98 protein-coding genes, 5 tRNA genes, 3 rRNA genes and 1 pseudogene (1 of these 107 only partly in view) are annotated in these 113,322 nt (G+C 65.9%); 50 read left to right on the plus strand and 57 right to left on the minus strand.

The window, feature by feature from the left end; genetic code table 11:
- Positions 1 to 78: 78 nt before the first annotated feature.
- The 5 genes from rrf to CAL19_RS10930 form a co-directional block, all read right to left on the minus strand.
- Positions 79 to 192 (minus strand): 5S ribosomal RNA (rrf, locus tag CAL19_RS10910).
- Positions 193 to 365: 173 nt separating this feature from the next.
- Positions 366 to 3,252: ribosomal RNA gene (locus CAL19_RS10915) — 23S ribosomal RNA — on the minus strand.
- A gap of 282 nt (positions 3,253 to 3,534) precedes the next feature.
- Positions 3,535 to 3,610 (minus strand) — tRNA-Ala (locus CAL19_RS10920).
- Between the two features lie 83 nt (positions 3,611 to 3,693).
- Positions 3,694 to 3,770, minus strand: a tRNA-Ile gene (locus tag CAL19_RS10925).
- Positions 3,771 to 3,909: 139 nt separating this feature from the next.
- Positions 3,910 to 5,440: ribosomal RNA gene (locus CAL19_RS10930) — 16S ribosomal RNA — on the minus strand.
- The 16S, 23S and 5S rRNA genes sit together here with 2 tRNA genes alongside, the layout of an rRNA operon.
- A 567-nt stretch (positions 5,441 to 6,007) precedes the next feature.
- On the opposite strand from CAL19_RS10930, the gene rng reads away from it, so the two are divergent.
- Entirely contained in the window at positions 6,008 to 7,471 is a 1,464-nt protein-coding gene (rng, locus tag CAL19_RS10935) for a ribonuclease G (protein ID WP_026638731.1), read from the plus strand.
- A 49-nt stretch (positions 7,472 to 7,520) separates the two neighbouring features.
- On the opposite strand, the gene CAL19_RS10940 is transcribed toward rng, so the two are convergent.
- Entirely contained in the window at positions 7,521 to 8,246 is a 726-nt protein-coding gene (locus CAL19_RS10940; protein ID WP_026638732.1) for a TerC family protein, read from the minus strand.
- A gap of 162 nt (positions 8,247 to 8,408) precedes the next feature.
- Positions 8,409 to 10,184, minus strand: coding sequence for a lipid A export permease/ATP-binding protein MsbA (gene msbA, locus CAL19_RS10945; RefSeq protein WP_094796781.1), 1,776 nt, complete (start codon positions 10,182 to 10,184; stop codon positions 8,409 to 8,411).
- Positions 10,185 to 10,253: 69 nt separating this feature from the next.
- On the opposite strand from msbA, the gene CAL19_RS10950 reads away from it, so the two are divergent.
- Genes CAL19_RS10950 through CAL19_RS10960 form a run of 3 tightly spaced genes read left to right on the plus strand, consistent with a single transcriptional unit; the run spans position 10,254 to position 12,278 of the window.
- Positions 10,254 to 11,222, plus strand: a complete 969-nt coding sequence (locus tag CAL19_RS10950) for a glycosyltransferase family 9 protein (RefSeq protein WP_094796782.1) — start codon at positions 10,254 to 10,256, stop codon at positions 11,220 to 11,222.
- A gap of 19 nt (positions 11,223 to 11,241) precedes the next feature.
- Complete coding sequence (locus CAL19_RS10955) at positions 11,242 to 12,000, plus strand: YdcF family protein (RefSeq protein WP_419670175.1); 759 nt, start codon at positions 11,242 to 11,244, stop codon at positions 11,998 to 12,000.
- Complete coding sequence (locus CAL19_RS10960) at positions 11,997 to 12,278, plus strand: YkgJ family cysteine cluster protein (RefSeq protein WP_038852064.1); 282 nt, start codon at positions 11,997 to 11,999, stop codon at positions 12,276 to 12,278. Before CAL19_RS10955 ends, CAL19_RS10960 begins: the two co-directional genes overlap by 4 nt.
- A 21-nt stretch (positions 12,279 to 12,299) precedes the next feature.
- On the opposite strand, the gene CAL19_RS10965 is transcribed toward CAL19_RS10960, so the two are convergent.
- From CAL19_RS10965 to dnaE, 5 genes are read right to left on the minus strand one after another with little or no spacing between them, the layout of a single operon-like run.
- Positions 12,300 to 13,412, minus strand: a complete 1,113-nt coding sequence (locus tag CAL19_RS10965; RefSeq protein ID WP_094796783.1) for a glycosyltransferase — start codon at positions 13,410 to 13,412, stop codon at positions 12,300 to 12,302.
- Positions 13,409 to 14,158 carry a glycosyltransferase family 2 protein gene (locus tag CAL19_RS10970; protein WP_094796784.1) on the minus strand — a complete coding sequence of 250 codons (750 nt, stop codon included), beginning with the start codon at positions 14,156 to 14,158 and terminating at the stop codon, positions 13,409 to 13,411. The genes CAL19_RS10965 and CAL19_RS10970 overlap by 4 nt, the downstream gene beginning before the upstream one ends.
- Entirely contained in the window at positions 14,155 to 15,006 is an 852-nt protein-coding gene (locus CAL19_RS10975; protein WP_094796785.1) for a polysaccharide deacetylase family protein, read from the minus strand. Before CAL19_RS10975 ends, CAL19_RS10970 begins: the two co-directional genes overlap by 4 nt.
- A complete protein-coding gene (locus CAL19_RS10980) occupies positions 15,003 to 16,103 on the minus strand; it encodes a glycosyltransferase family 4 protein (protein ID WP_094796786.1) in 1,101 nt (366 codons plus the stop codon). Before CAL19_RS10980 ends, CAL19_RS10975 begins: the two co-directional genes overlap by 4 nt.
- Positions 16,103 to 19,594: a DNA polymerase III subunit alpha gene (gene dnaE, locus CAL19_RS10985; protein WP_026638740.1), complete on the minus strand. Its 3,492-nt coding sequence runs from the start codon at positions 19,592 to 19,594 to the stop codon at positions 16,103 to 16,105. Before dnaE ends, CAL19_RS10980 begins: the two co-directional genes overlap by 1 nt.
- A gap of 127 nt (positions 19,595 to 19,721) precedes the next feature.
- On the opposite strand from dnaE, the gene lpxO reads away from it, so the two are divergent.
- Positions 19,722 to 20,621 carry a lipid A hydroxylase LpxO gene (gene lpxO / locus CAL19_RS10990; RefSeq protein ID WP_026638741.1) on the plus strand — a complete coding sequence of 300 codons (900 nt, stop codon included), beginning with the start codon at positions 19,722 to 19,724 and terminating at the stop codon, positions 20,619 to 20,621.
- 103 nt (positions 20,622 to 20,724) lie between these two features.
- Here the strand turns inward: lpxO and CAL19_RS10995 are convergent, their stop codons facing one another.
- Positions 20,725 to 22,116 (minus strand): L-serine ammonia-lyase, encoded by a 1,392-nt coding sequence (locus tag CAL19_RS10995; RefSeq protein WP_026638742.1) that lies wholly within the window; start codon positions 22,114 to 22,116, stop codon positions 20,725 to 20,727.
- A gap of 163 nt (positions 22,117 to 22,279) precedes the next feature.
- Between CAL19_RS10995 and CAL19_RS11000 the strand changes: the two genes are divergently transcribed.
- The gene (locus CAL19_RS11000) at positions 22,280 to 23,941 is read left to right on the plus strand and encodes a Na/Pi cotransporter family protein (protein WP_094796787.1); all 1,662 of its coding nucleotides are present in this window, start codon (positions 22,280 to 22,282) and stop codon (positions 23,939 to 23,941) included.
- A gap of 40 nt (positions 23,942 to 23,981) precedes the next feature.
- Here the strand turns inward: CAL19_RS11000 and CAL19_RS11005 are convergent, their stop codons facing one another.
- From CAL19_RS11005 to polA, 3 genes are all read right to left on the minus strand, one after another.
- A complete protein-coding gene (locus tag CAL19_RS11005) occupies positions 23,982 to 24,773 on the minus strand; it encodes a dienelactone hydrolase family protein (RefSeq protein WP_026638744.1) in 792 nt (263 codons plus the stop codon).
- 36 nt (positions 24,774 to 24,809) lie between these two features.
- Positions 24,810 to 25,682: a ZIP family metal transporter gene (locus tag CAL19_RS11010; protein ID WP_094796788.1), complete on the minus strand. Its 873-nt coding sequence runs from the start codon at positions 25,680 to 25,682 to the stop codon at positions 24,810 to 24,812.
- Positions 25,683 to 25,755: 73 nt separating this feature from the next.
- On the minus strand, positions 25,756 to 28,473 hold the full coding sequence (polA, locus tag CAL19_RS11015; RefSeq protein WP_038852065.1) for a DNA polymerase I: 2,718 nt from the start codon (positions 28,471 to 28,473) through the stop codon (positions 25,756 to 25,758).
- Between the two features lie 52 nt (positions 28,474 to 28,525).
- Here polA and CAL19_RS11020 point away from each other — a divergent pair, with 52 nt between their 5' ends.
- A complete protein-coding gene (locus CAL19_RS11020) occupies positions 28,526 to 29,149 on the plus strand; it encodes a TIGR00730 family Rossman fold protein (protein WP_026638745.1) in 624 nt (207 codons plus the stop codon).
- Positions 29,150 to 29,153: 4 nt separating this feature from the next.
- Here CAL19_RS11020 and CAL19_RS11025 read toward each other — a convergent pair whose 3' ends face one another.
- Complete coding sequence (locus tag CAL19_RS11025) at positions 29,154 to 30,011, minus strand: LysR substrate-binding domain-containing protein (protein ID WP_026638746.1); 858 nt, start codon at positions 30,009 to 30,011, stop codon at positions 29,154 to 29,156.
- A gap of 122 nt (positions 30,012 to 30,133) precedes the next feature.
- On the opposite strand from CAL19_RS11025, the gene CAL19_RS11030 reads away from it, so the two are divergent.
- Entirely contained in the window at positions 30,134 to 30,532 is a 399-nt protein-coding gene (locus tag CAL19_RS11030; RefSeq protein ID WP_026638747.1) for a tautomerase family protein, read from the plus strand.
- A 49-nt stretch (positions 30,533 to 30,581) separates the two neighbouring features.
- Here CAL19_RS11030 and typA read toward each other — a convergent pair whose 3' ends face one another.
- The 8 genes from typA to scpB all read right to left on the minus strand — a co-directional run bounded on the left by typA (position 30,582) and on the right by scpB (position 41,937).
- Positions 30,582 to 32,402, minus strand: coding sequence for a translational GTPase TypA (typA, locus tag CAL19_RS11035; RefSeq protein WP_026638748.1), 1,821 nt, complete (start codon positions 32,400 to 32,402; stop codon positions 30,582 to 30,584).
- Positions 32,399 to 33,151, minus strand: a complete 753-nt coding sequence (gene truB / locus CAL19_RS11040) for a tRNA pseudouridine(55) synthase TruB (RefSeq protein ID WP_094796789.1) — start codon at positions 33,149 to 33,151, stop codon at positions 32,399 to 32,401. Before truB ends, typA begins: the two co-directional genes overlap by 4 nt.
- Positions 33,152 to 33,189: 38 nt before the next feature.
- Positions 33,190 to 33,591 (minus strand): 30S ribosome-binding factor RbfA, encoded by a 402-nt coding sequence (rbfA, locus tag CAL19_RS11045; RefSeq protein ID WP_026638750.1) that lies wholly within the window; start codon positions 33,589 to 33,591, stop codon positions 33,190 to 33,192.
- A 23-nt stretch (positions 33,592 to 33,614) separates the two neighbouring features.
- The gene (gene infB, locus CAL19_RS11050) at positions 33,615 to 36,611 is read right to left on the minus strand and encodes a translation initiation factor IF-2 (protein WP_094796790.1); all 2,997 of its coding nucleotides are present in this window, start codon (positions 36,609 to 36,611) and stop codon (positions 33,615 to 33,617) included.
- An 88-nt stretch (positions 36,612 to 36,699) separates the two neighbouring features.
- Positions 36,700 to 38,178 carry a transcription termination factor NusA gene (gene nusA / locus CAL19_RS11055; protein ID WP_026638752.1) on the minus strand — a complete coding sequence of 493 codons (1,479 nt, stop codon included), beginning with the start codon at positions 38,176 to 38,178 and terminating at the stop codon, positions 36,700 to 36,702.
- Positions 38,175 to 38,666, minus strand: a complete 492-nt coding sequence (rimP, locus tag CAL19_RS11060) for a ribosome maturation factor RimP (RefSeq protein WP_026638753.1) — start codon at positions 38,664 to 38,666, stop codon at positions 38,175 to 38,177. The genes nusA and rimP overlap by 4 nt, the downstream gene beginning before the upstream one ends.
- A gap of 401 nt (positions 38,667 to 39,067) precedes the next feature.
- The gene (gene rluB / locus CAL19_RS11065; RefSeq protein ID WP_170941519.1) at positions 39,068 to 40,816 is read right to left on the minus strand and encodes a 23S rRNA pseudouridine(2605) synthase RluB; all 1,749 of its coding nucleotides are present in this window, start codon (positions 40,814 to 40,816) and stop codon (positions 39,068 to 39,070) included.
- 35 nt (positions 40,817 to 40,851) lie between these two features.
- Complete coding sequence (scpB, locus tag CAL19_RS11070; protein WP_094796792.1) at positions 40,852 to 41,937, minus strand: SMC-Scp complex subunit ScpB; 1,086 nt, start codon at positions 41,935 to 41,937, stop codon at positions 40,852 to 40,854.
- Positions 41,938 to 42,009: 72 nt separating this feature from the next.
- Here scpB and CAL19_RS11075 point away from each other — a divergent pair.
- Positions 42,010 to 42,086, plus strand: a tRNA-Met gene (locus tag CAL19_RS11075).
- 709 nt (positions 42,087 to 42,795) lie between these two features.
- Here the strand turns inward: CAL19_RS11075 and CAL19_RS11080 are convergent.
- Positions 42,796 to 43,698: a LysR family transcriptional regulator gene (locus CAL19_RS11080; protein WP_094796793.1), complete on the minus strand. Its 903-nt coding sequence runs from the start codon at positions 43,696 to 43,698 to the stop codon at positions 42,796 to 42,798.
- A gap of 74 nt (positions 43,699 to 43,772) precedes the next feature.
- Complete coding sequence (locus tag CAL19_RS11085) at positions 43,773 to 44,810, minus strand: CobW family GTP-binding protein (RefSeq protein ID WP_094796794.1); 1,038 nt, start codon at positions 44,808 to 44,810, stop codon at positions 43,773 to 43,775.
- Positions 44,811 to 44,959: 149 nt separating this feature from the next.
- Between CAL19_RS11085 and CAL19_RS11090 the strand changes: the two genes are divergently transcribed.
- The gene (locus tag CAL19_RS11090; RefSeq protein WP_026638758.1) at positions 44,960 to 45,295 is read left to right on the plus strand and encodes a cupin domain-containing protein; all 336 of its coding nucleotides are present in this window, start codon (positions 44,960 to 44,962) and stop codon (positions 45,293 to 45,295) included.
- A gap of 46 nt (positions 45,296 to 45,341) precedes the next feature.
- Here CAL19_RS11090 and CAL19_RS11095 read toward each other — a convergent pair whose 3' ends face one another.
- Entirely contained in the window at positions 45,342 to 45,611 is a 270-nt protein-coding gene (locus CAL19_RS11095) for a hypothetical protein (protein WP_141214375.1), read from the minus strand.
- 232 nt (positions 45,612 to 45,843) lie between these two features.
- Here CAL19_RS11095 and CAL19_RS19825 point away from each other — a divergent pair.
- Positions 45,844 to 45,957, plus strand: a pseudogene (locus CAL19_RS19825) (type II toxin-antitoxin system HicA family toxin); the annotation flags it as partial.
- A 71-nt stretch (positions 45,958 to 46,028) separates the two neighbouring features.
- Complete coding sequence (locus CAL19_RS11105) at positions 46,029 to 46,442, plus strand: type II toxin-antitoxin system HicB family antitoxin (protein WP_094796796.1); 414 nt, start codon at positions 46,029 to 46,031, stop codon at positions 46,440 to 46,442.
- 13 nt (positions 46,443 to 46,455) lie between these two features.
- Here CAL19_RS11105 and CAL19_RS19610 read toward each other — a convergent pair whose 3' ends face one another.
- Together CAL19_RS19610 and CAL19_RS11110 are read right to left on the minus strand one after the other, a co-directional pair.
- The gene (locus tag CAL19_RS19610; RefSeq protein ID WP_141214376.1) at positions 46,456 to 46,890 is read right to left on the minus strand and encodes a hypothetical protein; all 435 of its coding nucleotides are present in this window, start codon (positions 46,888 to 46,890) and stop codon (positions 46,456 to 46,458) included.
- A gap of 520 nt (positions 46,891 to 47,410) precedes the next feature.
- Positions 47,411 to 47,486: transfer RNA gene (locus tag CAL19_RS11110), tRNA-Asn, on the minus strand.
- A 206-nt stretch (positions 47,487 to 47,692) separates the two neighbouring features.
- Between CAL19_RS11110 and CAL19_RS11115 the strand changes: the two genes are divergently transcribed.
- Positions 47,693 to 47,768 (plus strand) — tRNA-Thr (locus CAL19_RS11115).
- 151 nt (positions 47,769 to 47,919) lie between these two features.
- Here the strand turns inward: CAL19_RS11115 and maiA are convergent.
- The 3 genes from maiA to CAL19_RS11130 are packed head-to-tail and all read right to left on the minus strand — an operon-like array spanning position 47,920 to position 50,057.
- Positions 47,920 to 48,564 carry a maleylacetoacetate isomerase gene (gene maiA / locus CAL19_RS11120; RefSeq protein ID WP_026638760.1) on the minus strand — a complete coding sequence of 215 codons (645 nt, stop codon included), beginning with the start codon at positions 48,562 to 48,564 and terminating at the stop codon, positions 47,920 to 47,922.
- Between the two features lie 30 nt (positions 48,565 to 48,594).
- Positions 48,595 to 49,575: a 4-hydroxy-3-methylbut-2-enyl diphosphate reductase gene (ispH, locus tag CAL19_RS11125; protein ID WP_094796797.1), complete on the minus strand. Its 981-nt coding sequence runs from the start codon at positions 49,573 to 49,575 to the stop codon at positions 48,595 to 48,597.
- A complete protein-coding gene (locus tag CAL19_RS11130; protein ID WP_026638762.1) occupies positions 49,575 to 50,057 on the minus strand; it encodes an FKBP-type peptidyl-prolyl cis-trans isomerase in 483 nt (160 codons plus the stop codon). The genes ispH and CAL19_RS11130 overlap by 1 nt, the downstream gene beginning before the upstream one ends.
- Before the next feature lie 181 nt (positions 50,058 to 50,238).
- On the opposite strand from CAL19_RS11130, the gene radC reads away from it, so the two are divergent.
- From radC to CAL19_RS11160, 6 genes are all read left to right on the plus strand, one after another.
- Positions 50,239 to 50,916: a RadC family protein gene (gene radC, locus CAL19_RS11135; protein ID WP_094796798.1), complete on the plus strand. Its 678-nt coding sequence runs from the start codon at positions 50,239 to 50,241 to the stop codon at positions 50,914 to 50,916.
- A 108-nt stretch (positions 50,917 to 51,024) separates the two neighbouring features.
- Positions 51,025 to 51,654 (plus strand): arylformamidase, encoded by a 630-nt coding sequence (gene kynB, locus CAL19_RS11140; protein ID WP_094796799.1) that lies wholly within the window; start codon positions 51,025 to 51,027, stop codon positions 51,652 to 51,654.
- Positions 51,655 to 51,730: 76 nt separating this feature from the next.
- Entirely contained in the window at positions 51,731 to 52,579 is an 849-nt protein-coding gene (kynA, locus tag CAL19_RS11145) for a tryptophan 2,3-dioxygenase (protein WP_026638765.1), read from the plus strand.
- 150 nt (positions 52,580 to 52,729) lie between these two features.
- The gene (locus CAL19_RS11150; RefSeq protein ID WP_026638766.1) at positions 52,730 to 52,996 is read left to right on the plus strand and encodes a type B 50S ribosomal protein L31; all 267 of its coding nucleotides are present in this window, start codon (positions 52,730 to 52,732) and stop codon (positions 52,994 to 52,996) included.
- 119 nt (positions 52,997 to 53,115) lie between these two features.
- On the plus strand, positions 53,116 to 54,846 hold the full coding sequence (locus CAL19_RS11155; protein ID WP_094796801.1) for an ArnT family glycosyltransferase: 1,731 nt from the start codon (positions 53,116 to 53,118) through the stop codon (positions 54,844 to 54,846).
- Positions 54,843 to 56,252: an MATE family efflux transporter gene (locus CAL19_RS11160; RefSeq protein WP_094796802.1), complete on the plus strand. Its 1,410-nt coding sequence runs from the start codon at positions 54,843 to 54,845 to the stop codon at positions 56,250 to 56,252. The genes CAL19_RS11155 and CAL19_RS11160 overlap by 4 nt, the downstream gene beginning before the upstream one ends.
- Here CAL19_RS11160 and CAL19_RS19615 read toward each other — a convergent pair.
- From CAL19_RS19615 to radA, 3 genes are all read right to left on the minus strand, one after another.
- Complete coding sequence (locus CAL19_RS19615) at positions 56,231 to 56,488, minus strand: hypothetical protein (protein WP_141214377.1); 258 nt, start codon at positions 56,486 to 56,488, stop codon at positions 56,231 to 56,233. The genes CAL19_RS11160 and CAL19_RS19615 overlap by 22 nt on opposite strands.
- Before the next feature lie 136 nt (positions 56,489 to 56,624).
- Positions 56,625 to 57,404 (minus strand): sulfite exporter TauE/SafE family protein, encoded by a 780-nt coding sequence (locus CAL19_RS11165; RefSeq protein WP_094796803.1) that lies wholly within the window; start codon positions 57,402 to 57,404, stop codon positions 56,625 to 56,627.
- Between the two features lie 56 nt (positions 57,405 to 57,460).
- A complete protein-coding gene (radA, locus tag CAL19_RS11170) occupies positions 57,461 to 58,828 on the minus strand; it encodes a DNA repair protein RadA (protein WP_026638770.1) in 1,368 nt (455 codons plus the stop codon).
- A 152-nt stretch (positions 58,829 to 58,980) separates the two neighbouring features.
- Between radA and CAL19_RS11175 the strand changes: the two genes are divergently transcribed.
- From CAL19_RS11175 to CAL19_RS11185, 3 genes are all read left to right on the plus strand, one after another.
- Complete coding sequence (locus CAL19_RS11175; protein WP_094796804.1) at positions 58,981 to 60,702, plus strand: vWA domain-containing protein; 1,722 nt, start codon at positions 58,981 to 58,983, stop codon at positions 60,700 to 60,702.
- A gap of 187 nt (positions 60,703 to 60,889) precedes the next feature.
- On the plus strand, positions 60,890 to 61,444 hold the full coding sequence (locus CAL19_RS11180; protein ID WP_094797149.1) for an RNA polymerase sigma factor: 555 nt from the start codon (positions 60,890 to 60,892) through the stop codon (positions 61,442 to 61,444).
- Positions 61,441 to 62,076 carry a hypothetical protein gene (locus CAL19_RS11185; protein WP_094796805.1) on the plus strand — a complete coding sequence of 212 codons (636 nt, stop codon included), beginning with the start codon at positions 61,441 to 61,443 and terminating at the stop codon, positions 62,074 to 62,076. Before CAL19_RS11180 ends, CAL19_RS11185 begins: the two co-directional genes overlap by 4 nt.
- A 15-nt stretch (positions 62,077 to 62,091) precedes the next feature.
- Here the strand turns inward: CAL19_RS11185 and CAL19_RS11190 are convergent, their stop codons facing one another.
- Entirely contained in the window at positions 62,092 to 62,808 is a 717-nt protein-coding gene (locus tag CAL19_RS11190) for an SDR family oxidoreductase (protein ID WP_026638774.1), read from the minus strand.
- A gap of 22 nt (positions 62,809 to 62,830) precedes the next feature.
- On the minus strand, positions 62,831 to 63,958 hold the full coding sequence (alr, locus tag CAL19_RS11195; RefSeq protein ID WP_094796806.1) for an alanine racemase: 1,128 nt from the start codon (positions 63,956 to 63,958) through the stop codon (positions 62,831 to 62,833).
- A 123-nt stretch (positions 63,959 to 64,081) separates the two neighbouring features.
- Between alr and hpnC the strand changes: the two genes are divergently transcribed.
- From hpnC to hpnE, 3 genes are read left to right on the plus strand one after another with little or no spacing between them, the layout of a single operon-like run.
- Positions 64,082 to 64,906: a squalene synthase HpnC gene (gene hpnC, locus CAL19_RS11200; RefSeq protein WP_094796807.1), complete on the plus strand. Its 825-nt coding sequence runs from the start codon at positions 64,082 to 64,084 to the stop codon at positions 64,904 to 64,906.
- A 55-nt stretch (positions 64,907 to 64,961) separates the two neighbouring features.
- On the plus strand, positions 64,962 to 65,825 hold the full coding sequence (gene hpnD, locus CAL19_RS11205) for a presqualene diphosphate synthase HpnD (RefSeq protein ID WP_026638777.1): 864 nt from the start codon (positions 64,962 to 64,964) through the stop codon (positions 65,823 to 65,825).
- Positions 65,822 to 67,147 (plus strand): hydroxysqualene dehydroxylase HpnE, encoded by a 1,326-nt coding sequence (hpnE, locus tag CAL19_RS11210; RefSeq protein ID WP_094796808.1) that lies wholly within the window; start codon positions 65,822 to 65,824, stop codon positions 67,145 to 67,147. The genes hpnD and hpnE overlap by 4 nt, the downstream gene beginning before the upstream one ends.
- A gap of 13 nt (positions 67,148 to 67,160) precedes the next feature.
- Here the strand turns inward: hpnE and crcB are convergent, their stop codons facing one another.
- On the minus strand, positions 67,161 to 67,547 hold the full coding sequence (gene crcB, locus CAL19_RS11215; protein WP_094796809.1) for a fluoride efflux transporter CrcB: 387 nt from the start codon (positions 67,545 to 67,547) through the stop codon (positions 67,161 to 67,163).
- A 59-nt stretch (positions 67,548 to 67,606) separates the two neighbouring features.
- Between crcB and CAL19_RS11220 the strand changes: the two genes are divergently transcribed.
- The 5 genes from CAL19_RS11220 to CAL19_RS11240 all read left to right on the plus strand — a co-directional run bounded on the left by CAL19_RS11220 (position 67,607) and on the right by CAL19_RS11240 (position 72,032).
- Positions 67,607 to 68,233: a PepSY-associated TM helix domain-containing protein gene (locus tag CAL19_RS11220; protein WP_094796810.1), complete on the plus strand. Its 627-nt coding sequence runs from the start codon at positions 67,607 to 67,609 to the stop codon at positions 68,231 to 68,233.
- Between the two features lie 30 nt (positions 68,234 to 68,263).
- Positions 68,264 to 68,779, plus strand: coding sequence for a DUF2271 domain-containing protein (locus CAL19_RS11225; RefSeq protein WP_026638781.1), 516 nt, complete (start codon positions 68,264 to 68,266; stop codon positions 68,777 to 68,779).
- Between the two features lie 24 nt (positions 68,780 to 68,803).
- A complete protein-coding gene (locus CAL19_RS11230) occupies positions 68,804 to 69,604 on the plus strand; it encodes a DUF4198 domain-containing protein (protein WP_026638782.1) in 801 nt (266 codons plus the stop codon).
- 89 nt (positions 69,605 to 69,693) lie between these two features.
- Complete coding sequence (locus CAL19_RS11235; protein WP_094797150.1) at positions 69,694 to 70,659, plus strand: FAD:protein FMN transferase; 966 nt, start codon at positions 69,694 to 69,696, stop codon at positions 70,657 to 70,659.
- A complete protein-coding gene (locus tag CAL19_RS11240; protein WP_094796811.1) occupies positions 70,656 to 72,032 on the plus strand; it encodes a sulfite reductase subunit alpha in 1,377 nt (458 codons plus the stop codon). Before CAL19_RS11235 ends, CAL19_RS11240 begins: the two co-directional genes overlap by 4 nt.
- 28 nt (positions 72,033 to 72,060) lie before the next feature.
- Here the strand turns inward: CAL19_RS11240 and CAL19_RS11245 are convergent, their stop codons facing one another.
- On the minus strand, positions 72,061 to 73,023 hold the full coding sequence (locus tag CAL19_RS11245; protein ID WP_038852069.1) for a tripartite tricarboxylate transporter substrate binding protein BugE: 963 nt from the start codon (positions 73,021 to 73,023) through the stop codon (positions 72,061 to 72,063).
- A gap of 2 nt (positions 73,024 to 73,025) precedes the next feature.
- Positions 73,026 to 74,504, minus strand: a complete 1,479-nt coding sequence (locus tag CAL19_RS11250) for an N-acyl-D-amino-acid deacylase family protein (protein ID WP_094796812.1) — start codon at positions 74,502 to 74,504, stop codon at positions 73,026 to 73,028.
- A gap of 118 nt (positions 74,505 to 74,622) precedes the next feature.
- Between CAL19_RS11250 and CAL19_RS11255 the strand changes: the two genes are divergently transcribed.
- Positions 74,623 to 75,609 (plus strand): LysR family transcriptional regulator, encoded by a 987-nt coding sequence (locus CAL19_RS11255; protein ID WP_094797151.1) that lies wholly within the window; start codon positions 74,623 to 74,625, stop codon positions 75,607 to 75,609.
- Here the strand turns inward: CAL19_RS11255 and clpB are convergent.
- Positions 75,590 to 78,184 (minus strand): ATP-dependent chaperone ClpB, encoded by a 2,595-nt coding sequence (gene clpB, locus CAL19_RS11260; RefSeq protein ID WP_026638787.1) that lies wholly within the window; start codon positions 78,182 to 78,184, stop codon positions 75,590 to 75,592. The two genes, CAL19_RS11255 and clpB, sit on opposite strands and share 20 nt — an antisense overlap.
- Before the next feature lie 329 nt (positions 78,185 to 78,513).
- Here clpB and CAL19_RS11265 point away from each other — a divergent pair, with 329 nt between their 5' ends.
- Together CAL19_RS11265 and CAL19_RS11270 are read left to right on the plus strand one after the other, a co-directional pair.
- Complete coding sequence (locus tag CAL19_RS11265; RefSeq protein WP_026638788.1) at positions 78,514 to 79,242, plus strand: helix-turn-helix domain-containing protein; 729 nt, start codon at positions 78,514 to 78,516, stop codon at positions 79,240 to 79,242.
- A 47-nt stretch (positions 79,243 to 79,289) separates the two neighbouring features.
- On the plus strand, positions 79,290 to 80,390 hold the full coding sequence (locus tag CAL19_RS11270) for a hypothetical protein (protein ID WP_094797152.1): 1,101 nt from the start codon (positions 79,290 to 79,292) through the stop codon (positions 80,388 to 80,390).
- A 39-nt stretch (positions 80,391 to 80,429) separates the two neighbouring features.
- Here the strand turns inward: CAL19_RS11270 and CAL19_RS11275 are convergent, their stop codons facing one another.
- Genes CAL19_RS11275 through CAL19_RS11285 form a run of 3 tightly spaced genes read right to left on the minus strand, consistent with a single transcriptional unit; the run spans position 80,430 to position 81,576 of the window.
- On the minus strand, positions 80,430 to 80,663 hold the full coding sequence (locus tag CAL19_RS11275) for a DUF3820 family protein (RefSeq protein WP_026638790.1): 234 nt from the start codon (positions 80,661 to 80,663) through the stop codon (positions 80,430 to 80,432).
- Positions 80,644 to 81,240, minus strand: coding sequence for an NUDIX domain-containing protein (locus CAL19_RS11280; RefSeq protein ID WP_094796813.1), 597 nt, complete (start codon positions 81,238 to 81,240; stop codon positions 80,644 to 80,646). The genes CAL19_RS11275 and CAL19_RS11280 overlap by 20 nt, the downstream gene beginning before the upstream one ends.
- A gap of 60 nt (positions 81,241 to 81,300) precedes the next feature.
- A complete protein-coding gene (locus CAL19_RS11285) occupies positions 81,301 to 81,576 on the minus strand; it encodes a hypothetical protein (RefSeq protein ID WP_349290308.1) in 276 nt (91 codons plus the stop codon).
- Between the two features lie 178 nt (positions 81,577 to 81,754).
- On the opposite strand from CAL19_RS11285, the gene CAL19_RS11290 reads away from it, so the two are divergent.
- Both CAL19_RS11290 and CAL19_RS11295 read left to right on the plus strand, forming a co-directional pair.
- A complete protein-coding gene (locus CAL19_RS11290; protein ID WP_094796815.1) occupies positions 81,755 to 83,530 on the plus strand; it encodes a M14 family zinc carboxypeptidase in 1,776 nt (591 codons plus the stop codon).
- 61 nt (positions 83,531 to 83,591) lie between these two features.
- Positions 83,592 to 84,044, plus strand: a complete 453-nt coding sequence (locus CAL19_RS11295) for a copper resistance protein NlpE (protein ID WP_038852076.1) — start codon at positions 83,592 to 83,594, stop codon at positions 84,042 to 84,044.
- Here CAL19_RS11295 and CAL19_RS11300 read toward each other — a convergent pair.
- The 3 genes from CAL19_RS11300 to CAL19_RS11310 form a co-directional block, all read right to left on the minus strand.
- Positions 84,041 to 84,238: an oxidoreductase-like domain-containing protein gene (locus CAL19_RS11300; protein ID WP_026638794.1), complete on the minus strand. Its 198-nt coding sequence runs from the start codon at positions 84,236 to 84,238 to the stop codon at positions 84,041 to 84,043. The two genes, CAL19_RS11295 and CAL19_RS11300, sit on opposite strands and share 4 nt — an antisense overlap.
- 57 nt (positions 84,239 to 84,295) lie before the next feature.
- Positions 84,296 to 85,237: a hypothetical protein gene (locus CAL19_RS11305; protein ID WP_094796816.1), complete on the minus strand. Its 942-nt coding sequence runs from the start codon at positions 85,235 to 85,237 to the stop codon at positions 84,296 to 84,298.
- A 375-nt stretch (positions 85,238 to 85,612) separates the two neighbouring features.
- The gene (locus tag CAL19_RS11310) at positions 85,613 to 86,038 is read right to left on the minus strand and encodes an organic hydroperoxide resistance protein (RefSeq protein ID WP_026638796.1); all 426 of its coding nucleotides are present in this window, start codon (positions 86,036 to 86,038) and stop codon (positions 85,613 to 85,615) included.
- A gap of 169 nt (positions 86,039 to 86,207) precedes the next feature.
- Here CAL19_RS11310 and CAL19_RS11315 point away from each other — a divergent pair, with 169 nt between their 5' ends.
- A complete protein-coding gene (locus tag CAL19_RS11315; protein WP_026638797.1) occupies positions 86,208 to 86,465 on the plus strand; it encodes a hypothetical protein in 258 nt (85 codons plus the stop codon).
- An 8-nt stretch (positions 86,466 to 86,473) separates the two neighbouring features.
- Here CAL19_RS11315 and CAL19_RS11320 read toward each other — a convergent pair whose 3' ends face one another.
- A complete protein-coding gene (locus tag CAL19_RS11320; protein WP_094796817.1) occupies positions 86,474 to 87,427 on the minus strand; it encodes a GlxA family transcriptional regulator in 954 nt (317 codons plus the stop codon).
- Between the two features lie 84 nt (positions 87,428 to 87,511).
- Between CAL19_RS11320 and CAL19_RS11325 the strand changes: the two genes are divergently transcribed.
- The 7 genes from CAL19_RS11325 to CAL19_RS11355 all read left to right on the plus strand — a co-directional run bounded on the left by CAL19_RS11325 (position 87,512) and on the right by CAL19_RS11355 (position 96,265).
- Complete coding sequence (locus CAL19_RS11325) at positions 87,512 to 88,735, plus strand: MFS transporter (RefSeq protein WP_094796818.1); 1,224 nt, start codon at positions 87,512 to 87,514, stop codon at positions 88,733 to 88,735.
- 66 nt (positions 88,736 to 88,801) lie between these two features.
- Positions 88,802 to 89,203, plus strand: coding sequence for a DUF2946 family protein (locus CAL19_RS11330; protein WP_170940327.1), 402 nt, complete (start codon positions 88,802 to 88,804; stop codon positions 89,201 to 89,203).
- A gap of 55 nt (positions 89,204 to 89,258) precedes the next feature.
- On the plus strand, positions 89,259 to 91,403 hold the full coding sequence (locus CAL19_RS11335; RefSeq protein ID WP_094796819.1) for a TonB-dependent receptor: 2,145 nt from the start codon (positions 89,259 to 89,261) through the stop codon (positions 91,401 to 91,403).
- Between the two features lie 12 nt (positions 91,404 to 91,415).
- A complete protein-coding gene (locus CAL19_RS11340; RefSeq protein WP_094796820.1) occupies positions 91,416 to 92,795 on the plus strand; it encodes a PepSY-associated TM helix domain-containing protein in 1,380 nt (459 codons plus the stop codon).
- Positions 92,796 to 93,101: 306 nt separating this feature from the next.
- Positions 93,102 to 93,962 (plus strand): DMT family transporter, encoded by an 861-nt coding sequence (locus CAL19_RS11345; RefSeq protein ID WP_094796821.1) that lies wholly within the window; start codon positions 93,102 to 93,104, stop codon positions 93,960 to 93,962.
- 131 nt (positions 93,963 to 94,093) lie between these two features.
- A complete protein-coding gene (locus tag CAL19_RS11350) occupies positions 94,094 to 94,996 on the plus strand; it encodes an amidohydrolase family protein (protein ID WP_094796822.1) in 903 nt (300 codons plus the stop codon).
- A 21-nt stretch (positions 94,997 to 95,017) separates the two neighbouring features.
- Positions 95,018 to 96,265, plus strand: coding sequence for an MFS transporter (locus CAL19_RS11355; protein ID WP_094796823.1), 1,248 nt, complete (start codon positions 95,018 to 95,020; stop codon positions 96,263 to 96,265).
- On the opposite strand, the gene CAL19_RS11360 is transcribed toward CAL19_RS11355, so the two are convergent.
- From CAL19_RS11360 to CAL19_RS11370, 3 genes are all read right to left on the minus strand, one after another.
- On the minus strand, positions 96,262 to 96,981 hold the full coding sequence (locus CAL19_RS11360; protein ID WP_038852080.1) for a GntR family transcriptional regulator: 720 nt from the start codon (positions 96,979 to 96,981) through the stop codon (positions 96,262 to 96,264). The two genes, CAL19_RS11355 and CAL19_RS11360, sit on opposite strands and share 4 nt — an antisense overlap.
- Before the next feature lie 59 nt (positions 96,982 to 97,040).
- A complete protein-coding gene (locus CAL19_RS11365; RefSeq protein ID WP_026638806.1) occupies positions 97,041 to 98,288 on the minus strand; it encodes an MFS transporter in 1,248 nt (415 codons plus the stop codon).
- Positions 98,289 to 98,403: 115 nt separating this feature from the next.
- Entirely contained in the window at positions 98,404 to 99,312 is a 909-nt protein-coding gene (locus tag CAL19_RS11370; RefSeq protein WP_094796824.1) for a LysR substrate-binding domain-containing protein, read from the minus strand.
- Between the two features lie 137 nt (positions 99,313 to 99,449).
- Between CAL19_RS11370 and CAL19_RS11375 the strand changes: the two genes are divergently transcribed.
- A complete protein-coding gene (locus CAL19_RS11375; RefSeq protein WP_249276296.1) occupies positions 99,450 to 100,343 on the plus strand; it encodes a spermidine synthase in 894 nt (297 codons plus the stop codon).
- A 63-nt stretch (positions 100,344 to 100,406) separates the two neighbouring features.
- On the opposite strand, the gene groL is transcribed toward CAL19_RS11375, so the two are convergent.
- The 3 genes from groL to CAL19_RS11390 all read right to left on the minus strand — a co-directional run bounded on the left by groL (position 100,407) and on the right by CAL19_RS11390 (position 103,158).
- Entirely contained in the window at positions 100,407 to 102,029 is a 1,623-nt protein-coding gene (gene groL / locus CAL19_RS11380) for a chaperonin GroEL (protein ID WP_026638808.1), read from the minus strand.
- Positions 102,030 to 102,061: 32 nt separating this feature from the next.
- Entirely contained in the window at positions 102,062 to 102,379 is a 318-nt protein-coding gene (locus tag CAL19_RS11385; RefSeq protein ID WP_026638809.1) for a co-chaperone GroES, read from the minus strand.
- Positions 102,380 to 102,540: 161 nt separating this feature from the next.
- The gene (locus CAL19_RS11390) at positions 102,541 to 103,158 is read right to left on the minus strand and encodes a hypothetical protein (RefSeq protein ID WP_026638810.1); all 618 of its coding nucleotides are present in this window, start codon (positions 103,156 to 103,158) and stop codon (positions 102,541 to 102,543) included.
- 292 nt (positions 103,159 to 103,450) lie between these two features.
- Between CAL19_RS11390 and CAL19_RS11395 the strand changes: the two genes are divergently transcribed.
- Positions 103,451 to 104,977: an ATPase domain-containing protein gene (locus CAL19_RS11395; protein WP_051423674.1), complete on the plus strand. Its 1,527-nt coding sequence runs from the start codon at positions 103,451 to 103,453 to the stop codon at positions 104,975 to 104,977.
- Complete coding sequence (locus tag CAL19_RS11400; protein ID WP_026638812.1) at positions 104,964 to 106,658, plus strand: ATP-binding protein; 1,695 nt, start codon at positions 104,964 to 104,966, stop codon at positions 106,656 to 106,658. The genes CAL19_RS11395 and CAL19_RS11400 overlap by 14 nt, the downstream gene beginning before the upstream one ends.
- Before the next feature lie 27 nt (positions 106,659 to 106,685).
- On the opposite strand, the gene CAL19_RS11405 is transcribed toward CAL19_RS11400, so the two are convergent.
- Entirely contained in the window at positions 106,686 to 107,549 is an 864-nt protein-coding gene (locus CAL19_RS11405; protein ID WP_094796826.1) for a c-type cytochrome, read from the minus strand.
- A 13-nt stretch (positions 107,550 to 107,562) separates the two neighbouring features.
- Positions 107,563 to 108,021, minus strand: a complete 459-nt coding sequence (locus CAL19_RS11410; RefSeq protein ID WP_094796827.1) for a c-type cytochrome — start codon at positions 108,019 to 108,021, stop codon at positions 107,563 to 107,565.
- A gap of 216 nt (positions 108,022 to 108,237) precedes the next feature.
- On the opposite strand from CAL19_RS11410, the gene coxB reads away from it, so the two are divergent.
- From coxB to CAL19_RS11430, 4 genes are all read left to right on the plus strand, one after another.
- Positions 108,238 to 109,224, plus strand: coding sequence for a cytochrome c oxidase subunit II (gene coxB / locus CAL19_RS11415; RefSeq protein WP_094796828.1), 987 nt, complete (start codon positions 108,238 to 108,240; stop codon positions 109,222 to 109,224).
- On the plus strand, positions 109,221 to 111,740 hold the full coding sequence (locus CAL19_RS11420) for a cbb3-type cytochrome c oxidase subunit I (RefSeq protein WP_094796829.1): 2,520 nt from the start codon (positions 109,221 to 109,223) through the stop codon (positions 111,738 to 111,740). Before coxB ends, CAL19_RS11420 begins: the two co-directional genes overlap by 4 nt.
- Positions 111,741 to 111,775: 35 nt before the next feature.
- The gene (locus CAL19_RS11425; protein ID WP_026638816.1) at positions 111,776 to 112,120 is read left to right on the plus strand and encodes a hypothetical protein; all 345 of its coding nucleotides are present in this window, start codon (positions 111,776 to 111,778) and stop codon (positions 112,118 to 112,120) included.
- Between the two features lie 95 nt (positions 112,121 to 112,215).
- Positions 112,216 to 113,322: the 5' portion of an ABC transporter substrate-binding protein gene (locus tag CAL19_RS11430; RefSeq protein ID WP_094796830.1), read on the plus strand. 396 nt of this gene lie beyond the right edge of the window; only the first 1,107 of its 1,503 coding nucleotides appear in the window; it begins with the start codon at positions 112,216 to 112,218; its stop codon lies off the right edge, out of view.

Consider the following 113,322-nt stretch of genomic DNA (forward strand, 5'->3'; position numbering starts at 1 on the left):
GCGTATGCATTGTAATTTTGCGTGTTTCAAAGACAAAACCCCAGCACGTTGTATGTGCTGGGGTTTTGAGGGATAAGAGCCTGACGATGACCTACTTTCACAGACGGGAAGTCCACTATCATCGGCGCGAAGGCGTTTCACTGTCCTGTTCGGGATGGGAAGGAGTGGGTCCACCTTGCTATGGTCGTCAAGCGTAAGCGCTAGGGTGCACGAGGTTTAGGGTCTCGGGCACCGCAATTGGGAAGAAGCACATCGAGCTGGGCGACAGGCGTTTCGGCCTGGCCAGCGATTGTGAAGGTATTTATTGATTGAACGGCACTTGTTCGCTATGTGTCATATCAGGTCTATAAAACCCGCAGAGTTATAGGATCAAGCCGCACGGGCAATTAGTATCGGTTAGCTCAACGCATTGCTGCGCTTCCACACCCGACCTATCAACGTTCTGGTCTCGAACGACCCTTCAGGGGGATCAAGTCCCCGGGATACCTAATCTTCAGACGAGTTTCCCGCTTAGATGCCTTCAGCGGTTATCTCTTCCGTACTTAGCTACCCGGCAATGCCATTGGCATGACAACCGGTACACCAGAGGTACGTCCACTCCGGTCCTCTCGTACTAGGAGCAGGCTCCGTCAAGTATCCAACGCCCACGGCAGATAGGGACCAAACTGTCTCACGACGTTTTAAACCCAGCTCACGTACCTCTTTAAATGGCGAACAGCCATACCCTTGGGACCGGCTACAGCCCCAGGATGAGATGAGCCGACATCGAGGTGCCAAACACCGCCGTCGATATGAACTCTTGGGCGGTATCAGCCTGTTATCCCCAGAGTACCTTTTATCCGTTGAGCGATGGCCCTTCCATTCAGAACCACCGGATCACTATGTCCTGCTTTCGCACCTGTTCGACTTGTCAGTCTCACAGTCAAGCACGCTTATGCCATTGCACTATCAGCACGATTTCCGACCGTACCTAGCGTACCTTCGAACTCCTCCGTTACGCTTTGGGAGGAGACCGCCCCAGTCAAACTGCCTACCATGCACTGTCCCCAATCCGGATAACGGACCAAGGTTAGAACCGCAAACAAACCAGGGTGGTATTTCAAGGACGGCTCCACCGAATCTGGCGACTCGGTTTCTGCGCCTCCCACCTATCCTACACAGGCCGGTTCACAGTCCAATGCAAAGCTACAGTAAAGGTTCATGGGGTCTTTCCGTCTAGCCGCGGGTAGATTGCATCATCACAAACATTTCAACTTCGCTGAGTCTCAGGAGGAGACAGTGTGGCCATCGTTACGCCATTCGTGCAGGTCGGAACTTACCCGACAAGGAATTTCGCTACCTTAGGACCGTTATAGTTACGGCCGCCGTTTACCGGGGCTTCGATCAAGAGCTTGCACCCCATCACTTAACCTTCCGGCACCGGGCAGGCGTCACACCCTATACGTCGACTTTCGTCTTGGCAGAGTGCTGTGTTTTTAATAAACAGTCGCAGCCACCGATTCTCTGCGGCCCCTTCAAGCTCTGCGCGCAAGCGCATCACCCTAACGGGGCATACCTTCTCCCGAAGTTACGGTATCAATTTGCCGAGTTCCTTCTCCTGAGTTCTCTCAAGCGCCTTGGAATATTCATCCCGTCCACCTGTGTCGGTTTGCGGTACGGTCTCGTACAGCTGAAGCTTAGAGGCTTTTCTTGGAACCACTTCCAATCACTTCGGTCCACTTGGGACCTCGTGCCACACCCTTGAATTACGCGCCCGGATTTGCCTAAGCGCCTTCTCCAATGCAGCAACAGGGACATCCAACACCCTGATGACATTCCGCGATCCGTCCCCCCATCGCACTGTACGACGGTGCGGGAATATTAACCCGCTTCCCATCAGCTACGCATCTCTGCCTCGCCTTAGGGGCCGACTCACCCTGCGCCGATGAACGTTGCGCAGGAAACCTTGGACTTACGGCGAGGGGGCTTTTCACCCCCTTTATCGCTACTCATGTCAGCATTCGCACTTCTGATACCTCCAGCAGCCTTTACAAGCCACCTTCGCAGGCTTACAGAACGCTCTCCTACCGCGTGCACTCTAAAGTGCACACCCGCAGCTTCGGTTTATCGCTTGAGCCCCGTTACATCTTCCGCGCAGGACGACTCGATCAGTGAGCTATTACGCTTTCTTTAAAGGATGGCTGCTTCTAAGCCAACCTCCTGACTGTCTATGCCTTCCCACTTCGTTTCCCACTTAGCGATAATTTGGGACCTTAGCTGGCGGTCTGGGTTGTTTCCCTCTTGAGTCCGGACGTTAGCACCCGGTGCTCTGTCTCCCAAGCTGGACTTGCGGGTATTCGGAGTTTGCCATGGTTTGGTAAGTCGCCATGACCCCCTAGCCATAACAGTGCTCTACCCCCCGCAGTCATACTTGAGGCACTACCTAAATAGTTTTCGGAGAGAACCAGCTATTTCCAGATTTGTTTAGCCTTTCACCCCTATCCACAGCTCATCCCCTAGTTTTTCAACACTAGTGGGTTCGGTCCTCCAGCACGTGTTACCGTGCCTTCAACCTGGCCATGGGTAGATCATCTGGTTTCGGGTCTACACCCAGCGACTGAATCGCCCTATTCGGACTCGCTTTCGCTACGCCTTCCCTATCCGGTTAAGCTCGCCACTGAATGTAAGTCGCTGACCCATTATACAAAAGGTACGCCGTCACCCCATAAAGAGGCTCCGACTGTTTGTATGCATACGGTTTCAGGATCTATTTCACTCCCCTTCCGGGGTTCTTTTCGCCTTTCCCTCACGGTACTGGTTCACTATCGGTCGATCACGAGTATTTAGCCTTGGAGGATGGTCCCCCCATCTTCAGACAGGATTTCACGTGTCCCGCCCTACTTCTCTTACGCCTAGTTCCACAAACCAGATTTCGTCTACAGGGCTATCACCTGCTACGGCCGGACTTTCCATTCCGTTCGACTACCTGATCTGCTAAATCGTAAAGGCTCTTCCGATTTCGCTCGCCACTACTCTCGGAATCTCGGTTGATGTCTTTTCCTCGAGCTACTGAGATGTTTCAGTTCACCCGGTTCGCCTCCACTGGCCTATGTATTCAGCCAGGGATACTGCATCGCTGCAGTGGGTTTCCCCATTCGGACATCTGCGGATCAAAGCTTGTTTGCCAGCTCCCCGCAGCTTTTCGCAGGCTACCACGTCCTTCTTCGCCTGTGATCGCCAAGGCATCCACCATATGCACTTAGTCGCTTGATCCTATAACACTACCGTCTTATAGGACGCTGATATGTTTCGCGTTTGTGCCGTTCATAAGTTTCAAAGCCGTTCTGGTCTTGCAACCAAAACCTTGAGAACTTGGAACAATCTAATGCAATCACAACCCGTGCACATGTTCATCAGCCTGGCGGCCAACTACTTCATGTGCACAATTTCGTTGTGCTTCTTCCTAATTGTTAAAGAACAATGTATAGCTTCATTGGGTAAAACCCAATGCATAAGACTGGCTACCAACCCTATGCACTGACTTCTACAAATCAATGGTGGAGGTGAACGGGATCGAACCGATGACATCCTGCTTGCAAAGCAGGCGCTCTCCCAGCTGAGCTACACCCCCAATCACACGAAACCGACCGCACCACGCGCCCTTGCACAAACCCACCATGCAAACACCCGTAACGCTGGCCAACCCCGGCAACCTGGTGGGTCTGGTTGGATTCGAACCAACGACCCCCGCCTTATCAAGACGGTGCTCTAACCGACTGAGCTACAGACCCAAAAACCTCTTCGGATCAGCAGTCAGGATTGCGGCACAGGGAGGTGTCCCCCTCTACCTACGCCCACAACCGATCCCAGCTACACATACAAACAACCGATAAGCGTGGACGCTCTGACAACACGGACTCACTCGCTCTTAAAGGAGGTGATCCAGCCGCACCTTCCGATACGGCTACCTTGTTACGACTTCACCCCAGTCATGAATCCTACCGTGGTAATCGCCCCCCTTGCGGTTAGGCTAACTACTTCTGGTAAAACCCACTCCCATGGTGTGACGGGCGGTGTGTACAAGACCCGGGAACGTATTCACCGCGACATGCTGATCCGCGATTACTAGCGATTCCGACTTCACGCAGTCGAGTTGCAGACTGCGATCCGGACTACGATCGGGTTTCTGGGATTGGCTCCCCCTTGCGGGTTGGCAGCCCTCTGTCCCGACCATTGTATGACGTGTGAAGCCCTACCCATAAGGGCCATGAGGACTTGACGTCATCCCCACCTTCCTCCGGTTTGTCACCGGCAGTCTCATTAGAGTGCCCTTTCGTAGCAACTAATGACAAGGGTTGCGCTCGTTGCGGGACTTAACCCAACATCTCACGACACGAGCTGACGACAGCCATGCAGCACCTGTGTTCCGGTTCTCTTGCGAGCACTGCCAAATCTCTTCGGCATTCCAGACATGTCAAGGGTAGGTAAGGTTTTTCGCGTTGCATCGAATTAATCCACATCATCCACCGCTTGTGCGGGTCCCCGTCAATTCCTTTGAGTTTTAATCTTGCGACCGTACTCCCCAGGCGGTCAACTTCACGCGTTAGCTGCGCTACCAAGGACCGAAGTCCCCAACAGCTAGTTGACATCGTTTAGGGCGTGGACTACCAGGGTATCTAATCCTGTTTGCTCCCCACGCTTTCGTGCATGAGCGTCAGTGTTATCCCAGGAGGCTGCCTTCGCCATCGGTGTTCCTCCGCATATCTACGCATTTCACTGCTACACGCGGAATTCCACCTCCCTCTGACACACTCTAGCCCGGTAGTTAAAAATGCAGTTCCAAGGTTAAGCCCTGGGATTTCACATCTTTCTTTCCGAACCGCCTGCGCACGCTTTACGCCCAGTAATTCCGATTAACGCTTGCACCCTACGTATTACCGCGGCTGCTGGCACGTAGTTAGCCGGTGCTTATTCTGCAGGTACCGTCAGTTGCTCCAGATATTAGCCAGAGCCGTTTCTTTCCTGCCAAAAGTGCTTTACAACCCGAAGGCCTTCATCGCACACGCGGGATGGCTGGATCAGGGTTGCCCCCATTGTCCAAAATTCCCCACTGCTGCCTCCCGTAGGAGTCTGGGCCGTGTCTCAGTCCCAGTGTGGCTGGTCGTCCTCTCAAACCAGCTACGGATCGTTGCCTTGGTAGGCCTTTACCCCACCAACTAGCTAATCCGATATCGGCCGCTCCAATAGTGCGAGGCCCGAAGGTCCCCCGCTTTCCCCCGTAGGGCGTATGCGGTATTAGCCACGCTTTCGCGTAGTTATCCCCCGCTACTGGGCACGTTCCGATACATTACTCACCCGTTCGCCACTCGCCGCCAGACCGAAGTCCGCGCTGCCGTTCGACTTGCATGTGTAAAGCATCCCGCTAGCGTTCAATCTGAGCCAGGATCAAACTCTTCAGTTCAATCTCTGTAGTTGTCGCACCGCTTGCCCCATGACAGGACTCGCAGCACTTCGCTCAAAGAAAATGAGGTTCCTTAAATGTGTTGGCCATGCACAAGGCACGGCCGCCTGACATTCTTGGTACTTCACTTCTGGTGAGCGCCTGATATATCTCTGTGGCTTAAAGAGCCCCAACCCGGCATGCCGCACCGAGCTTGCGCCCGATACCCACATACCCGATCAGAACCCCGTGGCCCGCATCATCAAGCGCCCACACTTATCGGTTGTTTCGTTGTTAAAGAACAGGTACTGCCACTGCGGTGCTGTTCGATCAGCACAGAAACGAGATTATGAAGCCTTTTTTGAAGGCTGTCAAATTGCCGTTTCTGCAAATTTGACCGGGCTTACCGCCGCCTTCCGGTGCTGCGTGTCGCGAACCCCGAAAGAACGAAACTATACACGAATTTTTTGGACCTTGCTGGCCCAGGGCAAACCGCTGCTTTGCGCGCACCGAGCGCCCGGCTGTGGGGCTTGCCTGGGCCGGGCCACCGTTTACTATGCGTGCTGGACCACGACGCTACCCTTGCCCATGAGTGAAGATATCCTGATCAATGTCACCCCCTTCGAAACGCGGGTCGCGCTGGTGGAGCAAGGCGCGGTTCAGGAGCTCCACGTCGAGCGCAGCATTCAACGAGGCCACGTCGGGAATATCTACCTTGGACGGGTGGTGCGCGTGCTGCCCGGAATGCAGAGCGCCTTTATCGACATAGGCCTGGAGCGCGCCGCTTTCATCCATATTGCCGACCTGCGCGAGAACCGCGGCGAGCGCTCCCAGGGGCTGACGCCCACGGCGATCGAGAAGCTGCTGTTCGAAGGCCAGACCTTGATGGTGCAGGTGATCAAGGACCCCCTGGGGACCAAGGGCGCGCGCCTGTCGACGCAGATCAGCATCGCCGGGCGCATGCTGGTTTACCTTCCGCATGACCCCCACATCGGCATTTCGCAGAAGATCGAGTCCGAATCCGAACGCGCGCAGTTGCGCGAGCGCCTGCAGGCGCTGATTCCCGAGGACGAGAAAGGCGGCCTGATTGTGCGCACGCAGGCCGAGGGCGCCACCGATGAAGAGCTGAGCGCAGACCTGGAATACCTGCGCAAACTATGGGGCCGCGTGCAGGCGGCCGCGCGCAGCCAGCCCGCCCCCGCGCTGCTGCACCAGGACCTGACCCTGGCGCAGCGCGTGCTGCGCGACATGGTGGGCGCACATACCGGCGTCATACAGGTCGATTCGCGTACCACCACTTCCGCCCTTATCGAATGGGCACGCGTGTATACGCCGTCGGTGGCCGACCGCATCCAGCATTACAGCGGCGAGCGTCCGCTGTTCGATACTGCCAACGTCGACGAAGAGATCGCGCGCGCGCTGTCCCGGCGCGTGGACCTGAAGTCGGGCGGATACCTGATCGTCGACCAGACCGAAGCGCTTACCACTGTAGACGTGAACACGGGCGGCTTCGTGGGCGGGCGAAACTTCGACGACACCATCTTCAAGACCAACCTGGAGGCGGCGCAGGCCATTGCCCGGCAATTGAGGCTTCGCAATCTGGGCGGCATCGTGATCCTGGACTTCATCGACATGGAGGACCCGGACCACCGTGAAACCGTGCTGGCCGAACTGAAAAAGGCCTTGTCGCGCGACCGCACCCGCATGACGGTCAACGGGTTTACCCAGTTGGGCCTGGTGGAAATGACCCGCAAGCGTACGCGGGACTCACTGGCACACCAGCTGTGCGAGCCCTGCCCCATGTGCGAGGCGCGCGGCACGGTGCGCACGGCCCGCACGGTCTGCTATGAGATTCTGCGCGAAATACTGCGCGAGGCGCGCCAGTTCAACCCGCGCGAGTTCCGTATCCTGGCCTCGCAAGGCGTGGTGGACTTGTTCCTGGAAGAAGAAAGCCAACATCTGGCGATGCTGGGAGATTTCATCGGCAAACCGGTGTCGCTGGAAGTGGAAACCGCGTACTCGCAGGAACAGTACGACATCATCCTGATTTGAGCGCGGCGCGAATGCCGGGGTAGTGCGCCCGTGCGCGCGGCCCAGGGGCCTACCGCAGGGCGGAACCGCCCTGTTGCTCCTGGCCCGCTCGACGCCACGCCGCGATCCGCCGGCCCAGCACAATGACCACCAGGGCGCCCGTCAGCTCGGCAGCCAGCTTCGCCACAGGCGTGGGAGAGCCCAGGCGTTCGACGACGTAGACGTCGCTAACGAGCATTCCGCCGGCGATCCACCCCAGCAAGCCGGCGCCCAGGGTCACCATGAGGGGAAAGCGGTCCATCAGCCTGAGCACCAGGGTGCTGCCCCAGACGATGATGGGCACGCTGACCAGCAGGCCGAATATCACATAGAACATCTGATGCCCGACATGGGCATTCTGGGCGGCGCCTGCGATCGCGATGACGTTATCCAGGCTCATGGCGAAGTCGGCCAGGATGATGGTTTTTACCGCCGCCATTACCGAGGCCGTGCTGGCTATGCCGTCATGCTGATCGGCGCCGGGCAGCATCAACTTGATGCCGATCCATAGCAAGAGCGCGCAGCCGATGATTTTCAGGAATGGCACATCCAGCAATACCAGCGCAAAGCTGATGAGGGCCACCCGCAAGACGATGGCGCCGGCGGTGCCCCACAGAATGCCGTGCATGCGCCTGGCGGGCGCCAGGCCGCGGCACGCCAGGGCGATGACGACTGCGTTGTCGCCACCCAGCAGGATATCGACAAGGATGATCTGGAAGACGACGCCCCAATGGAGCGTGGCGAACAACTCTGGCATCGGCGTGTCCGGTTAGCGCGGGGCTTGCAGCGCGGCCGACAGCAGAGTCGCGGGGAAGTCCTCAGGAATGGACCAACCAGACCATTCTATAAAAGCGGCCCGGCAGATGAGCCAATGCCGGCAATGCGAGCAGGGATAATGCCGGATCGGGGGCCGGCGTTATCAGTCGTCGCGAAACTGCATGTTGTACAGCGACGCGTACAGGCCGCCGGCCGCCAGGAGCTGCTCGTGCGGCCCCTGCTCGACGATCTTGCCCGCATCGAGGACGATGATGCGGTCGGCGTTCTGTACCGTGGACAAGCGATGCGCGATAACCAGGGTGGTGCGGCCGCGCATCAGGCGTTCGAGCGACGCCTGCACCTGCCGCTCGGACTCGTTGTCCAGCGCCGATGTGGCTTCGTCCAGGATAAGAATGGGCGCGTTCTTGATGAGCGCACGTGCAATGGCGAGCCGCTGCCGTTGGCCGCCCGACAGGCGGGCTGCGTTTTCGCCGACGAGCGTGTGCATGCCCTGCGGCAGGCTTTCGACGAAATCGAGCAGGTTGGCCGCGGCCAAGGCGTCGCGGATCTGCGCTTCGCTGGCCTGGCCAAGCGCGCCGTAGCCGACGTTTGCGGCGATGGTGTCGTCAAACAGCACGACATCCTGGCTGACCAGCGACAAGTGCGAGCGCAGGCTGCGCAAGGTGAGCTGATCGATGGGTACGTCGTCGACGAGAATGGTGCCCGCGTCGGGAACCACGAAGCGCGGCAGCATGTTTACCAGGGTGGTCTTGCCACTGCCGGATCGCCCTACCAGGGCGACCGTCTGGCCCGGCTCGACCTGGAAGGACACCTGGCTGACGGTGTCGCGATCCGCATCGGCGAAGCGTTGCGTGACGGCGCGGAACTCGATCTTGCCACGTACCGGCTCGGGAAGGGTGCGGGTACCGGCGTCGACTTCGGGTTCCTGGTCGACCAGCGTGAAGACGCTTTCGGCCGCGACCAGCATTTTCTGCATCTTGCCCGCAAGGTTGGTCAGGCGCTTGATGGGGTCGAAGATCTGGGCCAGCGCGGCCATGAACGAGGCAAAGCTGCCCACCGTGAGCGTGCCGCTGTTGGCCTGGCTGAGCGCGACCGCGATAATGGCCCCCACCGAGATCGAAATGCACACCTGGGTGAGCGGCGTCATGGCCGCGTCGGCCGTGGCGGTGCGCATGGCAAAGCGGCGCAGGCGGGCATTGACGAAGGCGAAACGTCCGCGTTCGGCATCGTACCCGTCGAACAGCTTGATGACCCGCTGGCCGTTGATGCCTTCGCTGGCCACCCGGGTAAGCTCGGCGTTCATGTTGACGGTTTCGCGGTTGATGCGCCGCAGGCGGCGGATGAATGCCCGTGCGATCAGGACCGACACCGGCAGCATGACAAGGATGATCACCGTCAGCTGCCACGACATGTACAACAACACGCCAAGCAGCGCGATGACGACCAGCGTTTCGCGGACCAGCACCGTGATGACGTCGGTGGCGTATCCGGTAACGTTACCGGCGTCGATCGTGAAGCGGTTGAGCAGCCGGCCCGTGTCCCCGCGCTTGAAATGGGCGTCGGGCAGGCCCAGCAGGCGGTCGAACATGTCGCGCCGTATGCCCAGCAGCACGTTGTTGGCCACCCAGGCCAGCAGATAATCGCTGAAGAAGTTGCACACCCCGCGCACGAAGATAAGGCCGATGACCGCCAGCGGCAATGCCCAGACATAATATGGCTTGGCGCCGGTAAAACCGTCGTCGAGCAGCGGTTTCATGATGACAGCCAAAGTGGGCTGGGTGGCGGCAGCGCCTGCCATGAGCAGGATGGCAAGCGCCAGACCCTTCCAGTACGAACCGACGCGGCTGTAGATGCGCTTCCAGAGTACGGCCTTGACCGGATCGGAGCCGGCGGGTGCGTGACGTGCAGCAGAATTCAAGGGGCGACTCGCTTTAATACAATTGTGCCCGGATTGTACCGTTCGACCGCCATACCACCGACTTTGCCCATGCCCGAAATCTCCTGCCTTTATGTAAGACTGCCCAATTGGGTGGGTGACGTGTGCATGAGCCTGCCCAGTCTGGCGCGGCTGCAGGAAACCGGATTGCCGCTGGTGCTCTGCGCGCGGCCCTGGGCTCGCGATCTGCTCGATGGCCTGAAGCGGCAGGACTTCATCGCCATGCAGGGGCGGCTGTGGGAAGACGCCGGCGCGGTGCGCCGACACCGCCGCAGCCTGGGAACCGGGGCACGCCCGCGCGGCCTGGCCCTGCCCGACTCGCTGTCCAGCGCAGCCGTGTTCCGGCTGGCCGGCGTGCCGGCCGCGGGATACCGCGACGATGGCCGCAGCCTGCTGTTACGCTGGCCCATTGCCAAGCCGGATGCCGGCCTGCACGCGGTGCAGTCCTGGCACTACCTGACCCGCGCCGCGCTGCAGCGCTGGGGCCTGCCGGCCGGCCCGGAACAACCCGATCCCGAACTGGGGCTGCCCTTGACCGCGGCGCACCGGCAGGCCGCCGACACACTGCTGCGCGACGCCCGGCTGGCCGACAACCCGTTCGTTCTGATCGCGCCTACGGCCACGGGCCTGCACAAAGGCAAGGTAAAGGTCTGGCCCGGATTCGACACCCTTACCCGGGCGTTGCAGGCGCGCGGCCATACGGTGGTCATGTGCCCGCCCCCGGCAGAGGTCGAAGAGGCCCGGCGCAATGCTCCCACCGCCCAACTGCTGCCGGCCGTGCCCCTGGGCGCCTTTGCCGCGCTGACCGCCCGCGCCGCCCTGGTCGTGTGCAATGATTCGGGGGTATCGCATGTGGCGGCCGCGGCCGGCGCCCGCCAATTGACGCTGTTTGGCGTCACCAACCCGGCACGCACCGGCCCCTGGACGCCGCGCGCCGTATGCATGGGGTCGGAACGGAACTGGCCCCACCCCGCCGAGGTCGAACGCGAAGCCTGCGCGTTGCTTGACCGGGCTTCGTGACCGCCTTACTGATTTGATGATGACAAACTACCTGGCCAACCTGATCATTCCCCAGAATCTGTGTGTGACGCTGGTCGTCCTGGGCCTGGTGCTGGGCCTGTTCCGGATGCGCCGCACCGGAGCCGCCCTGGCCGCGGCAGGACTGGCGTGGGTATTGGCCTGGTCGCTGCCGGCCACATCGCTGTGGCTGGGCGGATCGCTGGAATCGCGCTATCCGCACAGGCCGCCCCAGGAACTGCCTACCGCGGATGCCATCGTGGTGTTGGGCGGCAACACGGCCAACGGACGCGCCAACTGGTTCCTTCCCTACGACAAGGAAACCGCCGTGGTACGCGTGGACACGGCAATCGAGCTGTATAAGGCAGACCGCGCGCCGCGCGTGGTGCTGTCCGGCGGCGCACTGGAAGGCGACGTCAGCGAAGCGCGCGGCATGGCGTTCCTGATGAAGCAGCAAGGGGTGCCGGAAGAAGCCCTGCTTCTGGAGAACGCCAGCCGCACGACTTACGAAAACGCGATGTTGACCGAAGAGGAACTGAAGGAACACGGCTTCAACAACATCTTGCTGGTTACGTCGGCCCTGCACATGCCACGGGCCATGGCGGCGTTTTCCAAGCTGGGCGTATCGGCCATTCCCGCGTCGACCCCGCCGCAGATCGTGCTTCCGGCCGATGGGTCCGTACAACCCTGGATGCCGCACATGCGTACGCTGGAGGCCAGCCGCTCGATCATCAAGGAATACGCCGGCCTGCTGGTGTATTGGCTGAGAGGCTGGGTATGAGCGGCCAGGCAGCCCCGTTGGCGTGCCGGCCGGGCTGCGGCGCCTGCTGTATTGCGCCGTCGATTACCTCGCCCATTCCGGGCATGCCCGACGGCAAGCCAGCCGGCATGCCGTGCGTGCAACTGTTGCCTGACATGCGCTGCGCGCTGTTCGGGCAGCCCACGCGCCCCGCCTTCTGCGGCGGTCTGCAGCCGCAGGCCGAGATGTGCGGCGACACACGCGCAGACGCCATTGCGTGGCTGACCAGGCTGGAAGCCGTCACCGCCCCCGCGGGGTGAGCGGCGCGGCGGTACCCCGCATCAGGCCTCCAGCGCCTTGCGGTAGACGTCCAGCGTCGCCTCGGTGAAATCACGCATATTGAAGTCGTTCAGGGCCTTGGTCCGCGCCGCTGCTCCCATGACTGGCAGCTGTCCGGGGTCGTGCAGCATGCCCTGTAACACCGCCGCAATGGCGCGCACATCACGCACCGGCACGATCCAGCCATCGACCCCACGGGTGACGTTTTCGGGAAGGCCGCCGGCGTCGGAGACCAGCGCGGGCAGTCCCAGCGACATCAATTCGCGGCAGGCGTACGACAAGGCCTCGCGGTAAGAGAGCACGAATCCGGCATGGCAGCAGGCCAGAGCATCCCGCACATCGTCGAGCAGACCGGGAAATACCAGCAGGTCCTGCATGCCCGCCGCGCGCACGCGCGCCAGCTTGGCCTCGTTGGGCGGGTCGCCGGCCACGAGGATGCGTATGCGCCGGCGTTGTTCGTCCGGCAGGCTTGCGGCCGCCTCGACCAGATCGAGCCAGCCCTTGTCGTAGTCGGTACCGCCGGCGCTGCCCAATAGCAAGTGGCCTTGCCAACCCGGGCCGAAGTACCGGCCGCGCAACGCGTCCAAGGTTTGTTCGGACTGCGGCGCGAAGTAATCGGTATCGATGCCATGCCTGATCGTGTGGATGGGCAGGCGGCCATAGGGAGATTGGTCGAGCAGCCCATGCACGTAGTCGCTGACGGCGATCACGCGATCGGTGGCCAGGCGCGCACGCAGACGGTGCCCCAGGGTATCCAGCGGGTGGTCGTTGTGCTTGGTGAACACTACGCGCGGCCGCTCGCGCAACCCCGCCAAGGCCAGCATCACCTGCTTGTGGTCCGCAGACCCATTGACGTGGATGATGTCATAGGCATGCCGGCGAATCAGCCGGCGCAGCGCGGCCCTTTCCCCGAACCACGACGCAGGTCGCGTGGAAAAACGCATGTCCACCGTGCGCACTCCCGCAATAGCCCCTGCGTAGCGATACAGGCGGCTGGTTCCGGGTGTGGCCACGGTAACCTCATGGCCGCCTGCCAACGCCCGGGCCAGGCCGGTAATGTACGTGGCATGGCCTCCGCCATTGCGCGGGTGGAAGTTGGTGTAGAGGATTTTCACTTGCGCGCGTCGGACAGGAAACTGAGCTTGGCATAGCGGAAGAAGCTGCCGGCGGCCGCCGTCACGGCCAGCACAAGACCGTGGCGTCCGTCGAGAAATCCGCGCCGGATCAGGTAGATGCGCACGAAGGTCCAGAATCCGTGCCCAAGCGCACTGAATACCGTGGCACGCTTGCCGCGGGCGTGCATCATGGCGGCGGCGTCCGATGAATACCGGTTGACCTTGTTGATCAGCGCGTCGAGATCGGGATACGGGTAATGCAGGAAATGCCCCTGCAACTTCAACGCAGGCCGCTCGGGCACCACGCGTTCGTGCACCGCAGCGTCGGTGAACCGGGCCGTGCCGCGCTTGAACAGCCGCAACACGTAGTCGGGCCACCAGCCGCTGTGGCGGATAAGGCGACCACAAAAGTCGGACAGCCGGGCGATTTCATAGGCATCGGCCTGCGGCGCCGCGATCGCGGCCTGTATCTCGCGGGCCAGTTCCGGCGTGACGCGTTCGTCGGCATCGATAGACAATACCCAGTCGCCCGTTGCGAGATCCAGCGCGCGATTTTTCTGGGGGCCGAACCCCGGCCAATCGGGCGTGACATGCACGCGCGCGCCGAAGTCGCGGGCCAGCTCGACGGTGTTGTCGGTGCTGCCCGAGTCGACCACGATGAACTCGTCGGCAAACGCCACGGATTCGAGGCAGCCCAGGATGTGGGCGGCCTCGTTCTTGGTGATGATGATGACTGACAGCGTCATGGACGGTTCCTCATGCGCCGTTTCCAGGCTTTCCAGGCGTGGTAGCGAGGGCCCCACATCGGATGGCGCGACAGCCAGATGCGGCGGTTGAGCCATCCGCCCCCGAGGTTGCGCACGGCGAAACGATAGATATGCTCGGGATCGGCGCCGGGCACGTTCTGGCCCAGCGCGTCGGTGGTGTACAGGTGCCTGAAGCCCGCCTGGCGGGCAGCCTGCACATAGTCTGCGTCGAAATACCCCTGCGGCCAGCATAGATGATCGCTTGCCTGCCCCAGGCGCTGCGCCAGCGCGGCGCGCGAATCGGCGAGTTCACGCGCGATGTGCTCGCGCTTGGCCGCCACGTCGGGGCCGCACTGCTTGTCCCAACGCGTATGGGTGTGGGTGTGAGAATGGATTTCGAAGGTTCCGGCGGCCAGCATGGCCTGCGCCTCGCTCCAGCGCACGATGACTTCGTCGGCGCGGCCCTCGGCAATGAGCTGCTTGGTTGCGTGGTGATCGGGCGACGCGGGCAATGGGCCGGCCTGCCCCGCGTGCGGGCGCACCGGGCCGTCGCCCGCCCAGCCGGTGACGAGGAACAACACCGCCTTCATGCCATAACGCTGCAGCACCGGATGTGCGTACGTCCAGTTATTGAGATAGCCATCATCGAACGTGATGAGCACGGATTTTTCCGGCACGCGCCCGCCCGCCAGGAACTCTGCGAGCTGGGCGGTTCCGAGCGAGGTGTAGCCCGCGCGGGCCAGGCCTGCGATCTGCTGTTCGAAGACCTGGGGCGTGACGGCAATCATGCCGCCCGAGGGCGTGACGTGGTGGTACATGAGTACCGGGATATTCGGGGCGTTATTCATGATTGCCTTTCGGCCAGCCATTTACGGTAGACGGCCTCGGTATTCTGGGCCAGGCGCGCCGGCGAAAAAACCCCTTCTTCCCAGACCATGCGCCGCCCTGCCTCGCCCATCGTACGGCGCAATTGCGGATCGTCGACGAGACGCCGCAACGCGGCTTCGAGGGCATCCCGGTCTTTGACGGGCACCAGGATGCCGGTAATGCCGTCGCGCATCATTTCGGGCACACCGCCTACGTTAGTGCCGATGACGGGCAGCCCTGCGGCCTGCGCCTCGACGTATACGGTGCCCGAGGCCTCTTGCTGGGTAGCCAGGGCAAATATGTCGAAACCTGCCAGCAAGTTGGGAACGTCGCGCCGCGTGCCCATCAGATGGATGCGGTCCTGCAGGCCGAGTTCGTGCACATAGGCCTGGGTTTGCTCGAAAGTGGGCGAACCCGAGCCGACGAACACCGTGTGCAAGTTGCCGCGTTCGGCCATCAGCGGGCGGATGGCATCGATGAGATCTTTGTGGCCCTTGGCCGCCCGCATGACCGCAACGCATCCCACGACGATGTCGTCGGCGCCGAGGCCGAGTTCGCCGCGCAAGGTGGAATGCTCGACGGGCGGCGGCAGGACCACCGGCGAATACAGCGTGGCGGTGTGCTCGGCAGGCACGCCGCGGCTGATGAGATAGCGGCGCACGTAATCGCTGACGGTGGTCACGCGGTGCGGCAGCCACGTGTACGACAGCATCGAGCCCACTTTGCTTGCCAGGTGCCGCGTGCGCACGATCAGCGGGGCGCCGACGAGCCTGCCGGCCGTGCCGGCGATAAGGGTGTCGATGCGGCTGTGCGTATTGATGACGTCGTAGCGCCCGGCGCGCAGGATGCGCTGCATCGCCGCGACGCCCTTCAGGTAGTTGGCCAGCCCGCCCATGGGCAGGGTGTGCACTGTGAACCCGGCTTCGCGCAGGCGGGGCACCAGTTGCGCGTGAGGCTGGCACACGGCCTCGAGATGATGCCCGCGCGCGCGCATGGCGTGCATCTCTTTGAAGATGCGATGTTCCTGCCCGCCGAATGCGACGGCGGCCTCGGTATGGAGAATGCGCAAAGGCTGCATCAGTAAGTGACCTCGACGCCATCGGGTTTGACCCAGGCGGACAGATTTTCGAGCAGCGCATCGGCCATGCGCACGCGCCATTCTTCGCCCAGGCGGACCGTGCATTGGAAATTATCGCGCTGGTAGACGATGTCGACGGGCACGCCGGGAACGCCATTTTCCGGTTCGGCGCGGAACGGGTTGAGCAACTGCCGCAGCTTGCCGGCGTCGGCCTGGCCGTTGAGCCTGACGCGCAGCGACTTGGCTCGCGCCTCGCGCGCCAGCTGCAGGTCGTACAACTGCTCTGCGACGATGCGCATGCCGCCAGAGTATTCGTCGTTGCTGACCTTGCCCTGCACAATGATCAATTGGTCTTCGCGCAGGCGAGAGCGATGCTTTTCGTACAACTCGTTGAAGACGGAGATCTCGAGCTGGGCGGTGCCGTCATCGAGCACAGCGAAAACCATTTTGCCGCGCCTGGTCATCATGGTGCGCACGCCGGCCAGCACGCCGCACATCCACTGCAGGTCGCGCTGCGGTTCAATGCGCGCGAGCTGAGTGGGAACGATGCGCCGGACTTCATCTCGCCAGTGGTCGAACAAATGCCCGCTGAAATAGAATCCCAGCGCCGTCTTTTCTTCGGTGAGCTTGGCGTGCAGGTTCCAGGGGGCCACTTTGCTGAGTTCGCCGGCCACCACGTCGCCGCTGTCGTCGCCGAACAAGGACACCTGGTTGGCGCTGCGTGCGGCCTGCTCCGCCGCTTCCATCGCCGTGCCCACCGAAGCCAGCATGGCCGCGCGGTTGGGCTCGATGCTGTCGAACGCGCCCGCCTTGATCAGGGCCTCGATCGTACGGCGGTTCACTGCATGCTTGTTGACCCTGCGGCAGAAGTCGAACAGGTTGGCAAACGGGCCGCCCGCTTCGCGGGCACGCAGTATTTCTTCGACGGCGCCCTGCCCTGTGCCCTTGACCGCACCCAGGCCATAGCGCATGGTGCGCGGCGGCTTGCCTTGTCGGGTGTATTCGTCGGCCACCGGCTCGAAGCGGTACCCCGACGTATTGACGTCCGGGGGCAGCACCACCACGCCGTTGTCCTGCGCGTCGCGGCAGAACACCTGGACCTTGTCGGTGTCGTCCATATCGGACGAGATCGTGGCGGCGAGGAACTCGGCGGGATGGTACGCCTTCAGCCAGGCGGTCTGGTATGCGATGAGCGCGTATGCTGCCGAGTGCGATTTGTTAAAGCCGTAGCCCGCGAATTTCTCCATCAGGTCAAAGAGCTTGACCGCCAGATCCGGATCATGGCCCTTTTCTTTGGCGCCCTGCTGAAAGAGCTCGCGATGCTTGGCCATTTCTTCGGGCTTTTTCTTGCCCATGGCACGACGCAGCAGGTCGGCGCCGCCCAGCGAATAGCCGCCGATGATCTGCGAGATCAACATCACCTGCTCTTGGTACACGATGACCCCGTACGTGCTCTTGAGGGTCGGCTCCAGGTCGGGATGGAAGTAATCGACGGCGGCGCGGCCATGCTTGCGATTGACGAAGTCGTCGACCATGCCGGACTCGAGCGGGCCGGGACGGTACAGCGCCAGCATGGCGATGATGTCTTCGAAAGTGTTGGGGCGCAGTTTCTTGAGCAGTTCTTTCATGCCGCGCGATTCGAGCTGGAACACCGCGGTGGTGTTCGCATCGCACAGCACCTTGTAGGCTGCCGGGTCATCCAGCGACAGCGCCATGATGTCGAAATCGCGCTTGCTTTCGTTGAACTGGCGCACGTAGCGCACGGCCCAGTCAAGAATCGTAAGGTTGCGCAGCCCCAGGAAGTCGAACTTGACCAGGCCCGCCGCTTCGACGTCGTCTTTATCGAACTGGGAGACCGCGCTGTTTTCCTGCCCCGGCTGGCAGTACAGCGGGCAGAAATCCGTCAGCTTGCCCGGCGCGATCAGCACTCCGCCCGCGTGCATGCCGATATTGCGGGTCAGGCCTTCGAGGGGGCGCGCCAGGTCGACCAGGGCGCGGACCTCTTCTTCTTGATCGTAGCGCTCTTTGAATGCGGGCTCGTCTTTGAGCGTGCGGTCGAGCGACCAGGGATCGGCCGGGTTGAACGGGATCAGCTTGGACAGGCCGTCGCAGAACAGATACGGCATGTCGAGCACACGCCCCGCGTCGCGCACCACCGCCTTGGCGCCCAGGGTGCCGAACGTGGCGATCTGGCTGACGGCCTCGCGGCCGTATTTCATCTTGACGTAGTCGATGACCCGCTCGCGGTTGTCCTGGCAGAAGTCAATATCGAAGTCGGGCATCGACACCCGTTCGGGGTTCAGGAATCGCTCGAACAGCAAGTCATAGCGGATGGGGTCCAGATCCGTGATCCCCAGCGCATAGGCCACGAGCGAACCCGCGCCGGAACCGCGGCCCGGACCGACGGGAACGCCGTTCTGCTTTCCCCAGTTGATGAAGTCCTGAACGATCAGGAAGTAGCCCGGAAAACCCATCTGGATGATGGTTTTGCATTCCCAGCGCAGGCGTTCGTAGTACTGGGCACGCTTGGCGTCGCGCTCGGCATCGTCCGGAAAGAGGAAGCTCAGCCGCTTTTCGAGCCCCTGTTCAGAAAGCTGCACGAGATAGTCGTCCAGCGAAACGCCGTCGGGCGTCGGGAAGTTGGGCAGGCGGGGCTTGCCCAGCACCAAGGTCAGGTTGCAGCGCTTGGCGATCTCGACCGTATTGGCCAGGGCCGAAGGCACGTCGGCAAAGCGGCGCGCCATTTCTTCGGAGCTGAGCAGGTACTGCTCTTTCGTGAAACGGCGCACCCGTCGAGGATCGGCAAGGATCTCGCCCTGGGCGATACACACTCGCGCCTCGTGCGCCTGGAATTCGGATTCGTCGAGGAACTGCACCGGATGCGTGGCCACCACCGGCAGCCGGGCCTCGGCGGCCAGGCGCATGGCGGCCTGGGTGTAGGCCTCGTCGCCATCGGCGCCGGTGCGCTGCAACTCGATATAGAACGCGCCCGGAAACAACTGGCCCCATTGCCGGGCAAGCGACAGCGCAGTGACCGCATTGCCGGCCTCAAGCGCATGGCCGATATCGCCGGCGCGGCCGCCCGAAAGCGCGATAAGCCCCTGCTGCCCCTGCAGCCATTCACGGCGGATCTCGGGGCGGCCCCTGCCCTGGTTTTCCAGGAACGAGCGCGTCAGCAATTCGCACAGGCTCAGGTAGCCCGCGTGGTTGCGCACCAGCAACAGCAGGCGATAGGGCTTGTCGGGATCGTCGTCATTGGTGAGCCAGACATCGCAGCCGGCGATGGGCTTGATGCCCGCCCCCCGCGCGCCCTTGTAGAACTTGATCAGGCCAAACAGATTGGACAGGTCGGTCAGCGCGACCGCAGGCTGGCCCAGCTTGGCCACGCGCTTGATCAGGTCGGGAATGCGGACAATGCCGTCCACCACCGAAAATTCGGAATGGACGCGCAGGTGGACAAAGGCAGGCGAGGAAGTGACGGCTTCGGACATGGCCGGAATTGTACCCAGTCGGCCGGCCCGGCAACGCAGTTATTGCCCGGCTTGCGCCAGGGTCGCCCAGCTATGTAACAATATGGTTTTACCCAGAATCCGCCTTGCAGCGGAAGCATGCGTATCCATGAAATGGCTCATTGCGGGCATATGGCTGGCCTCCATATTGTTTGCCCACTTCCGAGGCCGTGTGCGACTGCGGCTGACACGCCAGCTGCTGGACCAGTCTGTACTGCTGGCGCCGGTCAACGCGTTCATGGTGCTGTGCTCGCGGGTACCCACCACGCCGTACCTGCCCACCCGCGAGATTCCCGAGCTGCAGGTGCTGGACGACAACTGGGAAGTCATACGCGAAGAAGCCCTGAAAATGGCCGAGCTGCGGCGCATCAAGGCCGCCGAGCGCCATGACGACATCGGGTTCAATTCGTTTTTCAAGTATGGCTGGAAGCGCTTTTACCTGAAATGGTATGACGCCCGCCACCCGTCGGCCGAAGAGTTGTGCCCGCGCACGGTGGCCATACTGAAAGGGCTGCCCAAGGTAAAGGCCGCCATGTTCGCCGAGCTGCCGCCCGGCGGCAAGCTCAACCGCCACCGCGACCCGTTCGCCGGCTCGCTGCGGTATCACCTGGGGTTGGTCACGCCCAACGATGACGCCTGCCACATCATCGTCGATGGCGAAACCTATAGCTGGCGCGACGGCGAAAGCGTGGTGTTCGACGAGACCTACGTGCACGAGGCGCACAACAAGACCGAGGCCAATCGCATCATCCTGTTTTGCGACGTCGAACGCCCGCTGAAGTGGGGCTGGGCCGAGTCCTTCAACCGCTGGTTCGGCCGCGTGGTGATGTCGGCGGCCAGTTCGCCCAACGACAGCGGCGACCAGACCGGCGCGATCAACAAGCTGACCCATGCGCATTGGGTCATCGACCAGAAGCGCAAGCAGTTCAAGGCCTGGAACCGTACGGCGTACAAGGCTACCAAGTGGGGCTTGATCGTGCTGGCGGTGGTGGCGTTTCTGGCGTGGTAGGCATAGGCCCTGCCGCCTAATGCGAGGTATCGGGCACCTTCGGAGCCTGACACCGGGTTCCATCACGCGATAGTCGCACCGCCGCGCGGGCGCCGGCGGCGCCTCAGCATTCCACAATGTTCACGGCCAGGCCACCACGGGCGGTCTCTTTATATTTGGTTTTCATGTCGGCGCCCGTCTCGCGCATGGTCTTGATGACCGAATCCAGCGACACATAATGGTGGCCGTCTCCGCGCAAGGCCATGCGTGCGGCGTTGACCGCCTTGACCGAGGCCATTGCATTGCGCTCGATACACGGAATCTGCACCAGGCCGCCCACCGGGTCGCACGTCAGGCCCAGATTGTGTTCCATGCCGATTTCCGCGGCGTTTTCGACCTGCTCTACCGTACCGCCCAGCACGGCCGCCAGCGCGCCGGCCGCCATGGAACAGGCGACGCCCACCTCGCCCTGGCAACCCACCTCGGCCCCGGATAATGAGGCGTTGTACTTGTAGAGCAGCCCGATCGCGGCGGCGGTAAGCAGAAAGTCGCGCACCCCGGCGCAGCTGGCGCCCGGCACAAAGCGGTCGTAATAATGCAGCACCGCCGGAATGATGCCCGCCGCCCCATTGGTGGGCGCTGTCACCACCCGCCCGCCGGCGGCGTTTTCTTCATTGACCGCCATGGCGTACAGGTTGACCCAATCCATCACAGACAGCGGATCGGAAAGCGTGCGCTCGGCACGCACTGTCAGGCTTCGGTAGAGTTCGGGCGCGCGCCGGCGCACCTTCAGCGGACCGGGCAGTTCCCCATCGGCCTGCGGGTGGTCAATGCCGCACCCCCGGCTGACGCAGTCCTGCATCACCTGCCAGATGCGGTCGAGCTCGGCCTCGACCTGCTCCTGCGCGCGCCAGGTGAGTTCGTTGCGCATCATGAGCTGCGCCACCGTCAGGCCGTTTTCACGGCACATCGACAGCAGGTCGCGGCCGGTACGAAAGGCAAAGGGCAACTGGTCGTGCGCGGCAATAACCTGCGAGTTGGGCGCGCCGGCCGTGACGACGAACCCGCCGCCCACCGACAGATACCGGGACTCGCGCAGGACATCGCCGTTGCTGTCGCAGGCGTGGAATTTCATGCCGTTGGGGTGCTCTGCCAGCGCGATGCGGCGGTAGAACAGGATGTGTTCCCTTTCGATGAAGGGCACATCGAAGTGCCCCAGCAACGGCAAGACTTTGCGGGCGCGAACCTGGTCCAGCAGGCCGGCAATGGCTGCCGGATCGACGGTGTCGGGCGCGTGGCCCATGAGGCCCAGCATCACGCCCTTGTCGGTGCCGTGCCCCTTGCCGGTGGCCCCCAGGGAACCGTAGAGCTCGACGCGCAGGCTGGCAACCTGCGGCAGGAGCCCGTCGCGCTGCAACCCTTGCGCAAACAGCAATGCCGCGCGCATGGGGCCAACCGTATGCGAGCTGGATGGCCCGATACCAATCTTGAACAGGTCAAAGGCAGATACCGCCACTGCAGACTCCCGGCAAAGACAACGGCAGCAAGCTTAACGGACGGCCGCAAACGCGTTGCGGGAGCGGATTTCGCACCGGAGCGCGGCCATGCGATGATTGCCGTCTGACATGTCATTTTACTGATGCCGGCAAGGCCGGCGAATCTGGAGCGGCCAACGATAAATGTCTGGGATTCTGCCTTTGCTGGATTTCGCAGGGTATGTCGCCCTGCTGCTGTGGGGTGTGCACATGGTGCAGACCGGTGTACAACGCGCCTACGGCGCGGCGCTGGGCGCCGCTTTGGGGCGCGCCCTGGGCACGCGCCTGCGCGCGTTCGGAACCGGCCTGGGCATTACCGCCGCGCTGCAGAGCAGCACGGCCACCGGGCTGATGATCACCGGCTTTGCCGCGGGGGGGCTCGTGGGGCTGGGGCCGGCGCTGGCGGCGATGCTGGGAGCCAATGTGGGCACCACCCTCATCGTGCAGGTGCTGTCGTTCGACCTGACCTCGCTGGCGCCGGCGCTGATCCTGGCCGGCGTATGGATGTTTCGCCGCTATCCGCCCGGACGCACCCGCGACCTGGGCCGGGTGTTCATCGGCCTGGGCCTGCTGCTGCTTGCCCTGCATCAGCTGGTGTCGCTGTTCGCCCCCCTGCAAAACGCCCCGCTGCTGGCGCTTATCCTAGACGCGCTGGCCACGCAGCCGGTGGCTGCCGTACTGCTGGCCGCGGCCCTGACCTGGGCTGCACACTCGAGCGTGGCCGTGGTCGTGCTGGTCATGTCGCTTGCCGACCATCACCTGGTGGCGCCCGAACTGGCTATCGCCCTGGTGCTGGGCGCCAACCTGGGCACGGCCGTCAACCCCATGATCGAAGGCGTCAGCGGCGACGATCCGGCCGCCCGCCGGCTGCCGCTGGGCAACTTGCTGACCCGCGTGGCCGGCGTGCTTGCCGGCCTGATATTGCTGCCCTGGCTGCCAGGCTGGATAGCCATGCTGGGTGGAGACAGCGCGCGCGAAGTGGCGAACTTCCACACGGTGTTCAATACCGCCGTGGCCCTGGTCTTTCTGCCCTTGCTGGGCCCGTATGCGGCGCTGCTGATCCGCTGGCTGCCCAAGCGCACCGATCCCAACGACCCGGCGCGACCGCAATACCTGGACGAGGCGGCGCACGACGTGCCGGCGGTGGCGCTGGGCAACGCAGCGCGCGAGGCGCTGCGCATGGCCGACATGCTGCAGACCTTGCTGATGTATGCGCGGGCGGGCTTCAAGCGCGACAACCGCCACCGCATGGTGCAGGCGCGCCAGCTCGATAATGCGCTCGACAAGATCGAGACGGCCATCATCACTTATCTGGCTCTGCTCGACCGCGAGAACATGACCGGCGACGATGTGAAGCGGCTCGACGACATCCTGGCCTTTGCCAGCAATATCGGCCACGCCGGCGACATCGCATACCATGGCCTGCTGAATCACGTGGGCCGCCTGCGCAAGCACGGCTGGGCGCTGCTGCCCGAGCAGCGCCAGCGGCTGGACGAAACGCTGGGTCGCCTGATCGCGAACCAGCGTCAGGCGGCGGCCCTGTTTGTCAACGACGACGTGCGACAGGCCCGGGAGCTGGCGCGCGAGAAGGCGCGCTTCCGTGAGCTGGAGACGCGCGAGGCCGAGCTGCACCTGCAGAAAATCAAGTCCGGCGAAGTGGATGCAGCCGAGGTCGGCGCCTTGTACATGGATATCGTGCGGGACATGAAAGGCATCAACTCGCACGTCGTGGGCGCGTCGGCGTATCCGCTGCTGGCGCGCCGCGGCGAACTTCTTCCGAGCCGCCTGCGCCCAACGGAAGACTGAGCCTGCCGCGACAGCCCGGGCGCCGCGGCAGGCCGTCCGGTCAGGCCAGGTGGCGCTGGAACCAATCCAACATCCGCTGCCAGCCGTCGCGAGCGTCGGCGGCGCGGTACATCGGCCGGTAATCGGCCAGGAAACCGTGGCCGGCGTCGGGATACACCACCACTTCTGAAGCGCGCGCGGCGGCATTGCCCTGCGCCAACGTTGCCTTCAGCGCATCGACGTCTTCCAGCGGAATGCTGGCATCCTTGCCGCCGTAAAGGCCCAGCACGGGGCCTTGCAGGTCGGCCGCCACGTCGAGCACGACCTGCTTGATCAGCGGGCCGTGGCCGGTGCTGAGCTTGCCATACCACGCCACGCCAGCCTTGATGGCGGGGTTGCGGGCGGCATACATCCAGGTAAGGCGCCCGCCCCAGCAGAAACCGGTGATGCCCGCGCGCCGGGTATCGCCGCCATTTTGCTCGGCCCATGCCAGGCTGGCATCGAGGTCGGCGTAGACCTGTTCGTCGGGAACCTTGGCGACAATTTCCTGGATCAGCTTGGGCACGTCGGTATAGGCCGCCGCATCGCCCTGGCGCTGGTACAGCTCGGGAGCCACGGCCAGGTAGCCGGCCTTGGCCAGACGCCTGCAGATATCCTTGATGTGCTCGTGCACGCCGAATATTTCCTGCACCACCAGCACCACGGGCAGGCCAGTGCGGCCCTGCGGCGCCGCGTAATAGGCGGAAATCGAGCCGTCGTGCACGGGCAGGTCGAATACACCGTGCGCGAGGCCGTCGGCGTCAGTATGGATGGTGGTATCTGCAGGATTGCCGGCAGCGGGGGCAAAGCTCATGTGGGACTCCTGTACTGGCGGGCCCCGAAACGGGCCCTAGTGCTCGTGGGTGGCCTGATGGCCGGCGGGCCGCGCCGTTTCGTGCGTGTGGCCATGCGCCGCGCCGTGGGCATGCTCGTGCCCGTGCGCCGGCCCATGATGCAGCAACGACGTGACGCCATAGATGACGATAACGCCTGCGCTCACCAGCAGCAACTGCGGTACCGCTTCGCGCAGCGAGCCGCGCTCATGCATCTGCGGGATCAGGTCGGCCACCGAAATATATAGAAAGCTGCTGGCGGCGACGACCAGCACGTATGGCACCCACTGCTGCGCGTCCTGCAAGGCGAAAAAACCGATCACCCCGCCCAGCGCGGTGCACAGGCCGGAACACAGAATCAGCACAAAGGCCCGCCGGCGCGCCAGGCCCGCGTTGATCAGCACGACGAAGTCACCGAGCTTGTGCGGCACCTCGTGCACGATGATGGACGCCGCGGTCAGCACGCCCAGCACGGGATCGGCCAGAAAGGCGGCTGCCACCAGCACACCGTCGCACAGGTTGTGCAATGAACTGCCCACCAGGATGAGCACGCCGCCGCGCCCGGCCTCGTGGCGGTCGTGCCCCTTGTGGTGATGATGGCCGTCGCCCTCGTGGTGATGGCTGTGGCGCAGCAGGGCAATTTTCTCGAGCACGAAAAAACCGAGCAGGCCGGCCAGCATCAGGGCGAACAAGGTATGGGCGTCGGCGGTGGCGCTTTCGAAGGCCTCGGGCAGCAGATGCAGCAAGGCCACCGACAACAGCACGCCTACCGACAGGCTAACCATGTGGTGCAGATACTTGCTGAAAACGCGATAGGCGAGCCAGCTGGCGGCCGCTACGGCAAGAAGGCCGCCGGACATGGTGGCCAGCAAGATCCAGAAGAGCAGCATGGGTGACTTAGCGGAGGGTAGAAGAAGATATATTATATCATTTCATGCAGCTACCCCCGGCGTCCCTCTGCCGCTAGTGCGCCTGCTCCCAATTGGGGCCAGCGCCTACCTCGGCCACCAGCGGCACCCGCAGCTGCGCCACCCCGCACATGAGCTCCGGCAAATGGGCGCGCACCGTGGCGAGTTCGTCATCGGGCACTTCGAGCACCAGTTCGTCGTGTACCTGCATGATCATGCGCGACGCCATGCGTTCGGCGGCGAGCCAGTCCTGCACGGCGACCATGGCCATCTTGATCAGGTCGGCCGCCGTGCCCTGCATGGGCGCATTGATGGCCGCGCGCTCGGCGCCCTGCCGTCGCGGGCCGGACGCGGCGCGGATGTCGGGCAATTGCAGGCGACGGCCGAATACGGTCTCGACATAGCCTTGCTGGCGCGCCAGTTGCCGGGTGTGCTCCATATACTGGGCCACGCCGGGGTAGCGCGCGAAATACCGGTCGATGTAGGCCTGCGCGGCGTCGCGGGTGATGCCCAGGTTGGAAGCCAGGCCAAATACGCCCATGCCGTAGATCAGGCCGAAGTTGATGGCCTTGGCGGCGCGGCGCTGCTCTGCGCCGACCTCGGCCAGCGGCACGCCAAAGATTTCGGACGCCGTGGCGCGGTGGATGTCTTCGCCCGCAGCGAACGCCTGCTGCAGATTGGCGTCATCGGACACGTGCGCCATGATGCGCAGCTCGATCTGCGAATAATCGGCCGAGACCAGCACGCCCTGTTCGGCGATGAAGGCCTCGCGCACCCTTCTGCCCGCTTCGGTACGTACCGGAATGTTCTGCAGGTTGGGCTCGGACGACGCCAGCCGCCCCGTGATGACGGCGGCCTGCGAGTAATGTGTATGCACGCGGCCCGTGCGCGCATTGATCATGCGCGGCAGCTTGTCGGTATAGGTGGATTTCAGCTTGGACAGGCCCCGGTATTCGAGCAGTACCTGCGGCAAGGGATAGTCACGGGCCAGCTTGGACAGCACTTCTTCGTCCGTGGACGGTGCCCCGCTGGCCGTCTTGCGCACCACCGGCAATTGCATGCGGCCAAAGAGGATCTCGCCCAATTGCTTGGGCGAATTCAGGTTGAACGGCTGACCGGCCAGTTCATAGGCGCGCTGTTCCAGCACGAGCATTTCCTGCCCCAGCTTGTGACTCTGGCGGGCCAGTTCCGCAGCGTCGACCCTGACGCCATTGCGCTCGATAATGGTCAGCACGCGAGACACCTGGATTTCGAGCTCGTAGATGCGCTCGAGGCCGGGGTCGGCGGCCACCCTGGGGCGCAGGGCATGGTGCAGCTGCAGCGTGAAATCGGCGTCTTCGCACGCGTAGTGGCCGGCACGATCGACCGCCACTTCGTCGAAACAGATCTGCTTGGCGCCCTTGCCGCAGAGTTCCTCGTACGTGATGCCGCCCCGCCCCAGATAACGCTGCGCCAGATCATTCAGGCCCACGCCGCGGTGGGATTCCAGCACGTAGGCCTGCAACATCGTGTCGTCGACGATGCCCGCCAGGGCGATGCCCTCGTTGGCAAACACGTGAGCGTCGTACTTGGCGTGGTGCAGCAGCTTGGCACGCGCCGGATCTTGTAGCCAATCGCGCAGGCGCTCGAGCACCGCCTGCTTGGGCAATTGCTCGGCGCTATCGGGCCCGCGATGGGCCACGGGAATATAGCAAGCCACGCCGGGCGCCACGGCCATGGAAATGCCCACCAGGCTGGCCTGCATTTCGTCGAGCGAGGTGGTTTCGGTATCGACGGCGACCAGCGGGGCGTCGGCCACCTGCGCCATCCATTCATCAAAGGCCGGCCAGGTCGAGATGATCTGGTATCGCAGTTCGGCCGGCGCAGCCGGCGCTTCGGCGATGACGCGGGCGTCGCCCGCGGGCACTCGCTGGGCATCGCCGGTAAGTTCGCGCAGCCAGGTGCGGAACCCATAGCGCTCGTACAGCGCCTGCAGGGTCTCGACATCGGGCTGGCTGGGCGCCAGATCGTCGATGGATGCCACGTGGCCGGTAAGATCGCAATCGCACTTTACCGTAAGCAACTGGCGCGTCAGGGGGAACTGGTCGATGGCGGCACGCAGATTGCTACCTGCTACGCCCTTGATGGTGTCGGCCTGAGCCACCAGAGCGTCGATAGAGCCATGCTCGGCCAGCCATTTCGCGGCCGTCTTGGGCCCTACCTTGGTAACGCCGGGCACGTTGTCGACCGTGTCGCCCACGAGCATCAGATAATCGACGATGCGCTGGGGCGGCACGCCGAACTTGCGCTCTACGCCGGCGACGTCGAGCACTTCGCCGCTCATGGTATTGACCAGCGTGACTTGGGGAGTAACCAACTGGGCGAGGTCTTTATCGCCGGTAGAGACAATGGTGTGTACGCCTTGCCGCGCGGCATGATGGGCCAGGGTGCCGATGATGTCGTCGGCTTCGACGCCTTCGATGGCCAGCACCGGCCACCCCAGGGCCTTCACGGCCTGGTGAATGGGCTCGATCTGCGCGGCCAGGTCGTCGGGCATGGGAGGACGATGAGACTTATAGTCGGGGAACAGATCGTCGCGGAATGTTTTGCCGCGCGCATCGAAAACGCACGCTGCGTAGTCTGCTTTATGATCCGACACCAGCTTGCGCAGCATATTTACGACGCCGTAGAGCGCGCCCGTTGGCTCACCTTGCGCATTGCGCAGATCGGGCATAGCGTGAAAAGCGCGGTACAGGTAGCTGGAACCGTCGACCAGCAATAAGGTTTTATTCATGGTTACAAAAGCAGAACTAGAAACGCCCGCCGGTAAGCAAATACCGGTGATTATGTCAGAGATACAAGAGGCGGCAGAACAATTGGCCGACATCGGCCCCGCCGTCAGCGTATTCGGAAGCGCCCGCATCAGCCGCGATTCGCCGCATTACCAGAGGTGCGTCGCCATTTCCACGGCGCTGGCCCAGGCCGGCTTTGCGGTTATTGCGGGCGGCGGCCCCGGCATCATGGAAGCCGCCAATAAAGGCGCCTTCGAGGCTGGCGGCGTCAGCGTGGGCCTGAACATCAGCCTGCCGCATGAAGCGCACAATAATGAATACCAGACCATCAGCCTGTCGTTCGAGTATTTTTATTCGCGCAAGGCCACTTTTTTCATGCACAGCTTTGCCTATGTGGCGCTGCCCGGCGGCTTTGGCACGATGGATGAGTTGTTCGAAGCCCTGACCCTGATCCAGACAGGCAAGGTGCCGCCCGCGCCCATCATCCTGGTGGGCAGCGAGTACTGGCAGGGCCTGGTGCAATGGCTGGGCGAACAGATGCTGCCCAACGGCATGATTGCGGCACACGACCTGGAGCTGTTTACGATAGAAGACGATCCGGACAAGGTCGTGCAATGCGTCGTGGACTTTCATAGCCAACGGCGCACGCCGAATTATCCGCCCACCCTGCCCGGCTGACCTGCTAAGCCAGCGCTTCTGCCAACGCCTGCCGCGCACGCGCCACAAACTCGCTTTCGTCGGCGCGCGCGGGCAGCAATGCAAACTGAACCTGGGGCAGCGCGGGCAGGCTCGCGCCTGACAGCCGTTCGACCCCGGGAGCCAGCGCCGACTCGTTCAGGCAGGCCACGCCCAGTCCGGCGGCCAGCGCCAGTTGCACGCCGGCCACGCCGGAGGCGACGTGCGCCACCGTGTACATGCGGCCTCGGCGTACCAGCAGGCGTTCGGCGAACTGGCGCAGGGCGCACGATTCGGGCAGGGCCACCAGCGGCAGCGGCGCACCGCGCGCCACTTGCGTCCCCGGCGCGCCCATCCAACACAGCGGCTCGCGCCGCAACACGATGCCCGGCGTTCGCCTGGCGCCCGGGACGCACACCTGCATCGTCAGGCCAAGGTCGTACTCGCCTTGGGCGCAAGCCGCCTCGACCTCGCCGCTTTTCATGATCGCCACATGCAGGCGCACCTGGGGATAGCGCTGGTTCAGGCGCCGCAGCAGCCCGGCGACATCGCGGGGGCGGAAGTAATCGGTGAGCGCCAGGCGCAGTTCACCATCGAGCGGCACGCCTCGCAGGTCGCGCAGGGCCTCGTCCGCCATGGCCAGGATGCGCGCCGCGTGGGCCTGCAGGCGCAAGCCCGCGGGGGTGGCGCGCACACCCGTCTTGCCGCGCGCCAGCAGCGGCTGGCCGGCACGCTGTTCCAGCTTGCGTATTTGTTCGCTGACGGCGGATTGCGACAGGTGCACCAGCGGCGCCGCGGCCGTAAAACTGCCCGCGTCCAGCACTACGACGAACGTGCGCAATTGGTCGAGGTCGAATCCCTGCACGATCTATCCAACGGTTTTTTCGTTGGATACTATCGTAAATTCCCGTTTTTCAGATGTCAAAGGCGCCACTAGACTGGCGGCACGGTCGATCGAGACCGCTTCTAACCGTCCAGGGAGCCAGCATGCCGCACATCGTCATCCATCTGTCGGGACAGCCCGACCCCACGACCAGCCGGCAAGTGGTCGACAAGGTCATGGAACTTACTCACGCGGTGCTGGGCAAGGCCCCGGAAGTCACCGCCATTACGCTGCAGTACATCGCGCAGGATGACTGGTTCATCGCCGGAAAACCCCTGTCGGAAACGGGGCAGCACGCGTTTCACCTGGACATCAGCGTCACGGACGAGACAAACACCAAGCAGGAGAAGGCCCGCTACATCGCGGCCATTCATACAGCCTTCGGGCAGCTGCTGGGCAGGCTGCATGAGTGCTCGTATGTGCATGTGATCGATGCGCGGGCCACCGCCTATGGGTACGGTGGCGCCACCCAGGAATACCGGCACCAGCGCGCGGGGGTGTAAAAAAGGCGGCGCCGTGGCGCCGCCTGCTGACCCGCTCCGCTACCGACGGTCAGGCGTTCTCGCGCGCGGCGCGGCGACGCTCGTGCTCCTGCAAGTGACGCTTGCGCAGGCGGATCGATTTGGGCGTGATCTCGACCAGTTCATCGTCGTCGATGAACTCGACTGCGTACTCCAGCGTGAGCTGGATGGGCGGAACCAGGCGCACCGCCTCGTCGGTGCCGGACGCACGGATGTTGGTGAGCTGCTTGCCCTTGATGGGGTTGACCACCAGGTCGTTATCGCGGCTGTGTATGCCGATGATCATGCCTTCGTACAGCGCTTCGCCGGGGCTGACAAACATGCGGCCGCGGTCCTGGAGCTTCCAGAGCGCATAGGCCACGGCTTCGCCATTGTCCTGGCTGATCAGCACGCCATTACGGCGCTCGCCGATCGACCCTTCGCGCACCGGCGCGTACTCGTGGAATATGTGGCTCATGAGGCCGGTGCCGCGAGTCAGCGTCAGGAACTCATTCTGGAACCCGATCAGGCCGCGCGCCGGAATCAGGTATTCGAGCCGGGTGCGGCCACGGCCGTCGGGCTGCATATCCTGCAGGTCGCCCTTGCGGCGCCCGAGCTCTTCCATCACCCCGCCCTGATGGGCGTCTTCTACGTCAACGGTAAGGGCTTCGAAAGGCTCGCACTTGACGCCGTCGATGTCCTTGAACACCACCCGGGGCCGCGAAACGGCCAATTCATAGCCTTCGCGGCGCATGGTTTCGAGCAGGATGGTCAGGTGCAGTTCGCCGCGGCCGGAGACCTCGAACACCGTATCGTCGCCGGTGTCGCGCACCCGCAGGGCCACATTGGACTTCAGCTCGCGCTCGAGACGATCGCGCAGCTGACGGCTGGTGACGAATTTGCCTTCACGGCCCGCCAGCGGCGACGTGTTCACCATGAAGTTCATCGTGAGCGTCGGCTCGTCGATGCGCAGCATGGGAAATGGCTCGGGCTTGGCCGGGTCCATCACGGTGCACCCGATGCCGATGTCTTCGATGCCGTTGATGAGCACAATGTCGCCGGCTTCCGCCTCAGACACGACTTCGCGCTCGAGCCCCTTGAACTTCAGCACCTGGTTGATGCGGCCCTTGCCGGCATCGCCTTCGGGGCCAAACTGGAACGCCACGTCCATTCCGGGGCGGATGCGCCCGCGGTTGATGCGGCCCACGCCGATCTTGCCGACGTAGCTGTTGTAGTCCAGCGAGATGATCTGCATTTGCAGAGGGCCGTCCGGGTCGTCTTCGCGTTGCGGCACATGTTCGAGAATCGCCTCGAACAAATGCCGCATGTCGCCTTCGCGCACATCCGGCGTCGGGCCGGCGTAGCCGGACAGGCCCGATGCGTACACCACGGGAAAGTCCAGCTGTTCTTCCGTGGCCCCGAGCTTGTCGAACAGGTCGAACGTCGCGTTGATGACGTAGTCGGGCCGCGCGCCTGGCCGGTCGATCTTGTTGACCACCACAATAGGCTTGAGCCCCAGGCCCAGCGCCTTGCGTGTGACGAAGATGGTCTGCGGCATGGGGCCTTCGACGGCATCGACCAGCAACAGCACGCCGTCGACCATGGAAAGCACGCGCTCGACCTCGCCGCCGAAGTCGGCGTGCCCCGGCGTATCGATGATGTTGATATGGGTGCCCTGATATTCCACGGCGCAGTTCTTGGCCAGGATGGTGATGCCGCGCTCTTTTTCGAGATCGTTCGAGTCCATCACCCGTTCGGTAACGGCCTGGTTTTCGCGGAAAGTGCCGGATTGGCGCAGCAGCTGGTCAACCAGGGTGGTCTTGCCGTGGTCGACGTGGGCGATGATGGCGACGTTGCGCAGGGCGCGAGTCATAGCGGGTCCTTTAAGGTCTGTTTGGGGGGCAGCAAGCCCTCCGGCAATTCGGTCAACGCAAGCAACGCCTGCGCAGGGTCGGTCATGGCCTGCAAGGCCTCGATCGTGACGGCGCGATCCAGCGAAAACGGCCCGACGAGCGTGCGCCGCAGCGCCGACAGGTGGGCATAGCAGCCCAGCGCTCGCCCGATGTCCTGGGCCAGCGTGCGTATATAGGTGCCCTTGCTGCAGGCGACATCGATCTCGGCGCTATTGCCGCACAACTGCACCAGTTCGATACGATACAAGGTGACCTGGCGCGGCGGGCGTTCGAGTTCAATGCCTTGCCGGGCGTACTCGTACAGCGGCTTGCCATCGCGCTTGAGCGCCGAATACATCGGCGGCACCTGCTCGATGGCGCCCTGGAAACGTGACAATACCTCGCGCAGCGCGGCTTCGGTAACACTGTAACCCTCCGCGGCCCGCGCCACCACATGGCCGGTGAGATCGCCGGAATCGGTTTCCTCGCCAAACTGCAAAGTGGCACGGTAGGCCTTGTCGGCGTCGAGCATCGCGCCGGAGATTTTCGTGGCGCGACCGAAGCAGCACACCAGCAGCCCGGTGGCGAAAGGGTCCAGCGTGCCGGTATGCCCCGCTTTCGCCGCGTCGACAGTGCGCCGGGCGCGCTGCAGGGCGTGATTGCTCGACAAACCCACAGGCTTGTCGAGCAACAGGACACCGTCGAGCGCAAGCCCGCGTCGTTTAGCCATCGTCGAATCCGGAAAAAAAAAGCAGCGACGACAGCCGGTCAGCGCTGGTCTTCAGGTTCGTCGGGCTCGTGCGGGACCGGGCCGGAGCGATTGGCCCGGTCGATGAGCGCCGACATTTCGATGCCGCGGGCGACCTGCGCGTCGTGTACAAAGCGCAGGGTGGGCACCGTGTGGATATGCAGCAACTTGTAGAGCTGCGAATGCAGCCAGCCGGCCTTTTCGTTGAGCAGCGCGGCGGCGGTGTCGGGCTCGGCGCCCAACACCGTGAAATAAACTTTGGCGTGCGCGTAGTCGGCAGACAACTCGACGCCGGACAACGTGATCAGGCCGGCCCGCGATACATCCAGCTCGCGCTGGATGAGGCCGGCCAGGTCTTTCTGGATCTGGTCGGCCAGCCGCAGGTTGCGGCCGGGGATGGATTTGGACTTGTGACGACTCATGAACGACCCGGAAACGCCGCCCCTTACAGGGAGCGGGCGATCTCCTTGATTTCAAAGATTTCCAGCTGGTCGCCCACCTGGATGTCATTGCTGCCACGCAGAGTCAGGCCGCAATCGAAGCCGGACTTGACCTCTTTGACGTCGTCCTTGAAGCGGCGCAGCGAATCGAGGTGGCCGGTCCAGTGCACGACGTTGTTGCGCAGCAGGCGGACTTGCGAATCGCGGCGAACCAAGCCGTCGAGCACCATGCAGCCCGCAACGTTGCCGATACGCGAAATGGAGTAGACCTCGCGCACTTCGACCAGGCCGATGACCTCTTCTTTTTTCTCGGGCGCCAGCATGCCCGACATGGCCGCCTTCACTTCATCCACGGCGTCGTAGATGATGTTGTAGTAGCGCAGGTCGATGCCATTGGATTCGGCCAGCTTCTTGGCGCTTTGCTCGGCGCGGACGTTAAAGCCGATGACCACGGCATTGGAGGCGATGGCAAGGTTGACGTCGCTTTCGGAAATGCCGCCCACGGCCGCATGCACCACTTGCACGCGCACTTCGTCGGTGGACAGTTTGGTAAGCGAAGCCACCAGCGCTTCCTGCGAGCCCTGAACGTCGGTCTTGACGATGAGCGGCAGGGTTTGCATGCCCTCGCCCAGGTTGTCGAACATGGACTCGAGCTTGGCAGCCTGCTGACGGGCCAGCTTGACGTCGCGGAACTTGCCTTGGCGGAACAGCGCGATTTCGCGGGCCTTGCGCTCGTCAGCCAGGGCGATGAGCTCGTCGCCGGCAGCCGGCACTTCGGTCAGGCCCTGGATCTCGACGGGGATCGACGGCCCGGCTTCCTGGACCTGCTTGCCCGTCTCGTCGAGCATGGCGCGCACGCGGCCAAAGCTGGCGCCTGCCAGCACGACATCGCCGCGCTTGAGCGTGCCGCTTTGCACCAGGATGGTGGCCACGGGGCCGCGCCCCTTGTCGAGCCTGGCTTCGATAACCAGCCCCTTGGCCGGCGCGTCGATCGGCGCCTTGAGCTCGAGGATTTCGGCCTGCAGCAGCACGTTTTCGAGCAGGTCGTCGATACCGGTGCCCGTCTTAGCGGAAACCGGCACGAACGGCACGTCGCCGCCGTATTCTTCGGGCACGACTTCTTCGGCCACCAGTTCCTGCTTGACGCGGTCGGGGTTGGCTTCGGGCTTGTCGATCTTGTTGATTGCCACGACCAGCGGCACGCCGCCGGCCTTGGCATGGTGAATGGCTTCGCGGGTTTGCGGCATGACGCCATCATCGGCGGCCACCACCAGGATGACGATGTCGGTTGCCTTGGCGCCGCGCGCGCGCATGGCGGTAAACGCTTCGTGACCCGGGGTGTCGAGGAAGGTGACAACGCCACGCTCGGTTTCGACGTGGTACGCGCCGATGTGCTGCGTGATGCCGCCGGCCTCGCCCGAGGCCACCTTGGAGCGGCGGATGAAGTCGAGCAGCGAGGTCTTGCCGTGGTCGACGTGGCCCATGACGGTAACCACGGGCGCGCGCGGCAGGGATTCGGCTTCGGCAACGCCCGGCGTTTCGTCGAGGAAGGCTTCGGGGTCGTCGAGCTTGGCCGCAATAGCCACGTGCCCGAGCTCTTCGACCACGATCATCGCGGTTTCCTGGTCGAGCACCTGGTTGATGGTTACCATCTGACCCAGCTTCATCAACTGCTTGATGACCTCGGCGGCCTTGACGGACATCTTGTGCGCCAGGTCGGCCACGCTGATGGTTTCGGGCACGTGTACTTCGCGCGCGATGAATTCCTGCGGCGCGGCCTCGTGACGGCGGTCGGCCTGCTGGTTGCGGCTGTTGCGGCCACCCTTGCCGCCCTTGCCGCCGGCGCGCCAGCCGTCGCGGGAAGGAGCGCCCGACTTGGTGTCGGCCGGCTTCTTGCGGGAAGCATCATCGCTCCAGGTGGAGGCGACTTCGGCGGTCTTGATGGTTTTCTTGGATCCGACCGCACCCGGCTTGGCGTCTTTCTTGGCGCCCGGCGTGGCTGCCTTGCCGGCCGGCTTGTGCAGCGTGCCGGACAGGGCCGCGGCAGGCGCCTCGGGTTCGGGCGCACGCAGGACCTTGCGCGGACGGTTCAGCATTTCGCGCAACGCGGCGGCTTCGGCTTCGGCCGCGCGGCGAGCCTGCTCGCGGGCGGCGGTATCGGGCGCAGGCGCCGCGGCCGCCGGCGTGGCGGCAGGACGGCCAGCCGTGGGGCGGCCTTCCGTGGGGCGGCCTGCTGCAGGACGGCCCTCTGGACGGCCACCTGCAGGGCGGCTCGGCGCGGGCGTCGCTGCCGGGGATTCGGATTTTGCTGCGGCCGGCTCGGACTTGACCGGGGCGGCTTGCGCAGGGGATTCAGTAGCGGTATCGATTTCGGCTTGCACAGCAGGTTGCGGCGAGGCCGGCTCGGCCTCGCGCTCGGCGACGGGCTCGGCTTCAGCGGGCGGCGCGGGTTCGGCCGGAGCTTCTGCCGGCTGGGCCGCCGGTTCGGGTTGGGGCTCAGGCTGGGCCTGGGCCGCGGGGGCAGGAGCAGGCTCGGCGGCCGGTTCCTGGTCTTGTGCCGCAGGCGCGGACGGGGCCGGCGCGGCGGGTTCGGGCGCTGGCTGCACTGCGGCGGGCGCGGGGACGGCCGGCTCGACGGGCGCGGCCGGGGCCTCGGGCACAGCCGGCGCCGCCTCGGCACGCGCCTGTTCGAGGGCGAGCTCGGAAGGATCGCGCTTGACGAACACGCGCTTCTTGCGGACTTCGACCTGAATGGTACGCGAACGGCCGGTGGCATCGGCCTGGCGGATTTCGGAGGTCTGGCGACGCGTCAAGGTGATCTTCTTGCCCTCGGTCGCGCCATGGGCGCGGCGCAGCGAGTCGAGCAACTTCGCCTTGTCGCTGTCGGTAACCGCGTCGTCTACCGAGTTGAGGTCAACGCCAGCCGCACGCAGCTGCTCCAGCAGCACGTTGGCAGGCATTTTCAGCTCGGTAGCGAACTGGGCGACAGTATTACTCGACATTAGGCTATCTTCCCTCTATATGCAGCGATTACAACAACGGTACGCGGGCGGCGTTGCCGCCCTTGCACCTGGTTCGGCACCCGCCTGGTTATTCTTCATCGAACCAGTGGGCCCGGGCGCGCATGATCAGCTCGCTGGACTGCTGCTCGTCGAGGCCGGAAATTTCGGCAAGCTCGTCGGCGGCCAGCTCGGCCAGGTCATCGCGCGTCAGCACTTGCCGTTCCGCCAGCTTGGAAGCCAGTTCCGGCGTCATGCCTTCGAGTTCGAGCAGGTCTTGTGCCGTTTCAAGGCGCTCTTCCTGGGCGATGGCCTCGGTAAGTAACGCATTGCGGGCGCGAGAGCGCAGCTCGTTGATGGTGTCTTCGTCGAACGCCTCGATTTCCAGCAGTTCCTGCATGGGAACGTAGGCGATTTCCTCGATACCGGTGAAGCCCTCGTCGATGAGAATGTCGGCGACTTCTTCGTCGACGTCGAGCTTGTTCATGAACGTGGCGCGCAGGTCGGCGCGCTCGGCCTCCTGGCGGCTGAGGCTTTCTTCCGGCGTCATGATGTTGATCTGCCAGCCGGTGAGCTCGGACGCCAGGCGCACGTTCTGGCCCTTGGCGCCAATGGCCTTGGGCAGGTTTTCTTCGTCGACCACCACGTCCATGGCGTGCTTGTCTTCGTCGACCACGATCGATTCGACATTGGCCGGCGCCAGCGCGCCGATGACGAACTGGGCAGGGTCTTCGGACCACAGCACGATGTCGACCTGTTCGCCGCCGAGCTCGTTGCGCACCGCGGTAACACGCGAACCCCGCATGCCTACGCAGGTGCCGATGGGATCGATGCGCTTGTCATAGGCAACGACGGCGATCTTGGCCCGTACGCCGGGATCACGCGCGGCGGCCTTGATCTCGAGCAGCCCCTGTTCGATTTCCGGCACTTCGTTTTCGAACAATTGGCGGATGAATTCGGGCGACGTGCGCGAGAGAATGACCTGCTGCCCCCGGGCGGCGTGGTCCACGCGCAGCACGTAGGCGCGCAGGCGGTCGCCGACCCGGAAGTTTTCCTTGGGGATCATTTCGGAACGCGGCAGGCGGGCTTCGATCTTGCCGGTTTCAACAATGATGTCGCCCTTGTCCATGCGCTTGATCGTGCCGGAGATGATGGTCTCGCCACGGTCAAGGAAGTCGTTGAGCACCTGCTCGCGCTCAGCATCGCGGATTTTCTGCAGGATGGCCTGCTTGGCGGCCTGCGCACCGATACGGCCGAACTCGATGGGCTCGAGGGGTTCCTCGATGTATTCGCCGACCTGGATATTGGGCACCAGCTCGCATGCATCGGACAGCAATTCCTGCCTGTCGGGTTCCTGCAGGCCGGCCTCGTCGGGCACCACCAGCCACCGGCGAAAGCCCTCGTGGCTGCCGGTTTCACGGTCGATGGCGACGCGGATATCGGCGTCTTCCTTGAAGCGTTTTTTCATGGCCGAAGCCAGCGCGCTTTCAAGCGCCCCGAAAACTACTTCGCGCGTGACGTTTTTTTCACGCGCCAAGGCATCGACCAACAGAAGAATTTCGCGACTCATCGCTTTTTGCCCTTGAAATCCAGAACGGGATCCAGCTTGGCACGCTCGACATCGGCGAGCGTGAAGTTCAAGACCTGGATGTCGTCTTTTTTTGCCTCGAATTCGAGACCGAATACGGCCTGCGTGTCGGCGCCCGCGCCGCTGTCGGCCTCGGGCACGGACAGGATGCCGGTGAACACCTTGCGGCCGTCCAGCGGCTGACGCAGCTTGATTTCGATACGCTCGCCCGCGAATCGGCGGAACTCGGCCTCGGTGCGCAACGGGCGATCGACGCCCGGCGAGCCGACCTCGAGACGCTTGTAGTCGATGTTTTCGACTTCGTAGACGCGCGACAACTGCCGCGACACTTGTTCGCAGTCTTCGATGCGCACCCCGCCGGCCTTGTCGATGGTGACGCGCAACAAGCCGAGCGCGGCACGTTCGACGTCGACCAGTTCGACGTCCATTCCGGCTAGCGCCTCTTGGGTCAATGCGTATAAATCAGCCATACACTCAAAAAAAATGGGCTGCAAACCCAGCCCACCGTATTGCCCGGCACCCGGGCAGGGCCTTCTGCGGGACGACCCGCCGGAAAACCCCACCACCGGGCCCGAGCCCAAATATTGCGACCTTTTGTTCCTGCGCGCGGGCCGTAGCAGCCGCCCGGGGCGACCTGGCCGCGAACCTGGCAAACCGCAAAGCCACCACATCAAGCCACGTCGCACGCCAGGCATGCGCCGCTTTTACACGCCGCCACCCGCACCGGACGCCACACGGGCACGCCCGTGCGATGGCCCCACGCCATGAAAACCAGCAATTTTACCAGATTACCGGGAAAATTGCCTGCTAGCTCACGGGTTTACAGCCAGATTCTGCGGGCCCGCGCGCCTGCAAGGCCAGGCCGCGCGGCTTAACGGCCGCCGCGCCCGCGCGAACCGCCCAGAAATCCCAGGCGGGACTCGTGCGCCGAGGCGCTCTTGGGCTGCCAATCGTCGCCCTTGGCCGAGCTGCGCTTGGCGCGCGCCTTGCCGCCCTGGGCCTTGGCGCTGCCGCGCCCTGCCCCCGGCTGACCGTTGCGCCCCCCGGGCCCGGCAGGCTTGCCGGGTTTGCCGGGGCCGCTCTTGCGCGGCGCGGCTGCGGCAGGCGCCGTTCCCGCCACGACCGCGGCTGCGGCTGCGTCCGGGCCGGCCGCCTTGCCCGGCCGCCGCGGCTTGCCATTCTTGGGCGTCTTGGGCCCTGCGGGCCGGGCGCCACCCGCCTTGGCTGCGCCGCTCTTGCCCGGCTTGCCGCCCTTGCCGCCCTTGCCGCGCCCGGCGTCCTTGCCCAGCGGATGGCCATTGGCGTAGCCGCCCGTGATCATCAGGCCGGTGCCGAACGGATCGGACGGCGAAGACGCCACAGCGCCCGGACTGCCCGCGCGGCCGCCCTGCAGCTTGCCGCGCCGGCCGATGCGCGCGCCGTTCATGCCATTGCGTTCCAGCGTGCCAAAGCCCGGCGGCAGCGCACTGTCGTGAGAGCGCGGCTGGCGCACCCGTCCGCCGTCGGCGTCGTCGTCGTCGCGCAACAGGCCAAGCTGCACCATCAGGGCGGTGACCAGCTTGGAGTCGAGCTCTTCCCAGCGGCCACGGCGCAATGTACGCGGCAGCACCAGATCGCCGAAACGGGTACGGATCAATCGGCTGACGGTGACGCCCACGGCTTCGAACATGCGACGGACTTCGCGGTTGCGGCCTTCCTGGAGAGTGACGCGATACCAGCGGTTGCTGCCGTCGCCGCCCAGGTAGTCAAGCGTGCCGAACGCGGCCATGCCGTCTTCGAGCTGAATGCCTTCGACCAGGGACTTGCGCGTCGCGTCGTCCATTTCGCCGAGCACCCGCACCGCGTATTCGCGTTCGGTGCCATAGCGCGGATGCATGATGCGGTTGGCCATGTCGCCCGAGGTGGTGAAAATGAGCAGGCCTTCGGTGTTGAGATCCAGGCGCCCGACAGAGAGCCATTTGCCGGTGCGCAATTTGGGCAGCCGGGCAAAGACGCTGGCCCTGCCGGCAGGGTCGTCGTGGCTGACGATTTCGCCCGCAGGTTTGTGATACAGGATGACACGAGGCGGCTTGCGGGTGTTGGGACGCACGATGGGCTTGCCATTGACACGAACCACATCCGACGGCCCCACCCGCTGGCCTATGTGGGCCGGCTCGCCATTGACCGATACGCGCCCGGCAGTGATCAGTTCTTCCATTTCGCGGCGCGAGCCCATGCCGGCATCGGCCAGGACCTTGTGCAGCTTGGGCATGGCCGCATCGCTGTTCAGATATTTGCCCAGACGTTGCTCGATGCGCGCGGCCTGATCGAGAAAAGACAAAGCCTGTTCGGCCTCGTGCTCGGACCCGCGGTTATCGCCCTGGGGGCCGGCCGCGCGCGCCTCGGCCGGCGCGTCATTGCCGCCCGGCTCAGGGGCGCCGGCCGCCGCGCCGGCAGCGTCCGCGCGCCGGCGGCGAAACGGCGTGCGCAGCTTGCGGCCGCGCCCGCGGGCATTGCCGTTTTCAGCGGCTTCGCCGGCGGCGGCGGACTCGGCCCCGTCCGGCCCTGCGTCGGAAACGGCCGGCGCCGCAGGAGCAGCCTGCGCAGTCACGCCGGGAACAGGAAAGTCATCTTCTTGCATCGTTGTATTCGTTGTCACAGAGACAGCTCCAGATTTCAAGCTTGCACCAGCCCGCCCTGGGCAGACCGGTCTTCATCAGGTGTTGAGGGGGCCTCAGGCGCCAGCGGCTGGGGAGCGGACGGCGGCACGTCGGGCCCCGGTTCCCGAGGCGGGACCTCGGGTTCGGGATCTTGAGGGTCGACCTCGGGTTCGGGCGCCGGGGGTTCGACTTCGGGCTCGGGCGCCGGGGGATGTACGTCGGGCCCCGGCGCGGGAGGCTCGATCTCGGGCTGGGGGTCCACCGGCGTGATTTCGGGCTGGCTGGTTGCCGGCGCGATCTCGGGTTGATTGTCAGGCTGCGGCACTTCAGGGTGTTTGCCGGGTTGAGGCACCTGGTCCGACATGGGCGGCGGGATGTCTGGCACCTCGGCGGACGAGACGCCCGCCGCAGGATCGCCCGCCGCGGGGCCGTCCGCGGTCGGGGCAGCCGCCACCGTGCTGCCTGCGTCAGGGCCATCCGCCAGCGCCTGGCCGTCCTGGGACTGACCGTCCGGCGTCTGGGCAGAAGGCGAAAGCGTGACTTCCGACCCTCCCAGATCCAGGCCTTCGAGGGCTGCGGCCGCCTGCGCGGTGTCCAGCGGCGGCAGCTCGTCGAGCGCACGCAAACCCAGATCGTCGAGAAACTGGCGCGTGGTGCCGAACAACGCGGGCCGGCCCGGCGCGTCGCGATGGCCGATCACTTCTATCCAGCCGCGATCTTCGAGGGTCTTGACGATCTGGGACGACACTGTCACGCCCCGGATGTCTTCGATATCGCCGCGAGTGACGGGTTGGCGCCAGGCCACGATGGCCAGCGTTTCCATGACGGCACGAGAATACTTTGGCGGCTTTTCGGGATTGAGGCGTTCCAGATAACGCTGCATGTGCGGCCGGCTCTGGAAGCGCCACCCCGAGGCCAGCTGCACCAAATCCATGCCGCGCTCGGCCCATTGCTGCTGCAGCGCCTGCAACAATGCCCGCAGCCGGTCATTGTCGAATTCCGGGTCATCGCCGAACAGCTTGCGCATTTCGGCCAGTTGCATCGGCTGGCTCGCGCATAGCAGCGCAACTTCCAGCACGCATATTGCCTCGCTATCGTTCATTGATTATCAGTCGGTTATTAATGGGCGAATTTGCGTCACGGATTCAAAAAAGATAAAATCTTTCTCTTCAGACGCGGGGTGGAGCAGTCTGGCAGCTCGTCGGGCTCATAACCCGAAGGTCGTAGGTTCAAATCCTGCCCCCGCAACCAAGCTTTCCGAAGGCCCGGCTCAACGCCGGGCCTTTTTGCTGGGCGTCGCGCCTGGCAGCCACCGCGAATGCCACGCCCGCCCGCGCACCACCGACCGCCCAACCCAATGATGGAAGCGGAGCATGCCGAAATGCGGACTTGCTTAATGTTCACAGTGTTCCTGCCAGAACGGCACGAGGGCGGCGCCAGCTGGCTGGCAACCTGAACCCGTACGATGCCGCGCTTATCAGTGCGCAGCGCCGCCGATGCGGCCAATGCTTATAAAAAATGAACCTGAACCGCCTGGCGCCAGGGCAGAGGACGAAGATGCGGAAAACCCCTTGCCCCGAACAATAACCGCGCCCAGCCTGAAATAAGCAGGCTGGCTTGCGGCAACGCTGAGCCGACAATTCTTAGACGTATGGGACGACCATGCCGCCCCCATGAACGGCCGGCGCATAGGCGGCCTGCCAACCCGCACCACAACAACTTCGGCAAACCTTGAAACCGCCTGGGCGGAACCGCTGGCCGGAAGATCCGCGACGGCGCCAGCCGCTGCGGTGTTGCGCGCGCCCCGTCGTGCTGGCGTGGCATTGAATGCCCTGGCGCCATGGCTGCCTGTAGGCAGCGCCGGATGGGACGACGTTGGTCTTCATGAAGACAGTCAGTTGATTATACCTACAATGCCGGTGGCGACAAAGCATTGCGATGCCTTGCCCGCGCGCTGCGCCTACGCCGGCGCGTCCCAGGGCGTGGGCCCGAAGCGCTCGGCCAGGAAGTCGAGCATGGCCCGCAGCACCAGCGGCATCTGCCGGCGCGACGCATATACGCCATAGATGCCGAGTTCCTCGGGGGGAGTCTGGGCAAGCAGCGGCACCAGCCGCCCGGAGGCTATATCGTCGCCCACCAGGTACGTAGGCAGCAGCGCGATACCACTGCCCTGCACTGCCGTGCGCGCCAGCAATATGACGTCGTTGGCGGTGATGTTTCCACTGACCGGCACATCGATCCACGACCCATCGCGCTGGAACCGCCACAGACTCTTGCCATAGTGCGAATGGGTAAGGCAATTGTGCCTGGCCAGGTCTTCCGGCCGCGCCGGCGCGCCATGCGCGCTCAAGTACGAGGGCGCGGCGCACACCACCGACCGGCAAGGCGCCAGCTTGCGCGCGATGAGATTGGGATCGAGTTCATTGGTGATGCGCACCGCCAGATCGACTCGCTCTTCGACCAGATTGACGATGCGATCGATCAGCTGCAGGTGAACCGAGGCGCCCGGGTACCGGGCAACGAAGTCCGCCATTGCACTGCTGAGCTGCACCACGCCGAACGATAGGCTGGCGGTGATGCGCAGCTCGCCGCGCGGCTCGGTGTCCGGAGAGGTCGCGGCATGGCGGATTTCTCCTGCAAGGTCGAGCATGCTGCGACAGCGAGGCAAGGCATCGGAACCCGCGGGGGTAAGGCTGAGCCGGCGAGTGGTACGGTGCAGCAGCCGGGCCCCCACCCATTCTTCGAGCTCGGCCAGGTAGCGGGACACCATGGCCCGTGACATATCGAGATGCTGCGCCGCGGCGGACAGACTGCCGCGATCGACGACCTCGACGAACACCTGCATGGCTTTCAGGCGGTCCATGATTGTCTCTTTTCTGGCGGCGGTGCAGGCTTTATACCGTATTTCGGGTTGCGCGCCGACTTAACTTTGTTGTCTTAATGTGCGCTGGCGCCAGGCGGCTGGCGCAACGCCTGCCGCAGCGAAGCCTGCAAGACGCCGGGATCGAGGTCGCGCACGATGCACACCAGACGCGATTGCGCCAGGCCCGCAGGCCAGCCTGCAAGCGGCTCGGGCGGATACAGGTCGCGATGCACGCCGTGCACCGCGCAAGGCACAGACTCGCCCGCGAAGCCGATCACGCCCTTGATGCGCAGCAACCCCTGGTGATGCGCCTGCTGGACTTGCGCCATGCCGGTCAGGAAGGCGGCGCGGCTGAGGGCGTGCGGCAAATCGATTACGACCTGGCTGACCCGGGGATGACGGGACCCGCCGCTCAACCCGGCCAGGCCCGCCAGTCCGACGCTCCACGAGCCCCCTGCCACGCGCAAGGGCAGCGGTTCGCCAGGCGCCAGCCGGCGATCCAGCGCGGCATCGGGCCACTGCACGCACATGGCCACGCCGGGATGCACCTGCGCGACGGCGTCCAGCGCATGGGACAGCGCATCCTGGTCAACCAGATCCGGCTTGGCGCAAACGACCAGGTCCGCCAACGCGACCTGTTGGGCGGCTTCCGGCTGATCCAGAAGCTGGCGCGCGATATGGCTGGCATCCACCACCGCAAGCGTGCCGGCGTGGACGTATCGTTCCGCAAGAAACGGCTCGTGCCGCAAAGTGAACAGAATCGGCGCGGGAGAAGCCAGGCCCGTCGTTTCGATCAACACGCGGCGTAACGGTTTTATCTGCCGCCGCAGCGCCATCATGAAGAGGTCGCGCAAGGCATGGACCAGATCGCCATTGACGGTACAACAGATGCAGCCGCCCTCCAGCGCCACGATACGCGCATCGGCATGCCGCACCAGATGGTGGTCGACGCCGATCGTTCCGAATTCGTTGATGATGACCGCCGTGTCGGCGTATGCGGGATCCTTGACCAGGCGATTCAACAACGTGGTCTTGCCGCTACCTAGAAAACCGGTGAGCACAGTGACCCCGATGCGGCGATCGATACGTGGAGCGGCGGGCTGTTCAGACACGGAGGTGCGCCTCGCAAGGCAGCGCGATCACATGCCCGGCGGCCGATAGGCCGGCGTAATATGGCTGCGGAATGGAATTTGCAGACGGCAGCCGTGCCGCGTTGGCGGCGTCGGCTTTATCCATTACACAAAAACCTAGGAGGGTACACATGGCATTGCATCATGCCCGCTCGGGCGAACTCATCGATATCCGCCCATTGGGCGCAGCCATCAAGAATACCCCCTCGCAGGCTTTGGTGCGCGCTGACCAGCTGGAAGTGCTGCGCCTGAACCTGCCGGCCGGCGAATCGCTGCCTCCGCACGATATCGAGCACAGCGCCATCACCGTGCAATGCCTGGAGGGAGCGCTGGAACTGCGCGCGCACGGCACGGCGCGGCGCATGGAACCGGATACGCTGGTATACCTGGCGCCGGGCGTGGAGCACAGCGTTGTCGCGCTTGAGGATTGTTCGGTACTCGTGACGCTGTTCCTGGACCGGAGCTGATCGGGGCGGTTTGCCGGCTTGCCGCCCGCACGACGCGCCCAGCCGCCTACACCGGCTCGCTGCGCATAGGCGCGGACAGCCTGAGATTCAGGCGTTTGCCCAATCGGATTGCGGGCTGTTCCAACAGCCGCCAGGACAGCCAGCTGAGCGCGAACGTGGCCACACCGGCCGTGACCATGCCAAAAGCGTCACGCTTTCCCACCACGTGCCAGACGACCGGATGCAGCAGGTACACCGGATAGCTGAGGACGCCCAGCGTATGAGCGATTCTGGCCCATGCTCCGACCAGCGGCAGATAAGCCGACACCGCAGTCACGCAACACACCAGCGCCAGCAACGATATGCCGGTAAATCCTGTCAGCGCATCCGTTCTTGTCGCGCCCGATGGAAACTGGCGTTGCCCAAGATCAAAACATTTTTGTTGTGTTTACAAACTTTATTGTTGTATAGCTACTTATCGAAACCACGCAGGGGAGGCAATGAAATACAGCGAGTTCAGGCGGTGGTTGCTGAAGCAGGGGTGACGCTACCCCCACAAATCAGGAAGCAGCCACTACAAAGCAACCCTAGGTGATCGAATGACAGTTTTCCCAGACCACGGCAGCAAAGAAATCGGTACTGGACTGGTGAGCAAGATCGAGAAAGACCTGGGCCTGAAGTGAGACGAGGTGGCCCAAAAGGGCCGCCTCCTTCCGCTGTATCTCTACCGCCCCGCACACAATGAGGAAACGGCATGTTGACCTACTGCTACACCCTGGCGCCCGACGATAACGGCACGCTGCTGATTTCATTCCCGGACGTACCGGAAGCAGCGGCCGTGACAGAGCGCGACCAAGACGCGGCACGCGAGGCGTTCGAGGGCCTGGAAGCTGCCCTACAAATGTATGTCGACGCACGCCGCCCTATTCCTATGCCCGCTGCCGTGGGCGATGGGAGCGTCACGCTCGGAGCCCTTGTTACCGCGAAGGTTCTGCTATCGAACGAGATGGTCAACCAAGGCATCAGGAAAGCCGAACTGGCGCGCCGCCTGGGCGTTCACATGCCGCAGGTGGACCGGCTGCTGGACTTGGCCCACGCCTCGAAGATCGAGGCTGTAGAGGCCGCCGTACAGCGGCTGGGCCGGCGGCTGGAAGTTTCCATGGCGTAGCACAATGGCGGCGTCACGGTGCCTGCCAACTCTGCACCAGCATCTCACGCCGCGGCACGCCAGCGCCCCCGCTCACGATGTGGCGGATACTCAGGGAGTGCACCGGAAAGCCTGCGAACACCTCTCGCATCTTTGGGTGGTCATTGAGGCTCAACAGCGCCTTGCCGCGCATGGCGTCGGCAAGCGCTTCGTATTCGAGTAGCGCGAATTCGACTCCATACCCGGCCGTGCCCCAATATGGCAGGTCCAGGTAAAAAAAATGTGTGCGCGGTCGTAGCGCTTGACGCAGCCCGGCGGCGCGGTGGTGGCCGTGCCAAACCTCTGTCCTTCGATTTTCCCGCTGAAGCAGTTTTGTTGCAGGCAATAAAACGGCGCGGCGCGCTGGATATCTGTCAGCAGCGTCGCGCCGCCAGCGAAAGCCGGAGAATGAAGGCGCCGTTGTTGCCATTGCGCTTATCGCTGGCCAGGCGGCCTGTGCGCCGGCGGAAGCCATTGGGACCGTGAGAGCTCATGCTGACACCTTCCAGGAACTGGAATACGGTCTCATGGCTTGGCGCGGCACATCCACAACGCTAACGGCAGAGCGAAATCACATCGCTGACGTGGGCACAAGTCGACATGACCAAGCAGCACGCCTACGTCACCGCCCCTGACGCGAAATCGAAAAAGGCCGCGCGATGCCGGTCAATGCTGATGCAATGGAAGTGCTGCGTCATCGCCGCGGACTACACCCGACCCTGGTTTTCACTCGGTCATCGGCGCCCGATCGAGAGGCCATCCCCATACAGTAGGCTGACCGGCGAGTACTCGGCAGGGTGTGCACCGTGGTAGGGATCCAGGACTTCCACTTTCATGACCGCCGGACCATCTCGCGAGCCACGCCAACGCGGTCACGTTTTGGCCACAGCACGACGCACAAAAAGAAAAACCGCCTCAGGGGCGGTTTGACTGTTTTCTTTAGCGGTTTTTGGCTCCCCGAGCAGGGCTCGAACCTGCGACCTGCGGATTAACAGTCCGTCGCTCTACCGACTGAGCTATCGGGGAACTGCAACTGCGCTAAAGAAGTGAGATTATGAAGGAAATTTTTGGGCAATGCAAGTGAACGCAGAACAGAGCGCGCCACGCGTTCCGGGATTGTTTTCGTTACCCCGAACATGCGCGCCAAGAAATTCTCTGATATGATCTCGGTCTTTCGACGCGGCGCACACGGTGCGTGGCGTTGGGCGGAAGGCGCATCGCGCACGAAGCAAGCCGGCATAGCTCAGTTGGTAGAGCAGCGCATTCGTAATGCGAAGGTCGGGGGTTCGACTCCTCTTGCCGGCACCAGAATTATTTGAAAGGGCAGCCCAGGGCTGCCCTTTTTTGTTGCCTGAGCCCGGGCGGAATGGACGTTGCCGATGCGCAATGTCTGATGGCACAGCAGCCGGGCGAGCTGCAACGGCGGGCCGCGGCACTATGCGCCCGTGAAAGGCGCCGACTATTCGAAGTCGGGCTGCTTTTCGGGTTGGGCGAGGTCGAACGCCGGCAATTCGCGGCAGGCTTCGTCGATGCGCACAACCGTGGGAAACGCCGACAGATCGCAATCGAAGCGACGTGCGTTGTATACCTGCGGGACCAGGCACGCGTCGGCCAGGCCGGGGGTATCGCCATGACAATAACGGCCAGTGCTTGAAGAATCGGCCAGCATGGATTCCACCGCGGCCAGCCCCAGTCCCACCCAGTGTCGGTACCACTCGTTCTTGGCGTCGTCGCTGACCTGCAGATTGCGCTTGAGGTACTTGAGCACGCGCAGGTTGTTAAGCGGGTGGGTGTCGCAAGCGATGGCCTGGGCAATGGCCCGCACCCGGGCGCGGCCGGCGGCGTCGGCTGGCAGCAACGGCGGTTGCGGGTGGGTTTCGTCCAGGTATTCGATGATGGCCAGCGACTGGCCCAGGGTGACGTCTGCGTCGACCAGGGTTGGAACCAATGCGGAAGGGTTGAGCGCGCGGTAACCGTCGGACAGCTGCTGCCCCCCGTCTTTCAGCAGGTGCACGCCCAGGTATTCGTACGCGATACCCTTGATGTTGAGGGCGATTCGAACGCGGTAGGCGGCCGAACTACGAAAGTAGCTATATAACTGCATCATGTCGTCCTCTTGTGGTGGCGGCGGGCGCTAGCGTGGTTCGGCGGCGTCTGGCGCTGCCTTGCGCGACAGCCCCTTGGGCAAGGGGAACGCCACGTTTTCTTCCAGGCCCGGCATGGTGCGCACCGACACGGCGCCCAGCTCTTTCAGGCGCTGCACGACTTGCTCTACGAGCACTTCGGGCGCCGACGCGCCCGCGGTGATGCCGATGCGCTGGCGACCGACGAGCCACGCGGGATCGATGGCATCGGCGCCATCGACCAGGAAGGCATCGGTACCTATGCGTTCGGCGACTTCGCGCAAGCGGTTGGAGTTGGAGCTATTGGGGCTGCCCACGACCAGCACGAGATCGCATTGGGGCGCCAGCACCTTGACAGCGTCCTGGCGGTTTTGCGTGGCGTAGCAGATATCGCTTTTCTTGGGTTCGACAATGCCCGGAAAGCGCGCGCGCAGCGCGGCCGACACCGCAGCGGCGTCGTCGACCGACAGCGTGGTCTGCGTGACGAAAGCCAGGTTGCCGGGGTCGGACACCTGCAGCCCCGCCACGTCTTCGACGGTTTCGACCAGGTACATGCCGCCCTGCGCCTGCCCCAGCGTGCCTTCGACTTCGGGATGCCCCTTGTGACCGATCATGATGATTTCACGCCCGGCGGCGCGCATGCGGGCGACTTCGATGTGCACTTTGGTGACCAGCGGGCACGTGGCGTCGAACACCTGCAGCCCGCGCGAATCGGCTTCCTGGCGCACCGCCTTGGACACGCCGTGCGCAGAGAACACCACGATGGCGCCCGCAGGCGCCTGATCGAGCTCGTCGATGAAGATGGCGCCCTTGGCGCGCAGGTCTTCGACCACATAGCGGTTGTGGACGATTTCGTGGCGCACATAGATGGGCGCCCCATGCAGTTCGAGCGCGCGCTCGACGATGTCGATGGCGCGGTCGACGCCGGCACAGAAGCCGCGCGGCTGCGCCAGGACGACTTCGGCGTCGGCCGCGGTGACCGGTCGGTTCATTACAAGACCCCCAGGATGTGGACATCGACGCGCAGCGCCGTGCCCGCCAGTGGATGGTTGAAATCGAACAATGCCCAATCGGGATCGAGCTGCTTTAGCACGCCCGAATAGCGCGCGCCGTTGGGCGCGGTGAACTCGACGAGATCGCCGGGTTCGAACGTGGCGTCGGCGCCGGCGTGTTCGGCCAGCATGGCGCGGGTGACCTTCTGGATGAGGTCGGGATTGCGTTCGCCATAGGCCTGGGCGGGCGACAGCGTGACGCTGAAGCGCTCGCCTTCGGAGCGGCCGAGCAGCGCGGTTTCGAGACCCGGCGCCCATTGCCCCTGCCCCATTTGCAGGGTGCCGGGCCGGCCATCGAAGGTATCGGCGAATACGGTGTCCTGGGCAGGGCCGGACGCCAGCACGATGCGATAGTGCAAGGTAAGGTAGGAATCGGCCCGAACTGTGGGTACGGCCTGATCGGCGGCGGGGGTACTGCTCAAGGTGGTCACCGTGGAAAAAGTGGCGTAAACCCTGATTTTAGAACGTCTTGGCAAATGTCGGCCCAGCGCCGGCCTTGGCGGAGCCAGCGTAGAACTACGCGTGGACCAAAATGGACATACGCGCACCCTGCGCCCCGGGAGCGCGGCATAGTGACGGGCCCCGATTCCTTTGCGTGCCCCCATGCCCCTGCCCCGCGACCTTGCCCCGCACGAGCGCCCCCGCGAACGCCTGCTGCGCCTGGGGCCCCAGGCGCTGCGCGACGCCGAACTGCTGGCGCTGGCCCTGCGTACCGGCACGCGGGGCCGCACCGCGGTCGACATGGGCGACCTGCTCTTGCAACACTATGGCGGGCTGCGCGGCCTGTTCGGCGCCACGCCCCAGGAATTGATGTCGCAGCGGGGCCTGGGGGCTGCCAAGGCCGGCGTGCTGGCGGCCATCCTGGAACTTGCGCGGCGGGCCACCGAAGAACAATTGATGCGCCAGCACAATATGTCCGACCCGGGGCAGGTCAAGCGCTATTTCCGCACGGCGCTCTCGCATCGCGACGTGGAGCACTGCATGGCGCTGTATCTTGATAGCCAGCTCAACCTGATCGCCAGCGGCGAGCTCGCCCGGGGCACCCTGGCGCAGGCTTCGGTGTATCCGCGGGAAGTGGTGCGGGAAGCCTTGCGGCACCATGCCGCGGCCCTGATACTGGCGCACAACCATCCATCCGGCGCGGCGCGACCCAGCCAGGCCGACCGTGAATTCAGCCAGCGCCTGAAACAGGCGCTGGCGCTGGTGGACATCCGCCTGGTGGACCACCTGATCGTGGCCGGCGACACGACGGTGTCCATGGCTGAAGCGGGCCTGCTTTAGCGGCATGGCAGGCCGCGAACCAATCCGTCGGCGCCGGTGCAGCGGCGCGCCGGCAATTTCGTTAGACTGCAAGTTCCAACGATCCAGAGCACGCCCGGACGAGAATCGATGAAGCGCCTGTGGGACATTTCTCCTCCGGTATCGCCCGACTCTCCGGTTTTTCCGGGCGATACCGCTTACCAGCAACGCTGGACATGGTCGCTGGGCGGCGACTGTCCGGTCAATGTCAGCGAAATCCGGATGTCGCCGCATATCGGCGCGCACGCCGATGCCCCCTTGCACTACCGCAACGGGGCCGCGGCTATCGGGGCCGTGCCGCTGGAGCCCTACCTGGGGCCCTGCCGGGTCATCCATGCCCTGGACTGCGGCCCGCTGATCCGGCCCGAACACCTGGAACATGCGGCCGCCGACCTGCCGCCGCGCGTACTGGTGCGCACCGCCGAACATGCGGCGGTTCACTGGTGGACAGATGATTTCGCGGCCTACGCGCCACACACCATCGACTGGCTGGCCGAACGCGGCGTGATGCTGATCGGGCTGGACACGCCCAGCATCGACCCCGCGTCCAGCAAGACCCTGGACAGCCACCACGTCATCTTGCGGCGCGATATGCGCGTGCTGGAAAACCTGCTGCTCGATGACGTTGCCGAAGGCGACTACGAACTCATCGCCCTTCCGCTGGCGCTGGCCCAGGCCGATGCCAGTCCGGTGCGCGCGGTGCTGCGCGAACTGGGCTGATTCGCCCGTTACCATGAACCATCACCAGGGAAATGCCGCCGCACCACGGCGGCGTTCCCGATCAGGCAGGCCTTTGATGAATACGCCACAACGCCCCGAAGACATCGTCCGCGACGAACAGGCCCAGCTCGACTACGCCCAGGACATGACCTATGGCGACTATCTGCACCTGGATGAGCTGCTGGGCGCGCAACATCCGCTGTCGCCCGAGCACAACGAATTGCTGTTCATCGTGCAGCACCAGACCAGCGAACTCTGGATGAAGCTGATGCTGCATGAACTGCGCGCCGCCATCGAGCACGTTACCCAGGACCGCCTGCCGCCGGCCTTCAAGATGCTCGCGCGCGTCAGCAAGATCATGGAGCAACTGGTGCACGCCTGGGACGTGCTGGCCACCATGACGCCGCCCGAATACTCGGCCCTGCGCCCATACCTGGCAAGATCCAGCGGGTTCCAGAGCTACCAGTACCGCCAGATCGAGTTCCTGCTGGGCAACAAGAACGCCGCCATGCTCAAGCCCCACGAGCACCGGCCCGACTTGCTGGCCGCGGTGCGCGCGGCCTACGAGGCGCCCTCGCTGTACGACGAATCATTGCGACTACTGGCGCGCCATGGCCTGCCCGTGCCGGCCAGCCACCTGCAGCGCGACTGGTCCCGGCCGTACCAGGCCGACGCCGCCGTCGAGGCGGCCTGGCTCACGGTGTACCGCCAGCCTGACCGCTACTGGGACCTGTACCAACTGGGGGAAAAACTCACCGACCTGGAAGACGCTTTCCGGCTGTGGCGTTTCCGCCACGTCACCACGGTGGAACGCATTATCGGATTCAAACGCGGCACCGGCGGCACATCGGGGGTCGCATACTTGCGCAAGATGCTCGACATCGTGCTGTTTCCGGAAATCTGGGCGCTGCGCACGGATTTGTAGCGCGTCCGCCCGCTGGTCAGCACGGGAAATCGTGCTAGAATGCGGGGTTACTTCCTGGATACGTGGCTGTCGGGCGACCTTATGACAAGGCGATCCGTTCGGCTGGCGACCCGCAAACCTCCGGCCAGACCGGAAGAACCGGAATTCATCATGAAAGAAGGCATTCACCCCGAATACCGCGAAGTGGTGTTCATGGACGTGCAAACGGGCAACAAGTTCGTGACGCGCTCCACCATCAACACGCGCGAAACCATCGAACTCGACGGCAAGACCTACCCGTTGTTCAAGTGCGACGTTACGTCGGAATCGCACCCCTTCTACACCGGGGCGCAGACCCGCATCGTCGAAACCGGCCGCGTCGAGAAATTCCGCGCCAGGTTCGCTCGCACCGCCGGCGCAATCAAATCCGCGTCGTAAACTGCTCCTCGCCGAGGCGCAGGAAAAAGCAGCCCTAGGGCTGCTTTTTTTTCCACGCGAACTCGATCCTTCCCCGTTTGCGGGCCACCGGCCCGAGCCTGCTCGGTTACATTAGCCACGTGTCTCCCATAACGCGCTCAACCCCGGCCCGACTGACCAGTTCAGCCACCGCCAAGTTGCCCCGTCTGGTGCTGCTGGGGCTATCGCTCGCCTATATCCTGGCCGGCCTCTTCATGCGCGATCCGTGGAAGACCGACGACGCCGTCGGCCTGGCCACCATGATCACGGCGATACGCGAAGGCGGCACTACCTGGCTGCTGCCGCAGGTAGGGGAACTGGCCTTCGCCGAAGAAGGGCCGCTGATCACCTGGGCAGGCGCCCTGTGCATGTGGCTGTTCGGGCCGCTGATCGGCGATATACCGGCCGGGCGTCTGCCGAATCTGCTGTGGTTCGGCATCGCCACCGTCAGCGTATGGTACGGCACCTATCTGCTGGGGCGCCGCGCCGAGGCCCAGCCGCTGGCGCTGCCGTTTGGCGGCGAGCCGCCGCCACGCGACTACGGGCGCATGCTGGCGGACGCCGCCCTGCTGCTGCTGATCGCCACGGTCGGCATTTTGCAACGCACCCACGAGACCTCTGTGGTGCCCGCCATCATGGCGTGGCAGGCGCTGGCTTTTTATTCGCTGGCGCGCACGGTGGACCGCCCCGCATCCGGCGCGGTGACATTGGGCGTGGCCCTTGCCGCAAGTTTCCTGACGCGGGGTTGGGTAGGCGCCCTGCCCATCATGCTGGGCACCGCCCTGGCGTTCGTGCCGCGCAGCGTGCTGTGGCAAAGGCGCCGCTGGCTGCCGCTGGCCGCCGGAGTGGCGGCAGCGCTGATCCTGGCTTGGTGGATACCCGCCACGCAACATAGCGAATACTGGATCAGCAACTGGAAAACCTGGAACCTGGCATCGTTCTCCTGGCCGAGCCTGGCCGATACCGGCCGCACCCTGCGCGATCTTCCCTGGTATTTGTGGCCCACCTGGCCGCTGGCGGTGTTGGCCCTGTGGCGGTGGCGCGACTGGCTGTTCGCGCCGCATATCTGGCTGCCGCTGTCACTGGCCGTGTTTGCGGCGGTGATGCTGTTCTTCCTGGAAGAACCGACCGACGCGGAGTTCATTCTGCTGGCTGTGCCCGGCTCGGTTCTGGCGGCCTTTTCACTGCCCACCTTGCGGCGCGGCGTCGTCAATACGCTGGACTGGTTCGCGGTGATGTGTTTTTCGCTTACCGTAGCCACCGCATGGCTGGGCTGGGTGGCCCTGCATTTTGGCTGGCCCGCCCAGATCGCCCGCAACATCGCGCGCCAGACAACCGGATACGAGCCGACAATTTCATGGATGGCCTTCGCCCTGGCGCTGGTGGTGACGGCCGCGTGGGTGGTCGTGGTGGTGTGGCGGCTGCGTTCGCAGCCGGTGGCGCTGTGGCGCGGCACGGTACTGTCGGCCAGCGGCCTGACGGCGACATGGATCCTGCTGGTGTTGCTGTGGCAGCCCGCCGTGGACTATGCCCGCAGCTATCGCACGGTGTCGGGCGAGCTGGCCGCGGCGCTGGCCCAATACCGCAAACCCGGCGAGTGCGTGCGCGGCCTGAGCGTGGGCAGCGGCCAGCGTGCGTCGCTGCTGATTTTCGATAACCTGACGCTGAGCTACGACTCGAAGTGCCCGCTGGTGCTGCAACAGACCTCGCGCGAACGGCTGCGCGACGGCAATGCAGCCTATAGCGAAGGCGCGCAAGAACTGTGGCGCGGCGGCCGCCGCGCCGACCGGCACGAAATCTTCCGCCTGCTGCGTATCGCACCTTCGCAATGACGTCTTCTCCCGCTACTGAAGGCGGGTTCGGCGCCACGATGCGAGGCATCGTCAGGCAGGCCTGGCCCGTGCTGATCAGCCAATGGGCCGGCATTGCCTTTGGCGTGCTCGACACGGCCATGACAGGGCATGCCAGCGCGGCCGACCTGGCCGCGATGTCATTATCGATGTCCGTCTACATCACCATTTTCGTGGGGCTGATGGGCGTGGTGCATGCGCTGATTCCCATTCTGGCGCAGCACTTTGGCGCGGGCCGTCTGGCCGATGTAGGCCGCACCTGGGGCCAGGGAGTGTGGATGGCGCTGGGCCTGGCATTGGCCGGCGCCGTGCTGATGATGTTTCCCGATGGCTGGCTGTCGCTGTCGGGCGATGTGGCGCCCGAAGTGCGCGAGCGCGTGACGGGCTACCTGCGGGCATTGGCGCTGGCCCTGCCGGCCGCTCTGGTCTTTCGCACGATATACGCGCTGGGAACGGCGGTATCGCGTCCCAAGGTGGTGATGACCATCAACCTGGCCGGCGTGGGCTTGAAGGCGTTTTTCAATTGGGTGCTGATCTACGGCAACCTGGGGCTGCCGGCGCTGGGCGCGACCGGCGCCGGCCTGTCAACGGCCATCGTGTCGTGGATGAGCCTGGGCGTGGGCCTGTGGTTCGTGACGCACAACCGCTACTTCCGCCGTTTCGGACTGACGCTGGGACGGCCAGCCTGGCCCGCGCAGAAAGAGCTGCTGCGACTGGGCGTCCCGATGGGCGGATCGTACCTGGTGGAAGTGTCGGCCTTCACGTTCATGGCCTTGCTGGTGGCACGCGAAGGCACCTATGTCAGCGGCGGCCACCAGATCATGTCGAACCTGGCCGCCCTGTGCTACATGATGCCCATGGCCCTGGGCGTGGCGACGGCATCGCTTACCGCGCAGGCCATCGGCGCCGGGCAGCCTGTCGCGGCGCAACGAACCGGCATGGCGGGCATGGCGCTGGGCCTGCTGGGCGCGCTGCTTACCGCGGCCGGGCTACTGGCCGGGCGCGAACTGATCCTGGCCGCCTATACCGACGACGCCAAGGTGGCCGCCGTGGCCGGGTCGTTGCTGGTGATGATTCCGCTGTTCCACTTGTGCGACTCGATGCAGTGCATCAATTCGTATGTGCTGCGCGCGTACAAGGTTGCGGTGGTGCCATTGCTGCTGCAGATCGTGGCGCTGGCCGGCGTGGGCTTGCTGGGCGGCTGGTGGCTGGGTTTCGGGCCGGGCCGCGGCGGGCTGGACTGGCTGCGGCGCATCGTGATTCCGGATTCGCCGCTGGGTGCGGGCACGATGTGGCTGATGGCCATGATCGGCCTGGGCCTTTCCACCATTCTGCTGCACGCCTGGTACTGGAAGATCGTGCGCGACTATCGTTCGCGGGCCCGCTGATCCGGCGCGGACAGGTTTTGCCCGCCCCCTGCCCCGGCCGTTGGGCGATCGGACCGGGAATCGGCAAGGACGCCGGACGCGGCGCCGCGCGCGGAAGCGTCGCGGTCGCGCGACAGTGTGCGGGATTCGCGATCGGCATCGGCGCCACGCTCACTGCCATAGGCTGGGCCACCGGCCAGCCCCAGGCATAGCGCCGATGTGGACAAGAACGCGGCGATACGAGCGGGTGTAGTCATGAGTGCCTCCTGAAACAACCGGGCGGATTGCCCGGCAGTATTGGAGCGCAAATGAAGCGGCCGGTTCGCGGCGCGCAGGAAAGTTTTGCGTGCGCTAACGGATCGTCAATATTCGCTGGCCGGCGGGGCGCCAGGGTCAGGATTCGAGTATCAAGAGCAGCACCGTGACAAACAGCATCGCGGCGAAGCAGGCGCGCAGCCGGCGTTCGGGCAGCCGATAGGCGATGCGCACGCCCATGGGCACAAACAGCAGGCTGCCTACGGCCAGGGGCAAGCCGATGCGCCAGTCGGCCTGGCCGGCCACGCTGTAGGTGGTCAGCGCAACCATGGAACCCGGTATCACCATGGTAAGCGCCAGCGCCTGCGCCGTGGTCTGGGACTGCCGGAATACCGTCGTCAGGATGGGTACCGCCATCACGGCGCCGCCCACGCCGAAGAAGCCCCCCAGTATCCCGCTGGCAGCGCCCAGCAGCGCAGCGCGGGTGCGCGTGAACGCGGGGGCGTGGCCCTGCCCGGCCCTGCGCTGCGCGGCCGGGCCCTGGCGGCGCACGAGCCGGTAGACGTAGAACACGGCCACGAAGAACAGAAATACCGCAAAGCCCAGACGCAATGTGCCCGAGGGTATGCCCAGCGCCAGCCGCGCGCCCACCCAGGTGGACAAGACCGCGCCCAGGGCGCCCGCCAGTGCGACGGGCCGGTCGATGCGGGATTGCTGGTTGTACTTGCGCACGGCCATCATGATCGTGGGCAACACCATGATCATGGCCGTGCCTTGCGCCAGTTGCTGGGGCATATCGAGCAGCAGCGCCAGTGCGGGAATGGCGATCATGCCGCCGCCGATGCCCAGCACGCCGCCCAGAAATCCGATCAACGCCCCGCAGGCCAGGCAGATGCCCGCGATGATCCACAGGCTCATGCCGGGTCCTTTTTTGAATTGGTCATGGTACGGCGCGGTCAGGACAGCATCGGCGGCTAGACGGAGCGCAGCTTTTCCAGGGCGGCATCGAGACGGTCGACGGCCCAGATTTCGAGCCCTTCGATGCCTTGCCGGGGAGCGTTGGCCTTGGGTATCAGCGCAACGTTGAACCCCAGCTTGGCGGCTTCGCGCAGCCGTTCCTGGCCGCGCGGCGCCGGGCGGATCTCGCCGGCCAGACCCACTTCGCCGAAGGCGATCAATCCACGCGGCAGCGGCTTGTCGCGCAATGACGACATGATGGCCAGCAGGACCGGCAGATCGGCGGCCGGCTCCGTGATGCGCACCCCGCCGACGGCATTGACGAACACATCCTGATCGTAGGTGGACACGCCGGCGTGCCGGTGCAGCACGGCCAGCAGCATCGCCAGCCGGTTGCCCTCCAGGCCCACGGTGAGACGCTTGGGATTGGGCGCATGGGAACTGTCGACCAGCGCCTGGATCTCGACCAGCAGCGGCCGCGTGCCTTCCTGGGTGGCCATGACGCAGGAGCCCGCCACCTGCTGCTCGTGCTGCGACAAGAACAGCGCGGAGGGATTGGCCACGCCGCGCAACCCGCGGTCGGTCATGGCGAAGACGCCCAGTTCGTTGACGGCCCCGAAGCGGTTCTTGAAGGCGCGGACCAGCCGAAACGACGAATGAGTGTCGCCTTCGAAGTACAGGACGGTGTCGACAATGTGTTCGAGCACGCGGGGGCCTGCCAGCGCGCCGTCTTTGGTGACGTGGCCGATCATGACGATGGCGATGCCCGTCTGCTTGGCCAGGCGGGTCAATTGCGCGGCGCATTCGCGCACCTGCGACACCGAGCCCGGCGCGGCGGTAAGCTCGCCGCTGTACAGGGTCTGGATCGAGTCGATGACGGCGACCACCGGCTTCTGTTCGGAGACTGCGGCCTGGATGGCTTCGAGACGGATTTCTGCCAGCAGGTTGACGTTGCCGGTTTGCAGGCCCAGCCGGCGTGCGCGCAGCGCAACCTGTTCGGCGGATTCTTCGCCGGTGACGTACAGCACGTTGCTGTGGGCGGACATGGTTGCCAAGGCCTGCAACAGCAAGGTGGATTTGCCGATGCCGGGGTCGCCGCCGATCAGCACCACGGCGCCGGCAACCAGGCCGCCGCCCAGGACGCGGTCGAACTCATCCAGCCCGGTGGGCTGCCGCGGGGTTTCGCGGGCTTCGATGTCGGCCAGGCTGCGCACCGGGCTGGAACTGGCCAATGGGGCGTATCGGTGCGAGGCGGCGGCGGGGCCGCTGGCCTCGACGGTTTCCTGCAGCGTGTTCCAGGCGGAGCAATGCGGGCATTTTCCCTGCCACTTGGGGCTGGTGCCGCCGCATTCGGCACAGACATAAACGGTACGAGGCTTGGCCATGTGCGCAAGTTTACCGGCATGGCGGCACGCCTGCTGCAAATGTGCGCTGCCCGCGCGCGGATACCTTTGCTTGCAACATTGGCGCCGGGCCTTGACCCCGAATGCTCGGCTGCGGCGTTTAACCGTACAGGCCCACTTGAACAGGAACCCGCATGAAAAGCCGAACCGCCCCTGCCCGCCTGCTGTGCACCGCCGTGTCCGCCGCTCTGCTGGCGGCATGCTCGCCCCCGCCCACTGATCGCGCGACGCAACCGGCAACGTCCGCGCCCACCGATCGCGCCCGGGAAACGGCGCGGTTGGCGGCCGACAGCGCGCGCGCGCCTGCCGCGCCTGCGCCGCAGGCCACGTTGGCCGCGCCCGCACACCAGTATGCCCCACGGGCGCACGCCGAACCGGCCCCGCTCGATGGCCTGCGCCGCACGAGCATTGCCGACATGGCGCTCCCCCCCGCAGTAGACAGGGAAAACTACCAGCGCTATCGCGACAACCCCGTAGTGATCGCCCGGGAACAGCCCGTCTCGACGTTTGGCGTGGATGTGGACACCGGCTCGTACACCAACGTGCGGCGCATCCTCAACGAAGGCCGGCTGCCGCCCGCGCACGCTGTGCGCGCCGAAGAATTCATCAACTATTTCGACTATGGATACGCCGTACCGGATTCGCCGCAGCGGCCGTTTCACATCCATACCGAACTGGCTGCCGCGCCCTGGAACCCCCAGCGCCAACTGCTGCAGATCGGCGTTCAGGGCTACGAGGTAGCGCCGCGCGACATTCCGGCGGCCAACCTGGTGTTCCTGATCGACACCTCGGGCTCCATGGCCGACCGCGACAAGCTGCCGCTGCTCAAGGCCGCGCTGAGGCAACTGGTCAAGCAGCTGCGCCCCCAGGACCGGGTGGCCATCGTGACCTACGCCGGCCAGGCATCGACGACCCTGGAATCGACGCCGGGGGACCAGCAGGCCCGCATCCTGGCCGCCATCGACAGTCTGCGGGCAGCGGGAGGCACCAACGGCGCGGCCGGACTGGACCTTGCCTATGCGCAGGCGGCCAAAGCCTATGTGCCCGAAGGCGTCAACCGCATCCTGCTGGCCAGCGATGGCGACTTCAACGTGGGCACGACGGACCTCGAAACCCTGAAGGAACGCATTGCCCGGCACCGGCAGAATGGCATCGCGCTGACCACGCTGGGCGTCGGGGGCGGCAACTTCAACGACGCGCTGGCCATGCAACTGGCCGACGTGGGCGACGGCAGCTACCATTACCTGGATAGCCTGCGCGAAGCGCAGCGCGTGCTCGCCAGGGAAGTGACGTCGACCTTGTTGACGATTGCGCGCGACGTGAAGATCCAGGTTGAATTCAACCCGGCCCTGGTGGCCGAGTACCGCCTGATCGGTTACGAAAAACGCGCCCTGGCGCGCGAGGACTTCAACAATGACCGCGTGGATGCGGGCGACGTCGGCGCCGGAGCGTCGGTGACCGCGCTGTACGAAATTACGCCTGTCGGCGCGCCGGGTGCGCGGCTCGACCCGTTGCGCTATGGCCAGGCGCCACACATCGGCACACAGGGGCATGACGAGCTGGCCTTTGTGCGCCTGCGCTACAAGTTGCCTGGTTCCGCCGACAGCCAACTACTGGAGCACGCCGTCGCGGCCTCGCAAGCGCGGCAAGCCGGCTCGGCAGCCATGCAGCGCGCCGCCGCGGCGGCGGCTTTTGCACAGTGGCTGCGCGGCGGCAAATACCTGGATGGCTATACCCCGGGGCAGATCGAAGCGCTGGCGCGGCGCGCGCGCGGCGACGATGCGCACGGCATCAATACCGAGCTGGCCGCCTTGGTGGATCTGGCCGCGGGCCTGGGCGCGCCGGCCGTGCCGTGAAACCGGCGGCAGTGTGCACGCACGGGGAACCCCAATGGCGATGCCGGCGGCGGCCCCCGTGGATACGGCCGCCGTGGATACGGCCGCCGTGGATACGGCCCCCGTGGATACGGCCGCGTGGATACGGCCCCCGTGGATACGGCCGCGTGGATGCAGCCACGCGGCCGAACGGATACACTCGGCCGCCATGGACATCCCCGGCGCCGACGACGAAACCCTGATGCAGGCCTATGGCGCCGGCAACATGGCCGCGTTCGACACGCTGTATGCCCGCCACCGGGCGGGGCTGTACCGCTATATTCTGCGCAGCACCCGCAATCCGCAGCAGGCGGACGATATTTTCCAGGAAACCTGGAGCCGCGTGATCCACGCCCGATCCCGTTGGGAACCGCGCGCCCGATTTACCACCTGGCTGCTGCAGATCGCGCATAATCTGCTTATCGACGCCCATCGGCGGCAGCCGGCGCACGCCAGCCCCCAGGAAACCGAAACGGCGCTGGCCGCGCTGGCCGTCGCCGAGCACGAACAGCCGGAACAGCAACTGTCGGATTTCCAGATGCGCCGGCGGCTGCAGCTGGCCATCGAACAACTGCCCGATGAACAGCGCCACGCCATACTGCTGCGCCTGGAGCATGACCTGAGTCTGGACGAAATCGCCAACGTGACCGGCGCCCCGCGCGAGACAGTCAAATCGCGCCTGCGCTATGCCACGCAGCACATCCGCAAGGCCCTGAGCCCATGACGGCCCATTCCCGCCCCCCGCACGACGAAGATGACGACCTGGACCTGCGGGCCCTGTATCGCAGTCTGCCGCGCACCGAGCCCGCACGCGAAGTGGATGCGGCCGTGCGCGAGCAAGCCGCGGGGGCGCTGGCGGCCGACCGCCGGGCGCAGCGCCAACGCCGGCTCTGGCATCCGGGCTGGGGAGTGGCGGCGTCCATCGTGCTGACCGCCAGCCTGTTCCTGCTGGTGGATCCGGACGACCGCGACCCTGCCGTGATGCACGATGCCCAGGTGGCCGATGCGCCGCCGCCGTCCGCCGCACCCGCACCGGCCGCGCCGGCAAGGATGCGTCAGCTTGCACCGCCGGCAGCGCAAGGGTATGCGCAGGCGCCCCGGCCCGCCGAGGCGCGGCCGTCGATCGAGCGCGCGGATCGCGAACCCAGCATGCAGGCGCGCAGCGCGGATACGGCAAGCCCGGATGCGGCCAGTGCGCAGGCCCAGATCGAGGCACGCATCGAACACATACGGGCCTTGCTGAAAAGCGGGGAAAAGGAGGCCGCCACGCGCGCCGCCCGGGCGTTGCACGACGCGCACCCCGCGCTGGCGCTACCCGCCGACCTGCAGCCGCTGCTTGGGCAAGCCGAGCAATAAGCCGCCCGGGCTTTTCTAGCGGCCTGCCAGGCTGCCGCCCCCGTCTATGCCCAGCACCTGGCCGGTGATGAAGCCTGCGTCGTCGGACAACAGAAAGGCAATGGCCGCCGCGACCTCGGCGGGGGTGCCCAGGCGTTTCATGGGAATGGACGCCACCGCGCGTTTTTCGGCGTCGCTGCCGGCCGGTTGCGCCACGCGGAACAGTTCGGTTTCGATGGGCCCCGGGGCCACGGCGTTGACGGTGACGCCATATTCCGCGAGTTCGAGCGCCCAGGTGCGCGTGCAGCCTATCAGGGCGCTTTTGGCGGCGGCGTAGCTGGTGCGCTCGTGGCCGCCGTGGATGACGCGGCTGGACACATTGACGATGCGGCCGGTGCGCCGCACTTTCATGGATTCGACGAAGGCCTGCGTGACCTGCACGGCCACGCGCACGTTCAGGTCCATGACGTGATAGAGCGAAGCCAGGTCGATTTCGCCCAACGGTTGGGGCCGCACGATGCCCACATTGTTCACCACGGCATCGACCGGGAATTTTTCGCGGATTTCGCGCAGCACTTCTTCGGTGCGGCCCGCGTCGGCAAGGTCGCAACCATACAGATAGCCGGGAAAATCGACGTGGTCGGTATTGCGCGCAATGCCCACGACATGACAGCCGAGGTCGGCCAATCGCTGGGTAAGCGCCCAGCCGATGCCTTTGGTGGCGCCGGTAATCAGCACGCATTTGTCTTTCATGGGATTCCTCGCTTGGAAGTGATCACGGGCCGTGGGTAACGGGCACCCGCGGGGCCAACGCGCACAGCAGTTCGTATCCGATGGTGCCGGCGGCCGCGGCGACTTCATCGACCGCAGGGCCGTCCTGGCCCCATAGCGACACCGGCGTGCCGACCTCTGCCGCCGGAACCGGATCCAGGTCGACCATGAGCATATCCATGGACACGCGCCCCACCAGCCGAGTGCGCACGCCGCCCACCACCACGGGCGTGCCGGTGGGCGCATGACGCGGATAACCGTCGGCATATCCGCAGGCCACCACGCCGACCCGCATGGGGCGGTCGGCACGGAAGATGGCGCCGTAGCCGACCTCGGCGCCGGCGGCCAGATGCTGCACGCCGATGAGCTGGGAACGCAGCGACATGGCGGGCCGCAGGCCCAGGCTGCCGGCGGGAACATCGGCGAAGGGCGATGCGCCATAAAGGCAGATACCCGGCCGCACCCAGTGCGGCTGGTGGTCGCGGGCCACCGCGATTTCGGGATAGCGCAGGGTAGCCGCGGAATTGCACACGCTGACCGGACCGGGCAACGCCCGCGTGGCGTCGTTGAATGCCTGCAATTGCTCGGCCACACCCTGCGCACCGTCGGCGCAGGCGAAGTGGGTCATTTTGCCGATGCTGCCCAGCACGCCCTGGTCATGCAGTTGCCGGGCGCGCGCGTGCGCGCTGGCATAAGCAGCCGGGCTGAAACCCAGGCGGTTCATGCCTGTATTGAGCTTGAGCATGATGTCGATGCGGCGCGACAGCCGGGCGCGCGCCAGCATGTCGAACTGTTCACGGGTATGGACCGTGACGGCAAGATGGTAGCGATCGACGATGTCGAGGTCGGCCGGTTCGAAAAAACCTTCGAGCAACAGGATGGGACCGCCCCACCCGGCTTCGCGGCACCGCACGGCCTCGGAGAGGTCGAGCATGGCCAGGCCTTGCGCGGCCGAGAACCCGGCGACCGCGGCTTCGATGCCGTGGCCATAGGCATTGGCCTTGATTACCGCCCAGATGGAGGGCGCACTGCCCCCCGCGGCCTGCGCTGCGTGGTCGAGCGAGCGGCGCACCACGTCCAGGTTATGGGCCAGGGCCGACTGCGAAATGAATGCTTGTATGGGACGAGGCATGGGAACAATCCAATGGCGCCTAGTCTAACTGATCTGGCTGGGCGCCGGCCATGCGCGGGCGCGTCCGATAAAGCACCCTAAAATACCCGTACGGCGGCCATGGGGCCGCTGCTTGTTTCCTGTATGGCTGTCGATCACTACGAGAATTTCCCGGTGGCGTCGCTGCTGCTGCCCGCGCGGCTGCGCGGCCCCGTTGCCGACATTTACCGGTACGCGCGGGCGGCCGACGACATCGCCGACGAAGGCGATGCGAGCGACGCCGAACGTCTTGCGCGCCTGGCCGAGTTCCGCGCCGAATTGCACCGCATCGGCGCGGAACCCGGCACCGTGCCCGAAGCCAGGCCGGAGCTGGAGCGCATTTTCGCGCCGTTGGCGCGCACCATCGCCCGGCATCAGCTGCCCATCACGCCGTTTTTCGACCTGCTGTCGGCATTCGAGCAGGACGTCACCGTGCACCGCTACGACGACTACCCGCAGCTGCTGGACTACTGCGCCAGGTCCGCCAACCCCGTGGGCCGGCTGATGCTGCACCTGTTCCAGGCCGCCACGCCCGAGAACATCGAACAGTCGGACGCGGTCTGCACCGGCCTGCAACTGGTGAACTTTTGGCAAGATGTGCGCATCGACTGGCGCAAGCGGCGCGTGTACCTGCCGCGCGCCGACATGACGCGCCACGGCGTTACCGAAGACGACCTGGCAGCCTGCCGGCTTACGCCCGCCTGGCGGGCGTTGATGGCATTCCAGGTCGAGCGCACACGCGCACTGCTACACTCTGGCGCTCCGCTGGCGCGCCGGCTGCCCGGACGCATCGGGCTGGAATTGCGCATGGTGGTCAACGGCGGGCTGCGAATTCTTGAACGCATCGAGCATTGCGGCTACGACGTGTTCATGAACCGCCCGCAACTGCGCGCGCGCGACTGGGCCATCATGTTGTGGCGGTCGATATGATCCGCGCCGCGGCGCGCCCGATACGGTAGCGATTTGATGGGATACCCGCCAATTTATGACGCCTGACGAGTACTGCCAGGAAAAGGCCGCCAAGAGCGGTTCGAGTTTTTATTATTCGTTCCTGTTCCTGCCGCCCGAACGCCGGCGCGCCATTACCGCGCTCTATGCGTTCTGCCGCGAGGTCGACGACGTAGTGGACGAATGTTCCGACCCGTCGGTGGCGCGCATAAAGCTGGCATGGTGGCGCACGCAGGTCGACAACCTGTTCGCGGGCCAGGCCGAACACCCCGTGATGCGCGCACTTGTGCCGCACCTGGCCAGTTGCGCCATTGAACGCGACCGCATGCAGGCCGTTATCGCCGGCATGGAAATGGACCTGGACCAGACGCGCTATCTGGATTGGCCGGCGTTGCGCAAATACTGTTGGCACGCCGCCGGCGTGGTCGGCGAATTGTCTGCGGGGGTGTTCGGCTATTCCGACCCGCGCACGCTCGAATACGCCACCAAGCTGGGCCTGGCGTTCCAGCTCACCAATATCATCCGCGACGTCGGCGACGATGCGCGGCGCGGCCGCATCTATCTGCCGATCGACGAGCTGCAGCAGTTCGATGTCAAGGCGGCCGAAATTCTCAACGGCACGTACTCGGACCGCTTCTCGGCGCTGATGCAGTTCCAGGCCCGCCGCGCCCGCGAACTGTACCGCGAAGCCATGACTAGCCTGCCCGAAGCAGACCGGCGCGCGCAAAGGCCAGGGCTGATGATGGCCGCGATCTACCACGCGCTGCTCGACGAGATCGAGCGCGACAACTGGCAGGTGCTGCATCAGCGCATTTCGCTGACCCCCTTGCGCAAGCTGTGGCTGGCCTGGAAAACCTGGGTCGGCGGAGGCCGCGGCCTGGTGCGCCGCCTGTCGAAATGAAGGTCGCGATCATCGGCGCCGGCTGGGCCGGCCTGGCCGCCTGCGCCGCGCTGCGCGAAGCCGATGCGCAGGTCACGGTATTTGAAGCGGGGCGCACACCGGGCGGGCGGGCCCGGCGTGTCGCGCATCCCGCCTTTGGCGCGCAGATCGACAATGGCCAGCACATCCTGCTTGGCGCGTATGACCAGACTCTGGCCCTGATGCGCCGCGTGGGCCGCAACCCCGACGCGCTTCTGATGCGCCGGTCGTTGCGGCTGGCGAGCCTGGACGGCAGCTTCCGGCTGTCGGCGCCGACCTTGCCGGCGCCCTGGCATGCACTTGCCGCGCTGCTGACTTCGCGGGGCCTGGCCTGGCGCGAACGCCTGGACGCGGTGCGCATGATGCAGGGGCTGCGCGCCATGGACTGGCTGCCGCCGCGCGACTGGACCGTGTCGCAGTTGCTCGAGCATTTTCGCCAGCCCGCCCGCCTGGTGAGCCTGATGTGGGAACCGCTGTGCCTGGCGGCGCTGAATACGCCGCCGGCCGAGGCCAGCGCCGTGCTTTATTCGCGCACCTTGCGTGACAGCCTTGCCGGCAGCCGCCGCGACAGCGACCTGCTGCTGCCCTGCGTGGACCTGTCCGCCCTGTGGCCCGACGCCGTGGCCCTGCGCGCCAACATGCGTTATGGCGCCACGGTGCGCCACCTGGTGCCACTGCCCGAAGGCGTGGACGTCAACCGCGAGCGTTTCGACGCCGCCGTGCTTGCGGTGCCTCCGTCGGTCGTGGCGCGGCTGCTGGGCGATGCATTGCGCGCAATGGGCTCTACGGGGCTGCTCAAGGCCTTGCAGGCCTTTGACTATCTGCCCATCGCCACGCTGAACTTGCGCCTGGCCGGGCCCTGGTCATTGCCCGAGCCCATGATGCTGCTGCGCGAAGACCGCCCCCGCGGCCACGTGGGCCAATGGTTGTTCGATCGCTCGCGGCTGACGGGGCGCGGCCCCTGCAGCGAGCTGGCCGTGGTGACCAGCGCCGCGCGCAGCCTGGTTGAAGCAGACCGCGCCACGGCCATCGCCGCCCTGACCGCACAGATCGCCGAGCAGGCCGCCCGCCATCCCGCACGGCTGCCGCCGATGCCCGCCGCGGACGCGGCCGAACTGTTCATCGAAAAACGCGCCACCTTCGCGGCCGTGCCCGGCCTGGCCCGGCCCCTGAACACCACACCCTGGCCGACGCTTACCCTGGCAGGCGACTGGACCGACACCGGGTATCCCGGGGTGCTGGAAGGCGCAGTGCGCAGCGGCCTGCAGGCCGCGCAAGTGATACTGCAGGCGCGCCGGCATTAAGGGCGCGCCCGCGTCAGCGCAGCGCGTGCACGCTGGCCACGCCCAGCGCAGTCAACGCCAGGGAGCCGGCCAGGCTGGCGGCCACATACCCCAGTGCGCTGCCCAGCGCGCCGCGCTGGAGCATGGCGATCGCTTCTGCCGAAAAGGTTGAAAACGTGGTGAGCCCGCCGAGAAAGCCCGTTACCGCCGCCAAGCGGATCCATTGCGGCCATTCGGGGTGCATGGCCAGTACCGCCAGCGCCACGCCTGCAAGATAGCCGCCGACTGCATTCACCGCCAGGGTGCCCCAGGGCCACACAGGCCCGTTCAGCCACACGGCCATCATCCAGCGCGCCAGGGCGCCCAGGGCGGCGCCCGCGGCCACCGCCAGGATATGCAAGGGAATAAATGCCTGTGTCATATTTTTGAGACTCATTCTCATTTAATGATAGAATCCGCAGCCTTCATCCCTGATACGCCATGGACGGTCACCCTTCTTCGCGCCGGCGAGCCTATTGGCTCAAGACTCTGCATCAATGGCATTGGATCAGCGCCGCATTATGCCTGGTGGGCATGCTGCTGTTTGCCCTGACCGGGCTGACGCTGAATAACGCCGGCCTGATCGAAGCGACCCCGCACGTCACCACCCGGCAGGGGCAACTGCCGCCGGCCGTGCTGTCCGAACTGAAGGCAGCCGCGGCCGAATCGCCCGCGGCCGTGCCCGCCGGCGCTGCCCGTTGGCTGGCCCGGGAGCTGGACGCGCAGGTCGGCAGCCGCCCGGCCGAATGGTCTGCCCACGAGCTGTATGTTTCCATGCCGCGCGCCGGTGGCGACGCCTGGCTGTCCATCGACCTGGGCGACGGCGCCGTGGAGTATGAACGCACCGATCGCGGCTGGGTGGCGTTTCTGAATGACCTGCACAAGGGCCGCAATACCGGCACTGCCTGGAGTTGGTTCCTGGACATTTTTGCCGTGGCCTGTCTGGTGTTTTCGCTGACGGGGCTGGTATTGCTGCAACTCCATGCGGGCCAGCGGGCTGCAACCTGGCCGATGGTGGGGCTGGGCGCGCTGGTTCCGCTGCTGCTGGCTCTGCTCTATATCCACTGAATCATTGAAAAGCAAAAGTCTGGAGAAGTCATGCGCAAGCTACTGATGTCGGCACTGCTGGCCGGGCTGGTTGCCCGGACGGCGCACGGCGCCGACCTGGGCGTCAACGTCGAGATCCCCCGCCTGAACGTGGCCGAATACCATCGGCCCTACGTTGCAATCTGGCTCGAGAATGCCGACCAGGGCGTGGTGTCGGACCTGGCCGTCTGGTACGACGTCGCCATGAAAAACAACGAAGGCACCGAATGGCTCAAGGACATGCGGCAGTGGTGGCGTCGCAGCGGCCGCAACCAGCAATTCCCGGTGGATGGCGTCAGCGGCGCCACGCGGCCGGCCGGCCGCCATGACCTGGCCTTCTCCGGCGCCGCCAAGCCCCTGGCGGATCTGGCGCCGGGCCGCTACGCGGTTGTGGTCGAGGCCGCCCGCGAAGTCGGCGGGCGCGAACTGGTGCGCGTGCCGTTCGACTGGCCGCCCAGCCAGGCGGCAAGCATGTCGGCCAGCGGCGAACACGAACTTGGCGCCATTGTCGTCAGCCTGAAACCCTGATCCCTACTTTTGGACTGGACTCCGATGAAAACCCGTATCCGAATTGCTGCCGCCCTGGCGCTGGCCCTGCCCGCTGCCGCCCTTGCCCACGACCTGTGGATGCTGCCGTCTTCCACCGTGCTGTCCGGCACGGACAGCTGGATCACGGTGGACGCGGCGGTAAGCAATGACAAGTTCTATTTCAACCACGCGCCCCTGCGGCTGGACAACCTGCAGATCGCCGCGCCCGACGGCAAGCCGGCCCAGGCCCAGAACCTGGCCCGCGGCAAGCTGCGCAGCACGTTCGACCTGCAGCTGAATCAGCCGGGCACGTATCGCATCGCCGTGGTCAATGACGGCGTGTTGGCGCGCTGGACGCAGGACGGCCAGCCCAAGCGCTATTTCGGCAAACCCGAAGGCCTGGCGGGTGCGGTGCCCGCACAGGCGCAGGATCTAGAGGTGTCGCAGAACGTCGGGCGCATCGAGACCTTTGCCACCGCCGGCAAGCCCACCGAATTGCAGCAAGTGGGCAAGGGCCTGGAGCTGGCGCCCGTGACGCACCCGAACGACCTGTACAGCGGCGAGACGGCCACGTTCAGGATGCTGATCGACGGCAAGCCCGCCGCCGGCCTGGAAGTCACCATTGTGCCGGGCGGCAGCCGCTATCGCGACAAGGTCGACGAGATCGACGTGCAGACCGCCCAGGACGGCACGTTCAAGGTGCAATGGCCGCAACCCGGCCTGTACTGGGTGGAAGCCCGCGCACAGGACGAGCAGACCACCGTGCCCCAGGCCACCAAGCGTCGCCTGTCGTACGCCGCCACGCTGGAAGTTCTGCAGCCCTGATCGCCGCCGTGCCGTCCTACGCGCCAGCCGGCGCCGGCCCGGCGTCGTTGCCCCATGCGCCCGCCGCGGCGCCTGCCGGCTACGGCGCCATGCCAGCGTTCGGCCTCGCCTCGCCCGCCGTCCTGGCGGGCGCCACCATGGGCACCACCTGGTCGGCCCGTCTTGCCGTGCCGCCGGGAATCACGCCCGCCATGGCGAAAGCGGCCATCCAGAACGCGCTGGATACCGTCGTCAGGCAGATGAGCACCTGGGACGATGGCTCCGACCTGTCACGCTTCAACCGCGCCGCGGCAGGCTGGCAGCCCCTGCCCGCGCAATGCCTGTATGTGCTGCGGCACGCACTGGAACTGGCGTGCCGCACCGATGGCGCCTATGACCCCACCATAGGCCCGCTGGTCAATGCCTGGGGCTTCGGCCCACCGCCGTACGCCAGCGAGCCGCCCTCGGCCGACATGTTGCGCACGTTGATGCAGCGTGTGGGCTGGCAACGCATCACGCTGGACGAGCGCGGCGGCCGCGCGTGGCAGCCCGGCGGCGCCTGCCTGGACCTGTGCGGCATCGCCAAGGGTTACGGCGTCGATCACGCGGCCGCCGCGCTCGACGGCCTGGGCATTTCCCACTATTTGATCGAAGTGGGCGGAGAACTGCGCGCCCGCGGCAGCAGGCCCGATGGCCTGCCCTGGCGGATAGCGGTCGAGGTGCCGGATGGCAGCGAAGACCACGTGCTTACCCTGCCCTTGTTCAACCGCAGCATCGCCACGTCGGGCGACTACCGCCGCTATCGCAAGGCCGCCGGCCTCCGATACGCCCACACCATCGACCCGCGCACCGGACGCCCGCTGGACGGCGGCGTGGCATCGGTTACTGTCGTGCACGGCAGTTGCATGCAGGCCGACGCGCTGGCCACGGCGCTAAGCGTACTGGGCGCGCGCGACGGCCTGGCCTATGCGCGCCGCCATCAGGTCGCGGCGCTGTTCGTGCTGCGCGACGGCGACCAATTGCGGCTGCAGGCCAGTGACGCGTTCTCTTCGCTAGCCGGCCGGACAGCGCCATGACGCCGCGCCTGCTCGGCGCCTGCTGCGCCATCGGCTTATGGTTGCTGCTGTGCCTGTGGGCGTGGCGCCAGTCACGCCGGCGGGCGGCGCGGCTGGCCCAGGCCGGGCGCGACCTGCGTGCGCCGGCCGACGAGACCGCGGTGCTGGTGGCGCACGCCAGCCAGACAGGACAAGCCGAAGCGCTGGCCGCGCAGACGGCCGAAACCTTGCGGCGCGGCGGGCTGCCCGCCCGCGTCGCGGCGCTGGGCCAGCTGGATCCCGCGTCAATGAGCCGCTACAGGCGGCTGCTGGTGGTGGCCAGCACCTATGGCGAGGGCGACCCGCCCGATAACGCCGCCTTGTTCGTCGAGAAGGTGATGGCCGCGCAACAGGCGGGCACGCTGGCGCTGGCTCACTTGCGTTATGCCGTGCTGGCGCTGGGCGACAGCAGCTATCGCCATTTCTGTGGATTTGGCCGGCAGGTTGACGCCTGGCTGCGCGAGCACGGCGCAAGGCCGCTGTTCGACCGCGTCGAGGCCGACAAGGCCGACCCGGCAGCCCTGCGCCACTGGCAGCGCCACCTTGGCCAACTGACCGGGTGCGCCGGCCTGCCCGATTGGGAAGCGCCAGCTTATCAACCCTGGCGCCTGGCACGGCGCAGCCTGCTGAACCCGGGTAGCCAGGGCGGGCCCTGCTTCCATCTGGAACTCGAGCCACTGGGCGAGCCATCGGCCTGGACGGCGGGCGACATCGCGGAAATCGCCCCGCGCGACGGCCGCGGCGGCGCATTGCTGCCATACCGCGCCTATTCCGTTGCATCGGTGCCAGCGGACGGCGCGCTCCACCTGCTGGTGCGGCAAGTGCGCGACGCACAGGGCCGATTGGGCCCAGGCAGCGGCTGGCTGACCGAACTGGCGCAGCCAGGCGACACGATAGACCTGCGCCTGCGCTCGAACGCGAACTTCCACCCGCCCGCCGACGGACGGCCATTGCTTTTGATCGGCAACGGCACCGGCCTTGCCGGCCTGCGCGCCCTGCTCAAGGCGCGCATCGCGGCCGGCCATGACCGCAACTGGCTCGTGTTCGGCGAGCGCCAGGCCGAGCATGACTGGTTCTACCGCGCCGAGATCCAGCGATGGCTCGCGCAAGGCCGGCTGCAACGCCTGGACGCCGTGTTCTCGCGCGATGCGCCGACACGACGCTACGTGCAGCATGCGCTTGCCGATGCCGCGGCCGACGTGGCCGCGTGGGTCCGGGCCGGCGCCGATATCTACGTATGCGGCAGCCTGCAGGGCATGGCGCAAGGCGTGGACGAGGCGCTGGCCGCGATACTGGGCGAAGAAGGCCTGGCGGGCTTGCGCCGGGCCAACCGCTACCGGCGCGACGTGTACTGACGCGCCGGGCCTGCCGCCGCGCGGGCGCCTACTGCAGCTTGATGCCGGCCTTCGCGATGACCTCGCCCCAGCGATCCTTTTCGGTCTGGATCTGCTCGCCGAATTCGGCGGGCGTGTTGCCCAACGGGAAAGCGCCCGTATCCGCCAGCTTCGCGGCGGTGGCGGGATCGCGCACGGCGCGCGCGAACGCATCGGCCAGCTTGTCGCGTATGTCGGCCGGCAGCCCTGCCGGCGCCACGACGCCATACCACGCCGTCACGTCGTAGTTGGTATAGCCCTGCTCGGCGAAGGTCGGCACGTCGGGCAGCTGCGGATTGCGTTGCGTGCCGGTGATGGCAAGCGCGCGCAGGTGGCCGCTTTTGACGTACGACTGCGATGAAGGGAAGTTATCGAAAATCACCGGCACGATGCCGCCCACCGCATCGGTCAGCGCGGGCGCCGAACCACGATAGGCGATGCTGTTCATCTTGGCGCCGGTGATCTGCAGGAACCACGTCATGCCCAGGTCATTGACGCCCCCTGCCCCGGCGTTGGCGTAGCCTTCCACGCCCGGACGGGCGCGCACGTATTCCACGAACTCGGCCAGCGTGCGCGCTGGATATGACGGATGCACACTTAGGATGTTGGGGCTGGTGACCAGGTTGCTGACCGGAGTGAAATCCTTGATCGGGTCGTACGGCAGCTTGGGAAACAGGTGCGGCGCGGTGCCATGCGTGCTGACGGTAGCCAGCCCGATGGTGTAGCCGTCGGGCTTGGCGCGCGCGGTGGCGGTCATGCCGATCGTGCCGGATGCGCCGGTACGGTTCTCGACCACGATCTGCTGGCCCAGGATTTCACCGGCCTTGGCCGCGGCCACCCGGCCCACTACGTCGGTGGGGCCGCCCGCCGAGAACGGGATGATGAGGGTAATGGGCCGGTCTGGAAACTCGGCGCGGGCCGCAGGCAGCGTCGCCAGCATGGCCAGCAAGAGCAGCGTCTTGCGGATGTTCATGGTTACTCCTTGGGTGCAGTGTCTTGCGCTTGGGGCGCCTGTGCGCCGCGCCGCAGGATGCGGCCCGGACGACGCTTCTCGCGCGGGGTGGGATAAATCTGGATTCCGTTGACCAGTACGGCCTCGATGCCTGCCGATGGCCGCTCCGGCGTGTCCCAGGTGGCGTTGTCGATCACCGTGTCGGCATCGAACACCACCACGTCGGCCCATGCGCCCACGCGCAGCACGCCCCGGTCCTGCAGGCCGAACACGCGCGCGGGCAGCGCCGTCATCTTGGCCACCGCCTGTTCCAGCGTCATGATGTTGGCCTCGCGCACGTAGCGCCCCAGTATCCGGGGAAACGTGCCCCACAAACGGGGATGAGGGTGGCTGTCGTTGGGCAGGCCGTCCGAGCCCACCATGCAGCATTCATGGCGGAAGATGCGCCGGACCTCCGCTTCGTCCATGGCGAAGTAGATTGCGCCGGCGGGCGACAGGCGCCGGGCGGCCTCGGTAGGGCTGCAATTCCAGTTTGCGGCGATATCCCGCAGGTATTGCCCGCTGCATTCGGGATGAGGCGTCGACCACGTGATGCGGATGTCGTCGATTGCATCGGCGCGCTCGGGAATCAGGATGGTGGAACTGCCCGGATATGGGTAGATGTCCAGCGCCACCTCCACTCCCTGTTCACGGGCGAGGTCGATGTTGGCCAGCGTGGCTGCGCTGCGGCCCCAGTTGCGCGGCAGCATGCACTTGTGGTGTGAGAGCACCGTGGCGCAACCGGTGGCGCGCGCCACCTGCAGCACCTCTTGCACGGCCTCTTCGACCGCATCGCCTTCATTGCGGATATGGCTGGTGTGCAAGGCGCCCAGCCGGGCCGCCACCCGGGCCAGGCCCTCGAGTTCGGAGGGCCGGGCTGCCGCGCCGGGATCGTAGGCCAGGCCGGTGCTGAACCCCACCGCGCCCGCCTGCAGCGACTGTTCGAGCATGGCCTCCATGGCCGCCTGCTCGGCGGCGGTCGGCGTGCCCGCCGGCTGGGCCATGGCGGCCAGCCGCAGGTTGGCATGCCCCACCAGCGCGGCTACGTTGATCAGGGGCTGTTGCGTGCGCAGCGTGTCAAAGTAGGCCGCCATGTCGGCAAACAGCGGCGTCTGGCCCAGCAGCGCCAGCGCGGCGGCGGTATTGCCGGGCAGGGGCGCGGGCGCCCCGCTGACCCCGCAGTTGCCCACCACCACCGTCGTGATGCCCTGCGTCACCTTCCAGGGCAGATCGGGCCGCTCGACGAACATCAAGTCATCGTGGCCATGCACATCAATAAAGCCGGGCGCCACGATCCGGCCGCCGGCGTCGATTTCGCGATGCGCGGCGCGGCCCGACAGATCGCCCATCGCGGCAATGCGGTCGCCGACAATGCCCAGGTCGGCGCGGCGGCGCGGCGCGCCCCCGCCGTCTATCAGCCATCCGCCGGTGATCTTGACATCCAGTACTTCTGTATCTTGCATCGGTGTGCCGGGGCGCGGACTGCTGCCGCAGTGCGCATATCGTGGGAAAACGCCGAGTATCGCTCCCGGCATTAATCTGGAAAAATCGTTTTAGTTTATGTATCTATTCTGAATCATGATGAATCGGCTGCCCAAGCACGTCACCCTCAAGCACTTGAACGCTTTTGTCGCCGTTGCGCAGGAAGCCAGTTTTACGCTGGCGGCGCGGCGCATGTTCCAGACCCAGTCGTCCATTACGGGGCTGGTGCGCCAGCTTGAAGACGCATTGGGAACGCAGCTGTTCGCCCGCACCAGCCGCAAGGTGGCGCTGACCCAGATAGGGCAGGAATTCCTGCCGCGCGTCATGCGATTGCTGGCCGACTTCGATGGCGCGATTGAAGATGTGGTGCGCTATGGCACGCTTGAACGCGGCCGCGTGGCAGTGGCCGCGGCGCCATCGGCGATCACCGAGATCATCGCGCCGGCGGCTGCGGGATACGTGCAGCGCAGGCCTGGCATACGCCTGTACCTGCGCGACGACAACTCGGGGCGCATCCAGCGGCTGGTCGCGGCGCAGGACGTGGACTTCGGCCTGACCAGCCACTGGGCCGACGCGCCCAGCCTGCACTTCGAGCCGTTGCTCGAAGACCGCTTTGGCGTGCTGTACCACGCCGATGACGACGCGGTGCGGCCGGACCGCGCCGGCTACGTGCGATGGGCGTCGCTGGCGGGCCACAAGCTGGTGGGGGTAGTGGACGAGACGGGCATCATGGCCCTGTTGCGGGGCCGCGCCGACCTGCCCATTGCCGCCGCCGCCCCATTCTATGAGGCATCCAGCACCACATCGCAAGCCGCCTTGGTAAAAGCCGGCATGGGCGTGGCGCTGTTGCCCGCGTTGGCCGCGCAGCGCGTGCAAGAGCCCGGGTTGAGGTTTTCGCTGCTGAGCCGCCCCACGCTGGTGCGCACCCTGTGCCTGATCCGGCGCCGCGACCACGCGCTGGCGCCGGCGGCGCTGGAGTTGATGCAGGTATTGCGCGAGCATGTGGCGCGCATAGAGCTGCCGCGCGGCTGCCGTGCATTGCGGGCGCCGCGCGCGCAGCCTGGCCCTACTGAAGCGTGCGCGTGAACACGAACTGGCCGTCGCGCCAATCCACGGGCACCACGTCGCGCGGGCCGAACTCGCCTTCCAGGATCAGCCTGGCGACCGGGTTCTCGATCTGCTGCTGGATGGCGCGCTTGAGCGGCCGTGCGCCAAACACCGGGTCGAAGCCGGCTCGCGCCAGCTCGGCCAGCGCGGCGTCCGAAACCTCCAGGCGCATGTCCTGCTGCTCGAGCCGGTCGGCCAGCCGCTTGAGCTGGATGCGGGCAATCGACTCGATGTGCTGGGCCTCGAGCCCGTGGAACACCACGATCTCATCGATGCGGTTCAGGAACTCGGGGCGGAACGACTGTTTGAGTTCGTCCCACACCACGGCCTTGATCACATCGTAGGGCTGCCCGGCCATGCTCTGGATATGCTGCGAACCCAGGTTGGACGTCATCACGATGACGGTGTTGCGGAAGTCGACCGTGCGGCCCTGGCCATCGGTAAGCCGGCCGTCGTCCAGCACCTGCAGCAGCACGTTGAAGACGTCGGGGTGGGCTTTCTCGACTTCGTCGAGCAGCACCACGCTGTACGGCTTGCGGCGCACGGCTTCGGTCAGGTAGCCGCCTTCTTCGTAGCCCACGTATCCGGGCGGCGCGCCGATCAGGCGGGCCACCGAGTGCTTTTCCATGAACTCGCTCATGTCGATGCGTATCATGTGCTCGTCGGAATCGAACAGGAAGTCGGCCAGCGCCCGCGTGAGTTCGGTCTTGCCCACGCCCGTGGGCCCCAGGAACAGGAACGACCCATAAGGCCGCGACGGGTCGGCCAGCCCGGCGCGCGAGCGGCGGATGGCATCGGACACCAGCCGCACGGCCTCGTCCTGGCCGACCACGCGCTTGTGCAGGTGGTCTTCCATTTGCAGCAGCTTCTCGCGTTCGCCCTGCATCATCTTGGCTACCGGAATACCGGTAGCGCGCGACACCACTTCGGCGATTTCTTCGGCGCCGACCTGGGTGCGCAGCAGCCGGGGCTTGCCGTCTTGCGGGTCGCCCTGCTTTTCGGCGCGGTCGGCCGCCTGCAGGCGCGCTTCCAGCCCCGGCAGCTTGCCATACTGAAGCTCGGCCAGCTTGTCGAATTGCCCCTTGCGCTGCAGCTCGGCCATTTCGGCGCGCACGCGGTCGATTTCTTCCTTGATGGCCTGGGTGCCTTGCACGGCCGCCTTTTCGGCCTTCCAGATTTCTTCGTAGTCGTTGTACTCGCGCTGCAGGTTCTCGAGCTCTTCTTCAATGGCGGCCAGGCGGCGCTTGGACCCTTCGTCGGATTCTTTGCGCACGGCCTCGCGCTCGATCTTGAGCTGGATGATGCGGCGATCGAGCCGGTCCATGACTTCGGGCTTGGAATCGATTTCCATGCGGATGCGCGCGGCCGCCTCGTCGATCAGGTCGATGGCCTTGTCGGGCAGGAAGCGGTCGGTGATATACCGGTGCGAGAGCTCGGCCGCAGCCACGATGGCCGGGTCGGTGATCTCGACGCCGTGGTGGATTTCGTAGCGCTCCTGCAGGCCGCGCAGGATCGCGATGGTCGATTCCACGTCGGGTTCGTTGACCAGCACCTTCTGGAAGCGCCGTTCGAGCGCCGCGTCTTTTTCGATGTACTTGCGATATTCGTCCAGCGTGGTCGCGCCAATGCAATGCAGTTCGCCGCGCGCAAGCGCAGGCTTGAGCATGTTGCCGGCGTCCATGGCGCCTTCGGCCTTGCCGGCGCCCACCATGGTGTGCAATTCATCGATGAACACGATGTTCTGTCCGTCGTCCTGCGCCAATTCCTTGAGCACGGCTTTCAGGCGTTCTTCGAATTCGCCGCGGAACTTGGCGCCGGCCAGCAGCGCGGCCAGGTCCAGCGACAGCACGCGCTTGCCGCGCAGCGTCTCGGGGACTTCGCCATTGACGATGCGCTGGGCCAGCCCTTCGGCGATGGCCGTCTTGCCCACGCCCGGCTCGCCGATAAGCACCGGGTTGTTCTTGGTGCGGCGCTGCAGTATCTGGATGGTGCGGCGGATCTCGTCGTCGCGGCCGATCACCGGGTCAAGCTTGCCCTCGCGCGCACGCTCGGTGAGATCGAGCGTGTACTTGGCCAGCGCCTCGCGGTGCGATTCGCCGTCGGCGCCGGACACATTCTCGCCGCCGCGCACCGCGTCGATGGCGGCTTCCAGCGCCTTTTTCTGCAGCCCTGCGTCGCGCAGGATGGTGCCGGCCTGGCCCTTGTCGTCGGCCAGCGCCAACAGGAACAGCTCGCTGGCGATGTAGGTGTCGCCCCGGCGCGCCGCTTCTTTGTCGGTGCGGGTGAGCACCGCCTGCAGTTCGCGCCCGACCTGCACAGTGTCGTTGCCCTGCACCTGCGGCAGCGCATTCAGCGCCGAATCGAGCGCCGCGTTGACGCGGTTGACGGCCACGCCGGCGCGCGCCAGCAGGCTGGCGGCCCCGCTGTCCGGGTCGCCCAGCAGGGCGGCCAGCACGTGCACCGGTTCGATATAGGGATGGTCATTGCGGCCGGCCAGGCTCTGGGCATCGGCCAGCGCTTGCTGGAACTTGGTGGTGAGTTTGTCGAATCGCATAGGTGTCTTAGGCTTGAATGGGGAGCCTGACCGACAGGATTCGCGGCGGGCTCGATGACATACATGTGCGGGCGCGCCGGGCAATTTCAAGACATAGCCGGGCCCTGGCCCACCGTTGCCGGAGCGCAACAGAACGGCTGCCGCCGTGCGCATCGCGCGCGGCTCCGCGGCATCTGTTGCCGGGCCCCCCATTGCCTACCACAAACCGGCCGGTTCTGAAACAAACACAAAAACCACCATACATCCAGCAAGCAATACAATAGGGGTTCATCATTAATTGTCGTCAGGCGCCGGTTCGCGTATAGGCTTGATCGACATCAAGGTAAATCATGCAAAAACGTGTCCCCCTGCCGCCAGATTCCGTGAACTGCTCCACCTGCATGCTCGGGCATGTCTGCATTCCGGTGGGCATGGCCGCCGGCGATGTCGAACAGCTGGACGAGCTCGTGCAAGAACGGGCCCGCATCGAGAAAGGCAAGGCGCTCTATACCCTGCAGGACCCGCTGGATGCTGTCTACAGCGTACGCTACGGCAGCATGAAAACCCAGATAGAAGATGCCGCGGGCCACGTGCAGATCACCGGGTTTCACCTGCCCGGCGAGGTCGTGGGCCTGGACGGCATGCTCGAGGGCCGACACGTGTCGACGGCGCTGGCCATGGAAGACTCCGAGGTCTGCGTCATACGTCTGTCGCAAATCGACCACGTCGCCAGCCACCTGCCGTCGCTGCAACACCAGATGCGCCGGCTGATGAGCCGCGAACTCGGCCGGTCGTACCAGATGCTGGCATCGCTGGGCGGCATGCGTTCCGAACAACGGCTGGCGGCGTTCCTGCTGAATCTCTCGCAGCGCTATGCCGCATTGGGGTATTCGTCCACCGAATTCGTGCTGCGCATGAGCCGCGAAGAAATCGGCAATTACCTGGGTCTGACGCTGGAAACGGCCAGCCGTCTGTTTTCGCGTTTCGCACGCGAAGGTTTGATAAAAATCAATCAACGCGAAGTTCGTTTGCTCGACGTGCCCACCCTGAAGCAGATGCTGGGCCAGGACGCCTGCTGACCCCTCGCGCAGACATGCGCACGCGCATTCTTCGTGCCGTCTCGGCCATGGCGATATCCCTCGCGCTGATGGCGCAGGCCGATGCGCAGACGCCCCTGCCGCCTCCGTACAACTACGACGAACCCCTGCCCGCGGCGCCGCGTCCCGCACCCGCCCCGCAGGATATGCGGCTGGGCGCCGGCAAGCAGACATACCGCATGCCGGTATATGCGAACCGCAAGCTGGCGGGCCCGCTCGACGATGTGCGCCGCGTGGTGGTGATGCTGCCCGACGACCGTGGCGATGCAGACCGCCATTACCAGCACATCGACACCCTTTTGCAGCGCGATGCCGAGCGCCGCGCCGATACACTGGTCCTGGCGCTGGAGTTCCCCGGCGTCGTCGACACGGGCCACGCCGGCCGCCCGGCGTGGCGCAAGGCCGCCTGGCAGAACGGCGGGCTGAGCGTGCGCGCGTCGGGCCGCCCCGGCCCGGTCGGCGCCTTCCAGGTGCTCGACGACCTGCTGGGCTGGCTTGCCGACCGCCAGCGCCTGCCCATGCTGGCGCAGGTGGTGCTGGCCGGACACTCCGGCGGCGCGCAGCTGCTGCAGCGCTACGCCATCCTCAACAACGCCGACGGCCCGCTGCGGCAGGCGGGGCTGGAGATACGCTACGTCATTGCCAACGCGCCGTCATACCTGTATCTGGGCAACGAACGGCCGCGCCGCCGCGGCGCCGGCTTCGAACCCTACGAGCGGGGTATCTGCCCGACGTACAACCAGTACCCATACGGCCCGCAGAACCTGCCCCCGTATGCGGCGGGCGCCGACCCCGCCAGCCTGTTTGTGCGCTATGCGCGGCGCGACGTCGTATACCTGTTGGGCAGCGCCGATACCAATCCGGAAGCCCACGGCCTGGACCAACGCTGCGGCGCCGAGGCGCAGGGGTCCACCCGCCTGTCGCGCGGCCAGGGCTATTTGCGCTACGACCGCCTGCTGGCCAGCCGCGGCGCCAGGCAACAGGTGCTGCGCCACGAGCACCAGCAGGTCGCGGGCGTGGGGCACGACGCGGGTGCGATGTTCGGGTCGCTGTGCGGCACGCGCGCGTTGCTGGGCGACGCCGCTCGCGTCGGCCCGCAGGCCGCAACGTGCCGGCCTGTCGATCCCTGACCCGGCCCCGGGCCCGCACAGCCTGTCCGGCAGGCCGGGCTAGCGCTTGCCGCGGGGCCCGGCCGCGCCGCGCAATGGCTGCAACAGGCCCGACAAACCGTTGTGGTCGAGTTCGTGCATCAGGGCCAGCAGGCGGCCGATTTCTCCGGGCGGAAAGCCCTTGCGGGCGAACCATGCCAAGTACGGGCCGGGCAGATCCGCAATCAGCCGTCCCTGGTACTTGCCGTAGGGCATTTCGCGGGTAACGAGCCGCTCAAGGTCTTGCGGGTTCATCGACGTTGCGCCAATCGAGCGGCCATTGGCCTGCCAGCACATTCTGCAGCCACAGCGTGCAGGTCATCGTCTTGGCGTCGGTGACCGCGCCGTCGCGGCAGGCGGCGTACAGTTCATGGGGCGCGGCGCTGCACACTTCGAGAAACTCGTCATGGTCCAGGCGCGCGGCGCCCGCCACCAGCCCCCGGGCAAAGAAAATATGGATGATTTCGGTGGAATAGGCGATGGCCAGATGCATGGCGCCCGCATACGCCCATTCGCGCGCCGCGTACCCGGTTTCTTCGAGCAGTTCGCGGCGAGCACACGCCAGCGGCTCTTCGCCCGGATCGAGTTTGCCCGCCGGAAACTCGGTCATCACCCGCCCCACGGGATAGCGGAACTGCCGTTCGAGCAGCACGCGCCCGTCGTCGAGCAGGGGGATGATGACCACCGCCCCCGGATGCACGATGTATTCGCGCGTGGCCTGGCGCCCGTCCGGCAGCCGCACCGTATCGCGGCGCGCTTTCAGGAAACTGCCGTCGCACAGCGGCTGGCTGTCGATCAGGGTTTCGGTCAGGTGGGCATCGGGAGCGTTCATGGTGAGCGGCTGGCTGATTCATTCGACAGCCAGGCAGCTTACCACCAGCCTGCCCCCGGCCTACCTGCCGCGCCGTTGCTCGAGTTCTTTCAGGCAGGCCGCCACGCCGCCCCGCAGCTGGGCGTTGCCTATGGCTTCGCGATCCACCTGCGCGCGGCAGCGCTGGTATTCGGCCACGCTTTCGGGCGTGTCGCGCACGGCGGGCGCCGCCGGGGCGCCGGGCTGTTCGGTGATGCGCAGGGTGGACGGCGGCGATTTGCCGTCTTGCGAGGGAAAGCTGAGCTGCTGGGGCTGCTGCGCCCAGCCGCTGCCTGCGGCGCCGAACAGGCAGGCCATTGCCGCAATGCCGCCGATCAGGGTCTTTTTCATTTGCATGCGTCCTTTGAACAAAATGATCCGTGGGCGCCAGGCCGGCGCCGCAAAGGGTTATCGTAACGTCGGCGCGACCGCGCGGCGCGCCGCGCGGGTTCCAAACCGCAACAAAGCCTAACCGACCTCGCCGTTCCGAATCCCCATGATCCTGCTGGACACCCGTATTGAACGCACACTCGACGCCTGGCTACGCCAGTATGGCGACCGCGCCTGGGCAGGCGCCACGCTGGAAGGCTGGGTATTCGAAGGCTTGCAAGCCCGCCGGGCCGCACAAGCGCGCCTGGCCGAAATGGGCGTGCGCGCGACACTGCGCAGCGCCTACAAGCCCCTGCTGCACTTCTTCCTGGAAGAGGCCGACACGACAGACCTGGCCGCCGTCATTGCGCATTACCCGGTACATCCCCTGGCGCGCCCGAACCGCTTCACGCTCGAGGCCTACCCGCTGGCAGGCCTGCTGGGGACGGCCACATTGCAGTTCGTGCCGGGCACGGACGATCTGCACTACCGGATCGAGCTGCACTATCGGGATGGCCGGCGCAGCGATCATTCTGTCTACGCGCCCAATCGCATCGTCAGCGCGGACGACGCAACGCCGCTGCTGTCGCCCGCCGGATGGTTGCGCGTGCGCGACGCGGCTGGCAACGCCGTGACCGACGCTGCCCACGCCACAGAATTCGAACTGGCCTTCAGCGCCGCGGTTGATGCGGTTCGGGCCCACGAATGGCCCGGCCAGGCGCCCCATTTCGAGCGGCTCGACATACGCATCGATGTGCCGGGCATGGAATTCGACGCCGGCGGCGATGGCGGCCTGGTCAGCACCTATGAAGCCCTGCACGAAGACGTGTACTTCACCCTGATCGAGTTCTTCCAGCGCCATGCCGGCCTGCCGCCGGGCGACCGGCGCCTGCGGCCGGGGCAGATCGTTCCGGATGTGCGGCATACCACGGGGCCGGCGCGTGTGCACGTGTCGACGCGCGCGTTCGACCCGCCGGCGGCCCTTGTGCAGGCGGCGCCCACGCCGCTGGAGGCCATCCAGGCGCCGCTGGAGCCCGCGCAGATCGCCGCGCACATGGCGGCGCTGGGCGGCATGCCCATACAGGCCCGGTCGCGCCAGGGACGTCCGGTACTTGGCGCCTATATCGCCGGCCCGGGACCAGCCGTGTTCATTTCCGGCGGACAGCATGCCAACGAGACCTCGGGCGTGGTGGGCGCATTGCGCGCGGCGCATGCCCTGCTGGACGAGGGCGAGGCTCACTTCGCGCTGGTGGCGGCCGAAAACCCCGATGGCTACGCGCTGCATCGCGAACTATGCCTGCAGCACCCCCGCCATATGCATCATGCGGCGCGCTACAGCGCCCTGGGCGACGACGTGGCGTACCGCACTCATGCGCCGTTCTTCGAGCAAGAGGCGCGGCGCGCCGCCCTGCGCGCCAGCGGCGCACGCCTGCACATCAACCTGCATGGCTATCCGGCGCACGAGTGGACCCGCCCCCTGTCGGGCTACTTGCCGCGCCAGTTCGAGTCGTGGACCTTGCCCAAGGGCTTTTTCCTGCTGTTGCGTCATCACCCTGGCTGGGCCGAGGCGGCCGGCACGTTGATGGACGCGCTGTGCGGGCGCCTGGCGCAGGTGCCGGGCCTGGCGGCATTCAACGCGCGCCAGGCGGCCCTGTGTGAAGCCCATGCACTTGAAAAGGCCTTCGCGACGCGACACGGCATCGCCTGCGTCGTCGTCGAAAGCGTGCAGGAAATGGCGCCCTTATCGCTGATAGCGGAATATCCCGACGAGACGGTGTATGGCGCCGAGTTCCGCCAGGCCCACACCGTGCAGATGGAAACCGTGCTCGCCGCCGTGGCGGCATACCGCAGCCTGGCGCACCGGTGGGCGGATCTGCCCGTCGATGCCGACAACGCACCGTAACACTTGCGGCGCGGGTAACGCGCTATGGTTGAACGCACGTGCAACACGGCAAGGACGACCAATGAACACTTCGACGCTGCGTTATATGCTGCCCTGCATGCTGGCGGGCGCGCTGCTGGCCGGCTGCGCCCAGGATGGGCAGCCCGCGAAAGACCCCGTCAAGGCCCGGCCCACCCTGGCCAGCGAACACAATGCGCGCAATTCGCTGGACTGGGCCGGAACCTACGAAGGCACCCTGCCCTGCGCCGATTGCCCCGGCATCCGCACGCGGCTGGAGCTCACGCCGCAAGGCCAATACGAGCTGCAGACCCGCTACCTGGACCGGCAGCAGGCCCCCACGGTGCAGCGCGGCAACTTCGAATGGCAGCCCGACGGCAGCACGATACGGCTGGATCAGGCGGGCGACGAACAATCGTTCTTCGTGGCCGAAGGCAGACTGATCCAGCTCTACCAGGATGGCACGCGTCCCAGCGGGCCGCTGGCGCCGCACTACGAACTGAAGCTGCTGCCCTAGCGCGTGCCGGCCTGGCGCTCCTGCCAGGCTCGCAGCGCTTCGCGATAGCGTTCCATGGCTTCGTCATAGAGGTCGTACACGCACGGAATGCAGCCGCTCTGGCAGCAGTCGCCCGGCTCGGGAGCCTGCGGCGGCTGTGGGCGCGGGTCGGGCGCGGGGTCGCGGGCTGACTTGGATGCTCGGGTCTTGGCCATAGGCAACATTATCGCGCTGTGGCCCGGCCGTATCGGACGTGCCCGGCCGCAGGCGCGCTATAGCGCCGCCAACGAGCGGTGGGCGGACGCGCCCGCCGTGGCATGGCTGCCGGCGTCGCCGCTGACTGCATAGGGGTCGGCGCCGGCCCAGAAGCCGCTGACCAGGCCGGCGGGCGGCGCGCAGGCGATGACGCGTGCCGAGACGTCCCAGGCATCCATGCGCACGCGCAGCCCGGCGTATACGCCATGGCCCGGCCCCGCTTCGATCCGCCCGCCTGCCTCGATGCCTTCGCCCACCCGGATCGCGCCGTCTGCCATGACGTGGCCATCCGCCTTGATGCCCCAGCCGGCTTCCAGATGGTCGCCGCAGAGAAGGTCGCCTGCAACCTGAATGCCGCGCGCGGCGCAGATGTCGCCCTGTACGCGCAGGGCGTCACCCGACTTGATGCCTTGTTCGCAACGCAGCGAGCCGCCGATTTCCAGGCCCTGGGCTGCGATCACCATGCCGGCGGCCGACAGATCGTCGCCGCTACGGATGTCCCAAGCGGCGCGCAACGCGCCCCCGCACTCCAGCTTGGCGCCGGCGCTGATGCCCCAGCCCGCCTGGATGTCGCCGCCCGCTCGGATGGCGCCTTCGCTGATGATGCTGCCCTGCGCCTCGATGTCGCCCCCTGCCACGATGGACGTCCCCGCGCGCACGCCCGCGCCGCTGACAATGCGCCCGCCTGCGCGCACCAGCGAATCGACCGAAATGCCCTGCCGGGCCACGATCGTGCCCGCATAGACAATTGCCGTGGCGTCGATGACATCGACCTCGAGCACGTGGTCGGTGGGGCCGAACTGGTCAAGCAGCCAGCAAGCGTCGTCGATACGCCCGTCGGCCACCAGGGCGTCCAGCACGGCCTGGTAATCGCCGTGCCCATTGTGGTCGCGTAAAAACCATTTGTAACCGCTGGCGCACGGATTCTTGGCTTTGACGAAGTTCTTGGTGAGTTGCATGGCACTACGCAATGATGAAAAGCGATTGCCCCCGGCGTGCGCGGCGCCGGTGGCAGTGAAGCAGGCCCGCATGCACACGGCATGCGGGCCTGAAAGAATCAGTAAGGGGATCGCGGCGCGAGCGGCTTGAGGCCGGGCCGATTAGCCGGGTTTGGCGCGTGCGTAGGCGGAGCGCACGGCAACGTCGTGCGAGCCCACGGGCGTGGGACGCAGGAACGCAAAAATACCGAGTAGCGCAAAGGGCGCTGGGACAGACCGTGTCATGACGCCCTGCATCCTACCACCCGGGGCGGGCGCGTCAAGCCCCCTGGGAGCCGGGCGGCCCCGTGCGCAGCGGGAGCGACCGGCTTCGCGCCGGCACGCCCCCCGGGGGGCTTACACCACCGTGAGCGTCACGTCGATATTGTTGCGCGTTGCGTTCGAATACGGGCAGACGATATGGGCGCGCTGCACCAGGTCTTCGGCCTGCTCGCGCGGCATGCCGGGCAGCGAGATCTTCAGCTCAACCTCGATGCCGAACCCGTTCGGAATGGGACCAATGCCCACCGAGCCGTCGACGGAAACATCCGCCGGAATGGCGATTTTGTCGCGGTTGGCGACGAATTTCATGGCGCCCAGGAAGCACGCCGAATAGCCGGCGGCAAAAAGCTGTTCGGGGTTGGTGCCTTCGCCGCCCGCGCCGCCGAGTTCGCGCGGCGTGGTCAACTTGACGTCGAGCACCTGGTCGGACGACACGGCGCGGCCGTCGCGGCCACCGGTGGCCTTGGCATGAGCACGATAGGCAACTTTTTCGAGAGACATGGTGCGTTCCTTTAAAGAAGGTCAGGGGTCAATGGCACTATGCACAAAGTACCGCCCGCCGCGCGCCGATACAAGGTGCAGGCAGTGCAATCGCGCACGAAGCCGCAGTGGGCGGCGCAGTCCGTAGAATAGGCGGTTCTCTTTTCAACCGCTTGACGGCAGGAACCGCATGGAAACCGAACTCGACGGGCGACTGCTGGCGCTGCGCCAAACCGTGGCGCTGGCGTTGGCATTGTCTACCCGCAGCAATCCCCAGGCCACGGAACTGGCGCTGGACATCCTGGCCGACATGAAGCAAAGCGCAGCGCACGAGCCATCCGACAGCCCGTTCGACGCGCCGCCCTGGGCGGCCGGAGCGCAGGACGAACTGGACCAGATTGCCCGCCTGGTGCGCGCCTTTACCGCGCAACCCGACGCCGACGCATAGCCGCCGGCCTAGGCGCGGGCAGCCCGGCGCAAGGCCTGGGGCGGCTGCCCATATCGGCGGACAAAAGCGCGGCGCATGCGTTCGGCATCGACAAACCCCGTGACACGGGCCACCGCGTCGATGGACATCAGGCCCGCCTCGATATGCGCGCGCGCGGTCTCGGCGCGGACGCGCTCGACCGCCTTGGCCGGCGTCTGCCCGGTTTCGGCCTTGAAGCTGCGGATGAACTGGCGCGGGCTCAGGCAGGCCACCGCGGCCAGTTCTTCGACGCTGAGCGGCGCGGTCAGGTGCTGCCCGATGTAGCCCAGCACTCGCCGCATCCGCTCGCTGCGCGGATCCAGGTCCTGCAAGGCCGAGAATTGTGACTGCCCGCCCGCGCGGCGGTGATACACCACCATGTCGCGCGCGGCCTGGCGGGCAATGTCCACGCCCAGGTCTTCTTCGACCATCGCCAGTGCCAGGTCGATACCGGCGGTGATGCCCGCCGAGGTCCAGACGCCACCGTCGCGCAAATAGATCTTGTCGCTGTCGACCCTGACGGCGGGATACCGGCGCTGCAGCTCGGCCGCATGGCGCCAGTGGGTCGTGGCGCGGCGGCCGTCGAGCAGCCCCGCCGCTGCCAGCACGAAGGCGCCGGTGCACACGCTGGCCACCCGGGCACGCCGTTCGATGGCGGCCTGCAATACGGCGCGAGCGCCGGCCGTTATGGCCCAGGTGCGCGGCCCTTCGCCGCCCGGCACCAGCACCAGATCGGCCCGCGCCTGGCGCCATGGCCGCGTGGCGACTTCTATTCCGGCCGAACTGGCCACCCGGCCGCCGCGCGCCGACACCAGGTTCAGCACGTAGGCGGGCGAGCCCCTGCCGCCAGCCGCCTCGCCCGCCGTCTGAAAAACCGACAGCGGGCCGGCCATATCCAGCAACTGAAAACCGGGCAGCATCAGGAACGCGACGTGGATCGGCATGGCATTTTTAGTGGGAAATGCGTCATTCACGCCATAGCATCCATCGCTACAGTGGGCGCTGTCAATCCTTACAGCACAACACCCATGCCCTCCTCCGCCACCCCGCGTGCCGGCCGTCGCAATGCGCACATACTCGCCGTATGCCAGGCGCTGTACATCGCGGCCATCTCTATCGACCTGACACTCACCGCGCTGACCGGCCACATGCTGGCGCCCGACAAGGCGCTGGCCACGCTGCCATTCGCCCTGATAACCGTGGCCGGGGCGGCGGTGACCTGGTTCGCGTCCGTGTTGATGCAGCGCATCGGCCGGCGCGCCGGCTTCGCACTGGGCGGGCTGGCGGGCATGGCCGGCGGGCTGTTATCGGTATGGGCGGTATTTCGCGCCGATTTCTGGCTGTTCTGCGCGGGCACCGCGCTGGTGGGCGTGTTCCAGGCGTTTGCGCAGTATTACCGGCTTGCTGCGGCCGACGCCGTGCCGGCCGCGGCCAAGGCGCGCGCGATCGCCGTCGTCATGGCCGGCGGGGTGATCGCCGCGCTGGCAGGGCCGATGCTGGCGGCCTGGAGCCGCGACCTCTTCCCGCTGGCGGCCTTCGCCGGCGCCTACCTGATGGTGGCGTTGCTGGGTGCGGCCACGGTAGCGCTGCTGCTGGCGGCCTACCGCGACCTGCCCGACGTGGCCGGCCAGCCGGATCCGCAGATGGACGACGCGCCCGCGCGACCGCTGCGTGTCGTGGTCCGCCAGCCCATCTTCGTGGCGGCGCTGGCCAACAACGTCGTGGGTTCCGTGACGATGATGTTCGTCATGACGGCCGCTCCCCTTGCGGCGGTGGCGTGCCATCACAGCATCGACGACGGCGCGCACATCATGCAATGGCACCTGGTGGGCATGTACGCACCGGCCTTCTTCGCGGGCGCGCTCATCAAGCGCTGGGGCCTGCCCGCCATACTGGGGCTGGGCATGCTGCTGAATGTGGTGTCGGCGTTCGTGGCGGTTGCCTCGACCAGCCTGCCCGCCTTCTATGCCGCGCTGTTCCTGCTGGGCGTGGGCTGGAACTTCATGTTTGTCGGCGGAACCACGCTGCTGGCGCAGTCGTACCGGCCCGCCGAGCGCGGCCGCGCCCAGGGCGCCGCCGAACTGCTGCGCTATGGCGCCACCGCCCTGGCCACGCTGGCCGCGGGCCCGGCGCTGGATCTGTATGGCTGGCAGGCCATCAACGTGGCCATGCTGCCCATCGTGGCGCTCGCGGCCCTGATGACGGGCTGGTGGGTGCGCAGCGGACGGCGCGACGTGGCGCTTGCGGCGTGACCGCGGCAAGCGCGCACGGCGGCTGAGCCTGCAGCCCGGTCGCTTAGCGTTTAGAATTGCCGCACCATGTTGCGCCTGACTGCCCCGACACGACTACGCCATCGCGCCGCCATCTGGCTGGCCTTGTGCGTATTCGTGCTGAAGGCGCTGGTGCCGCAGGGCTTCATGCCGGGCACCGACCCGGGCGCCACGCTTATCCAGTTGTGCTCGGCGGCCGGCCCGATCTGGGTCGAAGGGCCGCACAAGGCCGATCACCGGCCCGACGCCCAGCATGCCGAACAATCGGCAATGTGTCCGGTGGGCGTTGCGCTGGCCGCATTGCCGCTGATGTCGGCCCCCGCGGGCGTGGCCCCGGTGTTCGACGCCACGCCCATGCGCATTGCCGCGCGCGCGCCGCCCGCGCACGCTTGCGGCGTCCCACCTTGCGCGCCTCTGGGCGCGCGTGCTCCTCCTCTGCGTCTCGGTTAACAGATTCCGGCCCATCGCCGTGCGATGGCCTCGTCGTTTCTAACCGGGAAATCCCATGCTTTGTCATTCCGCCAGGACATCCGTCCTGCAGCGGCGCACGGCTATTGCCGCGGGCCTCGCGTTGCTTGCGCCCCTGTGCGCACGTGCGCAGGACGCCGCCGACGCGCCCGTGGCCACCCTGCCCGCCATTTCCGTATCCGCCAGCGAACCCACGCTGGATCAGCCCGCCGCGACAGGCTCGTTCCTGTCGCTGACGCCCCTGCAGACACCCGCCAGCCTGGACATCATCACCAACGAGCAATTGAGTGAACGCGGCGATGTCTCGGTCATGGACGCCATCACCCAGGCGCCCGGCATCAGTGCATTTCGCCACCCCGGCAATGGCGGATCGTCGCTGTCGTCGCGCGGATTCACCGACTCGAATTCGGTCGCCATTCTGTACGACGGCATACGGCAGTATGGCGGACTGGGGCAGACCTTCGTATACGACCCCTGGTCGGTCGACCGCATTGAAGTCTTGCGCGGCCCGGCCTCGGTGCTGGTCGGCGAAGGCGCCATCGGCGGCGTGGTCAATATCATTCCCAAGAAGCCCGGCCGCGGCCCCATCCAGAACGAAGTGCAGGCGGCCGTGGGCACGCACGATACGCAGCGCCTGGCCTTCGGCAGCGGCGGCGCGCTGGACGAGCGCTGGTCGTATCGCGTGGACGCCAGCGGCAACCACAGCAATGCCGGCATGAGCCTGGGCGATGCGCAAAACGCCGCGATAACGGCCGCGCTGCGGCTGGACGTATCGCCCGCCCTGAACTTCACGCTGACGCACGCCCATGCCTGGCAAGAACCCGCCCGCTACTTCGGCACGCCGCTCATCGACGGGGAAATCGATTATTCGCTGCGCCACGAGAACTACAACGTGGCCGACAGCAAGATCATCTACCGCGATAGCCGCACCGAACTGCAGGCCGAATGGTCCCCTGCCGCCGCCACGACCGTACGCGGGCGCGTGTACTACCTGGGCAGCGACCGCGACTACCGCAATGTCGAGAACTACACCTGGCAACCCGGCAGCGGCCTGATCGAGCGCAGCGCCTACACTGCCATCCAGCACGACCAGTCGCAGGTTGGCGCGCGGGCCGATGCCGTGCACACGCTCGAGCTGGCGGGCCTGCTCAACCAGGTGGCAATAGGCGCCGAAATCAACCGCAGCCGGCTCACGCATACCAATAATTCGCCGTATGGCGGAACCTCGCTGGTGGACCCGCGCGATGTCGACCATGGCGAATTCATCAACGAAGCGGGTACATTCCCGCGCTACCGCAATACCGCCACCCAGTACGCCCTTTTTGCCGAAGACCGGCTGGTGTTGAATGAACAATGGTCGCTGCTGGGCGGCGTGCGCTACGACCATATCGACCTGCATCGCGAAGACCTGGCGGCCGGCGCCACGGCCTACCGCCGCACCTATACCAATGTGGGCTGGCGGGTGGGCGCCGTATACAACGTGCTGCCGACGCTGGCGCTTTATGGCCAGTATTCCCGGGCCGCCGACCCGGTGGGCAGCCTGCTGTTGATGTCGCCGGCCAACAAAGACTTCGAACTGTCGCAGGCCCGCCAGATCGAAGTCGGCATCAAGCAGACGTTCTGGGACAACGCCGGCGAATGGACGCTGGCCGCCTATCACATCCGCAAAAAAGACCTCGTCACGCGCGACCCGGACGACCCATCGCTGCGCGTGCAGGTCGGCAGCCAATCCAGCCGTGGCCTGGAATTGACGCTGGGCCTGGACCTGGGCCGCCACTGGCGCCTGGACTTCAATGGCGCCATGCTGGACGCCCGTTACGATGACTACACCGATACATCCGGAGGCGCCGCGGTATCCCGGCGCGGCAACGTGCCGCCCGATGTGCCCGAGCGCCTGGCCAACCTGTGGCTGAGCTGGCGCTTTGCGCCCCAATGGACCGCCAGCGCCGGCCTGCGCTATGTGGGCAAGCGGTTCGCGGACAGCGCCAACCAGCTGGAAATGGCGGCCTATACCACCACCAACCTTGCCCTTCAATGGGATGCCCGGCGCGACCTCACTCTTGCCCTGCGCGCCTACAACGTCTTCGACAAGCAGTACGCCGAGACCGCTTACTACAACCAGACGCAATGGCTGCTGGGCGCGGAGCGCCGCGTGGAGCTGTCGGCCCATTATCGATTCTGACCCCCTGACACCATGAACACTGACACCAAGACGATCGACTCCGTCGCCGACACCGACGCCGTGCGCCGCGCACATGTGTACAGGGCCGTATGGCGGTGGCATTTCTACGCCGGGCTGCTGGTCCTGCCTTTCCTGATCCTGCTGGCGATTACCGGCGCCCTGTACCTGTTTCACCACGAGATCGAAGACGCCTGGTACCGCGACCTGCGCGAAGTCCGGCCGGCCGACAGCCCCGCACTGGCGCCATCGGCGCTGGCCGACGCGGCGCTGCGCGCCCATCCGGGTACGCTGGCCAAGTACCTGCCGCCCGCCGCGCCCGACGCAAGCGCCCAGGTGGTGGTCAAGCCCGCCGACGGCGCCAACATGAGCGTCTACGTCAATCCGTACAACGGCCAGGTGCTGGGCGCGCATGCCGAGCGCGACACGCTGATGTGGACGATAAGGCGGCTGCACAGCCTGGACTATTTCGGGCCGGTGGCCAACGGCGCCATTGAAATCGCGGCCGGCTGGTCGATCTTGCTGGTGCTGACCGGCGCGTACCTGTGGTGGCCGCGCGGGCGCAAGCAAGGCGTCATCAGTGTGCGCGGCAAGCCGCGGCAGCGCGTGTTCTGGCGCGACACCCATGCCGTGACCGGCGCCATGGTCGCGCTGTTCATTCTGTTCCTGGCGGTCACCGGCATGCCGTGGTCCATTGTGTGGGGCGGCAAGGTCAACCAATGGGCCAACGGCAACAACTTCGGCTACCCGGCGGGCGTGCGTGTGGCCGTGCCCATGTCCGATGAACACCTGGCCCACCAGGGCCCGACCACCTGGTCGCTCGAGCAGGCCCGCGTGCCCCGGTCGGCGCACGCGCATGCCGCGCAAGCCATCGGGTTGGACCAGGCCGTCGCCGCCTTCGACCGGCTTGGCCTGGCGCCCGGATATGCCGTGGTCATGCCGCGCGACGCGACGGGCGTGTATACGGCTTCGGTGTATCCGGATGATCTCGCCCGGCAGCGCGTCGTGCACCTGGACCAGTACACGGGCAGGCCCTTGCTGGATATGAGCTACGCCGACTACGGGCCGTTGGGCAAGGCCCTGGAGTGGGGCATCAACGTGCACATGGGCCAGGAGTTCGGCCGTGCGAACCAGCTGGTGCTGCTGGCCGCCTGCCTGGGCATGGTGCTGCTGAGCGTGTCGGGCGCCGTCATGTGGTGGAAACGCCGGCCCTCGGGCGGCCTGGGCATACCACCGCTGCCGCACAATCGCCGGGCCTTGCAAGGCGTCATGGCGGTGATGATCGCGGGGGGCATCGTGTTTCCGCTGGTGGGAGCCTCTCTGGTGATCATGCTGCTGGCCGATTTGCTGGTGCAGCGCCGCGCGCGTGTTGACACTGCCGTGCCCGGCGTGTAGGTTTGCATCATCATGACTGCGCGCGCCCCATCCACCCATTTCGTTCATTGCGCGGCCGCTGGCCGCCAACGGGGCGCGGCTCATCTCATCGTCACCGTCGTCGCACCGCCCGCCGGCCAGCCGGCCGGTCGCGCGGCGCCACCGCCGCCCGCGGCCCGCAAGGGCTGAACGCAGCCGGCTGCCCGCAGCCCGGCTGCCAGCGTTTTCCTGGCGGCTCCAGCATCCCGATTCCTTCGTACGTCCGTCGCACTGCCGTGCCGGACGCGCGCGCCGGAGCCTGTGCATTGACTGACGGGTGACACACTCATGACAAACGAAAAAACGGCGTTCGCCGCTCATGGCGCCACGGCGCTTTTCGTGCTGCTGTGGAGCAGCGGCGCGATTGTCTCTAAATGGGGGCTGGCTTATGCCTCTCCCTTCGCCTTCCTGATATTGCGTTTTTCTCTCGCACTGCTTGCCCTGCTGGCGCTGGCCCGCGCGGCCGGCCATCCGTGGCTGCCCGAGCGCGGCGCGCGCACGCGCAGTGTGGCGGCCGGCCTGGCCATGATGGGCGGCTATTCGGCGTGCTATTTCCTGGCCCTGGATAGCGGCCTGACACCCGGCGTGCTGGCCACCGCGCTGGGCGCGCAACCCTTGCTGACCCTGGCGCTGGTGGAGCGGCGCTTCGGCTGGCGCCGCATGGCAGGGCTGATGCTGGCGTTGACCGGACTGGTGCTGGTCATGTGGGACGGCATCGAGGCCGCGCGCTTTTCCATCATCGGCATGCTTTATGCGGCAGGCGCGCTGTTATGCATGACGGGGGGCGCCATCCTGCAGAAAAGCCTGCGCCAGCCGCCATTGCGCGCCCTGCCGCTGCAATACCTGGCCGGGTTGATGCTGTGCGTGGCGCTCGCGCCATGGCAGCCGTGGCAAGCCACGCTCGGCGCCGGCCTGCTGGCGACATTGCTGTGGCTGGGCCTGGTCATTTCGGTAGGCGCCACCCTGCTGCTGTACCGCCTGATCCAGGCCGGCAACCTGGTCAATGTGACCAGCCTGTTCTACCTGGTGCCAGGCGGGACCGCACTGCTGGACTACCTGCTGCTGGGCAACCCGCTGGCGCCCCTGGCCATGGCCGCGATGGCTCTCATCCTGGCCGGCCTGGCACTGGTGCTGCGCAGCGCACCATAGCGGTAGCGGGGCGCCCCGTGAAGGGGCGCTTCAAGGGCAGCCTGTATCCAGCATTATCAATAATGTTATTGACCATCAAAGCGGCACGGGTGTAACGTCCCCTCACCGCATCGCCTGCGAGCAGACACGATATGAGCGCTCCGCCCGTCGACCACACGCTGTGCCTGGCCCCCCTGCCCGACATCGCGCCAGCCGTCTTCCCCGTTCCTCTCGGCGCGTGCGATACGCACGCGCACGTTATCGGCGATGGCGTGCGCTACCCGTATGTAGAGAACCGAAGCTACACGCCGCCGCCCGCGCCCGAGGCGCGCTACCTGGCGATGCTGGGCGGCTGCGGCATGACGCGCGGCGTGCTGGTTCAGGTCAGCGTGCACGGCACCGACAACCGCTACATGCTGGAAGTGCTGCGCCGCCATCGCGACACCTTGCGCGGCGTGGCCGTCGTCGGCCCCGATGTCGGCGACCGGGAACTGGAAACCCTGCACGCGGCCGGCGTACGCGGCCTGCGCTTTAACGTGTTGTTCGGCGGCGGCGTGGGCCTGGATGCGCTTGACCGCCTGGCGCCACGCATGGCAGCGCTGGGCTGGCATGCGCAGTTCCTGATGGACGTGCGCCACCTGCCCGAGGCCATGCCGCGCCTGGCTGCGCTGCCCGTGCCCTGCGTCTTTGATCACATGGGCCACATGCCGGTAGCCGAAGGAATGCAACACCCAGGCTTCCAGGCGTTGCTGCATGGCGTCAGGGAATATGGATGGTGGGCCAAGCTGTCCGGCGCCTACCGGCTGAGCGACCAGTTCGACCACTACGACGACGTCACGCCCTGGGCGCAGGCGTTGATCGAGGCGGCGCCCGACCGCATGGTATGGGGCAGCGACTGGCCGCACGTGGCCATCCCTCGCATGCCAGATACCGGCGTGCTGCGCAACCTGCTGGCCAAATGGGCGCCATCCGACGCGCTGCGCCGCCGCATACTGGTAGACAACCCCCAGACACTCTACGACTTTCCCCCTGTGCCAGGGCATGCCGCGCCCTGAAAACCAACCGGAGACAAGGAAATGAGCTGGTTCAGCGAACTGCCGCCCACCGGCAAGCGCACTTTCTACGCGTCTTTTCTGGGCTGGACGATAGACGCCCTGGACTACATGGTGTTCACCTTCGTCATCTCGACGCTGGTCACCTTGTGGGGCATAGACCGCGGGCAGGCCGGCATGCTGGGCACCGTGACGCTGCTGTTCTCCGCCATCGGCGGATGGGGCGCGGGCATACTGGCCGACCGCTACGGGCGCGTGCGCATCCTGCAGATCACCATCCTGTGGTTTTCGGCGTGCACCGTGGCCATCGGCTTTACGCAGAACTTCGAACAGATCTTCATTCTGCGCGCATTGCAGGGGCTGGGCTTCGGCGGCGAATGGGCCGTAGGCTCGGTACTGATGGGGGAAATCATCAAGTCTAGGCATCGCGCCCGCGCCGTTGGCACGGTGCAGAGCGGCTGGGCCGTGGGCTGGGGCCTAGCGGCGCTGCTCTACACCATCGCCTTTTCGGTATTGCCGGAACAATGGGCGTGGCGCAGCCTGTTCTGGGTGGGCGTGCTGCCGGCGCTGCTCGTGCTGTATATCCGCAAGCACGTGCCCGAGCCCGAAATCGCCGGGCGGGTGCGCGGCACAAAAAGCGCGGACCATCCCAAGGTATCGCCGTGGCTGATTTTTTCTCCGGCGCTGCTCAAGACGACGCTGCTGTCGGCGCTGCTGTGCACCGGCATCCAGGGCGGCTATTACGCCGTCACCACGTGGCTGCCCACTTATCTGAAAGTCGAGCGGCAATTGTCGGTGCTGAATACCGGCGGCTACCTGCTGGTGATCATCGTGGGGTCATTCTGCGGGTATATCGCCGGCGCGCACATGGCCGACCGCCTGGGACGCCGCCTGAACTTCGTGATCTTTTCAGTACTGTCGGGGGTGTGCGTGTATTTCTACACGCAGGTGCCGCTGACAGACAGCCAGATGCTGTTCCTGGGTTTTCCGCTGGGCTTTGCGGCCTCGGGCATATTCGGGGGGCTGGGCGCCTACCTGACCGAGCTGTTCCCTACTGAAATACGGGCCAACGGGCAGGGCTTTGCGTACAACTTCGGGCGCGGCGTGGGCGCGCTGTTCCCGACACTGGTGGGGTACCTGAGCAACAGCCTCGGCCTGGCCATGGCCATCGGCATCTTTGCCGGCGGCGCCTACGCGGTGGTGCTGCTTGCCACCCTGCTGCTGCCGGAAACACGCGGCCGCGAGCTGTCGACGCTGAGCGACCTGAGCTAGGCGTGCGCGGGCCGGGCCGCCGCGCGCGCCGGATAGCGGTGGCGGTTCACGGCCAGGTAGGCATCGCGCGACGGCGCCAGGTGTTCGCGGCACAGCCGCGCCAGTTCGTCGCGCTGCCCGGCACGCAGCGCATCGATCATGGCCCAGTGTTCCTGGCGCGCGCGCTCGCGGTACGACGCGTCGACCAGCGAGCTGAAGCGTATGGCATGCGTCTGGCGCGCATATTCCTGGATGGCTTTCTGCAGCACGCCGTTTTCACAGAAGCCGAACAATGCCTGGTGAAACCGCTGGTTGGTATGAAACACCGCGCGCGGGTCGCCGTCGGCCACCGCGCGGTCATGCTCGCGCTGGATGTCGGTCAGTTCGCGCAAGGCCGCCGCCGGCAGCGGGCAAGGCAGAATGCGGGCCGCCTCGCCTTCGAGCAATTCGCGCAATTGGTAGAGCTCGGCCACTTCCCGGGGCGTGAACGCCCGCACCTCGCAACCCACGTTCTTGCGGCGGTCCACCAGCCCAAGCCGGGCCAGCTCGGCCAGGACTTCGCGGGCCGCGTGGCGCTTGAAGCCGAAGCGGCGAATCAGGTCGTCTTCGATCAGGCGTTCGCGCGGATGCAGGATGCCCAGCACGATGTCTTCTTCGAGTATGCGTACGGCATCCGCGATGGCGGGCGCTTGAGCGGACGCGGCGGCGGGCGGGGGTTCTGACCAGACCTGGGACATCGATGTCAATACGGCGGCTCGCCCTGCGGGCAGAAGCAGTCACTATATCAACATTCGATTCATTGTTGGGCCATGGCCGGCGCCGGCGCGCCAGCCGCCGCGCTGCGGTCGTCGATGGGAAAATGCAGCAGCGCCGCCACCAGCCCGGCCACCGCGGTGGCGGCCCAGATCGGCGTGTACGACCCGGTCAGGTCATATACCAGGCCGCCCAGCCAGGCGCCCAGGAACGACCCCACCTGGTGGCTCAGGAAGCACACGCCAAACAAGGTGCCCAGGTACCGGGTGCCGAACACCTTGGCCACCAGCCCGCTGGTCAGCGGCACCGTGCCCAGCCAGGTCAGCCCCATGACGGCCGCAAACAGCACCACCGACAGCGTGCTCTTGGGCAGCAGGAAAAACGCCGCGATCGCCGCCCCGCGTATCAAGTACAGCCAGCCCAGCACGATCTGCTGCCGGTACCGGCCGCCCAGCCAGCCGCACGCCCAGCTGCCGGCCATATTGAACAGGCCGATCAGGGCCAGCGCGGTGGCCCCCAGGCCCGCCGGCATGTGGCAAAGCACCAGGTAGCCCGGAAGGTGCGTGGCGATGAAGGCGAGCTGGAAACCGCAGGTAAAGAACCCCAGCGTCAGCAGGCAATAGCCGCGATGCCGGCAAGCCTGCGACACCGCCTCGCGCAGCGACATGACGGGCTCCTGCGTGGCCGCCCCTCCGCCCTGCGCGGGGCGGTCGAGCAACAACCCCAATGGCGCGACCAGCAGCATCAGGATGGCCAGCCCCCACAGCGACATCGACACGCCGCCGCTGTCGCGCAAGACCTCGGCAAACGGCACCAGCACCACCTGGCCGAGCGACCCGCCGGCGCTGGCGATGCCCAGCGCCATGCTGCGCCGCTGCGGCGACGCCGCGCGCCCCACCGCGGCCAGCACCACACCGAAACTGGTGCAGCTCACGCCTATGCCCACCAGCACCCCCATGCCCAGCACCAGCAGTACGGGGGAATCGGCCGCCGTCGCCAGCGCCAGCCCGGCCGCGAACGCCGCGGCGCCAAACCCCACCACCGGTGCCGACCCGTAGCGGTCGGCCGCCGCTCCCGCAAACGGCTGCGCCACGCCCCACACCAGATTGTGCAGGGCGATGGCGAATGCGATCTGCGTCACCGGCAGGCCGCGATCGAACGAAAATGGATTGATGAACAGTCCAAAGGTCTGCCGGACGCCCATGGCGGCGCTGAGTAACAGCGCCGCGGCCACCACCACCCAGACAACCGGATGACCCGACAAGGGCCGCGAGGGATTTGCGCTATGCATGACGGTGCGATCTCCTTTGCGGTGATGGTGGCACGCGCCCGTGCGGGCCGGCAAAGGAAAAGATTTCGGCCGCGGATGAAGGCAATTCATGCACGGCGGCCAGACGCGCCCGAGGCTACGGCGCGGCGGCCCCCGCCTGCCCCAGCAGCCAGTCGCGAAACGCCAGCAGCTCGGTGCGCCGCTGCACCGCATCCGAACTCACGAGCCAGTACGCGGTCTGCGCCTGAAGAGGCGGCAGGTCCAGCGCGATCAGCGCGCCCGCGTCCAGGTCGGGATCGACCAGCGGCCGGCGCCCCAGCGCCACGCCCAGGCCTTGGGCGGCGGCCTGGAACGCCAGCTCTATCGTGTCCACATGCAGGCCGCCCGCCATTGCGCCGCCGTCCGGCGCGGGCTGCTTCGTGCGGTCGAACCAGGCCTGCCAGTCTTCGCCTGCGGGGTCGACATGGATGAGGGCTGCCGCGGCCAGATCCACGGCGCCGTCCTGCGCGCGCGCCAGCCCGTCCAGGTACGTCGGGCTGCATACCGGTATCAGCTGTTCGCCGAACAGCCGCATCCAGTTGCCGGCCGACACATCGCTGCGGCTCATGCGTATTGCGAAGTCGAAGCCATCCGCCGGAAACCCCACCTGCCGCGGCGACGTGTCCAGGGTGATGGCTACGTCGGGCCATCGGGCGCGAAACGCCGCCAGGCGCGGCAGCAGCCACCGCGCCGCCAGCGTAGGCGCGCAACTGATATAGACGCCGCGCGCGCCCCTGCCGGCGGGCAGGCGTTGCGTGCCCGCGGCGATCAGCGACAAGGCTTCGGACACATAAAGCAGGTAGTCGGCGCCTTCCGGCGTCAGGTCCAGGCCGCGCGGGCCGCGCACGAACAGATCCACCCCCAGCGCCCGCTCCAGGCTGACGATGCCGTGGCTGACCGCGCTGGGTGTCAGGCTCAGTTCGGCCGCCGCCAGCTTGAAGCTGCATAGTCGCCCCGCGGCCTCGAACAAGCGCAAGGCGGGCAAGGGAGGAAGTCGGCGCGGCATGGCAGGCTCTCAGGGCAGACGGAAGGATGTGGCGCCTAATGTAGCGGACGAGCGCGCCCGCAGGCCAGCGTGCGGCCCGGCCTGCCGACGCATTCCGCAGCGGATATGATGGGCGGCATTCCCACTGGATGATTGCGATGCCCCGACTACCCGCCGTTTTCGCGGCCGTGCTGGCCTGCGCCCTGCTGAGCCCGCTGGCGCATGCCGAACCGCGCTTGCTGCACAGCGAGCCGTCGCAGTTCGGCAAGGTGCTGGTATTTGAAGAACATGGCGAACGCTGCATGAACTTCAACACAATGGTGGACTTCGGGCGCCAGACCTGCATGAGCCTGGACGACCCCCATGCGCTGGTGTTCAGCTACACACGCATGATGCTCAGCGCGCTGTATGTGCGACCGGATCCGAAAACCATCCTGGTGGTGGGGCTGGGGGGCGCCACGCTGCAGAACACGCTGCTGCGCCTGCTGCCCGAGGCCACCATCGACACGGTGGAGATCGATCCCGCGGTGGCCAAAGTGGCGCAGGCCTATTTCGGCTACCGCACGGGCCCCCGGCAACGCGTGCACATCGCCGATGGACGCGCGTATATCGAACAGGCGCACCGCGAAGGCCGGCAGTACGACATGGTCATGCTGGACGCGTTCGACGTGGACTACATTCCGCGCCACCTGATGACGCTGGAGTTCCTGCGGCACGTCCGGGCAATACTTGCGCCCGGCGGCATCGTGGTTGCCAACACGTTTACCAACAGCCGCCTGTATGCCAGCGAATCGGCGACGTACGCCGCCGTGTTCGGGCCGTTCTTCAATCTGCGCGAAGGCAACCGCGTCATCGTGGCAGGCCGCGACGCCCTGCCCGGCCTGGACCGCATCGCCGCCCAGGCGAAAGCACTTCAGGGCCGCCTGCAAGCTCAGGGCATTTACGAGGCCGGCGCCCTTGGGCGCTTTGCCGCGCCGATCGGCGGGCCTGCGCACGCGCAGTTGCTGCGCGACCCGCCCGCCCCGGAAGATCCGCCGCGGCGCGCCCAATAAAAAAGGCATCGCGCCCCTTGCGGAACGCGATGCCCATATGCGCACGCGCGCGACGTCAGGACATCAGAAGTCCATCGCCTCGGCCGGCGCGGCCGGCGTCTTGGTATCTTCCGGCAGCTGCGCCACGGTGGCGTCAGTGGTGAGGATCAGGCCGGCGATAGACGCGGCATTCTGCAACGCGGTACGCGTCACCTTGGCCGGATCGACCACGCCGAGTTCGACCAGGTCGCCATACTCGCCGGTGGCAGCGTTATAGCCATGGTTGCCCTTGGATTCCAGCACCTTGGCCACCACCACCGACGGTTCTTCGCCCGCATTGGCCACGATGGCGCGCAAGGGCGCCTCGAGCGCGCGCTGGACGATGCGGATACCGGCATCCTGGTCGGCATTGGCGCCATTTATCGACTGGATGGCGGCCCGGGCGCGCAACAGCGCCACCCCGCCCCCGGGCACAATGCCTTCCTCGACCGCGGCCCGCGTGGCGTGCAGCGCGTCGTCGACACGGTCTTTCTTTTCTTTCATCTCGACTTCGGTGGCCGCGCCCACCCGGATCACCGCCACGCCGCCCGACAGCTTGGCCACGCGCTCCTGCAGCTTCTCGCGGTCGTAGTCGCTGGTTGCATCGTCGATCTGCTTGCGGATCGACTTCACGCGGGCTTCGATGGCGTCCTTGCCGCCGGCGCCATCGATAATCGTGGTGGTTTCCTTGCGCACCTCGACGCGCTTGGCGCTGCCCAGGTCCTGCAGCGTGGCCTTTTCGAGCTGCTTGCCGGTTTCTTCAGAAATGACGGTGCCGCCGGTCAATATCGCGATATCTTCCAGCATGGCCTTGCGGCGGTCGCCGAAACCGGGCGCCTTCACGGCAGCCACCTTCAGCACGCCACGCATCGCGTTCACCACCAGGGTGGCCAGCGCTTCGCCTTCGACATCCTCGGCCACGATCAGCAACGGCTTGCCTGCCTTGGCGGTGGCCTCGAGAACAGGCAGCAGTTCGCGCACGTTGGATATCTTCTTGTCGTACAGCAAGACCAGCGGGTCTTCGAGCTGGGCCACCTGCTTTTCGGGGTCGGTCATGAAATACGGGCTGATGTAGCCGCGATCGAACTGCATGCCTTCCACGACGTCCAGTTCATTGTCCAGCGACTTGCCGTCTTCGACCGTGATCACGCCTTCGCGGCCCACTTTTTCCATGGCATCGGCAATGATCTTGCCGATGTCCTGGTCGGAATTGGCCGACAGTGCGGCGACCTGGGCCGTTTCCTTGCTGGTGGAAATCGGCTTGGCCATTTTGTGCAATTCGTCCACCACGGCCGACACGGCCTGGTCGATGCCGCGCTTGAGATCCATCGGGTTCATGCCGGAAGCCACGTATTTCATTCCTTCCTGCACGATGGACTGGGCCAGCACGGTGGCGGTGGTGGTGCCGTCGCCCGCCACGTCGGCGGTCTTGGACGCGACCTGCTTGACGATCTGCGCGCCCATGTTCTCGAACTTGTCTTTCAGCTCGATTTCCTTGGCGACCGACACGCCGTCCTTCGTGATGACCGGCGCGCCGAAGCTGCGCTCGATGAGCACGTTGCGGCCCTTGGGGCCCAGGGTTACCTTCACGGCTTCGGCCAGGATGTTGACGCCCTTGACCACACGGCTGCGGGCATTGTCATGGAACTTAACGTCTTTGGCGCTCATGTCTAGCTCCTGCAACGATCTGGAATGGTGGATCAGGCAGCCTTCTTCAGGCTGTCTTCGGCGCGCGTCAGGACGGCGAATACGTCGTCTTCGCGCATCACGAGCAGTTCTTCGCCGTCGACCTTGACAGTCTGGCCCGCGTACTTGCCAAAGAGCACGCGGTCGCCCACCTGTAGTTCCAGCGCGCGCACGGATCCATCGCTGTGCACTTTGCCGCTGCCCACCGCCAGCACCTCGCCCTGCTCGGGCTTTTCGGCCGCCGAATCCGGGATCACGATGCCCGACGCGGTGGTACGTTCCTGTTCGATTCGCTTCACGATAATCCGGTCGTAAAGGGGACGGATCTTCATGACTCAATCTCCTTAGTCTTGATCATCAGAAAGTGAAGTCCGGCGCTTTGGCGGCCAGGCACTGGCATGGCGGGCGCCGTGCGTCCCCAGAACGGGGCGCGGCATGAAGGTAGGGTTGGCCGCCCCCATTTCAAGAGGCAGCTTGATATTCAAAACGAAACTTATTGTATCAATATGCTTCTTCCACGACCCAGGCGATACCGCACCAGGCCGCGAAGCTTGCGCCCTTCCGGCTGCAGCGCCACCGGGCACGGCGAAGAACGGCCGCCATCGGCGTCAAGCGTGCAATCGTCGCCGTCCAGCTGGCTCCACACACCGCCCTTGCGAGGGCGGAATAGCCAGCGCAGATAGCCCCGGCGCGCCGCCAGGGCCAGCAGTTCCTGCTGGTCAGGCGCATCGACAATGACGGCGCGGCTGCCATCCGGCAGATCGGAATAATCGCCAAAGGCGCGGTGGCACGCCACGGCCTCGGATACCGGCGCGTTAAGGCGCATCCATGCCGGCCTGGCCACACGCTCGACGTCCCAGGCTCCCAGCTTCCAGCCTGCGTCCAGCACTGCCCGGTCGATGTCGGCAGGCTCGTTCCAGCGCGCGTTGATCTGCACCGCCGAACCCGCCACCGAGCGCCGTACGGTGTTTTCCTGCTCCCGGGTAAAACCATGCCAGTGAAGCATCACAACGATCGGCGTATCGGACTTCTGGATGGCAGTAGCGGTGACGGCATACAGCGGCAGTTGCTGCGCGGCGCTGTGCGTGGCGATAGTGTCGAAGATCTCCATGCGTCCTCCATCGAGTGTCGCGGGCCCGGCGCGGCCGAGCCGCATATCGCATGATCAATTTATCGTCGCGCTGCGCGGGCTTCAACCCTGCGCGCCCGGTTGTAATGACTTGGTTACAGGACCTTCCGCCGCCCTGATGTGCGCGCGCGCAACCTGCTATATAGTGCCCGGAGCACAGACGCGTGCGTGTCGGGCCGGCCTTGCCCGCAACGCAGGCCATGCCAGTTCACGCGCCGCCAGTGAGTGCACCGTGAAGGTTTGTCGACCCATTCAAGTAAAAGGACCAACATCCATGGGCAAGGTGATTAACGGCGATCACTTTTCTTCAGATGACGACCCCCCGCGCATATCGACAGGCAACTCCGGCATCGACGACATCCTGTCGGGCGGCCTGGACGCGAACCGGATGTACTTGTGCGAAGGGCATCCGGGCACAGGAAAAACCACCCTGGGCATGCAGTTCCTGCTCGAAGGCGTGAAGAACGGCGAAAGCGTGCTGTACATCGCGCTGTCCGAAAGCACCCGCGAACTGCGCCTGGTGGCCAAGCGCCATGGCTGGAAACTGGACGGCATCGAGATTTTCGAGATGGTCTCGGAAGACATCCTGGATCCGGAGCACGAGTTGACGGTGCTGCACCCGGCCGAGATGGAACTGAGCGAAACGACGCGGCTTATTCTCGACAAGGTCGAATCCGCCAATCCGACGCGCGTGGTGCTGGACAGCCTTTCCGAATTGCGGCTGCTGGCCCAGGGGTCGCTCCGCTACCGGCGGCAGATCCTGGCCCTGAAGCATTTTTTCGCCAGCCGGCAATGCACGGTGCTTCTGCTGGACGATCGCGGCGGCCGCGACGACGACCTGCAGCTGCACTCCATTTCCCACGGCGTGATCGCGCTGGAACAACTGGCCATCGACTACGGCGCACAGCGCCGCCGGCTGCGTGTGCTGAAGATGCGCGGGGTGGAATATCGCGGCGGCTATCACGACTTCACCATCAGGAAAGGCGGCCTGGTCGTATATCCTCGCCTGGTGGCCGCCGAACACCATAAAACATTCGACCCCATACCCACCCCCAGCGGCAACGCCGAGCTCGACCAGCTTCTTGGCGGCGGACTCGAACGCGGCACCAACGCCCTGCTGATCGGGGCCGCTGGCGTGGGCAAGTCGTCACTTGCCATCACTTATGCGCTGGCCGCCACGCAGCGCGGCGAGCATGCCGCCATTTTCGCCTTCGACGAAGGCCGCATCACGCTGCAGCTGCGCGCTCGCAACCTGGGCATGCCCCTGGAGCCCGCGCTGGACAAGGGTTTACTGCACCTGCAACAGATCGATCCGGCAGAACTGTCGCCGGGCGAGTTCGCCTCGCTCGTGCGCCATAGCGTCGAGCAATCCGATACGCGCGTCATCGTCATCGACAGCCTGAACGGCTATCTGAACGCCATGCCGGACGGACGCTTCCTGGTTCTGCAATTGCACGAACTGCTGACCTACCTGGGCCAGCAAGGCGTGACCACCATCATGGTGCTGGCCCAGCAGGGCATAATGGGGCCGATGCAGACGCCGCTGGACATCAGCTACCTGAGCGACTCGGTCATCATGCTGCGGTATTTCGAACATGCCGGCCAGGTCAGGCGCGCGCTTTCGGTGGTGAAAAAACGCAGTGGCGCCCACGAGCAATCTATCCGCGAATTCACGCTGTCGTCGCGGGGCCTGATGCTCGGCCAGCCGCTGACTTCCTTCAGCGGCATCCTTACGGGCACACCGCATTACACGGGCGACGATCTGCGCCTGCTGCCCAAGGCCGACAATGAATTGGCCTGAAGGCCCCGAGGGGCGCGTATTGGTCTATGCGCCCATCGGCCGCGACGGTGCGGCCTGTGCGCGGCTGTTGCAGCGCGATGGGCTCGACGCCCACGTATGCGCCGATATCGACAGCCTGGTGCAACAGGCCCATGCGGGCGTTCTGGTCATCTGCGTTACCGAAGAAGCGCTGTTCGGCAAGAACCTGCAGGCGGTGCGTACATGGCTGGCCACCGAGCCTGCGTGGTCGGACCCGCCCTTCGTGGTGCTGACCAGCCGCGTGCGCCAGGTCGCGGTCGCGGCGTGGCGCGAAAAAATGGTAGACGCGCTGGGCAACGTATCCCTGCTCGAACGGCCGATGGAAAGCCTGGCGCTGACCACCATGGTGCGGACCGCGGCCCGTTCGCGCCAGCGGCAATATCAGATACGGGCGCTGCTGCGCGCGCGGGAAGAAGCCGCGGCGGAGCTCGAGGACATCGTCATCCACCGCACCCGCCAGCTCGAGGCCGCCAATGCCGAGCTGCAGCGCCAGATTGCCGAACGCGAACGCATCGAAAACTCATTGCGCCAGGCCCAGAAACTCGAAGCGCTGGGCCAGCTCACCGGGGGGGTGGCGCACGATTTCAATAATCTCTTGATGGTGGTGTCCGGCGGGCTGCAGATCCTGGAGCGGCCGGTCGACGCCGAACGCCGGCAGCGCACCATGCAGGCGATGCAGCGCGCCGTAGACCGTGGCGCCGGGCTGACACGCCAGCTTCTGAGCTTTGCACGGCGCCAGACTTTGCAGCCGCGCGCGCTGGACCTGAGCCAGCAGGTGCGCAGCATGCTCGAGATGCTGCAGCGCAGCCTGCGCGGAGACATCAACGTCGAACTGCAGCTGGCCGATGACCTCTGGGTGGTCGAGGCCGACCCGGGCGAGCTGGAACTGGTCATCATCAACCTTGCGCTGAACGCGCGCGACGCCATGCCGCGCGGCGGCACGATAACCATACGCACCGCCAACATACCCGGCTCGCCGCACGGCGAATTGCAGGGCGACCATGTCGGCCTTTCGATCATCGACAACGGCATGGGTATACCGCCCGACGTGCAGGCACGCATTCTGGAGCCGTTTTTCACCACCAAGGACGTGGGCAAAGGCTCGGGCCTGGGCCTGCCCCAGGCCTACGGGTTCGCGACCCAATCGGGCGGCACCCTGCAGATCCACAGCGAAGTCGGGCGCGGCACTACCGTGCGGCTGGTGCTGCCCAGGTCGGCCATGGCCCTGGACGAACCCCAGCCGATCGCGCCGGCCGCGCACGCACACCCATCGCCATTGCATGTGCTGCTGGTAGAAGACGACAACGAAGTCGCGGCGCTGACCACCGATATGCTGGTGCAGCTGGGCTACGAAGTGACCTGCGTAGGCAGCGCGGGCGCGGCGCTCGACACGCTGGATGCGGCCGGGGCAATCGACGCGGTGCTGTCCGACATCATGATGCCGGGCGGCATGAGCGGCGTACACCTGGCTCAGGCGTTGCGCGAACGCAGGCCCGGGCTGCCGGTGGTGCTGACCACCGGCTATCCCGGCGAGGAGGCGCGGCGCGCCAAGGAGTCCGGCATTCCCCTGTTGCCCAAGCCCTATCTGCTGGACGACCTGGCCGCGGTGCTCAGCGCGCTGCTTGCCGCGCGCGCGGCGGCAGCCACCCCGCCCGCGCTGTAGTGCAGCGCAAACCGGGCCGGCAGACCGCTAATCGAGCGTATACAGGTATGCCGCGATATCGCGCGCGTCGCGCACGCTCAGGCTCAGGCCCGGCATGGCCGAGGTCGGGTCGAAGGCATGCGGATCGAGCAGCCATCGCACCATGTTTTCGGGCGTGTTGGGCAAGATGCCGGCAATGTACTGTTGCCCGGCTATGCCCTGCAATGGCGGCCCCACGTGAAAATTCGCTCCCACCACGCCAGGGATGGCGTGGCACGTCACGCACAGGTACTGTTGCAATGCATCCCGGCCTGCCTGTGCGTCGCCCAGGCTCAGTTCCCGCCCGCGCCCGGAGTCTGCCGCAGCGTCCGCGGACGCCACGCTCGCCGGCGCCGCCGCACGCTCGTTCCAGGCGCGATAATCGGTGGGCGACAGCGTCGGCAATACTCGCATGAACGCCACCACGTCCCATATGGCTGCATCGCTGATGCGATATTGCCAGGCAGGCATGCCCGTCATCTTTATCCCATAGCGCACCACCCAGTAGATCTCGGCGGCAGACCAGTGCCGCGCCGTGGTCACCAGTGAGGCTGGCGCCGGCATCAAGCCCATCGCGAAAGGCTCGGGCGCCACGCCGGGCGCGCCATGGCATTGCACACAATGTGCGCGAAACACCTCGAATCCGCTGCGCACCCGCGCAGGGTCGTCCAGCTTCGGCGCCTGCACATCGGCGGCGCTTGTCTTGATTGATTGTTCCAGCGCGACTTCCAGCAAGGCGTTGATCGGCGCGGTGTGCGGGCGGGTGGCGCGGCTGTCATACCAGCCGCTGTAGACCACCGCCAGAATCACCGCCAGTCCGACCACGGCAGCTGCCGCCAGGGTAAGGGCCGCAACGCGCATCCAGGGTCTCATGGGTGGCCTCCGTTCAGCGCAGCGTGAGCAGGTAGGCGGCGATATCGCGCGCCTGGTCGGCGGTGAGTCCGACGTCGGGCATGGCCGTGCCGGGCGCATGGGCAGGCGGATCGCGCAGCCAGCTCACCAGATTGGCGGGTGTGTTGGCCAGTACACCTCCCAGGTAGGCCCGTTCGCCAAGATTGCGCAAGGTGGGCCCGACGCGAGCGCTCGCGCCGCGCACGCCCGGTATTTCGTGGCAGCTGGCACAGGCGTAGCGGACCACCAGCGCCTTGCCGCGGCCGATGTCGGCCTCGGGCAGGTCTTGCGGCGCAGGCGCCGCAGCCAGCGGCGGCGCCGGATCGCCGCACGCGGCCAACGCCAGCGCCACCAGGCACGCACCGGCGCACGACCGGCCGGCGGCGCGCCACCGGGGCTGGCGGGCTGCCCGCGGGCAGCGTTCGCGCGTACTGGGGAACTGGACGAGCGGCATAAGTCTCCTTTTCGCCCCCCACAGCAATTTCCTTGCCGTGCCTGCGCGTGTGATTGCGCGCGGGCACGCCGCTTGCATCGAAACGTCAGCGCGTCGGTAAATTTTTCCGATTGCGGCGCCGTCAAACCCTGCCGGCTTTCCTCTGTGCGCGGGCACGTCGCGTGCGTTGCTGGCGCGCACCCCGGATCGCCCGGGACCCTTTGGCCACCGTCATCTATGCCCGATACCAGCGCCTTTGCGGCCTTGGCCGTCCCGCTTGCTTCATTATGGGCCGACCGCCAATCTGCCCTGCATCCCAGGGCTGACCAGGCCGCGGCCAGCGCCGAGATCGGCGCGGTCATGTTCACGGCCGGCGCTGCGATCTTCCTGCTGGTGATGATGATCCTGGCCCTGGCCATGTACGGGCCGCCCGCCTGGCGCCGCGTCCTGGCCGGGCGGCGATGGCTGGTGGCCGCCGGCGCGGTGTTTCCCGTCGTGGTGCTGACGGCGCTGCTGGTGTACAGCGTGGGGCTGGCGGCAAACATGCTGCGCCACGTTGAGCCGGCCGCGGCCCGCATCGAGATCATCGGCGAGATGTGGTGGTGGCGCGTGCGATACCTGGACGAGCAGGGGCAGGTGTTGTTCGAGACGGCTAACGAAATGCGCATTCCCGTGGGCCAGCCGGTAGAGCTGCTGCTGAGTTCACGCAACGTCATCCACAGCTTCTGGGTGCCCAATCTGTCGGGCAAAGTCGACATGGTGCCGGGGCATGTCAACCGCCTGCGCCTGCAGGCGCGCGAGACCGGCGCCTGGCGCGGCCAGTGCGCCGAATACTGTGGCGCGCAGCACGCCAACATGATGTTCGATGTGCACGTACTGCAGGCGGATGCCTACCAGGCGTGGCTGCATGCGCAACGCCAGCCCGCAACCGCGAACCCCGCCGACGCGCGGCTGCGCGCGGGCAGCCAGGTGTTCGCCCAGGCCTGCGCGCAATGCCATACGGTGCGCGGCACCTCGGCCGCCGGCGCCAGCGGGCCCGACCTTACCCACATAGGCAGCCGCACTTCGCTGGCCTCGGGCATGCTGCCCAACAACGTCGGCACCCTGGCCGGCTGGATCGCCGGCAGCCAGCACATCAAGCCGGGCAATGCCATGCCTTCATTCCGGAACCTGTCCGGCGAGCAGTTGCGCGCCGTCGCCCATTACCTGGAAAGCCTGCAATGACGGATACGCTGCCCAATCCGTTGCCCCGCCCAGAGGGCGAACGGGAAGAACTCGAACGCATCTGGCGGCGGCCCACCGGCTGGCGAGCCATCACGGTGGTCAACAACAACTACGTCGGCCTGCTGTATATCGGTACGGCGCTGCTGTTCTTTCTGCTGGCCGGCATTCTGGCGCTGTTGATGCGCACGCAGCTGGCGGTGCCCGATAACGACCTGATCAGCCATACGCTGTACAACCAGCTGTTCACCATGCACGGCACCGTGATGATGTTCCTGTTCGCCGTGCCGGCGGTCGAAGCCATGGCGGTGCTGCTGCTGCCCAACATGCTGGGCGCGCGCGACCTGCCCTTTCCCCGCCTGTCGTCTTATGCGTACTGGGCGTACGCCATCGGCGGCCTGGTTTTTTTCTGCAGCATCTTCGCCGGCCTGGCGCCGGACGGCGGCTGGTTCATGTATCCGCCGCTGACCAGCAGCGCGTATTCTCCCGCCGTCAATGCCGACCTGTGGCTGCTGGGCATAGGCTTTATCGAGATCTCGGCCATCGCCGGCGCGATCGAGCTGGCGGTGGGCATCCTGCGCACGCGGGCCCCGGGCATGACGCTGGACAAGCTGCCGATCTTCGCCTGGATCATGCTGGCGTTCTCGGGCATGGTCATCATCGCGTTTCCCGCGGTCATCGTGGCCACCGCGCTGCTTGAACTCGAACGGGCCTTCGGCCTGCCATTCTTCATTGCCGACAAGGGCGGCGACCCGCTGCTGTGGCAGCACCTGTTCTGGCTGTTCGGCCATCCCGAGGTCTACATCATTTTCCTGCCCGCCGCAGGCATGGTGTCCATGATCGTTCCGGCCATGACGGGACGTCCGCTGGTGGGCTATCGGGCCGTGGTGATGGCGGTGGTCGCCACCAGCTTCATCAGTTTCGGCCTGTGGGTGCACCACATGTACGCCACGGGCATTCCCCAGCTGTCGTTGAGTTTTGCGTCGGCAGCCAGCATGGCCGTGTCGATCCCCACCGGCATTCAGATCTTCGCCTGGATCGCCACGATCGCGGCCGCGCCCAAGGTGCGGCCGCTGAAGACGCCCATGCTGTTCATCCTGGGTTTTTTCTTCATCTTCGTGCTGGGCGGCCTGACCGGCGTCATGGTGGCGGTGATTCCGTTCGACTGGCAGGCCCATGACACCTACTTCATCGTGGCGCACCTGCATTATGTGCTGGTGGGCGGCATGGTGTTTCCGCTCTTCGCAGCCTTCTACTACTGGATGCCCTTCGTCAGCCGCCGCCCCCTGTCCGAGCGGCTCGGCCGCTGGGCGTTCTGGCTGATGTTCGTGGGCTTCAATGTCAGCTTCTTTCCCATGCACCTGACCGGCCTGGCGGGCATGCCGCGCCGCGTCTACACCTATGCCGACAGCTATGGCTGGGGAATGCTGAACATGGTGTCCACGATAGGAGCGTATGTCATCGCGGCCGGCGTCCTGGTGTTCTTGATAGACCTGGCGCGCAACTGCCGGCCGTCGGTGGCAAGCAATGCCGGCAACGTGTGGCAGGCCGGCACGCTGGAATGGCTGCCCGGCGGTTCGGCGGGCCCGCGCAGCGTGCCCATCGTGCAAAGCCGCGAACCCCTGTGGGACCAGCCCGGCCTGGCCGCAGACGTGGACGCGGGGCGCTACTACCTGCCGGGCGCCCCGGGAGGCTGGCGCAGCACCCTCGTCACCAGCGCCATCGAGGCCCGGCCCCAGTATGTGCTGCGCCTGCCCGGCCCGGGCTGGCCGCCCGTGCTCGCGGCGCTGGGCACGGCGGGCTTTTTCCTGCTGCTGACGGTCAAGCTGATGGTGCCGGCCGCGCTGTTCGGCGCGCTGGCCCTGGCGATGATTCTTCGTTGGCTATGGGACGCCGACCCGGCGCCGGACCAGGCAGCCGTGGACGTGGGCGGCGGGTTGCGCTTGCCGATGTCGTGCACCGGCAGCAGCTCGCATTCCTGGTGGGCCATGGTCATGCTGATCATGGTGTGCGCAAGCATTTTCGCTTCGCTGCTGTTTGCCTACTTCTTCCTGTGGACCGTCTCGCCAGAGGCGTGGCCGGATGCCGGCCCGTTCGGCGCCTGGTCGCGGCCGCTGGGCAGTTCGGCATTGCTGATAGCCGGCAGCGCCTGCATATGGGCAGGCTCGCGGGCGCTGCGTCGCGGCCGGCAGTCGTGGCTGCGCGTCGGCCTGCCGGCGGGCTGCGCGCTGCTGGCGGCAGTGGTCGCGCGCGAAATGCTTGCGCACTGGCACATGGGCCTGCGTCCGCAAGACAGCGCCTACGCGGCTGCCGTTTACGCCATCATCGGCCTGCAGGGGGTGCTGACCTTGGCAGCGGCTTCGATGGCGCTGTTCACAACCGCCCGTTCATGGGCAGGCCGGTTGGGACCTGCGCGGCGCGCCTGCTACGACAACACCTCGGTGCTGTGGCACTACACCGTCGTGCAAGGCCTGATCGCAACCTGGGTGCTGCATGGGTTTGCGCAATGGACCGGGTAGATGGTCCGTGCGACGTCCCGGAAGGAGAAACCGGCATGCAAACACGATCCATAGCCCTGCTGCTGCCCCTGCTGACGGGGCCCCTGGCATGGGCAGTGCACTTCACGCTGATCTACGCGGCCAACGGCATTTTCTGCGCCCGCCCGGCGTTGCACGGGTTGTGGATGGGCGGCCTGGCCACAGCATTCATGGGCATCGCGGCCGCGCTGGCGCTGGCCGTCATCGGTCTGGTCAACTGGCGCTACCGGCGCCGCTGGCCGGCCACCGATGACAAGGGCTTCTTCCCCTGGGTGGCCGCAACGCTGGGCCTGTTGTCGGCCATCGCGATCGTGTGGCAGACAGTGCCCGTGCTGATGCTGCCCGCCTGCCCGTCCGCATAAACCCGCGCCAAACCGCCGCCAATTTGATAGATTGACGCCAGCGGCGCAACGCCGTCGGAATTGCCCTGGAGTTCAACTGTCTGAAAGGAATACCCATGCGTAGCCTTTGCCTAGCCCTGGCCGCCGCCGGCCTGCTTGCCAGCGCCGCCGCCACCGCGCAATCCACCATGCGCATCGGCTTGCAAGACGACCCCGACGTGCTCGACCCGGCGCGCGCCCGCACCTTTGTAGGCCGCATCGTATTTGCATCGCTGTGCGACAAGCTTGTGGATATTTCGCCCGACCTGAAGATCGTGCCCCAGCTGGCCGAGTCGTGGCAAACCAGCGATGACGGCCTGACGCTGACGCTGACGCTCAGGGACGCGGCGGTGTATCACGACGGCACTCCCATCGATGCCGCCTCGGTCAAGGCCAACCTGGACCGCGCCATGACGCTGCCCGACAGCAACCGCAAAAGCGAACTGGCGTCAGTGGCCAGCGTACAGGCGCCCGACGCCCGCACCGTAGTGCTGCGGCTGAAAACACCGGATGCCTCGTTGCTGTCGCAGCTATCCGACCGGGCCGGCATGATGCTGTCGCCCGCGACGTTCGACCAGGACCCGGGCCGCGCGCCGGTATGCTCGGGGCCCTATAAATTCAAGGAGCGCGTGCAGAACGACCGCATCGTGCTCGAGAAATTCGACAAACACTGGGACCAGGCCAACTACCACTTCGACCAGGTGGTCTTCACGCCCATGCCCGACACCACGGTACGCCTGAACAACCTGCGTTCGGGCGGGCTCGACATCATCGAGCGCGTCGCGCCCAGCGACGTCAAGACCGTCAAGGACGACCCCAAGCTGCGCCTGGCGCCCGTCACCGGGCTGGGCTACCAGGCCATATCGGTCAACATCGCCAACGGCGCGCGCGCCGACAATCCGCTGGCCAAAGACAAGCGGGTCAGGCAGGCGCTGGACCTGGCCATCGACCGCGACATCATCAATCAGGTGGTGGGCGAAGGCATGTTCCAGCCCGCGCACCAGCCGTTTCCGCCCGCCAGTTTCGCCTACGACCAAAGCGTCGAGCGTCCTGGCCGCGACCCCAAGAAGGCACAGGCACTGCTCAGGCAGGCGGGCCACGACCGCGTGAAGTTCGAACTGACCTTCGGCAACAACACCACCATGCAGCAGGTATTCGAGCTGGTGCAGGCCATGGGCGCCGAG

It is taken from the genome of Bordetella genomosp. 7 (assembly GCF_002261265.1).
In the GTDB taxonomy this organism is placed as follows: domain Bacteria; phylum Pseudomonadota; class Gammaproteobacteria; order Burkholderiales; family Burkholderiaceae_B; genus Bordetella_A.

What these genes read in the sequence shown, in the direction of transcription:
- crcB (WP_094796809.1), bottom strand. Translation starts at nt 67,547, where the DNA reads ATGACACAGGCATTTATTCCCTTGCATATCCTGGCGGTGGCCGCGGGC.
- CAL19_RS11185 (WP_094796805.1), top strand. Translation starts at nt 61,441, where the DNA reads ATGACGGCCCATTCCCGCCCCCCGCACGACGAAGATGACGACCTGGAC.
- maiA (WP_026638760.1), bottom strand. Translation starts at nt 48,564, where the DNA reads ATGCAGTTATATAGCTACTTTCGTAGTTCGGCCGCCTACCGCGTTCGA.
- scpB (WP_094796792.1), bottom strand. Translation starts at nt 41,937, where the DNA reads ATGAACGATAGCGAGGCAATATGCGTGCTGGAAGTTGCGCTGCTATGC.
- CAL19_RS11090 (WP_026638758.1), top strand. Translation starts at nt 44,960, where the DNA reads ATGGCATTGCATCATGCCCGCTCGGGCGAACTCATCGATATCCGCCCA.
- dnaE (WP_026638740.1), bottom strand. Translation starts at nt 19,594, where the DNA reads ATGTCCGAAGCCGTCACTTCCTCGCCTGCCTTTGTCCACCTGCGCGTC.
- CAL19_RS11180 (WP_094797149.1), top strand. Translation starts at nt 60,890, where the DNA reads ATGGACATCCCCGGCGCCGACGACGAAACCCTGATGCAGGCCTATGGC.
- CAL19_RS11080 (WP_094796793.1), bottom strand. Translation starts at nt 43,698, where the DNA reads ATGGACCGCCTGAAAGCCATGCAGGTGTTCGTCGAGGTCGTCGATCGC.
- infB (WP_094796790.1), bottom strand. Translation starts at nt 36,611, where the DNA reads ATGTCGAGTAATACTGTCGCCCAGTTCGCTACCGAGCTGAAAATGCCT.
- CAL19_RS11270 (WP_094797152.1), top strand. Translation starts at nt 79,290, where the DNA reads ATGGCGATATCCCTCGCGCTGATGGCGCAGGCCGATGCGCAGACGCCC.
- CAL19_RS11280 (WP_094796813.1), bottom strand. Translation starts at nt 81,240, where the DNA reads ATGAACGCTCCCGATGCCCACCTGACCGAAACCCTGATCGACAGCCAG.
- hpnC (WP_094796807.1), top strand. Translation starts at nt 64,082, where the DNA reads ATGGCTGTCGATCACTACGAGAATTTCCCGGTGGCGTCGCTGCTGCTG.
- CAL19_RS11000 (WP_094796787.1), top strand. Translation starts at nt 22,280, where the DNA reads ATGTCTGGGATTCTGCCTTTGCTGGATTTCGCAGGGTATGTCGCCCTG.
- CAL19_RS11225 (WP_026638781.1), top strand. Translation starts at nt 68,264, where the DNA reads ATGCGCAAGCTACTGATGTCGGCACTGCTGGCCGGGCTGGTTGCCCGG.
- CAL19_RS11325 (WP_094796818.1), top strand. Translation starts at nt 87,512, where the DNA reads ATGCCCTCCTCCGCCACCCCGCGTGCCGGCCGTCGCAATGCGCACATA.
- CAL19_RS10975 (WP_094796785.1), bottom strand. Translation starts at nt 15,006, where the DNA reads ATGAATAACGCCCCGAATATCCCGGTACTCATGTACCACCACGTCACG.
- CAL19_RS11235 (WP_094797150.1), top strand. Translation starts at nt 69,694, where the DNA reads ATGCCAGCGTTCGGCCTCGCCTCGCCCGCCGTCCTGGCGGGCGCCACC.
- ispH (WP_094796797.1), bottom strand. Translation starts at nt 49,575, where the DNA reads ATGAACCGACCGGTCACCGCGGCCGACGCCGAAGTCGTCCTGGCGCAG.
- CAL19_RS11405 (WP_094796826.1), bottom strand. Translation starts at nt 107,549, where the DNA reads ATGAGACCCTGGATGCGCGTTGCGGCCCTTACCCTGGCGGCAGCTGCC.
- CAL19_RS11245 (WP_038852069.1), bottom strand. Translation starts at nt 73,023, where the DNA reads ATGAACATCCGCAAGACGCTGCTCTTGCTGGCCATGCTGGCGACGCTG.
- CAL19_RS11220 (WP_094796810.1), top strand. Translation starts at nt 67,607, where the DNA reads ATGGACGGTCACCCTTCTTCGCGCCGGCGAGCCTATTGGCTCAAGACT.
- radC (WP_094796798.1), top strand. Translation starts at nt 50,239, where the DNA reads ATGCCCCTGCCCCGCGACCTTGCCCCGCACGAGCGCCCCCGCGAACGC.
- groL (WP_026638808.1), bottom strand. Translation starts at nt 102,029, where the DNA reads ATGAGCGCCAAAGACGTTAAGTTCCATGACAATGCCCGCAGCCGTGTG.
- CAL19_RS10940 (WP_026638732.1), bottom strand. Translation starts at nt 8,246, where the DNA reads ATGCCAGAGTTGTTCGCCACGCTCCATTGGGGCGTCGTCTTCCAGATC.
- CAL19_RS11425 (WP_026638816.1), top strand. Translation starts at nt 111,776, where the DNA reads ATGCAAACACGATCCATAGCCCTGCTGCTGCCCCTGCTGACGGGGCCC.
- CAL19_RS11375 (WP_249276296.1), top strand. Translation starts at nt 99,450, where the DNA reads ATGCCCCGACTACCCGCCGTTTTCGCGGCCGTGCTGGCCTGCGCCCTG.
- hpnD (WP_026638777.1), top strand. Translation starts at nt 64,962, where the DNA reads ATGACGCCTGACGAGTACTGCCAGGAAAAGGCCGCCAAGAGCGGTTCG.
- CAL19_RS19610 (WP_141214376.1), bottom strand. Translation starts at nt 46,890, where the DNA reads ATGGCAACAACGGCGCCTTCATTCTCCGGCTTTCGCTGGCGGCGCGAC.
- hpnE (WP_094796808.1), top strand. Translation starts at nt 65,822, where the DNA reads ATGAAGGTCGCGATCATCGGCGCCGGCTGGGCCGGCCTGGCCGCCTGC.
- CAL19_RS11385 (WP_026638809.1), bottom strand. Translation starts at nt 102,379, where the DNA reads ATGAAGATCCGTCCCCTTTACGACCGGATTATCGTGAAGCGAATCGAA.
- CAL19_RS10970 (WP_094796784.1), bottom strand. Translation starts at nt 14,158, where the DNA reads ATGACGCTGTCAGTCATCATCATCACCAAGAACGAGGCCGCCCACATC.
- rbfA (WP_026638750.1), bottom strand. Translation starts at nt 33,591, where the DNA reads ATGAGTCGTCACAAGTCCAAATCCATCCCCGGCCGCAACCTGCGGCTG.
- CAL19_RS11190 (WP_026638774.1), bottom strand. Translation starts at nt 62,808, where the DNA reads ATGAAAGACAAATGCGTGCTGATTACCGGCGCCACCAAAGGCATCGGC.
- CAL19_RS11400 (WP_026638812.1), top strand. Translation starts at nt 104,964, where the DNA reads ATGAATTGGCCTGAAGGCCCCGAGGGGCGCGTATTGGTCTATGCGCCC.
- CAL19_RS11395 (WP_051423674.1), top strand. Translation starts at nt 103,451, where the DNA reads ATGGGCAAGGTGATTAACGGCGATCACTTTTCTTCAGATGACGACCCC.
- CAL19_RS11150 (WP_026638766.1), top strand. Translation starts at nt 52,730, where the DNA reads ATGAAAGAAGGCATTCACCCCGAATACCGCGAAGTGGTGTTCATGGAC.
- CAL19_RS11350 (WP_094796822.1), top strand. Translation starts at nt 94,094, where the DNA reads ATGAGCGCTCCGCCCGTCGACCACACGCTGTGCCTGGCCCCCCTGCCC.
- CAL19_RS11360 (WP_038852080.1), bottom strand. Translation starts at nt 96,981, where the DNA reads ATGTCCCAGGTCTGGTCAGAACCCCCGCCCGCCGCCGCGTCCGCTCAA.
- lpxO (WP_026638741.1), top strand. Translation starts at nt 19,722, where the DNA reads ATGAAATGGCTCATTGCGGGCATATGGCTGGCCTCCATATTGTTTGCC.
- CAL19_RS11410 (WP_094796827.1), bottom strand. Translation starts at nt 108,021, where the DNA reads ATGCCGCTCGTCCAGTTCCCCAGTACGCGCGAACGCTGCCCGCGGGCA.
- CAL19_RS11240 (WP_094796811.1), top strand. Translation starts at nt 70,656, where the DNA reads ATGACGCCGCGCCTGCTCGGCGCCTGCTGCGCCATCGGCTTATGGTTG.
- CAL19_RS11005 (WP_026638744.1), bottom strand. Translation starts at nt 24,773, where the DNA reads ATGAGCTTTGCCCCCGCTGCCGGCAATCCTGCAGATACCACCATCCAT.
- truB (WP_094796789.1), bottom strand. Translation starts at nt 33,151, where the DNA reads ATGGCTAAACGACGCGGGCTTGCGCTCGACGGTGTCCTGTTGCTCGAC.
- CAL19_RS10980 (WP_094796786.1), bottom strand. Translation starts at nt 16,103, where the DNA reads ATGCAGCCTTTGCGCATTCTCCATACCGAGGCCGCCGTCGCATTCGGC.
- CAL19_RS11265 (WP_026638788.1), top strand. Translation starts at nt 78,514, where the DNA reads ATGCAAAAACGTGTCCCCCTGCCGCCAGATTCCGTGAACTGCTCCACC.
- CAL19_RS11355 (WP_094796823.1), top strand. Translation starts at nt 95,018, where the DNA reads ATGAGCTGGTTCAGCGAACTGCCGCCCACCGGCAAGCGCACTTTCTAC.
- radA (WP_026638770.1), bottom strand. Translation starts at nt 58,828, where the DNA reads ATGGCCAAGCCTCGTACCGTTTATGTCTGTGCCGAATGCGGCGGCACC.
- CAL19_RS11315 (WP_026638797.1), top strand. Translation starts at nt 86,208, where the DNA reads ATGGAAACCGAACTCGACGGGCGACTGCTGGCGCTGCGCCAAACCGTG.
- CAL19_RS11420 (WP_094796829.1), top strand. Translation starts at nt 109,221, where the DNA reads ATGACGGATACGCTGCCCAATCCGTTGCCCCGCCCAGAGGGCGAACGG.
- polA (WP_038852065.1), bottom strand. Translation starts at nt 28,473, where the DNA reads ATGAATAAAACCTTATTGCTGGTCGACGGTTCCAGCTACCTGTACCGC.
- kynB (WP_094796799.1), top strand. Translation starts at nt 51,025, where the DNA reads ATGAAGCGCCTGTGGGACATTTCTCCTCCGGTATCGCCCGACTCTCCG.
- CAL19_RS11255 (WP_094797151.1), top strand. Translation starts at nt 74,623, where the DNA reads ATGAATCGGCTGCCCAAGCACGTCACCCTCAAGCACTTGAACGCTTTT.
- CAL19_RS11300 (WP_026638794.1), bottom strand. Translation starts at nt 84,238, where the DNA reads ATGGCCAAGACCCGAGCATCCAAGTCAGCCCGCGACCCCGCGCCCGAC.
- CAL19_RS11370 (WP_094796824.1), bottom strand. Translation starts at nt 99,312, where the DNA reads ATGCCGCGCCGACTTCCTCCCTTGCCCGCCTTGCGCTTGTTCGAGGCC.
- CAL19_RS11230 (WP_026638782.1), top strand. Translation starts at nt 68,804, where the DNA reads ATGAAAACCCGTATCCGAATTGCTGCCGCCCTGGCGCTGGCCCTGCCC.
- rimP (WP_026638753.1), bottom strand. Translation starts at nt 38,666, where the DNA reads ATGGCTGATTTATACGCATTGACCCAAGAGGCGCTAGCCGGAATGGAC.
- CAL19_RS11275 (WP_026638790.1), bottom strand. Translation starts at nt 80,663, where the DNA reads ATGAACCCGCAAGACCTTGAGCGGCTCGTTACCCGCGAAATGCCCTAC.
- CAL19_RS10955 (WP_419670175.1), top strand. Translation starts at nt 11,242, where the DNA reads ATGACAAACTACCTGGCCAACCTGATCATTCCCCAGAATCTGTGTGTG.
- CAL19_RS11335 (WP_094796819.1), top strand. Translation starts at nt 89,259, where the DNA reads ATGCTTTGTCATTCCGCCAGGACATCCGTCCTGCAGCGGCGCACGGCT.
- CAL19_RS11365 (WP_026638806.1), bottom strand. Translation starts at nt 98,288, where the DNA reads ATGCATAGCGCAAATCCCTCGCGGCCCTTGTCGGGTCATCCGGTTGTC.
- CAL19_RS11340 (WP_094796820.1), top strand. Translation starts at nt 91,416, where the DNA reads ATGAACACTGACACCAAGACGATCGACTCCGTCGCCGACACCGACGCC.
- CAL19_RS11175 (WP_094796804.1), top strand. Translation starts at nt 58,981, where the DNA reads ATGAAAAGCCGAACCGCCCCTGCCCGCCTGCTGTGCACCGCCGTGTCC.
- clpB (WP_026638787.1), bottom strand. Translation starts at nt 78,184, where the DNA reads ATGCGATTCGACAAACTCACCACCAAGTTCCAGCAAGCGCTGGCCGAT.
- CAL19_RS11250 (WP_094796812.1), bottom strand. Translation starts at nt 74,504, where the DNA reads ATGCAAGATACAGAAGTACTGGATGTCAAGATCACCGGCGGATGGCTG.
- rng (WP_026638731.1), top strand. Translation starts at nt 6,008, where the DNA reads ATGAGTGAAGATATCCTGATCAATGTCACCCCCTTCGAAACGCGGGTC.
- CAL19_RS11290 (WP_094796815.1), top strand. Translation starts at nt 81,755, where the DNA reads ATGATCCTGCTGGACACCCGTATTGAACGCACACTCGACGCCTGGCTA.
- CAL19_RS11310 (WP_026638796.1), bottom strand. Translation starts at nt 86,038, where the DNA reads ATGTCTCTCGAAAAAGTTGCCTATCGTGCTCATGCCAAGGCCACCGGT.
- CAL19_RS11020 (WP_026638745.1), top strand. Translation starts at nt 28,526, where the DNA reads ATGTCAGAGATACAAGAGGCGGCAGAACAATTGGCCGACATCGGCCCC.
- CAL19_RS10950 (WP_094796782.1), top strand. Translation starts at nt 10,254, where the DNA reads ATGCCCGAAATCTCCTGCCTTTATGTAAGACTGCCCAATTGGGTGGGT.
- CAL19_RS11010 (WP_094796788.1), bottom strand. Translation starts at nt 25,682, where the DNA reads ATGCTGCTCTTCTGGATCTTGCTGGCCACCATGTCCGGCGGCCTTCTT.
- CAL19_RS11160 (WP_094796802.1), top strand. Translation starts at nt 54,843, where the DNA reads ATGACGTCTTCTCCCGCTACTGAAGGCGGGTTCGGCGCCACGATGCGA.
- nusA (WP_026638752.1), bottom strand. Translation starts at nt 38,178, where the DNA reads ATGAGTCGCGAAATTCTTCTGTTGGTCGATGCCTTGGCGCGTGAAAAA.
- CAL19_RS11390 (WP_026638810.1), bottom strand. Translation starts at nt 103,158, where the DNA reads ATGGAGATCTTCGACACTATCGCCACGCACAGCGCCGCGCAGCAACTG.
- alr (WP_094796806.1), bottom strand. Translation starts at nt 63,958, where the DNA reads ATGCCTCGTCCCATACAAGCATTCATTTCGCAGTCGGCCCTGGCCCAT.
- CAL19_RS11030 (WP_026638747.1), top strand. Translation starts at nt 30,134, where the DNA reads ATGCCGCACATCGTCATCCATCTGTCGGGACAGCCCGACCCCACGACC.
- CAL19_RS11345 (WP_094796821.1), top strand. Translation starts at nt 93,102, where the DNA reads ATGACAAACGAAAAAACGGCGTTCGCCGCTCATGGCGCCACGGCGCTT.
- CAL19_RS11320 (WP_094796817.1), bottom strand. Translation starts at nt 87,427, where the DNA reads ATGCCGATCCACGTCGCGTTCCTGATGCTGCCCGGTTTTCAGTTGCTG.
- typA (WP_026638748.1), bottom strand. Translation starts at nt 32,402, where the DNA reads ATGACTCGCGCCCTGCGCAACGTCGCCATCATCGCCCACGTCGACCAC.
- CAL19_RS11330 (WP_170940327.1), top strand. Translation starts at nt 88,802, where the DNA reads ATGTTGCGCCTGACTGCCCCGACACGACTACGCCATCGCGCCGCCATC.
- CAL19_RS11285 (WP_349290308.1), bottom strand. Translation starts at nt 81,576, where the DNA reads ATGGCCTGCCTGTTCGGCGCCGCAGGCAGCGGCTGGGCGCAGCAGCCC.
- rluB (WP_170941519.1), bottom strand. Translation starts at nt 40,816, where the DNA reads ATGCAAGAAGATGACTTTCCTGTTCCCGGCGTGACTGCGCAGGCTGCT.
- coxB (WP_094796828.1), top strand. Translation starts at nt 108,238, where the DNA reads ATGCCCGATACCAGCGCCTTTGCGGCCTTGGCCGTCCCGCTTGCTTCA.
- kynA (WP_026638765.1), top strand. Translation starts at nt 51,731, where the DNA reads ATGAATACGCCACAACGCCCCGAAGACATCGTCCGCGACGAACAGGCC.
- CAL19_RS10960 (WP_038852064.1), top strand. Translation starts at nt 11,997, where the DNA reads ATGAGCGGCCAGGCAGCCCCGTTGGCGTGCCGGCCGGGCTGCGGCGCC.
- CAL19_RS19615 (WP_141214377.1), bottom strand. Translation starts at nt 56,488, where the DNA reads ATGACTACACCCGCTCGTATCGCCGCGTTCTTGTCCACATCGGCGCTA.
- CAL19_RS11295 (WP_038852076.1), top strand. Translation starts at nt 83,592, where the DNA reads ATGAACACTTCGACGCTGCGTTATATGCTGCCCTGCATGCTGGCGGGC.
- CAL19_RS11165 (WP_094796803.1), bottom strand. Translation starts at nt 57,404, where the DNA reads ATGAGCCTGTGGATCATCGCGGGCATCTGCCTGGCCTGCGGGGCGTTG.
- CAL19_RS11305 (WP_094796816.1), bottom strand. Translation starts at nt 85,237, where the DNA reads ATGCAACTCACCAAGAACTTCGTCAAAGCCAAGAATCCGTGCGCCAGC.
- CAL19_RS11105 (WP_094796796.1), top strand. Translation starts at nt 46,029, where the DNA reads ATGTTGACCTACTGCTACACCCTGGCGCCCGACGATAACGGCACGCTG.